We start from the raw sequence: 112,726 nt of genomic DNA, 5'->3' as shown, positions 1-112,726 counted from the left end.
TATCCGCACTGGTGCGAATCCCGGTGCGCAGCGATATGGCCATGACCGGCGAGATTACCTTGCGCGGTTCGGTGCTGCCTATAGGCGGTCTGAAAGAAAAGGTTTTGGCGGCCCATCGCGCCGGTATCAAGAGAGTTTTGATTCCGGCAGAGAACGAAAAAGACATTGAGGAGATCCCCGCTACGGTGCTAAAAAGCGTTGAGCTTGAGTTGGTCTCGCACGTCGATGATGTACTGAAAAAGGCATTGGTGGTCGACGATCCGGAGAATCTGTTCAAGAATCTCTCGCTCGCCGCCGAATCGAAGGAAGAGTCCACGCCCTTCGCTGACAAGGTGGATGACGCCCCCAGTCCGGAAATCTTACCACAATAACGCGAACCAGGATGCCGGGTGATTTGACACTCGGCATCCTGGTTGTTATATAGATTTTTTGCAAAAAGTTTGTGCGCAACCGTGTGTCCAGCGCGCCTTTCGACTGAGCCGCGGCAGCCATTTTTTGGAAGATTGGATTGAGCTGCTGGTGGGCTGTTCATGGTTTTGCCAGTAGCAATGGACATGGGCAGTTTTGGAGGCGGTTAGCTCAGCGGGAGAGCATCGGCCTTACAAGCCGGGGGTCACAGGTTCAAATCCTGTACCGCCTACCAGCAAAGTGATGAATAGGTGAAGCAGGAGTCGCCATAGTCTGAGTCTTTTGTCTGTCGGGGTCGTAGTTCAGTTGGTTAGAACGCCGGCCTGTCACGCCGGAGGTCGCGAGTTCGAGTCTCGTCGGCCCCGCCATTTTTTTGGACTGAGACTGGCGGCACATGCCAGGTGATATCATGAATGCTAAAGAGGCATTGGCCCAGAGAAAGTGGTTCATCGTCGATGCTCAGGGAAAAGTCCTTGGGCGAATGGCGACTGAGATCGGCAAAGTTTTGCGCGGCAAGCACAAGCCGACGTTTACGCCGAACATGGATGCCGGGGATTTCGTTATCGTTGTGAACGCCCGGGGGGTCAAGCTCACCGGGAAGAAGTTGGAAGATAAAATCTATTACCGTCACACCGAGTATCCCGGCGGCATTCGCGAACGCAGCGCAACGGAAATGTTAAACGAAAAGCCCGAGCAGCTAGTGCGGCTTGCCGTCAAAGGCATGTTGCCGAAGAATCGTTTGAGCCGCAAGCTCATGACGAAGTTGAAGGTTTACGCTGGCGCGGAGCACCCACACGATGCGCAAAAACCGCAGCCGTTGGCGATCGTTTAGAACTGAGGGAGCAACAGTCGAATGGCAGAGAAAATATCGAACGCAACCGGCAGGCGGAAGACTTCGGTAGCCCGCGTGTTTCTGGCTCGTGGCAAAGGCGTCATCAAAATCAACAACCGTTCTCTCGAAGAATACTTTGGCAGAGAAACAGCCCGGATGATCGTGTTGCAACCCTTCGATGTGACACAAACCAAGGGTAATTTTGACATTGACGTCAACGTCACCGGCGGTGGCATCTCAGGCCAGGCCGGCGCGATACGCCATGGCATCACGCGCGCGCTTATCGATTTCAATCCCGACCTTCGCCCGCCTCTGAAAAAAGCCGGTTTCGTGACACGCGATCCGCGCGCGGTCGAGCGAAAAAAGTATGGCCGTCACAAAGCGCGCAAACGGCCGCAGTATTCAAAGCGTTAATTTCTTTCGGAAAACTGGAAGCACAAAAACGGGCGAGCACTAACCCTGCCGCCCGTTTTCTATTTTTCAGGATGCTTTTCCCGTCACTGCTCGGCAGTGGCGTAATATAATCCGATCAACGTAAAAATCGCGTTGGGCAGCCACGCCGCAATCCATGGCGGCAAAGCCGCGCCGTGGCCCAGCGATATGCAGAAAGCGGAGAGGACCCAGTAGCTGAATCCGATCGCCATGGCAAAGCCAAAACTCAAGGCCAAACCGGCATTGACACGCTTTTTCAGGGCGAAGGGAATCGCCACCAGGACCATCAGCGGCGAAATCAGCGGCACCGCGAGTTTGGATTGCAGATCGACCTCATAATTGGTGGCATCGATCCCCTTGCTCTTCATGTCGGCGATTTGTTTCTGCAAATCAAAAAAGCCAAACTGGTCGGTATTGCGGGCGAGCAGCTTAAGGTCATCCGGAGTTTCCACTAGCGGGGGAGCAAGGTTAGTGGTTTTGCTTGTCAACTTCCCGTCTGGCGCAAAATTCCATTCGGTTGCGGGGCGGGCTTCCCAACGCTTGCCGAGCCAACGTGAGTCGGGGATCTCGACGAAGCCAATCAGACCGAAGTCCCTGTCGAGCCGCAGAATTGTAATACCCTTCAGCGCGCTGGTTTTGGTGTCGAAACTGTCGATGTTGATAAAGCTATTTGCCGAGCGCATCCAAATGTCGGTGGTGCCAATCAGGCTTTGTTGTTTCTTGTTTTTGATCTCAGTTCGATAGATCACCTCGGCGCGGTGTGAAAAACTCGGCACGAGGGTCTCATTCCAGAAAAAGGTGCCTGCACCGATCAGCAGCGATAACAGAAATATTGGCAGGGCCAGGCGTTGCACGCTCAGTCCGCTCGAGCGCATGGCGGTGATTTCTTGTGTGCGAGCCATCACACTCAAACAAAACAAGGTAGAAAAAAGCGTGGCGAACCCGGTCATGCGCGAGATCGACAAAGGCGCCCGATAGAAAAACAGGCGCAGGACGGTCCAAAGCGACGTGCCCGTCTCAAGGAAGGTGCTGACGCGGTCGAAGAAATCGACCACTAGAAACAGAGCCGTAACGACCGCCAGGCTGGCAAAAAACATTCGCAGGAAGGACACGCCAAGATAACGGTCGAGCACTGAACCAATGGGGAGAAATTTTGTCCGGGCACGAACATTCATCGGGTTAAGCTTGAGCTCGCTTGCGAAATGCAATCCTGCGTCGAGCCCCCCAGTTGAGCGCCCAATCGAACCAGGTTTGCATTTTCAGAGGACTTTCCTTGATCGCCTTAAAAAAGAGCTGCGCGGCGATGGTGCCGACAACCATGTTGGGAAGCCATAGCGCGACCCAGGGGGGTAGAGTGCCTTTGTCACCCAAAGCTTTGCCCAGCGAAAGCAAAGCATAGTAAGCCATGAGCCAAAAGAGGCATAAGGTAAACGCCCATGAGCGGCTTGCCCGGGAGCTTCGCGGTAACAACGTCAGGGCTACTCCCAACAAACAAAAAACCAGCGGCACAAAAGCAAAGGAGAGGCGTTGGTGTAGTTCCATCTTCTCGGCGATCACTTTAATGCCCTGGCTCTCTTTGCTTCGGATGGTATTGAGCAGCCGTGCCAGCGAAGTCTCTTTGGGACCCGCGTCCTTTCTCTTGGCCGGACTGACAAGCTCGTCAAGGTCGAGCTTGAAGTCGTATATGTTGAATTTGGTCTGGCTAAATCCAGGCTTGCTCTTTTCACGGCTGTAGACCGAACCATCGAAGACCCTGAAGCCGAGGCTGTTGGTTTCCTCATCGGTGCTGATGAACGCAACCTTGCCGAGGATGATGTCGTCTTTGTTGCGCTCTCTTTTGTCGATGATCATAACGCCCTTGGCCGTGTTGCCGGGCGGTACCAACTCTTCAATGTAAAGCAGGATCTTAGGAAAATCGTCGTTGAAGACCTTTTCTTTTAACGCCGTACCGAGGCGGACTTTAGCAATACTGAAAAGTTCCCGGCGCAGCGCCTGATTCGCCGCAGGGCGCGCGAAAAGCGTAAGCCCAAGGGTGATGAGCGCCACAACCGCGGCAAGACAGGCAATCGGTTTGAGGATTTGCCAGGGGCTCACACCGGAAGCTTTCAGGGCGATGATTTCTTGATCCCCGGCCAGTCGTCCCAACCCTAGCAAGATAGCCAGGAGAAACGCCATTGGCACGGTCAACTCGAGAAAGGTCGGCACGATGAGCGAAAGTAATTTTCCCACCTGCGATAGCGGCACGCCCCGGGTCACTACGAGATCGATCAACTTCAGGATACGGAACACCATGAGCATGCAAGTGAAGGTCACGATGCCGAACAAGAAGGGCGGCAAGATCTCGGAAATCAAATAGCGCGACAGTCTCTTTCGCTTCACGGTGACAGCATGTTATCGGTTGAGCGATTCTTTGTAAATTCACTGCGGCAAAATGAGAAGAGAAAACGCGATGAATCAAGAACCCTGGCTGCTCTATGGTCTGCACGCGATCCGCGAAAAACTGCGCGCCCAGGCAAACGATGTGCTGGAAATACTAGTTGCTCAAGAGTCCGGTGCCAACGCGGTTCGTGAGCTTTGCGACGAAGCGAAAAAGCGCGGCGTGCGGTCGACGGTGGTGCGCCGCGCTTTCTTGGACCGGCTTGCCCAGGGCCAACGGCATCAAGGCGCGGTGGCCAAAATCAAGCCCTTTGAATACAGCGGCATGGACGACTTGTTCGAGGCGGTTGCCGCTTCGGATTGGTCAGGCAGCATTGTTGCGTTAGACGGCGTCACTGATCCGCATAACTTTGGCGCGATTCTCCGTACCGCCGAAGCGGTCGGAGTAAAACATATCGTTATCCCTAAAGATCGTTCGGTGGAAGTTACACCGGTCGTCAGCAAGACTTCGGCGGGTGCGGTGCATCATCTGAAAATACATAAGGCAACGAACCTCCGCCGAGCCATGGATGGGCTCAAGGAGCGGGGGTTTTGGACCGTAGGGCTATCGGTCGGGGTCGCCGAAAGCATCTTCGACCGGGTTTATCCCGCAAAGCTCTGTTTGGTGCTCGGTAGCGAAGGCGACGGCATTCGAACCCTAATTCGTCAGGAATGTGATTTTCTGGTGTCGATCCCGATGCTCGGCAGAGTGGCGTCGCTGAACGTCTCGGTCGCCGCAGCCGTGTTTCTTTATGAGGTAATGCGGCAAAGGCAAGCTCGCAGCTAGGCGCGGTTTCCCTTTGTCTACGGGCCTTGTCTAGCTATTGACATTAAGTGCCATAGGTGGTTTAAATAACCGTTTACGAATGGGGATAAGCACTCCGGCGTAGGGGTTTGCCAGTAAGAGCCCGATTTTCTTACACATTTTGGTTTATTGAATCAGCGTATGCGGCCATTTGATTGATGCTACAGGGGCAAGAGTTTTTTGTCTCGCGTGTGAGCATGGAAGATGATGGGTTGGCTGGCGTAGCTCAACGGTAGAGCAGCTGATTTGTAATCAGCAGGTTGTAGGTTCAAGTCCTATCGCCAGCTCCAGTTTGAGCGTTGAAGATCGGTCGCAGGCGCTTAGCAATTGGGTTCGGGAATTGTATCGATCAGGAGAGGTACCCGAGTGGCCAAAGGGAGCAGACTGTAAATCTGCCGGCTATCGCCTTCGAAGGTTCGAATCCTTCCCTCTCCACCATATTGATTGCGGGAATAGCTCAGTTGGTAGAGCACAAGCCTTCCAAGCTTGGGGTCGCGGGTTCGAGCCCCGTTTCCCGCTCCAGTTTTGGGATGGCTGATGGCATGCGAACACTGGCGGTACTCGGTGCCTGCCATTGGCCATCGTCGGATGTGCCCAGGTAGCTCAGTCGGTAGAGCACGTCCTTGGTAAGGACGAGGTCGGCGGTTCAAGCCCGCTCCTGGGCTTTTTTGATTTGCTGGTGAAAAAATTAAAATTGGTATTTCACTTTAGGAGGGTGAGATGAGCAAGCAGAAGTTTGAGCGTAAGAAACCACATCTTAACATCGGTACGATTGGTCACGTTGACCACGGCAAAACGACTCTGACGGCAGCGATCACGAAGGTCTTAGAAAAACAGGGCAAGGCGAAATTTCTGGCCTACGACCAGATCGATAAAGCCCCCGAGGAAAGAGAGCGTGGCGTCACGATCAACATCGCCCACGTAGAGTATGAAACCGATAAGCGGCATTACGCTCACGTCGATTGCCCGGGCCACGCCGACTACGTCAAGAACATGATCACCGGCGCAGCGCAGATGGACGGCGCGATTCTGGTGGTTTCGGCGGCTGACGGCCCGATGCCGCAAACCCGTGAACATATTCTGCTCGCTCGTCAGGTCGGTGTGCCAGCCATCGTGGTTTACTTAAATAAGGCTGACATGGTCGACGACAAGGAGTTGCTTGAGTTGGTTGAGCTCGAAGTGCGCGAGCTGCTCTCCAAGTACAAATTCCCCGGCGATGACACGCCGATTATTATTGGCAGCGCCCTAAAAGCCCTAGAGGGCGACTCTTCGGAGCTTGGCGAGCCTTCCATCATCAAACTCATGGAGGCGGTGGACTCTTTCGTTCAGGAGCCGGTGCGTGACGTCGACAAGCCTTTCATTATGCCTGTCGAGGACGTTTTCACTATTAGCGGCCGCGGCACCGTTGTGACTGGCCGTGTCGAGCGCGGCATCGTTAAAGTCGGCGAAGAAATCGAGATCGTCGGTTTCAAGGCAACTCAGAAGACGGTTGCCACCGGCGTTGAAATGTTCCGCAAGCTGCTCGATGAGGGGCAGGCGGGGGACAATATTGGCGTCCTCCTGCGCGGCACCAAGCGTGAAGAAGTCGAGCGTGGTCAGGTGTTGGCCAAGCCCGGCAGTATTACGCCGCACACGAAATTCAACGCTGAGGCGTACGTCTTGACGAAAGAAGAGGGCGGGCGGCACACGCCATTTTTCAACGGCTACCGGCCGCAGTTCTACTTCCGCACGACCGACGTGACCGGCGTGGTAAAGCTGCCTGAAGGGACCGAAATGGTCATGCCCGGTGACAACATCAACGTTGAGATTGAGCTGATTACCCCGGTCGCCATGGATGAAGGTCGGAAGTTCGCGATCCGCGAAGGTGGCCGCACCGTCGGCGCGGGCGTCGTTACCAAGATCAATCAGTAGCGTCGATTGAACTGAAAGGGGGGGGTGTCGTCATGCGTGAGCTGGTAGGATTCGCTTGCGATCAATGCAAGCGCAAAAATTATACGTCAACGAAAAACCGCAAAAAGACCACGGAAAAATTGTCGCTCAAGAAATTCTGCGCGGCGTGCCGGACCCACACCACGCACCGTGAGGTGAAGGTTTAACGAGTTATCGGGGTCAGTAGCTCCAATGGCTAGAGCGCCGGACTCCAAATCCGGTTGTTGCAGGTTCGAGTCCTGCCTGACCCGCCATCTCAATGTGTTGAGGACCTTATGGGTGATTGGTTGCAAAAAGTCCAAGTTGGCGCGCGGCAGCTGGTCACTTTTTGTCAGGAGGCGTGGCAGGAGCTGAAAAAGGTTCATTGGCCTTCGCGCAAGGAGACCTACACGGCGACTGCGGTAGTGATCTTGGTGGTTGTGGTTTTTTCGATTTTCTTGGCCATCGTCGATCTGGGGTTGACCAAAGCGATTCAGGCAATGCTCGGCTGACACTGAAGAGTCTCGCGTATGGCGAAACAATGGTACATCGTTCATACCTTTTCCGGTTATGAACAGAAAGCGAAAGCTGCCTTAGAGGAGCGCATTCGGACTCTAGGCAAGCAGGACCAATTCGGCGAAATCTTGGTGCCGGTCGAAAAGGTCGTCGAGCTGGTCAAAGGGAAAAAGAAGACCTCGTCACGAAAGTTTTTCCCGGGCTATATCCTGGTGCAGATGGAATTGAACGATGACACCTGGCATGTGGTCAAGGAAACCCCAAAGATCACCGGGTTTGTCGGCGGCACGACGCAGCCGGCGCCCGTGAGCGACGAAGAAGTGCGGACGATCACCCAGCACATGGAGGAGGGGGCGATCAAGCCCAAGCCGCGCGTGCTTTTCTCGGTGGGTGAAAACGTCAAGGTCGTGGACGGGCCCTTTGCCGATTTCAACGGCGTCGTCGAAGAGGTCAAACCGGACAAGGGCAAGCTCCGGGTGTTGATCAGTATATTCGGCCGCGCGACTCCGGTGGAGCTGGAGTTCGTTCAGGTGGAGCGGAATTAGCTTTTCAAGGACTCAAAGAAATGGCCAAGAAAATTATTGGTGAAATTAAGCTGCAGATTCCTGCCGGACAAGCGAACCCGAGCCCACCGGTCGGGCCGGCTTTAGGTCAGCGGGGTGTGAACATCATGGAGTTTTGCAAAGCTTTTAATGCAGCCACGCAGGCGCAGCAGGGCATGGTCACACCGGTGATCATCACCGTCTACGCCGATCGTTCCTTTACATTTGTCACGAAAACTCCGCCGGCGTCTGTGCTGTTAAAGAAAGCCGTCGGGCTTGATAAGGGCTCCACGGCTCCGGGGAAAAACAAAGTTGGCAAGGTAACCCGGGCGCAGATTCGTCAGATTGCTGAGCTGAAGCTGAAGGACTTGACGGCTAAGGATTTGGCGGCGGCAGAAAAGTCCATCGAAGGAACGGCGCGCAGTTTGGGGCTGGAAGTCGAAGGATAACTGGTTTCACCGTTTGAGAACCAATCGAGCACTTTGAGGAATAGCGATGAACAATGGCAAGAAATATCGCGAGTCTTTGGCGAAGGTTGATCGCAGTAGCCGTTACGCGTTAGCTGACGGCTTGCGTTTGGCCAAGGATACTGCGCGGGCCAAGTTTGACGAAACTGTCGAGATGGCGATTCGCTTGGGAGTGGACCCGCGCCAAGCCGACCAAAACATTCGCGGTACCGTTAGTTTGCCGCACGGCATGGGTAAAACGGTTCGCGTGCTTGCCTTTGCCAAGGGCGAAAAGGAAAAGGAAGCGCAGGATGCAGGCGCTGATTTCGTTGGCAGCGATGAGCTGATCAAAAAAATTAGCGAAGGCTGGGTCGACTTCGATAAGGCGGTGGCAACGCCTGACATGATGGCGGCTGTCGGTCGTATCGGCAAGATCCTCGGACCGCGCGGTCTCATGCCCAACCCGAAAACCGGCACCGTGTCTTTGGACATCGGCAAAGCCGTCAAAGAGATCAAGGCCGGCAAACTAGAATTTCGCGTTGACAAGGCTGGCATTATCCACGTTCCAGTCGGCAAGGCGTCGTTTGCCGCCGAGCAGTTGGTCGACAATGCCGATGCGGTGCTGCACGCGATCCTGCGCGCCAAGCCAGCTTCTGCAAAGGGTAACTATTTGCGTGCGGTGACCGTGTCGACCACTATGGGCCCAGGCATCAAAGTAGACTTGGCGCAAGTCCGCGCCATGGCGGCCTAGCCGGCGCCCAGGAATAGTACTTAGGAGAATGCAATGGCAGAGACGGAAGTAGCCCGCGCCGGCCACGGTGAGAAGGCCGAAACGGTGGCGGAAATTCATAAGACTTTGAAAGCGGCCAAAATGGCCATCGTGACCGAGTATCGCGGCCTCTCGGTAGCCCAGATGACCAAGCTGCGCAGCGAGATTCGTAGCGCGCAAGGCGAGTACCAGGTGATCAAAAATACCCTGGTGCGCCGGGCGCTCAAAGACACCATGTACGGGCAGTTGGAGCGGTTGCTCGAAGGCCCCAACGGTTGGGTTTTCGCCTATGAAGACCCGGTAGTGCTGTCGAAGGCGCTCTGCAAATTTGCTGACGACACCGACAAACTTGCGATCAAGGGCGGGGTCTTCGAGGGACAGTTCATGGACGCCGCCAACGTCAAGGCGCTGTCGCAAATGCCGAGCAAACCGGAGTTGCAGGCGAAGCTCTTGGCGTTGATCAATGCGCCGGCGACACAATTGGTGCGCTTGATTCAAGAACCGGGCGCCCGCGTTGTCCGGCTTTTGGAAACCGTCCGCAAAGGCAAAGAAGGCTAAGTTTTTAACGGAAGCGAAATTTAATAGGGGGACATATGGCAGACGTATCGAGAGAACAGGTTAAAGATTTCATCAAGAACATGACCTTGATGGACGCTGCGGCGTTAGTCAAAGAACTTGAGGAAGAGTTGGGTGTCAGCGCGGCGGCGCCGGTGGCCATGGTGGCCGGTGGCGGCGGTGCGCCGGCAGCGGCGGCGGCGGAAGAGAAGACCGAGTTCAACGTGATCTTGGCCAGCGCCGGTGAGAAGAAGATCCAGGTCATCAAAGTTGTGCGCGAACTCACCGGCTTGGGTCTCAAAGAGGCCAAGGACTTGGTCGACGGCGCGCCCAAACCGATCAAGGAAGGCGTGCCAAAAGCCGAAGCCGATACCATCAAGCAAAAATTGGAAGCCGAGGGAGCGAAGGTCGAAATCAAGTAGGTCTCTGGCGCTGGAGGTTTTCCCTTTGAGAATTCAAAGTTGGATTAACAACCGCTAGTGCGAGAGAGGAGCACGCATGGCATTTCAAGTTGCCAATAACTTACGATTTCGCCGTACCTTCGGGAAGATCAAGAAAATTATCGATCTTCCTTATTTGATCGAAATTCAAAAAAACTCCTATGAGCTGTTTCTGCAGAAGGACATTGCGCCGATGCAGCGACAGAACCACGGTTTACAAGAAGTCTTTCGCTCGGTTTTTCCGATCAAGGATTTCAATGAGACCGCGTCATTGGAATTTGTCAGCTATGCGTTGGGCGAGCCAAAGTATGATGTCGATGAGTGCCATCAGCGCGGCATGACCTTCGCCGCGCCGCTCAAGGTGACTGTGCAGCTGGTGTTGTGGGACGTCGACAGCCAGACCGGTTCGCGCAGCATCAAGAACGTCAAAGAACAGGAAGTTTATTTCGGTGAGATGCCGCTGATGACGCGCAACGGCACGTTCATGATCAACGGCACGGAGCGCGTCATCGTAAGTCAGTTGCACCGCTCTCCCGGAGTGTTCTTCGAGCATGACAAGGGTAAAACCCACGCCAGCGGCAAGCTCCTATACTCCGCACGGGTGATTCCCTACCGCGGTTCGTGGGTCGATTTAGAATTCGATCCCCGCGATGTGCTTTACGTGCGCATCGACCGGCGCCGCAAGTTCCATGCGACAGTTTTGCTGCGCGCGCTCGGCATGACCGCCGAAGATTTGCTCAATTATTATTACAAAAGCGACAGCGTGGTCATCGACAACAAGAAGCCGGCACTCGGGTTCAATCCGAGCCATTTGCTCGGCACCGAGATTGGCTCGGACATCCGCGACCCGAAATCCAACGAGATCATCGCGCGTCCGGGCAGGAAATTTACCCGCCCAGTATTGCGGCAGATGGAAGCGGCGCGCATCAAACATGTGCCGATCGCCTGGGAATCGCTGATTGGCCGGGTGGCGGCGCACGATATCGTAGATGGCGACAGCAAGGAAGTTCTGGTGGAGTGGAACCAGGAGATCTCGCGGGAAAAGCTCGACCTGATCAAAGAAAAGAACCTCCATCAGTTCGAAGTCCTGTTTATCGACGACTCCAGCATCGGTCCATTCCTGCGTAACACCTTGCTTCAAGACCGCATCAAGTCCCCCCAGGACGCGATCTTGGAGATCTATCGTCGCCTGCGTCCAGGCGATCCGCCGACGGTGGAGTCGGCGACCAACTTTTTCAACAACTTGTTTTTTAACCCGGATCGCTATGACCTCTCGAAAGTCGGTCGGTTGAAGCTCAACCACCGTTTAAAGCTTAATGTGCCGCTGGAACAGGGCACGCTGCGCAAGGAAGACATTCTCGAAGTGGTGCGTTACTTGATGGAGCTCAAGAACGGTAACGGCTCCGTCGACGATATTGACCATTTGGGCAATCGCCGCGTGCGCGCAGTCGGTGAGCTCGTGGAAAACCATTTCCGCGTCGGTTTGGTGCGCATGGAGCGGGCGATCAAAGAAAAAATGAGCTTGCAGGACATCGAAACTTTGATGCCGCAGGAGTTGATCAACTACAAACCGGTCTCTGCGGCGCTCAAGGAGTTTTTCGGCTCGAGCCAGCTGTCGCAATTCATGGATCAAACCAACCCGCTCTCGGAGATCACCCACAAGCGGCGGCTCTCGGCGTTAGGCCCGGGCGGTCTAACGCGCGAGCGGGCAGGGTTCGAGGTGCGCGACGTGCACCCGACCCACTATGGCCGGGTCTGCCCGATCGAGACGCCGGAAGGACCGAACATCGGTCTGATCGCGTCGTTGACAACCTATGCGCGGGTGAACGAGTTCGGCTTCATCGAAACGCCCTATCGCGAAGTGGAAAACGGCCGGGTGACCGACAAGATTCGCTACCTTTCGGCTTTGGAAGAAGAGGACCATGTCATCGCGCAGGCCAACGCACCCATCGATAACCGCGGCGCTTTCTCCGTGGACCTGGTTTCGGCGCGCAAGGGCGGTGAGTTCGTCATGGCGCGTCCGGAAGAAGTCAACTTCATGGACGTGTCGCCGAACCAATTGGTCAGCGTCGCGGCGTCGTTAATTCCATTTCTGGAAAACGACGACGCTAACCGCGCTCTCATGGGTTCGAATATGCAGCGTCAAGCGGTGCCGCTCCTGCGCACCGAGGCGCCGTTTGTCGGGACCGGCATGGAAAAAACCGTGGCGCGCGACTCCGGTGTCACGGTGGTGGCCCGGCGCGATGGGGTGATTGAAAGCGTCGATTCGACGCGCATTGTCGTCAAGGCCGACAAGCCGTCGGGCGCGCGCGATACCGGCGTCGATATTTACAATCTGGTCAAATATCAGCGCTCGAATCAAAATACTTGCATCAACCAACGTCCCATTATCGTCGTTGGCGATCAGGTCAAGGCCGGTGATGTTATCGCCGACGGGCCATCGACGGAGATGGGCGAGTTGGCCTTGGGGCGCAACGTGGTCGTCGCTCTCATGCCCTGGGGCGGCTATAACTTTGAAGACTCGATTTTGATCAGCGAACGGGTCGTCAAAGAAGATATTTACACCTCGATCCACATCGAAGAGTTCGAATGTGCCTCGCGCGATACCAAGTTGGGTCCCGAGGAGATCACCCGCGACATACCCAACGTTGGCGATGAAGCGCTAACCGATCTCGATGAAAGCGGCATTATTCGCATCGGCGCGGAAGTTAAGCCGGGCGACATTCTCGTCGGCAAGATCACGCCGAAGGGCGAGACCCAGCTGTCGCCGGAAGAGAAGCTACTGCGCGCGATCTTCGGCGAAAAGGCCGGCGAGGTGCGCGATACTTCGCTGCGCGTTCCGCCGGGCGTCGAGGGCAGAGTTATCAACGTGCGAATCTTCTCGCGTAAAGGCCTGGGCAAGGACGAGCGCAGCAAAGTCATCGAAGATGAAGAGGTGACGCGGCTGCGCAAGGACCAGCACGATGAAGTGCGCATCCTTCAAGAAGGCGCGCTACGGCGGTTGAAAAAGTTGTTGGTGGGGCGCCGCTTGGCGGCGCGGCTCGCCGACGATAGCCGCAAAGTCATCCTAAACAAAGGTCAGGAGATTACCGAAGAGGATCTCGAACATCTGCCAATGGTTTATTGGAGCGAGATTCGGGTTGACAACGACTCGGTCGAAACCGAATTGAACCGCATTGTCGAGAGCACGACCGGGCAGGTCAATATTATCAAAGAGATGTTCGAGGATAAGATTGACAAGCTCAAGGGCGGCGATGAATTGCCGCCGGGCGTGATCAAGATGGTCAAGGTTTTTGTCGCCATCAAGCGCAAGCTGCAGGTGGGCGACAAGATGGCCGGGCGTCATGGCAACAAAGGGGTTATTTCGCGCATCTTGCCGGAAGAGGATATGCCGTATTTGGAAGACGGCACGCCGGTGGACGTCGTGCTCAACCCGCTCGGCGTTCCCTCGCGCATGAATGTCGGCCAAATCCTTGAAGCGCACTTGGGCTGGGCGGCGCGCAGTCTCGGTCAGCAGATCGATGATCTGGTGCGCACGCACCACGGCGACGGCGATGTGGTGCGGCGGCGTTTGAAAGAATATTTGAACGCGCGCGAGGCCAACGAGCTGCTCGATGGCGTCAAAGACAATGACGTTTTCAAACTCGCGGACAAATACCGCGACGGCGTGCGGATCGCATCGCCGGTGTTCGACGGCGCGGCGGAGGAAGAAATTTTCAACCTGCTGCGTAAAGCCGGCCTGCCGGCCACTGGTCAGGTAACCCTCTACGATGGCCGCACGGGCCAACCCTTCGACGGCAAAGTGACAGTGGGCGTCATGTACATCATGAAGCTGCACCACTTGGTCGACGACAAAATTCATGCGCGTTCAACGGGTCCGTACTCGCTGGTGACGCAACAACCGTTGGGCGGCAAAGCGCAGTTTGGCGGACAGCGCTTGGGCGAAATGGAGGTCTGGGCGTTGGAAGCCTACGGTGCCGCTTACACGCTGCAAGAGATGCTGACGGTCAAGTCCGACGACGTGGTCGGCCGCACGCGCATGTATGAAGCGATCGTCAAGGGCGACAACCTGCTCGAGCCCGGGCTACCGGAGTCTTTCAACGTTATGGTGAAAGAGCTGCAGAGCCTCGGCTTGGATGTCGACCTAGTCGAAGAGAAATAGGTAACCCCTAACCGGAGGTAAGCCTTAAATGGAAGATCTATTCAATCTATTCGAGAAACCGAAGAACCCCCTGCTGTTCAATGCGATCAAAATTTCGGTTGCGTCGCCCGACAAGATCCGTTCTTGGTCCCACGGCGAAGTGAAAAAACCCGAGACGATCAACTATCGCACCTTCAAACCCGAGCGCGACGGGCTGTTTTGCGCAAAGATTTTCGGTCCGACGAAAGATTACGAGTGTAACTGCGGCAAGTATAAACGCATGCGCCACCGCGGCGTGGTCTGCGAGAAGTGCGGCGTTGAAGTCATTCAGTCGAAAGTGCGGCGCGAGCGCATGGGCCACATCGAGTTGGCCACGCCGGTCGTGCACATTTGGTTTTTAAAGAGCCTGCCCAGCCGGATCGGTGCGCTGCTCGATATGTCGCTCAAAGACATCGAGAAGGTGCTTTATTTTGAATCCTATATCGTCCTCGATCCGGGTGAGACGCCGCTCCAATACAAGGAACTGCTCACCGAGACTCGCTATCGCAGAGCGATGGAAGAATATGGCGCCGGCAAGTTCGTCGCCGAGATGGGCGCCGAAGCGGTGCGCAAGCTTTTGAAATCGGTCGATATCAACAAGCTCTCCGAAGACCTGCGCCACGAGATGCGCGACGCCAATTCCGAAGTGCGGCGCAAGAAGATGGCCAAGCGGCTCAAGGTCATCAACGCCTTCAAAGTTTCCGGTAACCGACCCGAGTGGATGGTGCTCGAAGTGATTCCGGTCATTCCGCCGGACCTGCGCCCGCTCGTGCCCCTCGACGGCGGCCGTTTCGCGACTTCTGACTTAAACGATCTGTATCGCCGGGTGATCAACCGCAACAACCGTTTGAAACGGCTGATGGAGTTGAGCGCGCCGGATATGATTATCCGCAACGAAAAACGCATGCTGCAAGAAGCGGTGGATGCGCTGTTCGACAACGGCCGGCGCGGCCGGGCGATCACCGGCCAAAACCGCCGCCCGCTAAAGTCGCTGAGCGACATGCTCAAGGGCAAGACCGGCCGCTTCCGCCAGAACCTGCTCGGTAAGCGCGTCGATTACTCGGGTCGCTCGGTCATTGTCGTTGGTCCTGAGCTGCGACTTCATCAATGCGGTCTGCCAAAGAAGATGGCCCTCGAGCTCTTCAAGCCGTTTATCTACAACAAGCTCGAGGAGCGCGGCCATGTGACGACTATTAAAAGTGCCAAAAAGATGGTCGAAAAAGAGCGGCCGGAGGTTTGGGATATTCTCGACGAAGTGATTCGCGAGCATCCTGTGCTGCTAAACCGCGCGCCGACGCTGCACCGCTTAGGTATTCAGGCCTTCGAGCCAATTCTGATCGAAGGCAAAGCGATCCAGCTCCATCCCTTGGTCTGCGCGGCGTACAACGCGGACTTTGACGGCGACCAGATGGCGGTGCATGTGCCGCTGTCGGTGGAAGCGCAGGTCGAAGCGCGCGCGCTGATGATGTCGACCAACAATATTCTTTCGCCGGCCAACGGCAAGCCAATCATCGTGCCGACCCAAGACATCGTGCTCGGGCTCTACTACATGACCCGCAGCCGCTTGAACGCCAAAGGCAGCGGCCGGGTGTTTAGCAGCCCGGCTGAAGTCCGCATCGCCTACGATCAGGGGGATGTCGAGCTGCAAGCGCCGATCACCGTGCGTATCAATGGCGAGCGGGTTGAGACCACCGCTGGACGCGTGCTGGTATACGATATCGTGCCGCCGATGATTCCATTCAAGGAAATCAATCGCGTCATGAAGAAAAAAGAGCTGGCCAACTTGATCGACATCAGTTATCGCCTGGCCGGCAACAAGGCGACGGTTATCTTGGCCGATCGCTTGAAAGACATGGGCTACGAGAACGCCACCAAGGCGGGCATCTCGATTTCTATTAAAGACATGGTCATACCGCCGAGCAAAGAAGAGCTGCTCAAGAAAGCCCACGACGATGTCCGTGAAATCGAAGAGCAGTACGAAAACGGTCTGATCACCGACGGCGAGCGCTACAACAAAGTTGTCGACATCTGGGCCGAAGTGACCGACCGAATCGCCGACGAGATGTTGCGCGATCTGGGTTCGGAAAAAGCGGTGGATGAGCAGGGCAAAGAGATCAGTGTGCCGAGCTTCAACCCGATCTTTATGATGGCCGATTCCGGCGCCCGTGGCAGCGCGCAGCAGATTCGTCAATTGGCCGGCATGCGCGGCCTGATGGCCAAGCCGTCGGGTGAAATTATCGAGACGCCGATTACGGCGAACTTCCGCGAAGGGTTGACGGTGTTGCAGTATTTCATCTCGACCCACGGCGCGCGCAAGGGTCTTGCCGATACGGCTCTCAAGACCGCGAATTCGGGCTACCTGACGCGGCGCCTGGTCGACGTGGCGCAGGACTCCGTCATTTCCGAAGATGATTGCGGCACCATGGACGGCATTGAGATCACACCGCTCATGGAGGGTGGTGAAATCATCGAGCCGCTCGGCGACCGTGTGCTCGGCCGTGTGGCGCTCGAAGAGGTCAACGATCCATTCACCGGCGAAGTGATCGTGCGCGCGAACCAGGAGATCGACGAAGAATTGGTCCAGCGCATCGAAGATGCCGGCCTGGAGCGAATCAAGATTCGTTCCGTGTTGAGCTGTCAGTCCAAGCGCGGCGTTTGCGTGCTCTGTTACGGCCGCGACCTGGGCCGCGGCCACATGGTCAATCATGGCGAAGCGATCGGCGTCATCGCGGCGCAATCGATCGGCGAGCCGGGCACGCAGTTAACCATGCGGACCTTCCACATCGGCGGTACGGCGAGCCGGCGCGCTGAACAGACGACACTGGAGTCGCGCAACGAAGGCAACGTTCGCTTCATCAACGTCAACACGGTCACCAACAAAGAAGGTGATCTGGTGGTCATGAACCGCAACGGCGAAGTGGCGATCGTTGACTATCCCGAAGGCGAAAAGGGCCGCGCGCGCGAACGCGAGCGCTACCCGGTGGTTTACGGCGCAAAATTCAAAAAGAAAGATGGCGCCAAAATTAAAGCGGGCGAGCTGTTGGCAGAGTGGGATCCTTACACGATTCCAATCCTCACCGAAATTGGCGGTGTCGTGAAGTTCGGTGACGTCGTCGAAGGCGTGACCATGGAAGAAAAGGTCGATGAACGCACCGGCCTGTCGACCAAAGTCATCATCGATTCGAAAGACGTCGGCAAGCGGCCGCGCATCTCGATCAAGGACGTCGCGGGCCGGACCGCCAAACTGACCGGCACCCAAGAGGCGCGTTATCTATTGCCAGTCGGTGCGCACATCAATGTGCCCGAGGGGCAAACGGTTTTTGCCGGAGACGTCTTGGCGAAGATTCCGCGCGAGACGACGAAAACAAAGGATATCACCGGGGGGTTGCCGCGGGTGGCCGAGTTGTTCGAGGCGCGCAAGCCCAAGGAGTTTGCCGTTATCTCGGAGATTGATGGCGTGGTCGCGTTCGGCAAAGACACCAAAGGCAAGCGCAAAGTCATCGTTACGCCTGACATTGGCGAGCCGCGCGAATATCTGATCCCCAAAGGCAAGCATATCAGCGTGCACGAGGGCGACCGAATTCGTGCCGGTGAATCGCTCATGGACGGCTCGTCGAATCCCCACGATATTCTCAATATCTTGGGCGAGAAGGCATTGGCAAAGTATCTCGTTGACGAAGTCCAAGAAATTTACCGACTGCAGGGCGTGCGCATCAACGACAAGCATATCGAAGTGATCGTGCGCCAGATGCTGCGGCGGGTGCGCATCAAAGAGGTCGGTGACACCGATTTCTTGGTCGGCGATCAAGTAGAGAAATGGCGCTTTGACGAAGAAAATCAACGCGCTGTGACGCAGAACGAAAGACCGGCGGTGGCTGAGCCGTTGCTTTTGGGTATCACCAAGGCGTCTTTGTCAACGGAAAGCTTTATCTCGGCGGCTTCGTTCCAGGAGACGACCAAAGTGCTCACCGAGGCGGCGATCCACGGCAAGGTCGATCTGCTCTGCGGTCTCAAAGAGAACGTGATCATGGGCCGTTTAATTCCAGCAGGCACGGGCATCGGCAAATACAACAAGACCGAAATCGAGCTTGAGGAGCCGGACGGCGACGGTGAAGTGCGCGCGGCCGCGGAGGCGTGAGCACTTTGACAAGTGGAGATTATTTTGTTAGTAAATTGGATTTTCCAGCGACGCATATTGGTAAGCTAAAGGAGCATCGCGGAGTGGGTTGTTCAGCGAGATTCTATGCCTACGATTAATCAGTTGATTCGAGAAAGTCGGGAGAAACAGCGGCGCAAGAACACTGCGCCGGCGCTGCAAAACTGCCCGCAGAAGCGCGGTGTTTGCACGCGCGTCTATACCTCGACGCCTAAAAAGCCAAACTCAGCGCTACGCAAAGTGGCCCGCGTGCGGTTAACCAACGGCATCGAAGTGACTTCTTACATTCCCGGCGTCGGGCATAACTTGCAAGAACACTCAGTGGTGCTGATCCGCGGTGGCCGTGTGAAGGACTTGCCGGGTGTGCGCTATCACATCATCCGCGGAACATTGGATTCCATCGGCGTGCAAGACCGCCGCCAGGGCCGTTCGAAGTACGGCGCCAAGAGGCCGAAGTAACATGCCGCGCAAAGGTGAAGTCAAGAAGCGAGAGATTCTGCCCGACCCAAAGTATGGGGACAAGCTCGTTGCTAAGTTTGTCAACACTATTATGAATCGGGGCAAGAAGAGCGTTGCCGAGTCTATTCTGTATCGTTCGCTCGATATTGTGACGGCGAAAACCAAAGAGGACTCCCTGGGGATTTTTAAACGGGCGCTGGACAACACGCGACCCACCGTCGAAGTGCGCTCTCGGCGCGTCGGCGGCGCGACCTATCAAGTGCCCGTCGAAGTCCGGCCGCAGCGCCGGTTGTCGCTGAGCATGCGCTGGCTGATCGACGCTGCCCGTGAGCGGGCGGAAAAGTCAATGGAAGAAAAGTTAGCGGCCGAGTTGATTGACGCGGCGAATAATCGGGGAACCGCGATCAAGAAAAAAGACGATACTCACCGGATGGCGGAAGCCAACCGGGCCTTTGCCCATTATCGTTGGTAGCCGTCTAGTATTTTAGGTTTTCTATAAAGGAGGCGTTCACCGCCTCCTTTTTTTCCGTTCAACGCAGAGTATATGGCGCGAACCGTAGCATTAGAGAAGACCCGCAATATCGGCATCATGGCGCACATCGATGCGGGCAAAACTACGACCACCGAGCGGATCCTGTACTACACCGGGATCAACTACAAGATCGGTGAAGTGCATGAAGGCACTGCGACCATGGACTGGATGGTCCAGGAGCAGGAGCGCGGCATTACTATCACTTCGGCGGCGACCACCTGCTTTTGGCGCGACCACCGGGTCAACATCATCGATACGCCGGGTCACGTGGATTTTACCATCGAAGTAGAGCGCTCCTTGCGCGTGCTTGACGGCGCGGTTGCGGTTTTCTGCTCGGTCGGTGGCGTTGAGCCGCAGACCGAAACCGTCTGGCGCCAGGCGGACAAGTACGGCGTGCCGCGTTTGGCATTCATCAACAAGATGGATCGGCTCGGCGCCGACTTTTATCGTGTCGTCAACATGATCAAGGACCGCTTGGGCGCCCGTCCGGCGGTGTTGCAGTTGCCCATCGGCGCGGAAGACAAGTTCGTCGGCCTCGTCGACTTAGTGAAGATGAAAGCAGTTGTCTGGGAAGAAGAAAGTCTGGGCGCAAAATTTCATGAAGAGGCGGTTCCAGCCGACATCAAGGCCCAGGCCGACGAATATCGCGAAAAGCTCTTGGAAGCGGCCGCTGACTGCGACGAAGCGATTATGGAAAAGTATCTCGAGGGCAAGCCGGTCGGCGAAGAGGAGCTGCGCAGCGCGCTGCGCGCCGGCACCCTGTCGTTGAAAATAGTGCCGATTGTCTGCGGCTCGGCTTTCCGCAACAAGGGCGTTCAGCCCATGCTCGATGCGGTGGTTGAATACCTGCCCTCGCCGGTGGATATCCCGCCGATTAAGGGCGTCAATCCCGATTCCCAAGCCGACGAGAATCGCCCGGCCAAAGATGATGCGCCTTTTTCCGCTCTTGCTTTCAAAATCATGACCGATCCCTTCGTGGGAACTTTGAGTTTCTTCCGGGTCTATTCCGGGTCGCTCAACTCCGGCGCAAGCATTTACAACTCGACCAAAGGCAGGCGGGAGCGCATCGGCCGGCTGCTAAAGATGCACGCCAACAAGCGTGAAGAGATCAAGGAAGTCTACGCCGGCGATATCGCGGCGGCGGTCGGTCTGAAGACGGCGACGACCGGCGACACTCTGTGCGACGAAGAGGAGCCGATTATTCTTGAGTCCATCGATTTTCCCGATCCGGTTATTTCCATCGCCATCGAGCCCAAAAGCAAAGCTGATCAAGAAAAATTGGGTCTTTCGCTGCAGAAGCTAGCCACCGAAGATCCGTCGTTCAAAGTGCGCACCGATGAAGAAACCGGTCAGACGATTATTTCCGGCATGGGTGAGCTGCACTTGGAAATCATCGTCGATCGGTTGCTGCGCGAATTCAACGTCGGCGCCAACGTCGGCAAGCCGCAGGTTGCGTATCGTGAAACAGTTCGCAGAGCAGTGGAACAACAGGGCCGCTTCGTGCGCCAGACCGGTGGTCGCGGTCAATACGGCGACGTTTGGATTAAGCTCGAACCGCAAGAAGCCGGCAAAGGCTTCGAGTTTGTCGATGCCATCAAGGGCGGCTCCATCCCGCGCGAATACATTCCGGCCGTTGAAAAAGGCATCAAAGAAGCCACCGACAATGGCACATTGGCCGGTTACCCGGTGGTCGATGTCAAAGTGACATTGTTCGACGGCAGCTATCACGACGTCGATTCATCGGAAATCGCTTTTAAGATCGCCGGCTCGATGGCTTTCAAAGAAGCCTGCCGCAAAGCAAGCCCAGTGCTTTTGGAACCGATCATGTCCGTTGAAGTCGTGGTTCCCGAGGACTTCATGGGCGACGTGATCGGCGATCTCAATTCGCGGCGCGGCAAAGTGTTGGGGATGGATACCCGGCCGGCGGCGCAGGCGATCGACGCCCGCGTGCCCCTGGCGCAGATGTTTGGCTATGCGACCGATCTGCGCTCGATGACCCAAGGGCGCGCAACTTACACCATGCAATTTTCTCACTACGAACCAGTGCCTGCGGCGGTGGCCGAAGGAATTGTTGCCAAGTTCACTGGCAAGTCGGATGACAAGGTATGAACGAAAAGATTCGGATTCGGTTAAAGGCTTACGACCACCGCGTGCTCGACCAATCGGTGGGTGAGATCGTCGAGACGGTGCGTCGCACGGGAGGCAGGGTGGCGGGGCCGATTCCTTTGCCGACGCGCATCGAGCGTTTCACCGTGAACCGTTCGCCCCATGTCGATAAAAAATCGCGCGATCAATACGAGATCCGGACGCACAAACGTTTGCTCGATATTTTAGAACCGACGCAGCAGACCGTCGACGCGTTGGGCAAGCTCGACATTGCCGCCGGCGTCGATGTGGAAATTAAGCTCCAGTAGCAAGGCGTCGGAGCAGCGAGATAATTGGATATCACTATGAACGGGCTCATCGGCAGAAAAGTTGGCATGACGCAGTACTACAATGCGGAGGGTAACATTATCCCGGTTACCGTGATCGAAGCCGGTCCCTGTGTGGTAGTGCAGAAGAAGGAAGCCGCCACCGACGGTTACAACGCCGTGCAGGTGGGCTTTGGCGAGAAAAAAAACCAACGCGTCAACAAAGCGATGCAAGGCCACATGGCGAAAGCTGGCAAGGGGGCGTTTGCGGTGCTGCGCGAGTTTCGCCTTGACGATGTCTCGCATTACTCTGTCGGCCAGGAGATTAAGGTGGCCGATCTGTTCAAGGCGGGCGACTTCATCGATGTCGCCGGAACTTCTAAAGGCCACGGTTACGCTGGGGTTATCAAACGCTGGTCCTTTGCCGGTTTCCCCGGTTCCCATGGCACGCACGAATACTTCCGCCACGGTGGTTCGATCGGCAACCGTTCCTACCCGGGTCGTGTGCGCAAAGGCAAAAAGATGGCCGGCCATTGGGGCGATGAGCAAGTTTCAACGCAGAACCTTGAAGTCGTCGATGTGCGCGCCGAACAAAATCTCATGTTGATTAGAGGCGCGGTCCCGGGCGTGAAGCAGGGTGTGGTGATTCTGCGCCGCGCTGTCAAAGGTTAAGAGCCATGGAACTTCGTAAGATCGAGCCAAACCTGAATCCAGCTATTTTCGGTGTCAAAACTCGGCCTTCGCTGTTGCACCAGGCAGTGGTCATGCAGTTGGCCAACCGCCGGGCTGGAACGGCTGCGACCAAGTCCAAAGGCTTTGTCAGCGGCGGCGGCAAGAAGCCATGGAAACAGAAGGGCACCGGCCGCGCCCGTTCCGGCAGCATTCGCTCACCGATCTGGGTCGGTGGCGGCACGGTTTTCGGTCCGACGCCGCGCGATTATTCCTATCGTATGCCGCGCTCGGCGCGCAAAGAAGCTCTGCTCTCGGCGCTCAGTCTCAAGAAACAGGACGGTAAGTTGATCGTCGTCGACAAACTCGAACCGGAGCAGCCGAAGACCAAGATCATGGCCAAGGCGCTCGCCGATCTGGAGATCAAGTCTGCATTGATCGTGATCGATCGGGCGGACGACAAAGTCGAGCGCTCCGCGCGCAACTTGCCCAAGGTCAAGGTGCTGCGCGTTGCGGGCTTGAATGTTTACGATCTGATGCGCTATGAGCACTTGATTTTGACCGAAGCAGCGCTCAAGGCGCTCGAAGAGAGGTTGGCGGCATGAAGGGGCCACAGGACGTTATTCAAGCGCCTTTGATCTCGGAAAAGGGTTCGCTCTTGGCCGAGACGACCAATCAGGTCTTGTTCAAGGTCAAGCCTGACGCGAACAAGATCGAAGTCAAAAAGGCCGTCGAAGCGCTATTCAAAGTGAAAGTGGAAAAAGTTCGCTTGGCCCGCTATCTCGGCAAAGTCCGCCGCATCGGCCGCAGCATGGGGCGGCGTTCGCAATGGAAAAAGGCCTACGTAACGCTCAAAGAAGGCGATCGCATCGATTTTTTTGGCGGCGCGTAGAGAGAGCTAAATCATGGCAATCAAGACTTATAGGCCCACTTCCGCAGGCATGCGTTTTCGCACCGGGCTGACGTTCGATGAAATTACGCCCAAGCGTCCGGAGAAGGGGCTAAGCGAGGCGCTTAGGCGCAGCGGCGGCCGCAGCAACACCGGCCGCGTGACGGCGCATCATCGCGGCGGCGGCCACAAGCGTTTGTACCGGTTGATCGATTTCAAGCGCAATAAAAAAAATATCCCGGCGAAAGTTGAAGCGATCGAATACGATCCCAACCGCACGGCGCGCATCGCGCTGTTGTGCTACGCCGACGGTGAGCGGCGCTACATTCTGGCGCCGGAAAAGCTCCAAGTGGGAGCTTCGGTGATCGCCGGCGATGATAACATCGACATTCAACCGGGTAATTCCTTGCCGCTAAAGTTTATCCCGGTTGGCACGGTCGTGCACAACGTCGAGCTCAAGATCGGCAAGGGCGGGCAGTTGGTGCGCAGTGCCGGCTCGGGCGCGCAATTGATGGCGAAAGAGGGCTCCTACGCGCTCCTCAAGCTGCCGTCGGGGGAGCTGCGCAACGTCTTGGCCGAGTGCCGCGCCAGCATTGGCCAACTCGGTAACTTGGATCAAGAAAACGTCTCCATGGGCAAGGCCGGTCGGATGCGCTGGTTGGGATTTCGCGGCGCCACTCGCGGTATAGCGAAGAACCCGGTCGATCATCCCCATGGCGGTGGTGAGGGGCGGTCTAAGGGCAATCATCCGATGACGCCTTGGGGCAAGCCCACCAAAGGCTACAAGACGCGCAAAAATCATCAATCCGACAAGTATATCGTCAAGGGAAGGAAGGCTAAGTAGTCATGGCGCGTTCGGTAAAAAAAGGCCCTTTCATTGACGAGCACCTGGTAAAAAAGATCGCCGCGATGAATCAGTCACGGCAGAAACAGGTGGTGCGCACCTGGTCGCGCCGCTCGACGATCACTCCGGACATGGTGGGTCATACCATCGGAGTGCACAACGGTAGAAAATTCATTCCCGTTTTTGTTTCGGAAAACATGGTGGGCCACAAGCTTGGCGAGTTTTCGCCGACCCGAACATTTTATGCCCATTCGGGCGATCGGAAGTCCGAAGCCAAGGAGACTTCAGGAGCGCCGCGGGCGGCGCCGGGGGCGGCGCCCGCCAAGTCGTAAGTGTGTTAGGGTCTGGTTCGCTGATTTGTAGATCTTTTTATGGAAACGCGCGCAGTTACTAAATTTGTCCGGATCTCGCCGCAAAAAATGCGCTTGGTGATCGATCAGATTCGCGGCAAGGGCGTCGAAGAAGCGCTCAACATTCTCAAGTTCGTGCCCAAGCGCTCAGCCGGGGTGATCACCAAGACGCTGCGCACGGCGGTCGCCAATGCGGAGAGCACCCAGAGCGTCGATGTCGATCGGCTCTATGTCAAGCGCGCCACGGTGGACGGCGCCGGCATGTGGAAGCGTTTTATGCCGCGGGCGCAGGGGCGGGCTACTAAAATTCGTAAGCGCCTGAGCCACGTGACGATCGTCCTCGACGAAGCCAGCGAGAGGAGTTAAGGCCTGATGGGTCAAAAAACGCATCCGAAAGTTTTTCGCCTCGGGGTGATCGAAACCTGGGACTCCAAGTGGTTTGCGCGCGGCGATTATCCGAAGCTCTTGCATGAAGATTTTGACGTTAAGAAGTTTTTGAAAAAGCGGCTCTATCACGCCGGCATCTCGAAGATTGAAATCGAGCGGGCGGCGAACAAAGCGAAGATCAATATTCATACGGCTCGGCCGGGAATCGTCATCGGCAAAAAGGGCGCCGAGATCGAAAAGCTCAAAGAAGAGATCACCAAGCTGACGCGCCGTGAGACGTATATCAATATTCATGAAGTGCGCCGCCCCGATCTGGATGCGCAATTGGTCTCGGAGAACGTCGCGCTACAGCTCGAGCGGCGCGTGGCCTTTCGCCGCGCCATGAAAGAAAGCGTCTCGCGCGCCATGCGCATGGGGGCGCAGGGCGTCAAGATTCAATGCGCCGGCCGTTTGGGCGGCTCGGAAATCGCCCGTACGGAGTGGTACCGCGAAGGGCGGGTGCCCTTGCACACACTGCGCGCCGACGTCAACTATGGCTTTGCCGAAGCGCGCACAACCTACGGCATCATTGGCGTGAAAGCCTGGATCTTTCGCGGCGAAGTGTTGACCGAAGAAGAACAGCAGCAAAAAGCGATGTTGGGTGGCTGAGATAGTTTGACCGAACAAAAAGACCAGTAACATGCTCGAACCAAAAAAAGTAAAGTACCGAAAATTGCAGAAGGGGCGGCGCCGGGGCTCGGCGCAGCGTGGCTCGACCTTGGCGTTTGGCGATTTCGGGCTCAAGGCCATGGGCCGCGGCTGGATGAGCGCGCGCGAGATAGAGGCGGCGCGCGTGGCGTTAACTCGTTACTTGAAGCGCGGCGGCAAAGTTTGGATTCGTATTTTTCCCGATAAGCCGTTGACCAAAAAACCGCTGGAAACCCGCATGGGAAAAGGCAAAGGCGCGCCGGAAATGTGGGTGGCGGTGGTGCAGCCTGGGCGCATCCTGTTCGAAATGGAAGGCGTCGAAGGGGCGCTCGCGCGCGAGGCTTTTCGTCTGGCCTCGCACAAATTGTCCATCCCGACAACGGTGGTAGAACGGAGAGCGCAGGTTCATGGAAGCTAAAGATTTGCGCGCCATGAGCGCCGACGAATTGAGTCAGAAGCGCACCGAACTGCGCGAAGAGATTGGCCATCTAAAGTTGAAGCGCGCTACCAGCCGGCTGGAAAATCCAATGGTGTTGCGCCAGACCAAGCGGGATCTGGCTCGCGTCGAAACGATTTTGCGACAGATGGCGCTAAAAGGATAGGAAGGGCGCAGCATGAGCACGAGAGGTTTAACCAAAGAGCGCAATGGGTTGGTGGTCAGCGACCGGATGCAGAAAACCGTGGTGGTGTCACTGGAGCGCACTGTCATGGATCCAAAGTACAAAAAGTACATGAAGCGCCGCACCAAAGTAAAAGCCCATGACGAAACCAATCAATGCCACATCGGCGATCGCGTCATGATCGTCGAATGCCGGCCACTGAGCCGCGATAAGCGTTGGCGTGTGAGCAAGGTCTTAGAGCGCGCGAAGACAACGGAATCGGGGCCGGCGAGTACCTAAAGGGGTGAAGCCGGTCGAGGTTGAATCATGATTCAGACAAAAACGGTGTTGGATGTGGCGGATAACTCGGGGGCGAGGCGGGTTCAGTGCATCAAAGTGCTGGGCGGCAGCAAGCGCAAGTATGCGGCGATTGGCGATATCATCGTTGTTGCTGTCAAGGAAGCGATCCCCAACGGCAAGGTGAAAAAGGGCGATGTCATGAAGGCGGTGGTGGTGCGCACCGCCAAGGAGACTGGGCGGCCGGACGGCTCGTACATTCGCTTCGATAATAATTCGGCGGTGTTGATCGACAATCAAAAGGAACCGGTGGGCACCCGTATCTTTGGACCGGTGGCGCGTGAGCTGCGCGCTAAGAAGTTCATGAAAATTATTTCGTTAGCTCCGGAAGTATTGTAGCCGGCGGCGGTATAAGAAATTTGGGAGAACGTGCGCGTGGAGATTCGCAAAAACGACAGCGTAATGGTCATTGCCGGCAAAGAACGCGGTAAGACCGGTAAGGTCCTGCGTGTGCTGCCGGACAAAGACCGAGTGATCGTCGAGCGGCTCAACATGGTCAAGCGGCACAGCAAGCCTAGAGGGCCGCAGCAACCCGGCGGTATTGTCGAGAAGGAAGCCGCCATCCATGCCTCGAATATCATGATCATGTGCGATAAGTGCAACGCGCCGGTGCGCATCGGTCATAAAATCTTAAGTGACGACAAGAAAATCCGTATTTGCCGGCGCTGCAATGAAGCTTTGGATTGATAAACGCCCATGGCACGACTGAAAGACAAATATAAGAACGAAGTGGTCGCGGCGATGACGCAGGAGTTTGACTACAAGAACGTCATGCAGGTGCCGCGCTTGGAAAAGATTACGATCAACGTCGGTTTGGGCGAGGCGACGCAAAACGCCAAAGTGGTGGACAGTGCGGTGGGCGATATTACCGCCATCGCGGGGCAAAAACCGGTGGTGACTAAGGCCAAAAAAGCCATCGCCAATTTCAAACTGCGCGAGGGCATTCCGATCGGCTGCATGGTTACCCTCCGGCGCGAGCGCATGTATGAGTTTCTCGACCGCCTGATCCACGTGGCGCTGCCGCGGGTCCGCGACTTCAAGGGCATCTCGGACAAGTCCTTCGACGGTCGCGGCAACTACTCGCTGGGGCTGCGCGAGCAGATCATTTTCCCGGAGATCTCCGCCGACAAGGTGGATAAAACCCGAGGCATGACAATCACGATAACGACGACTGCAAAGTCGGACCCGGAAGGGCGTGCCCTGCTTAAGCTTATGGGAATGCCGTTCGCGAGCTAATACTTTAGGGAGAAGGCCATTGGCGAAGACTTGTCTACGAATCAAAGCGGAACGACCGAATAAGTTCAAAGTGCGAGAATACAATCGCTGCCCGCTCTGCGGCCGGGCGCGCGCCTTTTTTCGGCGCTTTCGCATGTGCCGGCTGTGCCTGCGCGATCATGCGCGCAAGGGCCATATTCCGGGTTTGATCAAGGCCAGCTGGTAGGCAGCGGAGATTCACATGGGAATGACTGATCCAATCGCCGATATGCTAACCCGCATTCGCAACGCCGCTCGGGCGCGCCACCAAAAAGTTTCGGTGCCCTACTCGCGAGTGAAAGAAAACATCGCCAAGGTGATGGTCGATGAAGGTTATTTAAAAGAGCTGAAAAAAGTCAAAGCCGCTGCAGGCGGCGGCGATGAGCTGCTGATTCAACTGCGCTTTGACCGTGAGAATCGGCCGATCATTGCCGGCATGAAGCGGGTCAGCAGCCCTGGCCGCCGTGTCTATGTCGGCACCCAGGATGTAACGCCGATCCGTAAAGGCCTGGGCATCAATATCTTATCGACGCCGCGTGGGATTCTGGTGGACCGTGAAGCACAGAAAGCCAAGGTCGGCGGCGAGCTGTTGTGTTCGATTTGGTAAGCGGAGTGTAGCAACCCTCGGTGCTTTTAGAGGTGTAAAGTGTCGCGTATTGGAAAGCTGCCCATCACTATCCCCAACGGGGTCAAGATCGCCGTGCAAAGCAGCGACGTGCGGCTCGAAGGTCCCAAGGGGAAGTTGCAAACCTCGATTCCCGCGGGCGTTAGCGTCAAAGTCGACGGCAACGTAGTGCGGGTCGAGCGCGCCAACGACGAGCGCAAGATGCGTGCACTGCATGGCCTGACACGCAAACTGATCGCCAACATGGCCCAAGGGGTAAGCGCCGGTTTTAGCCGCGTGCTGGAGATTAACGGCGTTGGCTACCGCGCCGAAGTCAAGGGCCAAGAGGTGCACATGACGCTCGGCTATTCGCATCCCGTGGTGTTTAAGCTGCCTGCGGGGATCTCGGCGGCGGTGGAACGGCAGGTGGTGATCACCTTGAGCGGCGCTGACCGCCAGGTGCTGGGCGAGACCGCGGCCAAGATTCGCGAGCTGCGCGGCCCGGAACCGTACAAGGGCAAGGGCATCAAGTACCGTGAAGAATTTATTAAACGCAAAGCCGGCAAGGCCGTGGGTTCCGGCGGCGGCTCTTAGTTTTGAGTTTTTGAGGTTGGTCTATGTCGAGCAAGAAGAATATTAGCCCACGGGTGCGGCGCCAAGCGCGGGTGCGTAAGAAGCTCACGGGCAGCGACGCGCGGCCGCGGGTTTGTGTGTTTCGCAGCAATAAGCACATCTATGCGCAAGTGATTTCCGACGCTCAAGGCAAAACCTTGGCGGCGGTTTCGAGCCTGTCGGACGGCATCCATGACGGCAAGGGCATTGAAGTCGCGAAACAGGTGGGGATGGCGCTTGCCAAGCTGTGCAGAGAAAAAAATATTAATCAGGTGGTTTTCGACCGCAACGGATTTCTCTATCACGGCCGCGTCAAAGCGGTGGCCGACGGCGCCCGTGAAGGCGGATTGCAATTTTAACCGCGCTAGCGCGAAGATGAGGTCTCTTTGGAACGGATTGACTCGCAGGGTCTAGAGCTCAAAGAAAAAGTCGTTCACATCAGCCGCGTTGCCAAAGTGGTCAAGGGTGGGCGACGCTTTAGTTTCAGCGCGCTGGTGGTGGTTGGGGACAATCACGCGGTGGTCGGTTACGGCATGGGTAAAGCGAACGAGGTGCCGGAAGCGATTCGCAAGGGCCTTGAGCAGGCCAAGAAGAATCTGATCCGTGTGCCGGTCATGGACGGCACGATTCCGTTTGAAGTGACCGGTCATTTTGGCGCGGGCTATGTCATGCTCAAGCCCGCCTCCGATGGAACCGGCGTTATCGCGGGCGGCGGCGTGCGGGCGGTGGTGGAGGCGGCGGGCATTCAAAATGTATTGACCAAATGCATTGGCTCTAACAATCCGCACAACATGGTGAAGGCGACCTTCGAGGCCTTGCGCGATCTGCGCACGCCCGACGAGATCGCCGATCGGCGCGGTAAAGTTTTGGCGGAGATTCGCTAATCATGAAACTGGATGAACTGAAACCGGCTCCCGGGTCAAATCGCAAGCGCAAGCGGGTGGGGCGGGGTGACGGCTCGGGGCATGGCAAAACTTCTTGCCGTGGTCACAAAGGTCAAGGGGCGCGCTCCGGCGGCAATATCGCCCCCGGCTTCGAAGGCGGTCAGATGCCGCTGCAGCGGCGCCTGCCAAAGCGCGGCTTTCGTAGCCCTTTTAAAGTGGACGTGGCGGTGATTAATTTGCAGCAGCTCGAAGTCTTCGATGCTGGCAGTGAGATTACGCCGCAAGCCCTGTCAGAAAAGGGTTTGGTGCGCGGCAAAGAGCGGCAAGTGAAAATTCTTGGCGACGGCGCGTTGTCCAAAGCGTTGACGGTCAAAGCCCACGGGTTTTCCGCCAAAGCCAAAGAAAAAATCGAAGCAGCCGGCGGCAAGACGGAGTTGATCGCGATCCATGCTTAGTGGATTTCAGAACGCGGCGCGCGTTCCCGAGCTCAAGAAGCGGCTGTTGTTTACCGCGGCGATGCTAGCGGTTTACCGCTTGGGCGTTCACGTGCCGACGCCGGGAATCGATCGCCAGGCGATGGCGGCTTTTTTCGAACAACAAAAGGGCACGCTGTTCGGCTTTCTCAACCTATTTTCGGGCGGCGCGCTGGAACAGTTTTCGGTTTTTTCGTTGGGTATCATGCCCTACATCAGCGCGTCGATTATCCTGCAATTGCTGACGGTCGTCTTTCCGTATCTGGAGCGGCTATCCAAAGAAGGTGAAGCCGGCCGCCGGAAAATTACCCAGTACACGCGCTATGGCACGGTGGTCTTGTCGATCGTTCAAGGCATCATGATCAGCGTCGGATTGGAAGGCACGCGCGGCCCAGGTGGCCATAGTTTGGTGCTCGACCCGGGCTGGAATTTCCGCATCATGACCGTGATCACCCTGACTTCCGGCACCGCGTTTATCATGTGGCTGGGCGAGCAGATCACCGAACGGGGCATCGGTAACGGCATTTCGCTGATCATCTTTGCTGGCATAGTGGCCGGGCTGCCGTCGGCCGTGGCCACTACTTTCCAATTTGTTCGCGAGGGTGAGATGGGTGTGCTGGTGGCCCTGCTGATTTTGGTCCTGAGCGTGCTTGTGGTGGGCGCCATCATTTTTGTCGAGCGGGGTCAACGGCGGATTCAGGTCCAATATGCCAAACGCGTCGTCGGGCGCAAAATGTACGGCGGCCAGACTTCGCATTTGCCGCTCAAGATCAACACCGCCAACGTGATTCCGCCGATCTTTGCCTCGTCGATCTTGATCTTTCCGGCAACGCTGGCGCAGTTTGCCAACTATCCTTGGGTGCAAGCGGTCTCCACGGCTCTCGCTCCCGGTGCCTGGCTGCACGATGTCGTTTTTGTCGTCTTGATTATCTTTTTTGCGTTTTTCTACACCGCTGTGGTTTTCAATCCGGCGGACGTCGCCGAGAACATGAAGAAGTTTGGCGGTTATATTCCGGGCATTCGGCCCGGCCCGAAGACCGCCGAGTTTATCGAGCGCGTGCTGTCACGCATCACGTTGAGCGGCGCTATTTATCTTTGCATCGTATCGCTCTTGCCGACGATCTTAGTGGGTCAGTTCAACGTGCCCTTTTACTTTGGCGGCACGGCGCTGTTGATCGTCGTTGGCGTTGCCCTCGACACCGTGGCCCAAATAGAGACGCACCTGATTTCGCGCAACTACGAGGGTTTCATGAAGCGAGGCCGGCTGCGCGGGAGACGAGGGTAGGCTTGGCCAAGGCAATTCGGCTGGTTTTGCTGGGTGCGCCCGGGGCAGGCAAGGGCACTCAAGCGAAGCTGTTGCAAGAAAAGTTTGCTGCGCCGCAGATATCGACGGGGGATATCTTGCGCAAGGCAGTAGCCGATCAGACCGCGTTGGGCAAACAGGCCGCCGATTTCATGAACCGAGGTGCGCTGGTGCCCGACGATCTGATTATCAACATAGTCGGCGAGCGCCTGGCGGCTGACGATTGCAAGCAGGGTTTTATCCTTGACGGCTTTCCGCGCACCATCCCCCAGGCCGAAAGCCTGGACGCAACGTTGAAACGCATGGGGCAGCCGCTCAATTGCGTGCTTTCGGTGCGGGTGCCGCACGCCGAAATCGTTGAACGGTTGTCCGGTCGCCGCACTTGCCGGAAATGCGGCGCGCTGTTCCATATTACCTTCGACCCGCCCCGCGCTCAGGGGGTATGCGATAAGTGCGGCGGCGAGTTGTTTCAGCGGGACGACGATCAGGAAGCCACCATTAAGAAGCGTCTCGATGTTTACGAAAGTCAGACGGCGCCGCTGGCGAGCTACTACGCCAAGCAAGGTTTGTTGCGTGAGGTGGATGGGGTCGGCACTATCGATGAGATTCGCACCCGGGTGTATGCGGCGCTAGGAGATTTAGTGCAGTGATCTCGCTCAAGACGGCTCGAGAAATCGGGATCATGCGGCGGGCAAATGTGATTGTTGCGGAGGTGCTGGAGGAGCTAAAGAAAAGTGTGGCCCCGGGCGTTACGACTTTGGATCTCGACGCCATCGCCGAAGAGATGACGCTAAAGAGAAGCGCCATCCCGGCGTTCAAAGGCTACAACGTTGCCGGGCGGATTTATCCGCGCTGCTTGTGCGCGTCGGTGAACAACGAAATCGTTCACGGCATACCGTCCAACCGGGCGTTGCGCGAAGGCGATATCATTGGCCTCGACTACGGTGTGATTTACGAAGGTTTTTATGGCGATTCGGCGGTGACGGTGGGGGTGGGAAAGATAAGCGACGAGGCGCGGCGGCTGATGGCAGTGACAGAGCATTCGCTCTATGAAGCGATCCAGCAGCTGCATGAAGGTAAACGGCTCGGCGACTTGGGCCATCGCGTGCAGGAGATTGCCGAGGGCGCCGGCTATTCGGTGGTGCGCGCGTTTGTCGGCCATGGCATCGGCAAGAGGCTGCACGAGGAGCCGCCGGTGCCGAACTACGGCGAGCCAGACCGCGGCATCCGTCTGAAGGAAGGCATGGTGCTGGCGATCGAACCCATGGTCAACATCGGCGGCTACGAAGTGGAGATTCTCGACGACGGCTGGACCGCGGTGACCAAGGACGGCAGCCTGGCGGCGCATTTTGAGCACTCGGTAGCGGTGACCAAGAACGGTCCGTACATTTTGAGCCAACTTTAATGGGATGTAAGCAGATGCGCGAAGCAATCTATGGCTAAAGAAGATGCGATCGAAGTCACCGGCACGGTGCTAGAGACTCTGCCCAACGCGATGTTTCGCGTTAAGTTGGACAACGGTCACAAAGTCCTGGCCCATATTTCCGGCAAGATGCGCATGCACTACATCAAAATTCTGCCGGGCGACAAGGTGAAAATCGAGCTGTCGCCCTACGATTTGGCGCGCGGCCGAATCGTGTTCCGCGAGCGATAGGAGCGAGTCGTGAAAGTAAGAGCCTCGGTGAAAAAGATTTGTAACAAATGCAAAGTGATCCGGCGCAAGGGCGTGGTCCGCGTGCTGTGCGAAAACACCAAGCACAAACAGCGGCAAGGATAGTGTAATCGAAAGAGTTGTAGGGGCGACCGGCTGGTCGCCCGCCACTGAAATCTGAAATTTGGGATCTGGAATTTGAAATTCCGAACGAAGTGAGGATCTATGGCGCGTATCGCAGGCGTTGATCTACCCCGGGCCAAGCGCATGGAAGTTGCGCTAACCTACATTTATGGCATTGGCCGGAGCATGTCGCGAAGCATCCTGAAACAGGCGGGTATCAACCTCGATCTCAAGAGCGACGATTTGACCGACGATGACGTCGTCAAGATCCGCACTGTCATCGATCAAAGCTACAAAGTCGAAGGCGATCTGCGCCGCGACGTGACGGCGAATATCAAGCGCCACCTCGATATGAACTCCTATCGCGGTTTGCGCCATCGCAGGAATCTGCCGGTGCACGGGCAGCGCACCCACACCAATGCGCGCACGCGCAAGGGGCCGCGTAAGACGGTGGCCGGCAAGAAACAAGCGCCGTCCAAGGGCTAAGCGAATTTAGGAGAATCGATTTTATGGCAAGAGCTGACGAAGGCGGCGAAGAGAAAAAAGAAGCCGGTAAGGGCGAAGATAAGGCGGCGGCGCGCAAGCGGCGCGGCAGAAAAAACATCGCCGAAGGCGTGGTGCACATCCATTCGACGTTTAACAACACCATCATCACGATTACCGACTATCAAGGCAACGTGATTTCCTGGTCGAGCGCCGGTGCCATGGGTTTCAAAGGCTCGCGCAAGGGGACTCCCTTCGCGGCCCAGCAAGCCGCCGATAGCGCGGCAAAGAAAGCGATGGACCATGGCTTGCGCAGCGTGCAAATTTTCGTGCGCGGCCCGGGCGCCGGCCGGGAATCGGCGTTGCGCGCGTTACAGTCCGCCGGTATCAACATTAGCTTGATCAAAGACGTAACCCCGATACCCCACAATGGTTGCCGTCCGCCGAAGCGTCGACGGGTTTGATTAGCGAGAGGAGGAAGGATTGGCTAGATACACCGATTCCGTGTGCCGCCTATGCCGGCGCGAGAATTTAAAGCTGTTTCTCAAGGGTGAGCGCTGCTATTCCGACAAGTGCGCCATCGAACGGCGCAACTATCCGCCAGGGCAGCACGGCCAAGGGCGGCCGAAGTTTTCCGAGTACAGCATTCAGCTGCGCGAAAAACAAAAGGTCAAGCGCATGTACGGCCTATTGGAAAATCAATTTCGCCGTACCTTTGCCGAAGCGGCGCGTACTAAAGGTATTACCGGCGAGACCCTGTTGATTTTGCTGGAACGGCGCCTTGACAACGCCACCTACCGGCTTGGCTTTTCCAGCTCGCGCGCCGAGGCGCGCACCCTGGTGCGCCAAGGGCATATTTTGGTGAACGGCAAGAAGGTCAATATTCCTTCGTATTCCGTGCGCGTGGGCGATGTCATTTCCATCAAAGAAAAGAGCCGGCAGATGGGCCGCGTGTTGACCGCGCTCGAAGGGGCACAGCGCCGCGGCGTGCCGGATTGGGCGGAGTTGGACCGCGAATCGTTTAGCGGGCGCATCAAAATCTTCCCCACGCGCAGCGACATTACGATGCCCATAAACGAAAAATTGATCGTCGAGTTGTATTCGAAGTAATTCGGATAGCGGGGAGAAACCATGTCCATCATGTATAAACATTGGGAGGAGTTGATTAAACCGAAGCAATTGGAGGTGGATGAAAAGAGCCTGGGCGCCACGTACGGTAAGTTTTACGCTGAGCCCTTTGAGCGCGGCTATGGCCAGACCATCGGCAATTCGCTGCGCCGCATCCTCTTGTCTTCGCTCATGGGCGCATCGATCGTCGCCGTGCGCATCAAAGGCATTCTACATGAGTTCTCGACCGTTGCCGGCGTTACCGAGGACGTCACCGATATCATTTTGAATTTGAAAGAAGTGCGCCTGCGCGCCCATGAGGGCGAGGCGCAAACATTGAAGATCGAAGCCAAGGGGCCTGGCGTGGTGACGGCGAAGGATATCATTGCGCCGCCGTCCATCGAAGTGCTCAACCCCGAGCATAAGATCGCCACTCTGTCGCGCGATGCCAAGTTGGAAATGGAAATGATCGCCAAGCTGGGCCGCGGCTACGTGCCGGCGGAGCGCAACAAGGAAGAAAACCTGCCGGTGGACACGATTTTCATCGACGCGGTCTTCTCGCCGGTGCGCAAAGTAAACTTCAGTGTCACCAACGCGCGCGTCGGCCAGCGCACCGACTATGACCGCATCGTATTTGAAGTGCACACCGACGGCAGCGTCAAGCCCGACGATGCCATGGCCTACGCCGCCAAGATTTTGCAAGACCAGCTGAGCATTTTCGTCAACTTTCAGGACGAGCCGCGCGCCGAAAAGCGCGACGATGGGCCGTCGATTCCGCTTAACGACAATCTGTTCCGCAGCGTCGATGAGTTAGAGTTTTCCGTGCGCTCGCAAAACTGTTTGCAAAACGCCGATATCAAATACATCGGCGAGCTGGTGCAGAAATCAGAGCAGGAAATGCTCAAGACCAAGAACTTTGGCCACAAGTCGCTCAACGAGATCAAGGAGATCCTGCGCGAAATGGGCTTGGAGCTGGGCATGAAGGTCGACCACTTTCCGCCGCGTGAAGAGATAGACGCGCGCAAGCGCGCCCAGCAGAAAGAGACCGCTTAAGCCATGCGTCACCTAAAGTCAGGCCGGCAGCTAAGCCGCAACTCCAGCCATCGCTGGGCGCTCATGCGCAATTTGGTTACGGCGCTGTTGCGCGAAGAAAAAATTCAAACCACCGATGCCAAAGCCAAGGAGCTGCGGCGCTGGGCCGATCGTGTGATCACACTCGGTAAACAAGGCAGTTTGCACGCGCGCCGCCAGGCGCTGGCGATCGTGCAAGACAAGCTGGTTGTGCGCAAACTGTTCGACACCATCGCGCCGCGCTTCAAAGACCGCCCCGGCGGCTATACCCGCATCATCAAGATCGGCATCCGCCGCGGCGACGCCGCGCCGGTCTCGATTATCGAGCTGGTGGTCGGTGCCGAGGAAAAAGTCGCGGCGCCGAAAAAAGGCCGCCGTGCGAGACGGCGCGAAGCCCAACAACAGGCGCAGCAGCGCGCCTAGTCTCCAACCGAGAACTCGGAAAGGCCGGAGAGCGGTTTACCGCCTCCGGCTTTTTTGTGCTGTTTGTCTATCTACTTATTGAGTCGTGGATGGATTTGGGTGCGTTCGCCTGTAGATTTTTCCCTGCACCACTATCGCAAAGTTCATGCGCTGATCGTCGTCTTGAAGCCTTTTGTACGTTTGTGGGCGCTATTGGGCAACGACTATCGAGTGTCGATATGATGGCACACTAATTGGATTCTACCGTCAGGAGCTTTTACTGAGAGACAGTCCTGCCGTTATCCGCGACGACACCCCGATGGCAGGAGTTCCGGAAACGGCCGATCTACTCGGGCCGCTGCAAGAGCCATTTACGCCAAAACAAAGATGGGAGCGATCACAGCTATGGATATGTCTGCCAAAGTTTTTTGTTTGCACCGCAGATTAGTTTTTTTGGTTTTTGGGGCTCTGGTGGTTTGCCTGCCGTTGGTGACGCACCAAGATGGATGGGGGCAGACGGTTGCCGGCTGCGAGTCCGAAGGCGGCCTCGCTGGCCGCGCGGATATTCTCAAGTGTGAGCCGTGGGAGTCCACAACATGGCACCAAGGCGGCTGGTACCGCGACCAAGGCGACACGGGAAGCGCGCTCGACGGCCGGCGTTTCTATCGCTACCCGGTGGATGCCGCCTCGGTGGCCAGTACGCAGATCGTCACAACGGGCTGTCTCTCCGGCTCCTGTCTTAAAGTCAACATGAACAGTTGGCGGAACGGTGGCGGCGCGTACATGGCGCAGAACTGGATTATTCCCGGCCAGGGCGGATGCAGCCACGCGACGCTTGGATGCGTTCCCCAACAAGAAATCTATATGCGCTACTATATGAAATTGGCTCCGAACTTCGACCCGGAGAATTACGCGACTTCCGATGGGTCGCCACAGGGCGGCGGTGGAAAATTTCCTGGCCTGTCCGACGCAACCAATGGTTATCAGAACACGCCCAGCGAACAGTGTGGCAATGGCGGCGAGGGGCCGACCCGTGGGACGGAATGTTGGTCGTTGCGTCTGACTTATCAGATCTGCGGTGTCGGGGCGAACGGATGGCGCAACCCATGCGCGGAAGGCGGCAACCCCAATGCCACAACGCGTTTTGGCTGGTACCCCTATCTGTACTGGGATGGTGTCAATGGCGGCACCCGCTATTCAGCTATCTATTGGGATGGTGATGGGCGCGGCAGTATGAACGGCCCCTGCACTAGCACCTACGGTTTCGGTGGCGGCCCATACGGCTCCACGCCGGCCTGCGGCTACGGGGTTCCGGGTTTAGTCAATGACAAATGGTATTTAGTCGAGGTCCACGTGAAAATGAACACTCCCGGGCAGGCTAACGGCGTTATGGAGGCTTGGCTTGACGGCGAGCTGCGCTACCAAAAGACCAATGTCAATTTCCGCAACGTCGGGCATAACAATTTGGGCGTCCGGGCGGCCTGGTTCAATGTCCTTGCCGGCGGCAGCGGCGTCGCTATGAAAGAGGACACGTATGTTTTGTTCGATCAGCTGGTGATCGCCACCGGAGCGAGACCTGGCCCGTGGACGGCAGGCTCTGGAGTTACACCGCCTCCCCCACCGCCGGTTGTTATCACGCCGCCTCCCCCTCCGCCTCCCACCATACCTCAACCGGTGACGGTCATCACCGCAACCAATCTCGGCATCACCGGTGAAGACAAGGTTGGAAAAATGAATCAAAACACGCCCAACGGAACCGCGGATTTTCATATCGCGGCTGGCGGCCTGCGCGCGACCCCAACGAGGGTGAGAATCACAAGCAATTCCGGTGGCATCTGGGAGACCCCTTTCAACGGACAGAATTGGATCATCGCAACCCAGTACGATGGTCAAGGTAACGCACACTTCTGGTTTGAGCCTTTCGCTTCCAGCATTTTCCGAGTCCAGGTCTGGTATTCCGATGGCACGACCGCAACAGCCGATGCGGGCAATGCCCCGGCAGCGAGCGGCGGCCAATTCCGGGCGATCAACTTGGGAGTGACGGGCGAGGACAGAGTGGGGGAAATCAATCAGACCAGCGGCAATGGCAAGGCTGATTTCCACATGAGTGTCTCCGGCCTGCGCGGCACACCGAATAAAGTGACGATTGTCAGCGACACCGGCGGTGTTTGGGAAACCCCGTTCAATGGCTACAATTGGATCATCGCAACTCAGTACGATGGTCAAGGCAGCGGCCATTTTTGGTTCGAACAGTATCCGTCAAACCGATTTCGTGTCATCGCGCGCTACGCTGATGGTTCCAACGATGACGTGGAAGCCAGCAATACAGGTGGCGGTGTAACCGGCAGCGCTCCGCTGCGGGCAAGTTATTTAGGTATCACTGGCGAAGACAAGGTGGGACGAGTTAATCAGACGGCTCCAAATGGTGCCGCCGATTTCCACGTGAGCGTTTCGGGATTGCGCGGCCAGGCCCGCAGGGTGACCATCCTGAGCGACACCGGTGGCGTTTGGGAAACTCCGTTCAATGGCTACAACTGGATTGTCGCAACGCAATACGACGGTCAGGGCAACGGCCACTTTTGGTTTGAACAGTATCCGTCGAATCGCTTCCGCGTTATCGTGTACTACGCGGACGGTTCCATGGATCAGGCGGATGTTTTGTAAGGACGCCCCGATTCAGTCAGCTTCTTCCTTAGATAGTCACCGTACTGGTTTTCTACGCCACCGGGCCAAACCATAGATGGCAGCTGCTCCAAGAAGGAGGAGAGATGCGGGTTCTGGCACACTTGCGGTAAGTGAGTTGAGTTCAACGTTATCCAAGATGAGCCCGATGTCGTCCGTGGCACCGACGTCGGTTTGACCAAACTGAATACGCGCGATGTTGGTATTGGCTCCCGGCGTGAAGGTCAGAGTGAACACGCTGAAACTGGCAGCACTCGGCAAAGTCTGGCTACCGAAATGTTCCAAAGCCCCATCGGAATTGAGGTCGATTCCGTATGTCACTGTATTCGGCGCGTCTCCGCGCTGGGAGCCAGCGAGGCTGAACTTCAGTTCATACGTCACGCCCGCCACAAGAGATAATGCACCCGACCGCATGACGCCTGGATCACGTGCAGTGCCATCAAGGTCGACATATCTTCCGTTGCCCGGGAGTAAATCGAAGAAATTCGGATTTCCAATAAGGTCTACGGTGCCATTGGTGACAGTCCACTGCAGGAATGAATTGTAGTTCACCCCGAGAGTTTCGACATTAAAATTATCACTAAAGATCGGTGCTGCCCGGCCAGTTCCAGGGACTAAGCAAAAGACTAAGGCGAGTAAACCAAGAAACCTCTTCAGCATCTAACACTCCAGTTTTTGGTCTGTCGTAGATAACCAGCTAGAACACAAAACAACGCCCACACGCGACTCAAACACCGAAATCTGGGGCCGCTCTGGCAAATTTATACCATTCTGACGCAATTATTGCGCCTTGTTGTATGTATTTGAAATAACTATGTTTTTGTTGTCTCGTACTTGAGTGATGTGTAAAGTTTTGTTGCATTTTATTGCGACCAATTTTTTCCAATATCTAACCTCTTGTGCCATATAGTGAATTTTCAAATTGGGATTGTAATTTTTATGACCACTCTTCTGCAAATGATGACAAAAATGCGGTTTCTTTCTAGTTCTTGGTAATGCTCAAGGTTATTGCACACGAAGAAAGGCATCGGCCCGTTGATCGCGGGCCGATGCCGTTGTGAGCGAAGTTACCTCAGGCGAGCGTTCTGCTCGCGCCGGATGACGGCGGCGCCGACTAATCCAGCACCTACAGTAGTCAGTAGCAGTGAAGAGGGTTCCGGAGTTTTGCGCCGGCAATCCGGTTGCGCTGATGCTGGCTGACCAGGAGGCCGACACGTTGCTCTCACAGCTAGTCGCATTGGTGCGCAAGCAAGTGCCATTGGCGGCGGTCCAGACGAGCTGAAACTGGCTGGGATCGCCTGGACCGGCGCCGTCATCAACTTTGCCTTGCGCGACGTCGATCCGTGAACCAAAAGAGCCCAGTTCACTCGTTGGTGACATTGGGCTCTAGGTTCGTGCCGTTGGCCGCTAGGCTTTGTGACGTTGTTCAGCTCAATTTATGCAGTTTATTTTGTTCCGACTAAAGACACTTTGCGACCGGCCTTATTACCGGCGCTTCTCGACCCAACGCATCCCATTCGGCTCGGTAAACGAGATCGACGTGATGTGGCGCGTGCGGTCGTACTTACCATCGCCTTCGCCGCTGGGTTTGTCTTCGAAGTGGACGACTTCGACGACGTAGCGGCCGGCCCAGGGCAGGGGCAGCGTGACCCGGCCTTTATCATCGGTGCTGAGAGTTTTGCCCCACTTCGACGGTGCGAAAACCGTCAACTCAGTCTTAGCGAGCGGTGCACCGCGTAGCAGCAGTGTGAAATCTTTGCCATTGGCCGCCGCCGGCACCAACTCGAAATCTAACTTAGCCGCGGTCTCGGCGCGTCCTGCTTTGGCATAATAAATCGTGCGGGTCTTGCCGCCCCTTTCGCTGTCTGGGCGCGCGGCGATGCTGTCATCAAAGGCGCGCAGATCGCCGGCGCCTTTGGCGGCGATGTCAAATCCTTCGCTGCGTTTTTCGACGACCAGCATATCTTTGGGTGAGGCCAAGAATGCGCGTAGATTGGTAAAGCGGTCGAGCAAGCCGCCGGCTTTCTCGTGGCGATCGTCGGCATATTCGCCGAAATAGGCTTTGGCCGGACCGTTGCCGTCACGCTCAAGCCAGAGATAGTGCGCCTTAGCTTGGGTGGCAATGGATAAGGCCAATCCCGCGAACGCTAAAATTAACTTGTCGGTCTTCATCATCGGGTATCCTTGATAGGATGACTAGCGATCTGCCGTTGTTTGGACATCCACAAAGATGTGGCGATAAAAGCGCACAACATGATCAGCTGCGCGCCCAGCGTTTCCATGGTCGGATAAATACCGAGAAAAGGGATCGCCTGCGGCGCTGGCAGCGGTGTGGTTGGCACCCACTGGGCGGCCTGCAACTCTTTGATGCCGTTGCCGGCGAATATAAACGCGACAATGTAAAGCAGCGTGCCAGTGGCGGTGAAAAAATATTTCAGCGGAATCTGCATGCCGAGCTTGAGGATCGCAAATGTCGCCAGCAGCAGAACGGCAAACCCCGCGGCAAAGCCCCATAGCACGGCGCCATGGGCGGTTTCGTTTTGCAGCCAAAGCGCTTGATAGAAGAGCACGAGCTCGAAGGCTTCGCGGTAGACCGCGAAGAAGGAGATGCCGACCAGGCCGAGCACGCGGTGGCTGGAGATGCCGGCTTTGACTCTGTCCTCGATGAATTCGCGCCAGCGGCGCGCCTCCGAACGGGTGTGCAGCCAATAGCCGACGTAGAATAATGCAATCGCCGCAAACACCGAGATGAACCCTTCCATGCTCTCGCGGTGTTGGCCGCTGAGCGTCAGCACCGTCTCGGTCGCCAACCAGGTGAGCCCGCCGGCGACCAGCGCTAGAACCCAGCCCAGATGAATGTATTTGGTGACTTCGCTGGCGCCGACGACTTTCAGCATGGCGAGGATGGCGGCGATGATGAGCGACGCTTCCAACCCTTCGCGCAAAATAATCAGCGCCGAGTTGGCGAAGGCGTAATAGCCTGTAAAGCTATCGTCGCTGGCAAGCAGTTTCGCCGCCTGATCGAGTTTGACTTCGATTTCTAAGTGGCGTTTCTGGATCGCTTCGGCCGCCTCGCCTTGCTTCATGGCGTTACGCATCTGGGTGAACTGCGCCTCGATGCCGCGGCCCAGGGCGGCGTCTTTTGCGACCAAGGTGGGCTCGGCAAATTCATAGCCGTCAAGATAGGCTTCGACGGCTTTCTGGTAGGCTCTTTCCTTGTCGCGCTTGCCGTAGAGTTCGACAGCTTCACGCATGAGCCCGCGGGCAATCGACAGCGGATCGGCAAGTTTGGTTTCCAGCATGCCACGACGCAGGTAAGCCAGCAGAGTCATGGCGTCGGCTTGCTGTGGCGCGATCGCCTTCAATCGATCCAACAAGATTTCGTCGGCGCTGGTCGCCAGCGCCGCGGTTGTGCGCAGCTCCGCCGGCAAATTCTTGGCTTTGGCGAGCGCCGCGCCGGCCTTGGCTGCTTCCTCGGTGAAGCGCAGCGAGAAGATGTAGAACGCCACTTGCCAACGTTGTTCTTCGCTGAGCGCAGCGAATGATGCCATCGCGGTGCCGTCGATGCCAAAGGTCGTGGTGTTGTAAGCTTTGAATGGCGATAGACCGCCGATCCGTTCCGGGTCGGTGAAGTTGGCCGGCAGCGGTGTCTTAGGGTTCATCGACTCACGCCCTGGCCCATCGCCTTTGCCGGTGGCGCCGTGGCATTGCGCGCAGTTCTCTTCGTAGATTTTTTTGCCAGTGGCGAGCGCAGGCAGCCGCCTGGGGTACGGTACGATATTGTAGGCGGCGATCAGTTTGTCTTTGGCGCTCTGGGCGAGCTCGGCAACCGCGCTGGGATCGGCTTTGCTGGCGACATGGGCGGCAAGGGTTTCGACCGCTGCTTGGATGCCGGCTTTGTCGCCGTTATCTTGTTGCTTGAGTTGGCTGAACAGTTCCTGGCCGCGCTTAGCGAACTCCTGCATCTCCTGATATTCGTCTTTGCTGAGTATCTTGCCGTCTTTAACCGCGTTTTTGTAATCACTGCCCAGGTAGTCGAGGAGTGCCACCAGTTTGCGTGGTTCGTCGGCCGCTAGCGCCCGATGGGTCAGCACAGGAATTGCCAGCAACGAAACAATAAGTGTGCAGCGCAGGCGGGCCGAGCGGTTGATCATAGTGATCTCATCTCAATGGATGTTTTCCCTTGAGCGTCGAGCGGAAGCCGCGATCTGGCGCGACAGGAGCACCAGCGGCACCAGCGCGATGGCGACCATCACCAGCGCGGGCAGCGCCGCTTCGGCGATGCGTTCGTCCTTGGCCAAGTTGTAAGCTTCTATCGCCAGCGTGTCAAAGTTAAACGGCCGCATGGCAAACGTGGCCGGCAATTCTTTCATGACATCGACAAACACGAGCAGCGCCGCGGTGGCCATGCTGCCGCGCATGATCGGCGCATGCACGCGTACCAGCGTGCGTGCCGGCGACAAGCCCAGGCTGCGCGCGGCATCGTCCATCGACGGTGTCACGCGCGTCAGTCCGGCTTCGACGGTTTGAAAAGCCACAGTCAAAAACCGCACCAGATAGGCATAGATCAAAGCCACCAGGGAGCCGGTTAACAGCAGTCCGGACTTGATGCCGAAGTATTCGCGCAGCAACGCTATCACGGCGTTGTCGATTATCCCGAGCGGAAAAAGAATGCCGACGGCGATCACCGCGCCGGGCAGCGCGTAGCCTAGGACTGCGACGCGATTGGCGCCGTGCACCAGCGGGCTCGTCAGCGTGCGTGCCGCGTAGGCGAGCAGGAGCGCGACGGCGACGGCAGCGACGGCGGCGATGCCGGCGAGAATAAAGGTATTGAAGACCAGGCCGTAGAGGTGCGCGCCGAACTGTACCTCGGGATTGGTGAGCGTGAGTTTGAGCAAGATCGCCGCGGGAATGACAAAGCCAAACGCAATCGGCGCGCTGCACAAAGCGCAAGCACCCCAAGCTCGCCAGCCGCTCAGTGGCTGCGGCGGCATGGGATTGCGCTTGCCGGCGTAGCGCGCCCGGCCGCGCTGGCGGCGCTCGATGGCGAGCATGGTAAAGACAAACACCAGCAAGCAGGTCGCCAGCTGCCCTGCCGCCACCGCATCGCCGAGCGATAGCCAGGCGCGATAGATGCCGGTTGTGAAAGTGTTCACGGCAAAATAAGAAACGGTGCCAAAATCGGCCAGGGTTTCCATCAACGCGAGCGCCGCGCCGGCGACAATGCCGGTGCGCGCCAGCGGCAGCGACACATGCCAAAAGCGTCCCCACACGCCGTAGCCGGCGAGCTGGGCGGCTTCGTGGGTGCTGCGCGATTGATCGATAAAGGCGCTGCGCGCGAGCAAATACACATAAGGATAGAGCGCAAAGGAAAGCATGGCGGCGGCGCCGGGCAGCGAGCGGATTTCCGGGAACCAGTATTCACGCACGCGCCAACCGGTTAGTTCGCGCAGCGTTGTTTGCACTGGCCCGGCCGCTTGCAGCCAATCCGTGTAGGCGTAGGCCATGACGTAGGCTGGCATCGCCATGGGCAGGACCAGTGCCCACTCGAGAATGCGTTGGCCGGGAAATCGATAGTTGGTCACCAGCCAGGCGACTGAAACACCGCTCGTGATCACGCCGACGGCGACGAGCGCGAGCAATAACAAAGTGTTGAGAATGTACTCCGGCAGGACCGTGGAGGCGAGGTGCGACCAGGTCGCTTCGCTGGGCAGAACAATATTCCAGACCACAGCGACGATCGGGGCTACGACCAGCGCTGCCGTGACCAGCGAAACGAAGCCGAGTGCGCCGATGCGATTGAGGGATTCCTCTTTGAAAACGCGCGTGCGAAGCGTGGCCGCGAGCGTTGTCATAGCGAGCTAGCTGCGCTGGACGATCACTTCCAGCCGACTTGATCGGCCATTTTTTGCGCCGCCGCCTGAGTTTCGCCAAGCTTTGCCAGCGGTAAGGAATCGGTGCGGAATCGGCCGAACTGCTCCAGGGCGGGATTGTCGAGCTTGACGCCCTTTACCGTCGGCCATTCATTGTTGCCGTTGGCAAAGTAAGTCTGCGCGGTGTCGCTCGCCAGGTATTCGAGAAACTTAATTCCGCCATCGCGGTTGGGCGCGGTCTTGAGCAGACCGCCGCCCGAGATATTGAGATGGGTGCCCCGATCATTCTGGTTGGGCCAGACGATTTTGACTCTTTCGACCAGCGCTCGGTCCTCCGTTTTGGCCGAGCGCAGCAGGCGCAGGTAGTAGTAGTGATTGGCGAGGGCGATGGAACATTCGCCAACATCGACCGCTTTCAGTTGATCGGTGTCGCCGCCGCGCGGCGGCCGCGCTAGATTGCCGGCCACGCCGCGCGCCCATTCGCGCGCTTTGTCTTCGCCTAAGTGATGGATCATGCTCGAGATGAGCGAGAGGTTATAAGGATGACTGCTTGAGCGCGTGCAAATTTCTTTCTTCCATTTTGGACCCGCCAAGTCTTCGTAGCGCGCGATGTCGCCGGGGCTCACCTTGCTGCGGTCGTAGGCGATGACTCGGGCGCGCGACGAGAAGCCGAACCAGGTGTTGTTGGCGGCACGAAAATGCGCCGGTACTTGCTTGGTCAATACGGCCGACTTGAGCGCTTCAAAAATCCCTGCCTGCTCGGCGCGCCAGATGCGCGCGACATCGACGGTGAGAAAAACATCCGCTGGGCTGGCTGCGCCCTCCGCTTTGATGCGCTCGAAGAGGGCGTCTTCGCCGCCTTCGATGCGGTTGATCTTGATGCCGGTCAGTTTCGTAAAGCCGCTATAGAATGCCTCATCGGTGGAATAGTGGCGCGCGGTGTAGAGGTTCAAAGTTTTTGACTGCGTCTGGGCCACGGCAGACCACGAAAGCAGCGCCAGTGTCAGTGCATAACTCAACAATTTCGCGCGCGAAAAGGGTTTCAAGATTCCTCCGATTGGCCTAGCTCAGTTTCAATGTTGCTACCCGCTGTCAACATGAATGCGAATTCGGCAAACTCTATTTGCTGCGAACCAAATTATAAATCTTCGTATAATCAAAACATCGGGCTTTGTCAATTAGCACTTAAGCTCATGGCGCAGGTATGGGCTGACGGCGAAGCTGCCACCCTACGAGCGCAAACTCAGGCGAAATTGTTGCCTATTGAGGCTCGGGGAAGACGACGGCGTGGGGCAGATGGACTTCGATGGCGATCTGATGGCCGACTGGCCAGTGCACGGGGCGGCGTTGCTCGAAATGAACCGTCGCGCCGGAGGGGAGGCGCAGACGGTAAAGGATTTCGCCGCCGAGAAACTCGCGTTCTTCAACCGTGGCGAGGACGCCGCCGGGTTTGGCGTTGACCGCTTCATGGCGAATCATCACTTGCACCGGCCCGCTAGCGACACGCGTGCCGCAGGGAAATTCGCCGAACTCTGTCTGCACCCGTTCATTGGCGACCACACCCGGAATGAAATCAGCATGGCCAACGAAATTAGCGACAAAGACCGTCGCCGGGCTGTGATAGACGTCCTCCGGTGATCCCACCTGTTGCACTTCGCCATTGCGGATCACCACTACTTTGTCGGCCATGCCGAGGGCTTCCTCCTGGTCGTGGGTGACCAGCACCGCAGCGGTTTTCATCTGGCGCAGGACCGCCGCCACTTCTTTGCGCATTTGCGGTCGCAGCTCCGGATCGAGGCCGTTGAACGCTTCGTCAAGCAAGACCACCGGCGGGCGCGGCGCCAGCGCACGCGCCAGCGCGACGCGCTGCTGTTGGCCGCCGGACAACTCGTGCGGGTAACGCTCGGAGTAGGGTTGCAACTCGGTGACGCGCAGCAGCTCGGCGACGCGGGCCTGATTTTCCGCCTTGTTTTTTTGATTTAGGCCGAACTGGATGTTTTGACTTACGGTGAGATGGGGAAACAGGGCATAGTCCTGAAACACCATGCCAACGCCGCGGGCTTCGGCCGGCAGCCAAATGCTCTGGGCTACGTCGACGACGGTGCGGTCGCCGATGACGATCTTGCCGTCGTTGGGTTTTTCAAATCCGGCAATCAGCCGCAATAAGGTCGTCTTACCGGACCCCGATGGGCCCAACAGAGCCAAGATCTCGCCCGACGCGACCTCGAGATCGCAGCCTTTGACTGCGAACACTTCGTTGAAGCGTTTCGTAATCTTATCGAGTTGGATGACAGCCATAGTGGGTTTCGCGTTTATTATCTAAATCCACGTTAGAGTTCCAGACGCGAGGGCAAAAAAGATACGGCGCTGCCGAGACTTTCGCCCAGGCGAAAAATAACATTTCGATGACTCTCTTGCACTTGACGGGTTCCTCAAATAGCATGCACCCATACCGTGGAAACGCCCAAAATCACCCATGCGCTGGAAGACTACCTCAAAGCGATCTACCAACTGGCCGATGAAAACCAGCCGGTGATCGCCGCGCGCATCGCCGCCGAGACCGGAGTTTCGCCTTCGACGATATTCGCCACGCTGCGCCGCCTTGCCAGTGAAGGCTACGTGACCATTAACCGGCGCAAAGAAATCCATCTGACCGAAGACGGCCGCAAGGTCGCTGAGAAAATCGTGCGGCGCCACTTTCTGACGGAGCGCTTCTTGACCGACCTGTTGGGTCTGGACTGGGTCAAGGCGCATCAAGAGGCCCATCGCCTTGAGCATGCGATCTCGCAAGAGGTGGAAGAGCGCTTGGCCAAACTATTAAGCAACCCGACCACTTGTCCGCATGGCAATCCGATTCCCGGTACCGGTTCCGGCAAGCTTCCCAAGACGGTGCCGCTAAGCGAAGCGTCCGACGGACAGCAAGTTCAGCTCGATTTCATTACCGAAGGTGGCGAACGAGACGTGCGGCTTTTGGGGTTCTTGGAAAATCACGGCCTGGTGCCGGGAGCCAGAGTCAACGTCGTCGATGTCGCGCCATCTCTTGGCATGATGACGCTCAAAGTCGGTGCCGACGAATTCTCCTTGGGCATCGAAGCCGCCAAAAAAATCCGCGTCCACTAAACTACAAGAACGTTCAAATCGTTCCAACGGTTCAAGCCGTTCAAACCGTCAGCCCATCCACGTTAGCTTTGGTTGGGCGCGTTCTCGGCGAGTACGGTGGTGAGAAATTCAATCTGGTCGTGGATCGACGCGTCGCGGTCCAATAGGATGACGTCCTGGCCGCGCACCTTGCAGCGCCCGCTATGAGTCCTATAACCGATCTCCCGCAGCAACTTCTCAGTGCGGATCTCGATGTTCTTTTGCTTTGCGCCGGCGATCAACTGTTGTAGCTTTACTTCTGCTTTGTTTTTAGCTTGCGCCATGCATTGGGCTCCGCTGTGTGGAATGTTTCGATTATCGCGTAATTTGTAAGATTTTCAACTAGACGCTCGCTTCGAGACTTGTTATAGGCGGAGAGATTCTACGAAAGGAACGCCCCATGCAAATCATCGACGCCGACGGCCACGTCAACGACCGGCCGCACATGGACGAAATCTCGAAGTTCATGCCGGCGGGCAATCGCCAAGAAGTTTTTCCTGCCTTCGATCACATTCATTTTCATTATCTAGAAGGCGGCGAGAAAGAATCGATACCCGCCGTAGCGCCTGCAGCAGCAGGTTTCTTTGTCGGCGAGCAACCCGGACTTGGGCGAAGCCGTGGCGGAAATAGAAGCCGATTATAAAGCGAAAGAGATCTCGATCGGTGCGCGCTGCAGCATTTGGGCATGGACTCGATTGGAGTTTACTATCCGGTGCACGCTTTAGGCCATCCCTTCGGCCTCATGACCCAAGCCGCAGCGATGTTGTCCTACGGCGTGTTCGATCGCTTTCCGAAATTGCGCGTCGGCTTTCTCGAAGGCGGCGTGACCTAGGTGCCGTTCTTCCTGGAGCGCGACGATATCAATCAGGCGGATAAAGCCGCGGTGCTGGCGACCAACGCCAAGCGGTTTTATGGCATAGAAAAGTAGGCAATAGGCAATAGTCTGACACGGAGAAAAAGATGGCCGGCACAGCTACGGAAACGCGGGTTAAAGGTCCAATCGTTTGGTTGGACATGGATCAGAAAGCACTAGACGACGCCTACGACCAGACCGTCTACGCACCGAATCAACCGCTGTTGGCATTGCGGCGCAAAGTCGCCAGCGAGTCGGTGTTGAAGCGCATGCCGCCGGAGCGGCGCGCTTATGGGTCGAGCGAAATCGAGAAGCTCGACATCTATAAGACCAAAAAGCCCAATGCGCCGGTGATGGTTTTTACCCACGGCGGCGCGTGGCGCAATGGCGCGGCGAGGGATTTTGCTTTCGCGGCGGAGATGTTCGTCAACGCGGGGGCGCATTACGTGATTTTAGATTTCGTTCAGATCGCTGACGCCGGCGGCAATTTGCTGCCGATGGCGCAACAAGTGCGCAGCGCCGTGGCGTGGGTTTACAAGAACGCGGCGAGCTTTGGCGGCGACCCAAATAGAATTTACCTGTCGGGCCACTCCTCGGGCGGGCATCTCACCGGGTGCATACTCGTCACCGATTGGCAAAAAGAGTTTGGTTTGCCGCCGAACATCGTCAAAGGCGGTTTGTGCGTCAGCGGCATGTACGACTTAAAACCGGTGCGCATGTCCAAGCGCAGCGAGTATGTAAAATTCACCGACGAGGTGGAAGAGAAGCTCAGCTCGCAGCGCCATCTCGATAAACTAAACTGTCCGGTGACACTCGCCTATGGCACGCAGGAGACGCCCGAGTTTCAGCGCCAAAACCGCGACTTCGCCGCAGCGCTGAAAGCCGCCGGCAAACCGGTGGAACTTTTGGTTGGCGAAGGGCTCAATCACTTCGAGATGCAGGAAACCATGGGCAACCCCTACGGTATCGGCGGACGCGCCGCGTTGGCGCTGATGGGGTTGAGTGTGGGCGGGTAGCGTGTCGGGTTGAACCTTCAGACCGATCGGTCGGATCCGTCGGATCAGCATAATCGATCACCCAGCGAGGGTTAGTTCTTTTGTCCTGGCTCTGTCCGGTAGCCTTTCCCCTTGCACTTATTCACCCTCGAATCGTCGTACTCAGGCAGACGTGCTGGCGTATTCAAAAGCTGCGCGACCAACCCTTCGTTGGGCTGACCGGGCACGAGTCCGGGGCCGAGACGCCAATGGGCTTACTTTTTTCAGATCATCGAGGTTGTTTAGATCTAACGCGATTCTCGGCATGGGTTCTCCTAGCTCAGCAGGTGCCCGCGCTGGCTTCGCGGACATGAATTTTGGTCGCGAGAAATTTCTTAATCGTATCGATATTCGTCCTGGTATGCGCTGACAACGGCAGGGTGGTAAACACGCCGCCTTTCGCTAAGGCCAACGGCAACAGCAACTGATCCGCCAGATGCTCGCTAACGGGAGCGCTCGACGCCAGATAGCGCCGCGCCTTGGCGCAGGCGCGTTCCGCTACGGTTTCCGCACGCACGCCGAGCTCGCCGAAACCAGTGGAAATCTCGGTGACGCGGTCGCTCTCGATTTCCAACATGACGATATTACCCGGACCCGGTGACGAAACATGTTCGACTCTTACTTCGTCCTGCGTCAGCGCGAACTTTTTAGCGATGACGGCAAGCTCGCGCTCGCCGATGCTGCGCGGCAGGTTGGCCACCAGCGCGCGCGCGAGCTTGCGGCGCACTTGGCCGCGCTGGGTCAGATCGAGCGATTTCAACTGAGCGGCGGGTTGAATAGCAACTGTCATCGCGCCGCCGCCTGCCGGATAGAATCCCGCCTTGAGCAGTTCGCATTGAATGTTCGTGCCGATACGGTGTAGCACCGGCAAATAGACCTTCTCGCGGCCCTCACCGCCGCCAGATGCTGGCGCAACAGCCCCGGCCGCTTGCGACCGGCGCGAATCTTTTCGATACGAAACGGCGTGCGCGTCGCGCGACTGAGCGTCAACGCGGTGCGCAGAATCTGCCCGCCGCCTTCGTGGTAGGAACCGTCGATAACCAACATAAATAATTATGAAAGCGGAATTATGAAGGTGGAATTGTCCGAACTCTTCTTTCATACTTCCGCTTTCATCTTTCATCCTTTCAACTCGCGCCTCAAGCCTATCCTTTCACACACACCACCTGCCGCAGCGTATGCGCAATCTCGACTAAATCCTTCTGCGCGTTCATGACATCGTCGATGTTCTTGTACGCCATTGGGGTTTCGTCGATAACATTGGCGTCTTTTCGGCATTCGACGCCAGCAGTGGCTTTGATGTGATCGTCAATCGTAAAACGGCGCTTGGCTTCGTTGCGCGACATGGCGCGGCCGGCGCCGTGGCTGCAGCTTTCGAAGCTCTCGAGATTGCCGAGGCCGCGCACGATGTACGAGCGCGCCCCCATGCTGCCGGGGATAATCCCCATGTCGCCCTTGCCGGCGCGCACCGCGCCTTTGCGGGTGACGAACACGGCATGGCCGTAGTGCTCTTCGCGGGCGACGTAGTTATGATGGCAATTCACCGCCGTTTCAGTCAGTGAAAACTCCGGCAGCTCGCGGCAATTTTCCACCGCTTCGACCAGCTGCTCCATCATCAGTTTACGGTTGTACATGGCAAACTCCTGCGCCCAGTGCACGGCATCCACATAGTCTTCGAAGTGCTCGCTGCCTTCTTCGAAGTAAGCGAGGTCGCGATCCGGCAGATTCGCGATATGCTTGCGCATATCGTTGCGCGCCAGATCGATGAAAAAGGTCCCGATGCGATTGCCGACGCCGCGTGACCCGCTATGGAGCATGAACCAAACCCGGTCACTTTCGTCCAGGCACACTTCGATGAAGTGGTTGCCGGTGCCGAGGGTGCCCAAGTGATTCACATCATTGCCGCGATCTAAGTTTGGATACTTTTCCGTGATCGCTTTGTAGCCCATCTCGAGCTGGCGCCACACGCCGATCTGGCGCTTGGGGATTTCGCCCCACGCGCCGCGGTCGCCCTTGCGCCCGTTGTTGGTGCGTCCGTGCGGCACGCCTTTTCAATTGCCGAGCGCACGCTGCGCAGGTTGTCTGGCAGTTGGCTGGCGTTCAACGTTGTTCGCACCGCCATCATGCCGCAGCCGATATCGACGCCGACGGCGGCTGGGATGATCGCGCCTTTGGTGGGGATCACACTCCCTACAGTAGCGCCGATGCCCCAATGCACGTCCGGCATCGCCGCCACCCATTTGTAGACGAACGGCATGGTCGCGACGTTGCGCAGCTGCTTCTCCGCTGAACCTTCAATGGCGACGCCCTTGGTCCAGGCCTTGATGGGCACGCCATTCTCTGGCTGAATCAGGTTGTAGTTGCTCTCTGACATATTTCCCCCACGGGCGGCGACAAGTTCTTGAAGAAGCGTTTTCTCGTTGCTCTGTCCTGAGCTAGCGCAGTTGACTGCGCTTCAGGACTTGCACCCGAAGACCCGCGAGGCCATGCAGTTGCTTCGGCATTCGCCGCTAGTTTCAATATTCTATCGCTTTTCGCACCATTCTTTCTAACCGCATTTAGTGGCGACAAATTGTTGAAGGAAACATTGCTCTCCCGCTGAGCTATGGCCCGTTTGACGGAGCCAGGGGGAGTCGAACCCGCGACCCATGTAGTTATCTTCGGCATTCGCTACGTGCATCCCTGAGGGCAACCCGCCGGTTGCCCCTACAAGTTTCTGGGCCGACAAGTTTTTGTTGAGACATCCGTACTAGGGTTGTGATGTAATCCCAACAGCATTCGGCGCCACGATTTTCGTGGGGGCGACCGGTGGGTCGCCCTGGGTTTATCGGAGCTGACAAGTTTGTCGTCGAGACAGAACATGTCGCAAATGTAGTTTCGACTGCATTCAGCCCCGGTTAAAGTTAATTCAAACTCACGGCTTCGATCTCACCGACCCAATGATCGGCGTTCAGTGAACCTTGCGCAAAGCGCGCGATCACGTCGAATACCGCATCCGAGAAGCCGCCGCCGATATTCAAAATATCTGCGCGCTCCTGCGCTTGGGTCGTGGCGTACGGCTGCAAGTCGATGCAGACCAACTTTGCCGCCGGGTTGCGCGCCTTGAAGCGCTGCCACTCGGCCATCGTTGCTGTGCCGCGGCCATGGCCTGCGTCGATCCACGCCTCGTTATCGGAGACGAAGATCACCAGATCACCTTTGGCTTTGCGCTCGTTCAACTGCGCCAACGGCGCGCTGCAGTTGGTCCCACCGCCGCCGATGGCAGCGAGCTTGGCCGCATTGGTTATCACGCTATCGCGCGGGTTGAGCGCCAACGGCACGACGTCCTGCTCAAAGGGCAAGACCGCCGCCGACGGATTCTTGCGCACCACCGCGGCGGCGACCAGCGCCGCGACATCGATCGCCCGCACGGCGCTGGTTGCACCCTTGCGGTAGCCGGTGATCGCGCTCGACATCAAACCCGACACATCCGGGCAGACGTAGACCTTGCCGGCGAAGCAGGGCACGTTTGCGATCGCCACTTCCATGGCGTCCTGCAACGCCTCGGGGATCGCTCCAGGAATTGCTGCATCGGCCGTGGTGTAGGCCACCATCAACTGATACGGAAATGCCCGCGCCTTGCGGATCGCTTTCGGATCGCGCAAGCGCGCCGCGATCCTTTCCACCAAAGCCGCATCGGCAAATACGCCGTGGCGAGCAAAGGTGTTCAAGTTCATGCGGGTGGTCTGCCATGAAGCGCGCTCAGCGATTTTCTTCCAAGCCAAATCGCTCAAGTCCACCGCGGTCAACTTCATAAACGGCACGTCGGGAACCTCGGTGGTATCACCCGCCTTGAAAGCCTCGCACGCACGAACTACAGCCGGCAGCGACTCAGCATCGTGCGAACGCCCCAACAGGTAGCCGTACAGAGCTTCCTGCTCCTCAGTCTTCGGCTTCGGATGCACCATCTTGATCACATCTTCGATGGACGGATCCTGCCCGATGGCGGCGCGGAACAAGTCGCTCTCATCTTGACGGTCGAACCAGCTTTGCACCAGACGCTTAGGCGCCGTGCCCAAAGACTTCCGACCGACGGCGCCAGAGCGCAGGATCTGCACGAGGTTGCGCAGCATCTTGCCGTTGTCGATGACACGAACGAAGGTTGCCTGCATCAACTCAGTGTCGCGAGTCGACAACGACGCGCACAACAGCGCCGGCATGTCCTTCATGAGGCTTTGCTCGCGGCAATAGACCGCGGTCTTGGCGACGAACTCGGGATCGAGCCCGTTGCTCAAACCTAGAACCCTGTCTAGTTGCTCGCTTTCCGACGCATAGAAAGTCGCATTCAAACAGCCGGTCGCCCGCGAGCTGCGCCAACTGATGCTTGGGCGAAAACCTTGCCTCACAAATAGTGAAACAGCTTGTTTCGCAATCGTTGACTCCGTTGCGGCTTCATTGTTGTCAGCAACGTAAACCAAGGCTGCAGAAATAGAAAAGCGAATACACTTTACCTCCGCTACTGCACGCATAGTCTCGCTAAATCAAGCAGTTGTAGTTTTCCTTCCAGTATCCCATCGGTTGGCAACGCTCTTGCTCAGTGCTTCGCGGCAACGACGCGTCCGTGTGAAGTAAGTGCACGTTGGCAGTGATTACTGGCATGAGCGGCATGACTTTGTGCGCGCTCACTAACCGAATGCGAGAGGAGAAAGCAATGAAAATCGTGAGAGTACTGTTGATGGGATTATTCGTAAGTGCTCAAGCCAATGTTGTTCTCGGCAACGATGTGGCATCGGCACCGGGTTCATAAGGACGGTGATACTTGGCGGATTGAAATAAGCCGTGAAAATCAGCTGGTCTCTTCGACCGCAACGCTGGAGAAAACTATTGGGATTACGATCGTGCAGGGGCAACCGCGAATCTCTCAGATCGAGGGAAATCAAAAAACAGAGGTCCCGATACAAGCCGATGGGCCAGGTCAAACGACGCTGCGATGGATCGGCAGGAGCGAGCAACGACAGGATTTGAAGTTCCCCCTTTCAGTTGGCCAGAAGTGGAGCTACGAGTATAAAACCCGACCTGCCGGCGCGCGGCAAGATCAATCACGATCTGTGGAGGTGAATGTCGTTGGCATAGAACAGGTGACCGTGCCGGCGGGCGATTTCAAAGCCTATAAGTTGTGAAAACTGACCGCGCCAACCGTGCCAATTCCGGTACAAGCACGTCAACTTACTATTACAGCCCGGAAACGCGCAGCATCATCAAGAGCAGCACCGAGGCCGCCGCTGGGGTGGGTACGACTCAAAGTCATCTGATGAAGTTTTCACCGGCAAGTTGACCGAGGCATTCCGGAGTGATGGAGTGTTGGAGTCGTGGAGTAATGGGTTCCGAAAACCCAACACTCCAACACTCCATCACTCCGATACTCCATCACCCCATTTTTGGTTATCCCCAAAGCTCTTTGCTCGCGATGCGGGCGCCTTCGGCCATGGCTTGGAATTTGGCCCAGCCCACCTGCGGGTGGCCGACGCGTGAACCGATACCGCAGTCGGTGCCGGCGATGACGTTGTCCTTGCCGACGATCTTCGCGTAGCGCACGAGGCGATCGGCGATCGCTCGCGGGTGTTCGATGAAATCGCTGCAGTGGCCGATGACGCCGGGCATGAGCATTTTACGGGCGGGAAGTTTTACTTCCTGCCAGACCCGCCACTCGTGCTCGTGCACCGGGTTGGAAGCTTCAATCGAATAGCAGCTTGCGCGCACTTTGAGAATGATGTCGATGATGTCCTTGAGCGGCATGTCGTATTTGTGCGGCCCATGATAGCTGCCCCAGCACATGTGGAAGCGGATGCGATCTTCGGGCAAACCCTTGAGTGCGTGGTTGAGCGCGTCGACGCGCAGCTCTTGATATTTGCGGTAATCGGCCAACGACATGTCGGGAAACATCTGCCAAGCGTCGGCAAGATCGGGATCGTCGATCTGTAAGACGAAGCCAGCGTCGACGATGGCCTTGTACTCTTCGGCCATGGCGCCGGCGATGGCGAATAAATATTCCTCGTTGGTCTTGTAGTATTCGTTCTTCATCCAATGCTCCATCGTGCCGGGTGCGATGGCGGGGAGGAATGCTTCTTCATATTTCTTGCCTTGGAGGGCGGCTTTCAAGTTGGCGATGTCTTCTTGCACTTCTTCTTGGCCGACATACTTGAGTGGCTCCACCGCGTAGAACACGCGCGCATGATGGCCGATGGCCGTGCGGCCCCCACGGTTGAAATATTCCGTGAACTCTTTCATGTCGCGGCCAAAAATTGACGTCGGTTTGAAATTGAGGTCGGCGGTTCGCTCGACGAAGCCGCCGAGGCGCTCTTTGGTGTAGCGGGAAAAGTTCGATTTGCCGAGTTCGCCGTCGTTGACGACATCGATGCCGCACTCGATTTGTTTTGCGACCACTTCGGCGACTGACTCGCGCATGCGCTTGCTGAGCGTCGCTTTGTCGTAGGCTCTGCCCTCGTTTCGTGCCACCAACATTTCCATCAAATCTTTGGGGCGCGCCAAGCTGCCGACGTGGGAAACTAAAATTCTTTCCGTGCTGTGTTTCATATTATTCCTTCGCCTAGTCTAAATATCGCGTGTCCAGCAGGCCGATGCAAAACTCATAAGAATGCTTCGACAAGCCAGATGAATGGATTGTTTTCAACGATTTCAATCTCCGATCCGTTCGCCGCGAGTCAGTCGCAAGTTTTTAGCAGCCTAACCCTGATTACTCATCGCTGCGACGCGATCGAAGTGAAACTCTTCCGGAGCGAAGGCAACAGATATCCGCTTCGACGCCGTCCTGTAGGGGCGACCGGCGGTCGCCCGGCTCTGCGAATGGCGTTGGAAAGGTCGAAGATATACCAAGCCTCGGCGAATCAAACCGAACGATTCGCGCTGATGCCTTCGCTCCTCCAGAGGTCCACTTCGATCGACAGAGTGCCATGGGTTTTCCCCGTCGCATGAACAGTTCAGCCTAAGACTTCGCCGGCAGTGCCTTTTTGATTAACTCGCGTATCGTGTCCAACTCTTCGATCCATTCGGTCTTAATCCACAGATAGCGTCCGCCTTTGACGCGCTTCGCCGAATCCAGGACTTTGTCCTTGGCAATGTCTTCGCGCAGGGAGTCATATTGGCCGAAAGTTCGGGCGTTGTGATCGAGCCAGATGCTCTGGCCTTCTTTGGATAACAGCCAGTTCACCGCAACCTTCGCGGCATTTGGGTGAGGCGCGCGATTGAAGAAACTCAAGGTGCCGTTGTAGGTGGCGAGCGACGCGCCTTCTTTCATGTGGTTGGAAACGAACTGATTCACCGGCAGCCCCTGGGAAATCGCCTTGTCGACGTCGCGCGCGCCAAACCCGAGTGCGTATCTACCCGTGCTGAGCCAGTCGATCAACTGGTCGTCGGAGCGGACCACGGTCATGTCGGTTTCAGCGTAGAGCCGGCGGAGAAACTCCGGGCCGAGGTCGGGGTGTTTATAAAAATAGATTTGCGGCGTGTTGATCGGCCCGGCAACTAGCGGGTCGATGGTGACGATCTTTCCTTTCCACTTGGGGTCGAGAAGATTCCAATAGGAGCGAATCTCGTTGGCATTGACCATTTTGGTATTGAAAGTGATGTCGCCGGCGCGCGGCGTGCCCTCGAAGACAAAAATGTAGCGCCCCTCCGGGTCGTTGTAGTTGTGCTTGCGGTCGTACCAGACCGATTCGTTCACAACTTCGGGCCAAACCAACAAAGGTTTGATCGGCTCCAGGATTTTTGCCTTGTGGAAAACCGTCAGCGGCGTGATGTTGCCTGTGATGCAGAGATCGGGAATGTATTTGTCGCCGCGCCGTTCGTTCATGACACGCTGCCCTAGCTGAAAGCCGCGGCCAACGACCGTCGAGACTTTGATCTTGGGGAATTTTTTTTGGAAAGCTTCACGAAAGACTGACTCAAAGGCGGAGGTCATATAGATGTTTAGGCCGCCTTCTTCTTCGGCGGCTTTCACCGTCTTGTCCCAATCGGCTTGCCAACCGGGACGTGACTCGGCGCCGAATACGAGCGCAGGAGCAAACAACAGCGGCACTGCGAGCGCGCAGAGAAAATTCCCAAATACCCGAATGATCGAAATCATAAAATCCTTTTCAGGTTTGTTGATCGCAGCCTCTGTCAAAGTCTCGACAGTGGTTAACATCTCGCATGAAAAGCATGGAGCCCCAAGCCGCCATGCTAAGCTTTTGGCATCAGTTACCGATGAAATGATTTGAGAGAACTCTGATCACGCGAGCATTTCCAGAACAATCATGTTGCAGACGATTCCATTAAGCAATCCTAAGATCGGTGAAATCTTGGCTCGTGAGGGATTCTTGAGCAAAGAACAGCTGGCCCGCGGACTCGAGGCACAGAAGAAAGAATGTCCGACGATGCCACTGGGCAAGGTCTGCGTCGCGCTGGGCTTCGTTTCGACGCAGCAACTTGGCACTGTATTGATGAAGCACCATAAGCGCATTCCCCTCGGCGAGCTGTTGGCGCACCTGGGCTTGATCAACGCGGCACAACTTCAAGACGCCCTCGAACATCAGCGCAAACAGAACCCGCGTAAAAAGCTCGGCGCGGTGATGATGGAGAAGGGCTTGATCGATGAAGCCACGTTGATCCGGGCACTTTATGAGCAATCACAAAGCGACGGCAACGGTGCGAAACAGCCGCGCGGCAAGTTCGACGCTTTGGTCATAGCTGGGCGTTTGCAGCAAGCGGAGGTTGATGCCGCTCAAAAAGACGCGCAACGCATGGCCGTCCCGGTGGAAAATATTCTCATGGAACGCTACCGCGTCGGCCGCAAGGAAATCGGCGTGGCGCTGAGCGTGTACTATCGCTGTCCATTCATGGAGTTTGACGAGAAGCAGACTGTCGCCCGCGAGCAATTGCGCGGTGTCAACCTGAGCTATCTCAAAGCCAACTTCTGGGTGCCGCTGCGGGTGACGGACAAATCGGTCGTTGTGTTGCTTGACGATCCCTATGCGCACACAAAGGTTCAAGACATCCAGCGCCTGTTTCCAGGCAAAGAGATAGAGCGCCGAGTTGGATTGCGCGACGATATCTTGAGGTACATTAATTCAATCAACGGGCCAGCGGAGAGCAAAGCACGGGTCGAGTCCCTAAGCGCGATCTTGGGTCAACTGGAGGAAGCCGATTGGGATGAACAGAAAGAGGTTAAGGAAGAGGTTCTGGTCAACGAAAACGACAGCGGTGTCGTCAGGTTGGTGAACCAGATCATCTCGGAGGCTTCAAAACAGGGGGTGTCTGACATTCACATCGAGCCGCAGGGCGGGCAACTTGAAACGTTGATCCGCTTCCGCGTTGACGGCCGTTGTTTTGAATATCTGCGGGTCCCGTCCGCGTATCGTCGCGCCCTGGTATCGCGGCTTAAGATCATGGCGGGCATCGACATTGCCGAGCGGCGCAAGCCGCAGGACGGCAAGATCAAATTCCGCCTGCGCGACCGCAGCATCGAGCTGCGCGTCGCGACGATCCCCACGGCCGGCTTAGGCAACGAAGACGTTGTGCTCCGGCTGCTCACCGCGGAAAAACCGCTGCCCCTCGACGAACTGCACATGATCGCGCGCAACCTCCGTGAGTTTCGCACAATCTTGGCAAAGCCCTATGGATTGATTCTCTGCGTTGGTCCCACCGGTTCGGGAAAAACCACGACGCTGCACTCAGCCCTGAGTGCTATCAACGAAACCCATCGTAAGATCTGGACGGCGGAAGATCCCGTGGAGTTGACGCAGCCGGGGCTGCGCCAGGTGCAGGTGAATTCCAAAATCGGCTTCACATTCGCCACCGCCATGCGGGCGTTTTTGCGCGCCGACCCGGACGTTATTATGGTCGGCGAGATCCGCGATCGTGAAACTGCCGATGTGGCCATCGAGGCATCGCTCACTGGGCATCTAGTGTTGTCGACGCTTCACACCAATAGTTCCGTGGAAACGGTGACTCGCTTGCCGGAAATGGGCGTTGACCCGTTTAATTTTGCCGATTCGCTGCTCGGTGTGCTGGCGCAACGGCTGGCGCGCTGCATTTGTGAGAGCTGCAGGGAAAAGTATCACCCGACCCGGGATGAGTACGATGCCTTAATCTACGGCTACGGCGAAGAAGCCTTCGCTAAGTTAGAGATCGCATACGATGAGAGCTTTTTCTTATATCGTGGCAAAGGCTGTCCTGCCTGCCGCGACAGCGGCTACCGTGGTCGCATTGGACTGCACGAGCTCCTGATCAACACGGAAAGGGTCAAGCAATGGATCCACAGCCGCGCCACGGTGGCTGAGTTGCACAAGCTCGCGCTTGCCGAGGGCATGACGACATTGGTGCAAGATGGTGTCTTGAAGGTTTTGCAAGGCTGGACTGACTACAACCAAGTGAAAGCCGTTGCCATGCGTTAGCAAGGTCATCTCCTGACCTTGTCGATGCACCCACGCTTCGAAGTGGGGTTTCCAAAGGGCGGGGTTAGTTCCCAACCCGCGAATACTCTGGTTTTTTTCTCCTTCGGATTGCCTTTCGCTATCGGTGCAAGTACCGCTCGATGCTCTTTCTGTTTGTATAACCTTAAGAGCAAACGGATTCGAGCCATCCGATGTTCATGGATACATTGAAGCCTTGCAAATAATTCGCTTGCGGCGATTTCGTGCGTCGGACTATAGTTGCGCCGGTTCCAATCATCCCTCCACGGAGGCGCTATGCATGATCTAATTTTGAGGAACGGGCGAATTTACGATGGCTCCGGCATGCCGTCGTTCGTTGGCGACGTGGCAATCAAGGACGGCCGCATTGCGGCGATCGGCCGAGTCAACGAATCGGCAGCGCAAGTGTTGGATGTCTCCGGCCTTGCTGTCGCGCCTGGATTGATCGATTTTCACACCCACTTCGACGCGCAGCTCATGTGGGACCCGCTCGCGTCATCATCGAGCGAACATGGCGTGACCACAGTGGTCACCGGCAACTGCGGCCTGACGCTGGCGCCCTGCAAACCTGAGGGGCGCGATGCGCTCATCGGTACTTTCGTGCGCGTGGAAGCGATGCCGCGCCACACGTTGCAAGCCGGCATTCCGTGGGAGTGGACGACCCATGGTGAATATCTGAACGCTTTGGAGCGGCGACCGCTGGCAGTCAACGTCGCAACATTGGTGGGTCACTGCGCGGTGCGCCAGTACGTCATGGGTGAAGCCGCCGTCGAACGGGTTGCGAACGAGGGCGAGATTGACCAAATGGCGCAGCTTGTACGCGACGGTATGAAGGCCGGTGCGTTCGGCTTCTCGACCAATTCCAATCAAACCCACTATCGTGAAGACGGTAAACCGGTGGCGAGCCGCTTCGCGGATTTAAATGAGATCGCGCAGCTGAGCCGCGCACTCGGCGAGAGCCATCGCGGCGTCGTGCAGCTTACCCACGGCGCGTTTGCGACGCCGGAGCATGTTGCTCAGCTCAAGAGTTGGTACGACGCGATTCCTGGAGAAAGCGGCAGGCCATTGATCGGCGAAAGCATCCGCCATCGCTGGAGCGATCCTGATTTGTGGCGCAAACAGTTGGACGACGTCGAAGAGCGGGTGCGCCGCGGCGCGGCGGCCTATGCGATGACTTCGACGAGATTAGCGATCAGGCGTTGGAATTTGAAAGAAGGCGATCGCTTCGATGCACTGCCGAGTTGGAAGAACGTGATGCTGCTGCCGCTGGCTGAGCGAAAAGCGCAGCTACGCGATGCCGGCGTGCGGGCGCGGCTTGCCGGTGAGGTCGGCGATCGCAAATTCCGGCTTAACTTCTCGCGCCGCTGGGATTTAGTGTTCGTCAATAAGACCAGTTGGAATCAGAACTATCAAGGCAAAAGCATCGCCGAAATTGCCCATTTGCAGGGCAAGTCAGATGTCGATGCCCTCTTCGATCTTGCCCTGAGCGAAGAGCTCGAAACTGTCTTCGAAGATTCTGTTACCCAAGGGGACGAGAAGGCCGTGCGAGAGATCTTTTGCAGTCCGTATGTGCTGCTCGGGCAGTCCGATGCCGGTGCCCATGTCGCCAACGGTAACCCGGGCTTTGGCTACGCGACCTTTTTGCTGAGCTATTGGGTGCGCCAGCGCGGTGTTATGCCGTTAGAAGAAGCGGTTAAGAAACTAACTTTCATGCCGGCGTCGGTCTTTGGCTTCCACGACCGGGGACTCTTGCGCGCCGGTCTGGCAGCTGATGTCTTCGTCTTCGATCCCGCGACCATCGATCAAGAAAAACCTGAGCGTGTGAACGATCTCCCCGAAGGTGCGCCGCGTTTCATTCAACACGCCAAAGGCGTTCACTGGACGATCGTCAACGGCAAGCTGATGATGCAAAACGGCACGCACACGGGGAGTTTTGCGGGGCAGGTGCTGCGGAGCTGCTGAGAAGGAAGCGCTCCGGAATTTCTCGCGCAAAGAACGCAAAGTTCGGAGTAGGGGCGCGATTCATCGCGCCCGCCCTGACGATATGAACGGCTCCCATTCTCACCTGCTTAGAAAGTCACCGTCCCCGGCGGCGCGTCCAGGTCGAACGTGCGCGCGACCATCGAGATAAAATTGTAGTGAGCGACCAAACCGACGGCTTCGACCAAGCGCTCATTGCCGAGCTCTTTTTGCACGCGGGCGAACATCTCATCGGGCATCTTGCGCTCATGTAAAAGAGTGCGGGTCATTTCAACCACCAGGCGCTCGTGCGCGTTCAAGGCATCGAGATGCGTGTTGGCGCGCAAAGTCTCCAGCGCTTCCGGGCGCATGCCGACTTGCTTGGCGCGAATCTCATGGCGGCTCCACGGGTAGCGCACGTTCATGGCCCGCGCGATGGCGAGAATGATCAGCTCTTTGTCGACCGGGTCGAGCTTGCCGTGATTGCGGAAATGGTCTTCAACAGCCGAGAAATGCGCAGCCATCTGCGGCGAGTGCATCAGCACCGCGTAGGGGCCGCCGCCAGGCGTGCGCCCGGAGTAAATGCCGTCCCAGAGTTTTTGGTTTTCCGACGAGAGTTGCTCGCGCGTCAGGCTTGGTAGTTGGCCCATTGGTCCTCCGGTTTGTTAACGAGATCTGACGGATCCTATCGATCCGGCCGATCGGTCGGATCATTTTCGCTATTTCAGTTTTTTCCTCAGCTCGGGGAGAAAGCCTGTCGACTCCAGGTTGCGCACAAAGCTCGTGTCGATCACCTCATTGAGATCGACCTGGGTGATCTTCGGGTTGATGCGCGCCAAAATGCGCTGCACCGACTTGAACGCTGCGGCGTTGGGCGCCATGTCCAGCGTGGTCATTTTGCGCAGCACTCGGTACGACCCTTCGATGACCTCGGGCTTGTTCAATCGCAGATTCTTGGCCACGACCCTGGTCACGTCCGCCTTGTTGTTATCGTCGAGGATGTAGGCGACCGACTCGGCAAGCGCGCGCGTGACGCGTTGATAGAAGTCGTTGCGGCTGGTGACCGATTCCTTCAGCCCGCAGATCTCCGGCCCCTGGTAAGGTGCGGTGATTTCAGCGGCATCGATCAACGATTTGAAACCCTGCGGGTACAGCGTTTCGCTCAGGCCGTAGGTGATCACGCCGAAGTCAATATTGTTGGTTATCATCGCTTGGGCCATGGTCGCTTCGTCGCCGATGATGCGCACCTTGATGCCATACTTATCGGGATCGACGCCCAGATGATCGAGAATGATCATCGTCTGCAGCCACAAGCCGCCGCCGATGCTTTGGACGCCGACGGTTTTGCCGCGCAGATCTTCCGCATGGCGCACTTCTTTGCGGACCATGAGATTGCGGGGAATTTTATTGACGGGACCGGCGACACAAGTCATCTTGATGCCACCCGAGACGGTGCTGAGGATGGTTGACTGCGCAGCCCAGACCGCTTCGACTTCTTTCGCGACAGTGGTCGCGATGCTCAAAGCGCCGCTGCGCACCTGGATCATCTGCGCATCGATGCCGTATTTCTTGAAGAAGCCGCGCTCGCTCCCGATCCACATCGAACTCGCAGTTTCGTTGAAGCCACCGTAGGCGACTCGGAAACGCTCTTGGCCATGGGCGGCAACGTCGAGCAAGACAACGGCAAGCAGCGCGAGTAAACTAGACGAAAATCTACGCATGGGTTCTCCGGTCCACGAACAATGTACGTATCGCGATGTAACGCACTCGTGCGAAGGCTGTCAAGGCGGGCGGCATTGGTTGACAGCGGCGCGTGAATGCCAGTAAGAAACAGTTCCGGGTTTCGCGTTTCGGGTTTCAAGTTCTCACTCGGTTCAAGATTGTTTCGCCACACGGTGGTGAGCGAGTCAACGGCGCTAACTCTACGTCAACAGAAAGGCAGAAGAGATTATGAAAATAGCTATCCTCGACGATTATCAAGACGCGTTTCGCAAGCAGAAAGCCGTGGCAAAGCTTGCAGGGCATGAGATCGTTGCGTTCACCGATACGGAGAAAGATCCGGCGCGTTTAGCTGACCGGCTGAAAGACGCCAACGCCCTCGTTCTGACGCAACAGCGCTCGAGTTTCCCGCGCGCGGTCATCGAGCGGCTGCCTAATTTGAAAGTGATTTGCCAGACCGGCTCCGGCACCGCACACATCGATGTTGCTGCCTGTAGCGAAAGGGGCGTTGCCGTCTGTGCTGCCGGCTCGGGGCGGTCGAATTCGACTGCCGAGTTAACCTGGGGCCTAATTCTGTGCTCGCTGCGCAAGTTGCCGTTCGAGGTCAAGCAGCTCCGCGAAGGGAAATGGCAGTCAACCGTCGGCGTGGAAGTGAGGGACAAGACGTTGGGAATCTACGCGCTTGGCAAAATCGGTGGCATTGTCGCCGCCGTTGGCAAAGCCTTCGGCATGCGCGTAGTCTGCTGGGGGCGCGAGACCACCAAAAAGCGGGCCGCGGAGGCGGGTTATGAATTTGCCGCCAGCCGCGAAGCGTTTTTCTCCGAGTGCGACGTGATCAGTTTGCACCTGCCGCTCAACAAAGACACTCGCGGCATCGTCAAAGTAGCAGATTTGAAGCGCATGAAACCGACAGCACTATTCGTCAACCCAAGCCGCATGGGATTGGTGGCTGACGGCGCATTGGTCGAAGCGCTGAAGAGCGGTCGGCCGGGCTTGGCCGCCACTGACGTGTACGAGGAAGAGCCGGTGGTCGGGGCGAATCATGCGCTGCTCAAAATGGACAACGTGGTTTGCACGCCGCACCTCGGCTACGTCACCGAGGAAGGCTATCACAATTTCTACACGACGATCATCGACGAACTGGCCGCATTCGCTGCGGGGAATCCGATCAATGTCGTGAATGCGGATGCGCTGAAGAAGTAATGCATCTGACTTCCCCCTTTGAAAAAGGGGGGGTAGAGGGGGATTTGTAGTTTGTGCGCGCAAGAAAATCCCCCCTTGCCCCCCCTTTTACAAAGGGGGGAATCATAATTGTTCGGGGGACTGTCTTAATGGCACTAAGAAAAGGGGCAGATTACATCAAAGGGCTGCGCGACGGCCGTGAGGTCTGGTACGCCGGTAAGCGTATTTTAGACGTGACGACGCATTCGGGCTTTACCGGCACGATCAAAACGCTGGCTGACTTGTACGATCAACAACACGATCCAAAAAGCCGCGATATCATGACGCTGGATCACGAAGGCGAACGGATTTCGTACAGCTACTTGCCGCCGAAGAACGCCGAGGAGCTTTTACTAAAGCGGCGCAACATCGAATATTGGGCGAAGGCGACGTTTGGCCAGATGGGGCGCTACCCCGAATTCGTTGCTGAGCTAATCGTTGGTTTGTTTGACTGGTCGACTATTATCGAGAAGACCAACAAACAGTGGGCGGAGAACGCTCGTGCCTACCATCGCTATGTCAGCCGCAACGACTTGTGCCTGACTCACGCGCTTACGGATCAATACTACGACCGCACCAAGCCGGTGGGCGCGCAGGAAGATCCTGACCTGATATTACATATCGTCGGCGAGAAGAAAGAGGGTGCGGTGGTGCGTGGGCTGCGCACGCTTGCAACCCTGGCGCCGATCTCTGACGAAGTTATCGTTTACCCGAACCGGCCGCGCGAAGCCAACGAGCAAGACTATGCGATAGCCTTTGCGATTCCGATGAATGCGCCGGGATTGAAGATCCTCTGCCGCGATCTCTACGCCGAACACGCCGACCCGGAGCGACAACCGCTAACGACACGCTTCGACGAGGTCGATGCGGCGTTGATTTTCGACGATGTCGTCGTGCCGTGGGAGCGGATTTTCGTTTACAAAGATCCGAAGCTCTTGGCCGGTATCAACTACATTCACACCTGGGGACAGTACTCGACGATGCTGCGCTTGATCACCAAGCTCGAGGCTTTTCTCGGTGTCGCGCAGTTGCTGACGGAAATCGCCAAGCGCAACACGACCGCGCCGTCGCAGATCCTATTGTCGAGCTTGATGCAGGACATTGAAATCCTGCGCTGCTGCATGAAAGTCGCCGAAGAGACCGGCTATCGCAGTGCGGGCGGCACCTGGGCGCCGACCCTGAGCGCGGCCTACCGCGTGCACAGCATCGAAGCCTCCGACCGGGCAGAGAGGACGATGGAAGGTTTGTTAACTAGTACGCTCATGCTGAGCGGCGGTGCCTCGGACTTATCTAACAAAGACATCGGTCCGTTCGTCGAGCGCTATTTTCGCGGTGGCGCGAAGGATACGAAAGAACATTTACGTTTGATGGCGGTTGCCGCCGACATGGTGATGACGCCGTTCGGCAAGCGCAGCCAACTCTACGAGCGCTTGCAAAGCGGCGAAGTGGACCGGATGCGCCAACGACTCTATGGCCAATACAACGATCAGGCGCCGGCAGAGCGCATGAGGCAGTTTGTTAGAGGCATGGGAGATTGAAGAAGCAACAGTCGGTAGGCAACAGGCAACAGCTTGCTGGGGGCGCGCATGTTACAGATGTTTTTGATGTTTCCTTTACCTTCGTGATCTTCGTGCCCTTCGTGGTGAATATTTCCCCTCCGAACCTTTGCGTCTTTGCGAGAGATTGTTCCGGTCGGTTGCGGCTGTGCCGCCCTAGCCCGGATTATTCATCGCTGCGGCGCGATCGAAGTGAAACTCTTCCGGAGCGAAGGCAACAGATATCCGCTTCGACGCCGCCTTGTAGGGGCGACCGGCGGTCGCCCTGCTCTGCGAATCGCAGTGGAAAGGTCGAAGAAATGCCCAGCATCGGCGAATCAAACCGAACGATTTGCGCTGATGCCTGCGCTCCTCCAGAGTTCCACTTCGATCGACACAGTGTCACGGGTTTTCCCGGTCGCATGAATAATTCGGGCTAGGTGCTCCGTGGTGATGTATCTGAATCCACTACCGTGGATTAAAATCGCTCAACACGAGATCGATCACGCTCAGTTTCTTTTCCTTTTCGCACTGCATCGCTAAATCGATGGCGCCTTTGATGGCGCCCGGGTCGCTCACGCGCACGCCCTCGCCGCCGTGGGCTTTGGCGTAGTGCTGGTAGTCGGGCCGCGGGCCGATTTCGGCGCCGAAGTGGACGCCGGTGTTTTTCGCGGCGCCGGTGGGGAAATATTTGATCAGGCTGGTTTCCATCGACAGATAGCGGCCGTTGTTGAAGACGACGGCGTGGATCGGCAGGCCGTACTCTTCCGCGACGCCCAAGCAGGACGGCACGGCGTTGTAGTGAAAGGCGCCGTCGCCGATCAGCGCGAAAACCGGCCGTTCGGGCATGGCGAGTTTGACGCCGAGCGCGTAGCTCAAGCCGACGCCAAGGCCGCCAGTGATGCGAGCGAAATAAGATTGCGCGTCAGTGCGCGGGATCATTTCTTGAATCAAACCGCGGTAGACGGTGGTCTCTTCGGAGATCACGGAATCGGCCGGCAGCGCTTCGCCGAGCGCGTGGATGGCCCAACGCGGGTCGAGCGGGCTGGCAGCCGCGTGTTTCTTGGCTTCATCATGCAGCTTGCCAAAATAGCTTTCATGCTGCTCTTTGGCCCGCGCTGCGCGCTGCGCGTATTCTTTGCGATTGGCCGCGACTTGTTCTGACGCGCTGCCCTTCTTGATCAGCTGATCGAACGTCGAAGCCGGCGGCGCGACCAATGCGAGGTCGACGTTGTAGCCCCAGTAGGGCAGACGCGAGACTGGAAATTCTTCTGTGATGCTGATGATTTTTGCGTTCTTCGGTGTTTTGCTCGCCGGGTACCACGGCGTGACCGATTCGACCATGAGAATCAGGTCCGCAGCCTCCACCGCTTTGGGGTCATGGTGCAGGTAGAGTGGATGGGTGCGCGGAAAGTTCAGGAACGCCGGCCGATAAGTCTCCATCACTGGAATGCCGAACAACTCACAAAACTCGACGAACCTTTGCACGGCGACCGGGTCGCCGCCGACATGTTCGGTCAACGCGAGCGGATTTTTCGCCGCCGCGATCATGTTGAGCGCGCGATCGATCGATACGTCGTCGACGCGCGCAGCGCGCACGACTTCGTTCGGCTTTCCGTGGTCGATGTCGTTCACTTGCTCCATCATGCACTCGAACGGAATCCCAACCAGCACCGGACCCGCCGGCGGCTCGACGGCGATGCGCACTGCGCGTTCGATCGTGGGACCGAGCAGTTCAGCGGACGAAATGCGGTCCGCCCACTTCACGCAGCTACGGAGTAAATCGGGCGAGCCGCCGAGATCGGTCAGATCATGCAGCCATTGGCCGCCGGGATCGGCGACTCTGGTGTTCTCGCCATAGGCAGCAATCTCGCCGGTGAGAATGACCATCGGCGTGCGTTCGTGCAGCGCGGCGCGCATGGTCATGGCGCCGTTCAACGGCCCAGCGGTGGCGTGCAGCATGACGACCTGCGGCCGATTCGTTACTTTTGTGTAGCCGGCAGCCATGGCGACAGCGACCGCTTCGTGGCGGCAGTTGATGTATCCCGGATTCTTCGCGCCGCGCGCCGCCGCTTCCGCGAGCGCTTCCCACATGGGCGGCCACTCGGAACCCGGAGAGGAAAAAATGTATTCGACGCTGCTTCGCTCGATCGCTTTCAACATCGCTTGTCCGCCGTGCATGATGGTTCTCCTTGGGGGATTGATTATCGTGTTATAGTGCGACTTTGCCGGACCATCAAGCCGTCGAAGTCTGTGTTGTAATCCGCGACGGCAGCGCGTAGCGTGAAGGCTCAAGCAAACTTTTGTGCGCTTGGGAGGTCTTGTGAATTGTGTGAGTACGCTAAAGCTTGCCGTCTTTATCGTGGTTGGCTTTTGGTTCTTTGTCGACCATCGTGCCGCGCCGGCTGCTGAGTCTGGAGTCGCGGTTCAGAATGGTTCGGTGGTTTCGATGGAGTACACGTTGACAGACGACAAAGGCCAAGTGATGGACACCAGCAAAGGCAAGCCGCCATTGGTTTTTACCAAGGGCAGCGGCCAGATCATCCCTGGTTTGGATAAAGAACTCCTCGGCATGAAAGTTGGCCAGGAAAAAAAGGTGCAGGTAAAGCCGGAGGATGGCTATGGTCCCGTGAACCCGGCGGCATTTCAAGAAGTTCCCAAAGACAAATTACCGCCCGAGGCACTCAAAGTTGGGACCATGCTGATGGCCAGCGGGCCGCAAGGGCAGCCGATGCCGGTGCGCGTCCATGAGATCAAGGATTCGACCGTAATCGTCGACTTCAACCATCCGATGGCTGGAAAGACGCTCTTTTTTGACATCAAGGTTGTCGATATCAAGAAAGCCGGGGATAAAGCGGCACCCAAGAAACAATAGCGAGTCTGCCATGCCCTACAGCACAAACCACGGCGTCAAAAGCTACTACGAAGTCTCGGGCGAAGGCTATCCGCTGGTCTTGATGCATGCCAACCCGTTTGACCGGCGCATGTTCATGTACCAGGCGGCGCACTTTTCGACGTTTGTGAAAGTGATCAACATCGATCTGCGCGCCTACGGCTATTCTGACAAGCCGGCAACGCCGATCACGATGAACGATCTGTGCGACGACGTGGTCGCCGTGTGCAAACAGGAAGGCGCGCGCGAAGCAGTTTTTGCCGGCGTCAGCGTCGGCGGTGTCATGGGCTTGCAGTTGGGGCTGGACCATCCGGAGATTTTCAAAGCGCTGATTCTAGTTGGCTGCAGCAGCATGCCGGGCGACCGCTACGGCAGCCGCATCGATGGTTACATGAAGCAGGGCGTTGAGAAATTTCATATCCAGCATCTCACCGACCTGGTGAGCAAAGACTTTCCGCAGACAATATTGGGCAAATATTTGTTGGGCATGCACACTGAGATGGACGCCGAGCTCAGCGCGCCAGCGATTGCCGAAATCTTCAATGCGTTACAGAACCGCGATCTCACCGCGCGCTTGCCCGAGCTTAAAATGCCGGTGCTGATCATGAACGGCGAGTTCGACAACTCGCTCAAACGCAGCAAAGAGATGAGCACGCGCATCGCCGGGGCGGTGCATCATACGATCCCCGGCGCCGGGCATGCTTGCTGTTTGGAAGATCCCGCAACCTTCGATGCTCACATGCTCCAATTTCTCAGGAAGCACGGCTTCATAAAACCGTAGGGGCGGGTCTGAGACCTGCCCGCGGTCGTTGCGCGATCATGATCGTAAAAAGTATTGCCATCGCATTTGCCGTGATCGCCCTTGTTGCTTCGGTACATGCTTCGGAGTGGAGAGAAAAAGCCGAAGCGGAAGGCAAACTCACCTGGTACGCCTCACTCGGCGCGACCGACGCGCGCCGCATTATCGATCGCTTCAAAGAAATTTATCCAAAAATCGACGCGCAGTTTTATCGCGCCGGCGATGCGCAGTTGATGGAGCGCATTCTCGCCGAGGCGCGGGCCGGCAAGTTTGAATGGGACATCGTCAGCACGACCGGCTTTTATGCGCACAATTTGAAAAAGCGCGGCCTGTTGGCGGCCTACGATTCGCCGGAGCGAAAGTTTATTCGCACCGGACACAAAGATCCCCAGGGGACGTGGACTTCGGTTTACACGAACTACACGGTGCTCGGCTACAATAGCCGGCACGTCAGCCGCGACAACGTGCCCAAGTTGCACAGCGACTTGCTCAAGCCAATGTGGAAAGGCCAAGTGGGCATCGTGCAGACCGCCTACGAATGGTTTGCCGTCATGCTGCAAGCCATGGGGCAGGAGAAGGGTTTGGTCTTCATGCGTGAGTTGGCTAAGCAGCAGCCGCAACTCCGCAACGGCCGAACTTTGTTGGCGCAGCTCATTGCCGCAGGAGAGGTAAACTCGGGATTGGCCGCTTACTCGCAGAACTTTGAAACGTTGAAGCGCGACGGCGCGCCGGTGGATTGGGTGCCGCTCGATCCGGTTTACGCGAATTTGAATCCGCTGGGCCTGTCGGCGAAAGCGCCGCGCGCGAACGCTGGCAAGCTGTTCATCGATTTTGTTTTGTCGAAGACCGGTCAGGAGACGATCCGAGCGCAGCGCCGCGTGCCCGATCGCATCGATGTCTTACCCGATCCGCCGAAACTCGCGCAGGGGTTCACGGCGGTTTTTACCGCCGAGCAGGTTTACGAAAACTTCGATCGCTACGTGAAGCAGTTTCAAGAGATCTTTGGCAAGAACTGACCTCAGTTTCCAAGCCCAATAAAAACATCCGACTCCCCTCCTCCTTGGAGACTGTGCCGTAATCGTCATTCTGAGCCAAAGGCGAAGAATCTGCTTCATGCAACTGCGCGCAAAAGCAGATCCTTCGCTGGCGCTCAGGATGACAAATCGCGGGATTCTCGCATTCCGGCACAATTCCCAAAGCGGAAGACCTCGTGCTAACTGAAACTGAGAATCATTTCCGATACCACTGCCGTTGCCGCCGTAGGGCACGCGGTTTCAAGTCCAAGATTTTCACTTCAAGTGTGTCGCCGGTTCTCACTGTTGTTGCAATTTGTGAATAGCCCGTTGTAAGACGAAAGCACCTATGCCGTTGTACGAATACCGTTGCAGAAGATGCCAAAGCCTGACCGAGGCTTATTGGCCAAGTGTGAATAGTGCTGCGCGAGCCGTGAGATGCGAACAATGTGGCAGCCACGCGACAACGAAAATCATTTCCAACGTCAGTTTCAAGATTGCCCAGGGGGCGATGTATAACGACGAGTTTCTTCATCGCGCCAAGCCGTTTCTGGGCAAGCAGAAAGAGACGGCTGAGATGTTTGCCGAGGCAAAAGGCTCCGAGGATGCCAAGACTTTTCAAATGGCCGAACGAATCGGTAAACGCATTGACAGGGCACTGGCGCGGCGAGTGCCGCGCTAGTGCCCTGAATTCCAGATTGCAGATTTCAGATTCCAAATAGTGGGATCGAATTTCGAACCTTGAACGGGAGAGCCTATGTGGAACGGATTCAAAGTCATCGACGCCGACGCGCATCATCACGAGCCGCGTGACATGTGGGATCGCTACCTGGAGCCGGCTTACAAAGATCGCGTGCCGAAAGTCATTGGTATGCAGCGCAATTTTTACGTCTATGCCAAAGACGAAAAGTTGGACGACGCGCTCAATTCCGGTGGCGCGATCCCCGCGCATCACGATCAGTGGATGAAAGACAAGTACGGCGTGGCCTATGATCACTGGTGGTCGCCGGAGGTTCGGCTGAAAGACATGGACCGCTTTGGTTGGGACATCCAGGTGATTCTGTCGACCAACGGCAACCGCGTCATGGAAACGGCGCTGAAGAGGCCCGACGTCGGTGCCGCGATGGCGCGCGCCTATCACAACTGGTGCCGCGACTATTGCAGCACCGATCCGGCGCGTTTGAAGTTTACCGCGACGCTGCCTGCCAGCGACAGCTCGATGATGCTTACCGAGGCGCGCCGCGCTGTGGAAAAGCTCGGCGCGGTCTCGGTGCGCAACCCTCTGTTGCCCGAAGGCAAATGGCTGCACGATCCCGAGTACGATGGCCTGTGGCAGATGGCCAGCGACTTGGATTTTCCGATTTCTGTCCACGGCGAGTCACGCCACCGGCGCGCCGCGCCGTTTCGTCCTCTTGCCGTGCACGGCGGCCAGGAAGGACCGTTTGCGGCCCTCGATCACATCATGGGCTTTCCGATGGATAACATGATCACGTTGGCGCACTACGTGTTTACCGGCATTCTAGACCGCTATCCGAAGCTGCGACTGGGAATTTTGGAAGCCAACGCCGGTTGGCTCAATTTCTTCCTGCCGCGCATGGACGACCACTCGCACGGCCGGCGCGTCATCTTGGGTCAAGGTTTGCCGATGAAGCCGAGCGAATACGTCAAACGCCAATGCGTGATCTCCGCCGATCCGGATGAACCGGGGCTCGATGACATCGTCAAGTTTTTTGGCGATGACAATCTAGTGTGGAACACCGATTATCCGCACCCCGACGCACCGGATCCGGAGAAAGTCTTACCGTGGTTTGAGGCGCAGCCGATCTCGAACGAGAGCAAGCGGAAAATCTTGTGGGATAACTCGATCCGACTCTACGGGCCGAGGTTGCTGGAGAAGAACCCGTGAGAAATCCCTCGGAGTCCTTCGACAAGCTCAGGACGAACGGAAAGAGAAAAGCGTTGGGTAAGTTATCCGGTCATCAAGTTGTCGAAGCATTCTTCGATTCCGTGCTGAAGCCTCGTTTAAATGTAGATGCCTCACACATGGATCTCATTCGCCCAGCACTTTCTTCATCCGCTCCAACACCGCCGGCGGTTGGCTCATGACTTCCTTGGCCAACCGCTGCATTTCTTCGCCGCCGACCGGTTCCAGCTCGTAGTTGCGTTTTTCCGCTTCGACCTTCAACTCCGGGTCTTTGAGCGCGCTCGCCACGCCAACGCGCAACTGTTTGGTAATTTCCGGCGCCATGCCGGCGGGCCCAACCAATGGCCTGCCGAAGAATCCTCCGGCTAGAATCACTGTCGCGACGCGGCGCGACTGCTCACTGGTTTTATACTGATCCATCAACTCGTGAATTGTCGGCGTGTCCGCCAGCCGGGGGTCGCGCTTGCGCGACGACTGGGCCACGCTATGAACGAATTTGTTTTTCCTCCAGGTGTGAAACGGTTCGCGCGCCATGAACGATTCGATGGTCATGGCCCGGCAATGGATCTCTCCTTTCTCGACGGCGAGGTCGATGGGCCCGCCGCCTTGGTAGCCAAGCACGATATTGAACTTGGCACCGACGGTTTCTTCCAGCAGTTTGGGAAAGTAAAATCCAGTTCCGGCTGCGCCGCCGGAGCCGCACTTGGGCGGCTCGCTCGCTTTGCGCACATCCTCGATGGTTTTATAGGCGCTGTCGCTGCGCATGTAGAGATGGTGCTCGCTCGGCGCGGGCGTGCCGATGAAGCTGTATTTGGCCCAGTCATACTTGACCTCTCTGCGGGCGACCAGTTGATCGAAGTAAAGCGTCGGCGCAATCCAGCCGAGTGTGAGACCATCGGGTTTGGCGACGCCATAGACATAGTTGGCTGCGATCATCGAGCTGGCCCCCGGCATGTTCTGTACGATGAAGCTGGGATTGCCGAGGATGTATTTGCCCATATGGCGCGCGATCAGCCGCGGCCAGAGGTCGTTAACGTCGCCGGCGGGATAGCCAGTGACGATGCGGATGGTCTTGCCCTGATAGTAGGGAGCCTGAGGGTGCACAACTCCAGCGAGCAGCGCTATCCAAAGCAGCGCGGCAAGGACTTTTGTCATATCTGTTCTCCTTTGCAGAGGCCGCGATTCCGCTGCAGGCTATTACAGAGGGCGCGGCGCCGTCAATTCAGTTAGGATCTCTTCCGTTATAATGCTTGACGGTTTGCTGAACTTTCGCGTAGCCTAGTGAGGGGGCACAAAGGAACCCATGAATTATTTCCTGCGAATTATTGTTGTGAGCTGGGTCTGCCATTGCGCCGGCAACGCTGTGGCGCAGGAGATTGTTACACTGCCGACCCGGCCCCATGTGACCCAGTCTTTTTTTCTCACCAGCGCGCCGAAACGGACCGAGGCGATGGTCGTGCTTTTTCCCGGCTCGGGCGGCGCGATTCGCCTGCGCGACGAGGGCGGCAGGCCAAGATTTGACAGCGGCAATTTTCTCGTGCGCAGCCGCAGCGAATTTATCAAATATGGCGCCCGAGCGGCGATCATCGATGCGCCGTCGGATCAGCAAAGCGGTTGGGGCATGAGCGATGAGTTCCGGTTGGGCGAAGAGCACGCCGCAGACATCGGCGCTGTGATCGACGATTTGCAGCGGCGCTTTTCGAATCTGCCATTATTTTTGATCGGCACGAGCCGCGGCACAATCTCGGCAGCGGCGCTCGGAGCCCGCTTCGGCTCCCGGATCGCCGGCGTCGTAATGACGGCCTCGCTATTTCGCGCCGTGCCGCCGAGATCCAAAGAGCCCGGCCCCGGGCTCAGTCGTTTCGATTTCGCAACGATTCGCGTTCCACTCTTGTTTGCGCATCACGTCAGCGATCAGTGCCAGTTTACCCCCTACGGCGATGCGGCGCGGCTGTCGGAAAAATACCCGTTGATCTCCGTTTTTGGCGGTGACACGCCGCAATCCGGCCCTTGCGATGCGCGCAGCCAGCACGGCTTTCTCGGTAAAGAAAACCAAACCGTCGAGCAGATCGTCAACTGGATGTTGAAGAAGCCATTCCAGACCGAAGTAAAGTAGGAGGCGCTATGGCAACCGTGCCGCTCAAGACCGTCGATCGCGTCGAAATTCTCAGCGTGATGGACAACTCGATCGATGTATTGATGGGCAACACACCGGTGGCCAAGCGGCACAAACGCGGCAGCGACGCGCACAAAGGGCCGCAACTTCGCGCCGAGCATGGCGTGTCGATGCTCGTAACAACCTACTCGGGCGGCAACAAGGATTCTTTTCTTTTCGACACCGGCGTCACCGTGGACGGCGTGCTGCACAACATGGACGTGCTCGGCATCAAGGGCAACGAGCTTCACTCGGTAGTGCTGAGCCATGGTCACACCGATCATACGCGCGGTTTGTTGGGTTTCATCAAACGCTATGGCCGGCCCAGAGTGCCGATCGTGCTCCATCCTGACGCCTATTTAAAGCGCAAGAACGTCCACGGCGACGGCCATGAGTCGGAACACATTCCACCGAGCAAGAAAGATTTGGAAGCGGAAGACGTGCAAATCGTCGAAGAACGCGGCCCGACGATGTTAATCGGCGGCAACGCGCTGGTGACGGGACAGATCCCCCGCACTACGGCGTTTGAAAAAGGCAGCCCCAATCAAGTCGCGCTGATCGACGGCAAATGGCAGCCCGACCCGTGGATTCACGACGATCAGGCGATTGTCATCAACGTCAAAGACCAAGGCCTGGTCGTGCTGACCGGCTGCGGCCACGCCGGTGTGGTCAATACTTTGAAGTGTGCGCGGGAGATGACCGGCGTTAAGCAGATTCACGCGGTCATCGGCGGGTTTCATCTCACCGGGCCGATCTTTGAGCCGATTGTCCAGCCCACCGTGCAAGCGCTGCGCGAGTTCAATCCCGCCGTGATCGTGCCGCAGCACTGCACCGGTTGGAAAGCGACCCATTTGATCGCGCGAGAATTTCCTGACGCGTTTACGCCGAATAGCGTGGGCACGACGATGGTGATCGGCGGGTAGTTCTTGGATGCAGCGGTTTTGCGAAGGCCACGGATGACTGGCCTGAGAGTGCTTCACGCGGTAAACCTCAAGCCAGATCATCTTTCTATGCGGACCTTGCTCGCACAACCGGTGCGGCTAGTCTTTTCCCCAACCGCTGACGACCGTCGGGCGCAGCTGGAACTGTACCCGGCGCTCTCCAGGAGCGCGATAGGGGTATTCTTCCACTCCGAGATACTTCTTGGCGAGGCGGTTGATCCCGGCGCCGGCGCCCTCCTCCTCGCTAACGACTTGGACCACGCGGCCGCGCAGGCCGAGATTGCGGTAGGGGTTTTCAGAATCAACGACGCTGAGCGCGACCGGGCTGCCGAGGCGCAGCACGTTGGCCTTGGTCCGTCCCTCTGCTGTGTTGAGAATGATATCCTCACCTTCTAGGTCGACCCACATCGCGGAAACGTGAGGAGTGCCGTCTGGCAAGACGATGCCGACATGAACGAGCACGGGTTTCTCCAGTAACTGGCGCTCCTTCGCGGTCAACTGCCGATGCGCAACTGTCATATTTGGATGTTGCAGGGGCATTTTATTTTCCTCCTTTCGTGATGCGCTAAGTCAAATGGGCGCCAGCGACGCCTCAGAACTCTTGCAGCAGTCGCCCTCCGCCCAGTAAAGCTTCGTCGAATCCGTTTTCCCGCAGCGCGTACCAGAAAGTCACCGGGTTGATCCCAAGGATCGGAATCCCGACCACGGGCTCCAACTTCTCCGTAACGTCAATCAAGCTCATGTTTGTTCCGCATTGAACCACCGCATCCAGGTTATTTTTGTTATTTGCCAAGAGCTCGACGATAGCTTTTTCCTTGGCCCAGTCCGGAACATGCGCGATATGAAGCGCATTGGCGCAGCAGAAGCCAACACTCGACACGACTTCAAAGCCCAATTCTTCGAACATCTGCGTCGCAAACTCGTTTCCTTTCTTATCGAACGGAGTTAAAAGGCCGACTCTCTTGGCTCGGTATCTTTTCAATGCCGCTAAAATGGCATCATGCCAGGCGGCCCAAGACAGGCCGGAGTACGCCTCGATCTCGAGCATGGGCGCCCGGATTGCTTCGATGCCGCCAAGAATATGTTCCAGACTCATGCCCATGATCATGTACTGTGGCTGCGCCAACAAACCGGCATCGACGGCCGACTTCAGGCCACCCAAGAACGGGCTCTTGTACTCCAGCAGATCTTCTTCATTTTCCAACCGCGGGTTGGACGTAATAACATTCGTGGTGTGAAGGCCGATCCCTCTTAATCCGCGTGGGCCTTGGTTTTTGAAAATAATGCTCCAAAGATCGTGCTCCATGCTGGTATTCGTAGCGGGAATCACCAGTCCGAACTTCCTTCTGAAACTCCGAACATCGGGATATCCCCGGGAGACATCGATCTCACCGTAGCCATCGGCTTTCTTGCCATTGTGAACCACGCCGGGAGGAGCCAAAGCCGGCATCGGTGCAAGATTGACATCCGGCATGGTGATCTTTTTGCTGGATAGATTTCCGATGATCGTCTTGACTTCTGGGCTTTTCAAGATGCGATGCCTCTGACTGTCAGTGTCCGACCGCAGCCTCTGTTTACGTGCGAACCGCGTTGCTTCCGCGACTACCGTTAGATTAGCACAATCCGACCTCGCCGGAAGTAGCATTTTTAAGATACCTCACACCGGATTGATTCATGCGTTGTGGAAACCACGCGCTGTCGATCGAGGTGAAACTCTTCCGGAGTGAAAATAAGAGGCCTGCGCTTTAACGCGCCTTATGCAAGACGCGACCGTTCGGTCGCACCATCGCTCCTCCAGAGTTTCACCTCAATCGCCCGGTGCAGAGGAAAGTTCAAGCATTGTTTCGGCTCGGTCGGCGCGCGCCGCGATCTTTGCGTTGACAGGCTTCCGCCGCGGTGATAGCGCTGACTGAATTCTTTGTCGCGGAGGAACAATTTATGGCAAAGCTGCGCCACTTGGCTTTACTGACGCGCCAACCGGATAAGCTGGCGGAATATTACAAAAAAGTTTTCGACATGAAGGAGATGTATCGAACGAAAAATGGCTCGGTGCATCTGTCCGACGGCGAGGTCAATCTAGCGATTCTTAACGCCAACGATCCCAAAGAGCCGGGCCATGCGGATGGCCTCTATCATTTCGGTTTTCATGTGGAAGATGCACAGGAAACCACTAAGCGCATCAGTGAAGTTTATCCAGCCGGCGCGCCAAAGGATCGCATTGCCACTTATGCTGAAGGCCGCTGCGCCGATCCCGACGGCAATTTGATCGATATCTCGACGACGGGTTGGGGGCCGGTGCGGCGGAATGATCTGTAAAAACTAGAACAGCTACTGCACTCGCTGAGTATAGTCTCTTCTTCCTCTCCCTCTGGGAGAGCATAGAGGGCACTTGTGGCACGATCCTGTCATGCTTCGAGCAGCCTCAGCCCCGGATCAGGTCCGGGGCAGGCTCTAACCCTCTCCCAAAAGGACGAGGGAACTCGGAATTCCTCTCGTAGTAAAAATGAAAATCGGCCTGTTCACCGAATTCTCCTATCCGGGTAAAACCGAGCAGCAGCTTTACGCCGAAGTGCTCGAGCAGATCGCGCTGGCCGATCAGCTCGGCTACGACTTCTTTTCGATCACGGAGAGCTTTGGCAAAGATTTATTTTCCTGCTCGCCGTTTCCGCTGGGTCTCTACGTCGCCGCGGCGCAGACGGCGCGGCGCATTCGTTTTCTGACCGGAATCATCAGCATGCCGATTCACCATCCGGCGATGTTGGCGAGCCAAGTAGCCGCGGCGGATTTGTTGACCAACGGCCGCATCATGCTCGGCATCGGCCGCGGCCACCCGTGGGTGATCAGCCGCATGAACGTCAATCCGGCCGAAAGCGCGCCGCGGTTCGAAGAAGGCATTCGCATGCTGATCGAGTTGTTCAAAGGCGATTACGTTGAAAAACTCGACGGAAAATATTGGCAGGTGCGCGATTTCAAACTGAGCCCACCGGCGGTGCAGCAGCCCCATCCGCCGATCTACACGGCGGCGGCGACCACGCCGGAGAGTGCGAAGTTTGCCGGCGTAGTGGGTCAAGGTCTGGTGCAGCCGGGCTATCTCGGCATTCCATTCGACCTCGTGCGCGGTTTGACCGAGACCTACCGAAAGAATTTACCGGCGGGTTCTAAGAGTGATGTCGTGCTAGGAATTCACTGCCACGTCGCCGCCAGCCGCGAAGAGGCGATCGAAAACGGCGCCCTCGCCCTATCGTCGCAGGCGGATGTCTTTTTGCGCGGCCGACTGAGCCGCCCAGTGCAGACCGAAACCATTCACACGTATGCGACGAAGAGCGCGTCGCGTGAGGCCTTCGAGAAACTTTGCACACTGGAAAAGGCTAAAGCTGCCGTCGCGGCCGAAGGGCCGAACGTCATGGCGGTCTGGGGCACGCCGGATGAGTGTATTGAAAAGATCGAGTTCTATGTCAACGCGATGCAGCCGGAGCAGGTCATGCTCAACATTGCGTCGGGCAGTTTGGACCAGGCAAAGACGCTGAAGGCGATGCGGCTCTTCGCGGAGAAAGTGCTACCTCATTTGCACTGATCTCTGGGTAGAGATGGAGACATCACCGCTGGCGGACCCTGCCCACCGGCGCGATTTGTTTGACTTTGGCGGTTTTTTCCTTTAGACAATCAAATTCCGGGAAAAAACTATGAAATATGCAGTAATCAGAACAGGCGGCAAGCAATACCGCGTGGCCGAGGGTGAGGTCGTCAAAATCGAAAAGCTCGACGGCGACGTCGGCGCGACGGTGACGCTCGGCGACGTGTTGTTCGTTGGCGGCAACGACGACGTGAAGATCGGCACGCCGCTGGTTGCCAACGCCAAAGTGACCGGCGAGATCGTCGGTCAGGTGCGGGCGAAAAAGATCCGCGTGTTCAAAAAGAAACGGCGCAAGAGCTACAGCCGGCAACAGGGTCACCGCCAGTATCAAACCGCGCTAAAAATCACCGCGATCGAAGCGTAGTTCAGGAGTCAGTCATGGCACATAAGAAAGCAGGCGGCAGTTCAAGAAACGGGCGCGATAGCCAAGGGCAGCGGCGCGGCGTCAAAGTGTTTGGCGGCGAAACCGTGCGCGCCGGCAATATTCTTGTGCGCCAGCTCGGCACTAAGATTCATCCGGGCCAGAACGTCGGCGTGGGGCGTGACTTTACGCTTTTCGCTCTCACCGACGGCATCGTGAAATACGGCCGCTACGACAAAACCCGTAAGAAAGTGGATGTCCTGCCGGCCCAATAAGTTGGGCGTGATACGATCTGAAAAGCCCCGCAAGGGGCTTTTTTTTTGGCTGCGGCTTCAACGATAAATGGGGTGCGTCGGATGTTTTTCGTAGGGGCGACCGGCTGGCCGCCTTCCGAGCGCGGGCGAATGCCGCGATTTCATGGTATTGTGCTTTAAGAAGCCAGCGTCCAGCGGTTGCAGACTGTAATGAAGTTCATCGACGAAACCCGAATCAAGGTGAAAGCCGGCGACGGTGGACGCGGGTGTGTGAGTTTCCGTCGGGAGAAATTCGTGCCGCGCGGCGGGCCGAGCGGCGGCAACGGCGGCGATGGCGGCAGCGTCATTGCTGTCGCCGAGCCGGGCATGACCACTTTGCTCGATCTGCGCTACCAAAAACACTACGAAGCCAAGCGCGGCCAGCACGGCATGGGCAGCGATTGCGATGGCCGGCGCGGCGATGACCGCATGATCCCGGTGCCAGTGGGCACGATCATTCGTGACGCGGCAACCGGCGAATTGCTGGGCGATCTCAAGGAGCCGGGGCTGCGTGCCGTGGTCGCCGTCGGCGGGCGCGGCGGCAAAGGTAACAAACACTTCGCCACATCGACCCATCAGGGCCCCAAGTTCGCCCAACCTGGTTTACCCGGCGAAGAAAAAGAACTTTACATCGAGCTTCGCTTGCTGGCCGATGTCGGCATTATCGGTCTGCCGAACGCCGGCAAGTCGACGCTGATTTCGGTGATTTCGGCGGTGCGTCCGAAAATCGCCGACTATCCGTTTACCACCCTGGTGCCGAATCTCGGCGTGGTTGCTTACGACCACAAGAGCTTCGTTGTGGCTGACATTCCCGGGTTGATCGAAGGCGCGCACGAAGGGCAGGGGCTCGGCGATAAGTTTCTGCGCCATGTTACGCGCACGAGTCTGTTGATTCACTTGATTGACGCGTCGCAAATCGACGAAGACGATCCGCTAGCGCAATGGACCATCATCAATCGCGAGCTGGAACTCTTCGATCCGGAGTTAGCTCAGAAGCCGCAAATCGTGGTTGCCAATAAAGTTGACCTGCCCGAAGGCAGGCAAAAGGCCAAGTTGTTTGCCAAGAAACTGCCGAAAGCCGATCGCCCGCTGCACATGATTTCAGCGGCAACCACGGAAGGCGTGCAAGCATTGGTGCATCTGGTCGGACGAAGGCTCGATACGATGAAGCAGCAGCCGGTCGAAAATGAATATGACGCAGCGCGAGCATAAGCAAAAAATCCTGCGCCGCGCGCGCCGCGTAGTTGTCAAGATCGGCAGCCAGATTCTTTCGTCCAGCGATGGCATTGAAGAGGCGCGGCTCAAATCTTTGGTGCGAGATCTCTCATCGCTGCACGACGACAAGAAATCGCTGGTGGTCGTGAGCTCAGGCGCCGTGGCGGCGGGCATGACGCGGCTCGGCCGCAAAGAGCGGCCAAAGACGATTCCTGAAAAACAGGCGTTGGCAGCGGTGGGACAGATCAAGCTGATGGCGCTCTACGAGCGGGCTTTTTCCAAATTCGACAAGAGCGTCGCACAGGTGCTTTTGACTGCTGACGATCTGGCCAACCGGCAGCGCTACATCAACGCCAAGCACACGTTTCAGATGCTGTTGGAGTCGTCGATCATCCCCATCGTAAACGAGAACGACACGGTCGCGGTCGAGGAGATGAAATTTGGCGACAACGATAATCTGTCGTCGCTGGTGGCGACGCTGCTGGAGGCGGACCTGCTGGTGATTCTCAGCGACGTGCAGGGAGTCTATGATCGCGACCCGCGGGCGCACAAAGATGCCCAGTTGATTCCATTGATCGACGATATCAAAGACGCAATGCGGCGCATCGGCGGGGCGAGCCAAACCCAGTTTGGCACGGGCGGCATCGCGACCAAGCTGGGCGCTGCGGAAAAAGCCGCGGCGGCGGGCATTCCGACGATTATCACCAGCGGCTTACAAGCCAACGTGCTCGCCAAAGTGTTTTCCGATGACGAAGTCGGCACGCTGGTGATCCCGGACGACAACCGGCTCGCCAGTATCAAGCACTGGATGGCCTATAACCCGAAACCGGCCGGCGATTTGGTCGTCGATCAAGGGGCGCACGAGGCCGTGACGCAGAAGGGCAAGAGCTTATTGCCGTCTGGACTGAAGGAAGTGCGCGGCGCCTTTGGCGTCGGCGATTGCGTGCGTTGTTTAGACTTGCAGGGACAAGAATTTGCGCGCGGTCTGGTCAACTACAGCTCGACGGAGTTGAATCAGATCAAGGGATTGCATACAAGCAAAATTGACGAAGTGCTAGGCTATAAAGGCTACGACGAGATTATTCATCGCGATTATTTGGTGCTCTTACAAGAAGGCAATAGGCAGCACGCTGCTAAAGACTCGTGAGAATGCTTCGACGAGTTCAGCATGAACGGATTTTTCAACGCTCTTAACCTCTGATCCGTTCGCCCTGAGCCGAGTCGAAGGGCTCCGAGGAGTTTGTCAGCGTAAAAGACAATAGTTGGAATCCCGTGAGCAATTCATTGAGAGATGAAGCGGTCGAACTAGGCAAGCGCGCCCAGGCCGCATCGCGCAAGCTGGCGGTGGTTTCGTCCGAGGAGAAGAATCGCGCGCTGGTTCTGATGGCGGACGCTCTTGAAGCGCGGTCGGAGTTTTTGCTTGCCGAAAATCAGAAAGATCTCGACGCGGCAAAAAAGGCGGAAATTTCGTCGGCAGTGCTCGATCGCATTGCGCTCAATCCCAACCGTGTGAAGGCGATGGCCAAAGGGCTGCGCGACGTGCTTGCGCTGCCCGATCCGGTGCGCGAAGTCACCAAGATGTGGCGCCGGCCCAACGGCTTGCAAGTGGGGCGCATGCGCATTCCGCTCGGCGTGATCGGCATCATTTATGAAGCGCGCCCCAACGTGACGGCTGATGCAGCGGCGTTGTGTTTGAAGTCCGGCAACACGGTCATTTTGCGCGGCGGTAGCGAAGCGCAGTTTTCGAATCGTGCGATAGGCCAGGTGCTGAGCGAGGCTTGCGCCCAAAGCAAGATTCCGCAACACGCAATCCAGGTCGTGCAGACCATCGATCGCCAGCTCGTCCATGAATTACTGCAATTAGAAGAATATCTCGACCTGATCATTCCGCGCGGCGGCGAAGATCTGATCCGCGCCGTCGTTGCCAATTCCAAAGTCCCGGTGATCAAGCATTACAAAGGTGTCTGTCATGTTTACGTCGATGCCGATGCTGACTTGGCAATGGCTGAGCGCATCGCATTGAACGCCAAGGTGCAACGGCCATCGGTGTGCAACGCGATGGAGACTTTGTTGGTGCATGAAGCGGTGGCGCCGAAGTTTTTGCCAAGCGGTGTGGCTAAGTTGCAGGCCGCAGGGGTGGAAGTTCGCGGCTGTGAAAAGACCGTTGCACTCGTTCCGGGAATCAAGAAAGCAAGCGAAGAAGACTGGTCGACCGAGTATCTCGAATTGATTCTTTCGGTTCGTGTCGTGAGAGACATGGACCAAGCGATCGAGCACATCGAAAAATATGGCTCGGAGCACACCGAAAGCATCATCACGACTAATTATCAGCGCTCGCGCGAGTTCATCGACCGTGTAAATTCTTCGGCGGTGATGGTCAATGCTTCAACGCGCTTCAATGACGGCGGCGAGCTGGGCCTCGGCGCGGAAATCGGCATCAGTACGAGCAAGATTCACGCCTTCGGGCCGATGGGATTGGAAGAGCTGACGACTACGAAATTTATCGTGTTTGGCGAAGGCCAAGTGAGAGAGTAAACTCGGAATAGGAAACAAACGCGGAAACATGAAAACGGAAAACGGCAAGGCTCAGACGCAGAAAAATAATCCAATGTCGCCGTTCCCCAATGTCCGTTTTCCGCTTTTCGCTTTCCGCTTTCATAATTCCTACTTCTCTGGTGTGGCGTGAGGATTGGACTTTTCGGCGGCACCTTCGATCCGATTCATTGGGGTCACTTGCGCAGCGCGGAGGAAGTCAGCGAGACCTACAAGCTCGACCGGGTTTATTTCATTCCTGCTTCCATTCCACCGCATAAGCGGGGTCAGACCACGACTTTGGCGCGCCACCGGCTGCAAATGGTTCGCCTGGCGGTGGCAAACAATCCCCGCTTCGCTGTCTCTACTGTCGAGATCTCTCGCCCTGGAGTGTCGTTCACGGTCGACACCATCCGTGAATTCGCTGGCAATCTCGGCAAAGGCGACTCGCTGTTTTTTATCATCGGCTTGGATGCCTTTCGCGAGATCGGTTCCTGGTGGGAGTACAAGGAAATTTTTCCGCTCTGTAATTTTATTGTGACCTCGCGCCCCGGCAGCAAGGAAAGTGATCCGTTGCGCGGCACCGGCATTGCTGTGCGCAGGCTGTTTTGTTATGACCCAAAACAGAAAAACTACGTGCACAAAAGTGGCAGGAGAGTCTATTTCATCGAGTTGACCGATATCGCGATCTCCGCCTCAGAAGTTCGGGCCCTCGTGGCTAGGGGCAAATCGGTGCGTTACCTGATTCCCTCTTCGGTGGGAAAATACATTAAGGCGCATCGCCTTTATCGAGCGCAGCGTTAACCACTAGGCTAAGATGGACACCAAAGAAAAGGCTCTTCGTTTGTGCGGCTACGCGCTGGAGAAGAAGGCGGTTGACCTGGTGTTGCTGGAGGTCAATGAGCTGACTTCGATCGCCGACTATTTTATCATCTGCTCGGGCCGCTCCGACCGGCAGGTACAAAGCATCGCCCAAGGTGTCGAAGAGGGTGCGCGTAGCGACGGCGAGCGGGCGCTGGCGGTGGAAGGTGTCGGCCGCGGCCACTGGGTGCTGATGGATTTCTCCGATGTCGTGCTGCATGTCTTCTACGAACCGGTCCGCAAGTTCTACGATCTCGATGGTCTTTGGGACCAGGCGCCGCGGGTGCAATTGCCAGAAGCTTACTCCAAACTCGCTGAACAGTTTCAAAGCGCTGAAGAAGCGTAACTCCTCCATTCTCCTCGCCAAAGAAAGGCTTGGCGACGTCCCTGGTGCTAGCTATAATTCAACTTGAAAGGAAACTCCCGTGAGCAAGCTAGTTGAACCAGTGGTCCTCATTATCCTCGATGGTTTCGGCATCAACCCGCGCAAAGAAGGCAACGCGATTGCCAACGCGGCGATGCCTAATTTTAATGAATTCTTGCGCAAGTATCCGACCGCGACTCTTTCCATGTCCGGTGTCGATGTCGGTTTGCCCGCCGGCCAGATGGGCAATTCCGAAGTCGGCCACATGATTCTCGGCGCCGGCCGGGTCGTCTATCAAGACCTCACGCTAATCCACAAAGACATCGACGAGGGCAAGTTCTTTCACAACGAAGTGTTGCTCGCGGCGATGCGCAAAACTAAAGCCGATGGTGGCCGGCTGCATTTGATGGGCCTGTTAGGCGACGGCGGTGTGCATAGCCATCAGCTGCATATGGAAGCGCTGCTCGAGATGGCCAAGCGCGAGAAAGTCGGCACAGTTTATCTGCATCTGTTTCTCGACGGCCGCGATACGCCGCCCACCAGCGCTGAGCAGTTCATGCTCGATCTGAACGAGAAGCTGAAGAACTTTCCCGATGCCAAAATCGCCACGGTCAGCGGACGCTATTATGCGATGGACCGTGACAAGCGTTGGGATCGCGTCGAGAAAGCCTATCAATGCTTAACCGAAGGTGTGGGGAACAAGGCAGCTTCCGCTTTGGAAGCGATTCGCAACAGCTATAGGGAAAAAGTCACGGACGAATTCGTATTGCCGACGGCGATCACGAGCAACGTTCCCGATGGTTTGGTGCGCGACGGCGACAGCATCATCTTTTTTAACTTCCGCGCCGACCGGGCGCGTGAGTTGACGCGCGCCTTTGTCGATGAGGCGTTTAGCGATTTTCCGCGCCGGCGCCGCATCGGTCTCGGCTCTTATACGACCATGACGCAGTACGACGAAACGATCAAAGTGCCGATGGCGTACCCACCGCGTGAGGTGAGAAAAATCATCGGCGAAGTCGCGAGTGGCGCCGGAGTCAAGCAATTGCGCATTGCTGAAACGGAAAAGTATGCGCACGTGACTTATTTCTTCAACGGCGGCGAAGAGAATAAATTTCCAGGGGAAGAGAGAATTCTGATCCCGTCACCCAAAGATGTCGCGACCTACGATTTGAAGCCGGAAATGAGCGCTCGTCCCGTGACCGAAGCTTTGGTCAAGCACCTGCGCGAGCAGGACGTCGGCTTGGTGATCTGCAACTATGCCAACGCCGACATGGTCGGCCACACCGGCAATTTCGAAGCATCGGTGAAAGCCTGCGAAGTGATCGATGAATGTCTCGGCAAAGTGGTCGACGCGGTGCACAGCAAGAAAGGCCGCGTCGTGATCACCGCCGATCACGGCAACATCGAGCAATTGATCGATTACGACACCGGCATGGCGCACACCGCGCATACGACCAACCGCGTCCCGGTGATTCTCGTCGACGAAGCCCGCCAGAGATGCAAGCTAAAAGAAGGGACGGCCATCGACGTGGCGCCGACAGTGATGCAACTTCTCGGATTGCCGTTACCGTCTGAAATGACTGGGAGGTCTTTGATCGTGGAAGCTTAACAGTGCAACCGCTGAGCGCCCTCGCCATCGCTGTTTGACCGCAGGCCTATTGATGGCTATTATAGCCATATGAAGAAAGCCGGAATCGCCGCTCTTAAGAATAATCTTTCGCGCTATCTGGACCAGGTTAAAAGTGGCGAGTCCATTTTGGTGATGGATCGCAACCAACCTGTGGCGAAAATCGTTCCTTTGCAGGGTTCGTCGCGAGCTTTGCTCGCACCGGAAGAGCGCCTCGCGCGGCTAGAACGAAAAGGCCTTGTTCGCCGTGGTTCGTCAGGTGATCGTGCTTGGTTGCTCAAACGTCCCTTGGCACGGGTCGAAGAAAGCGTGCTGAAAGATCTGTTGAATGAACGTCGGAGTGGCTGGTGAGGTTTTGGGACACATCCGCGATTATTCCGCTTTTTATTGCCGAACGAGGATCTACTCGCGTTCAGAGTTGGTATAGGCAAGACTCCGAAATAGTGGTCTGGACGCTTACGCGGGTGGAGTTGCTTTCTGCGATTGCGAGAAGACGCAGAGAAGAACCGCAAGCCGCGGCTGCTTTGAGTGTGGCTCGGCGCGATCTGCTGCGAGCCTGGGATCAGTGGTCTGAAGTGACAGCCGTTGAAATCACTCGGCAATTGGCGGAGCGGCTCATCGAGAGTCACCCATTGCGCGCTGCAGACGCGCTTCAAGTTGGGGCCGCACTTGTCGCCGCGGAACACGATCCCACCAGTTTCGAGTTCGTGACGTTCGATCGCAACTTAGCCAACGCCGCAGAACGTGAAGGGTTTTCAGTTCTTGGGCCATGATCCCGTAGGCTTACCGACTCGGCGCTTCGAATAACTGAACCTCCTGTCAGTACTTGTCGATGATATCAATACGATCCGCTGGTTCGCAAATAAATAGAGCGATTAACCTTCAGTCCTTCGTTCAAACTGCCGCTGCGAAAGCCTTGCAGGTCGAGACTGATGTACTTGAAACCAACGGCTTTGAACTTCTCGACGATGGCGCTGCGCAGATCTTTGTCGAAAAGCCGGTCCAGTTCGGTTTGCGCGACTTCGATGCGTGCCAAGTCGCCGTGGTAGCGGACGCGGAACTCACGGAAGCCTTTTTCTTTGAGAAAAATTTCGCAGGCGCCGACCCGTTTGAGTTTCGCCAAATCGATCGCGGTGCCGTATGGGAAGCGCGATGACAAACAGGGGCTCGATGGTTTATTCCAGGTCGGCAGGTCGAGCGCGCGGCTGTAGCGGCGGATGTCGTCTTTAGTCATCTCGGCTTCGACCAGCGGATGTTGCACATGCCACTGCTCGGCGGCCTTGAGGCCGGGACGGTGGTCTTTCAAGTCATCCAAATTGGTGCCGTCGAAGATGGTTTCAATGCCGATTTTGTCGGCTTCTTCACGGCAGATGCGATAAAGCTCGTCTTTGCAGAAAAAACAGCGGTTCACCGGATTCTGCGCGTAGAAGGGATTGTCCAGCTCGTGGGAGTCGAGCACGATGTGCTGACAACCGAGCTGTTGGACGAACGCTTTGGCAGATTCTAATTCGCCGGGCGGCACGCTGGCCGACGAAGCGGTCAGCGCGACGGCACGGGAGCCGAGTGTGTCGTGAGCTACTTTGAGCAGGAAGGTGGAATCAACGCCAGCGGAGAAGGCGATGAGCGCGCGCCGGGCTTTATGCAGGATCGCTTCTAGTTGCTGGTATTTTGCATCCATCGCTTGTTGTGAAACAGATCCGTGCTGAGATAGTGTTCGCCCTTATCGGCGAACACCGTCACGACCACATGACCTTTGCCGAGTTTGCGCGCGACTTTCAGCGCAGCGCAGCAGGCGGCGCCGGAAGAAATGCCGACGAGGATGCCTTCCTCAGCCGCCAAGCGCCGTGCATATTGGGTCGCGTCGTCGTCGCTGACGGCGATGACTTCGTCGAGCAATTGGCGATTGAGCACCGCCGGCACGAAGCCGGCGCCGATGCCTTGGATCTTATGATAGCCCGGTTCGCCGCCGGAGATGACCGGGGAATTCGCAGGCTCTACGGCACAGATGCGCACGCCTTTCATCTTTTCTTTGAGCACCTCGCCGACGCCGGTAATGGTGCCGCCGGTGCCAACCCCGGCGACAAAAGCATCGATGCGTTTGAATTGTTTCAAGAGCTCCTGCGCAGTGGTTTTGCGATGCATTTCCGGGTTGGCCGGGTTGTTGAATTGCTGCGGCATGAAGTATTCTGGATGTTCCTGCAAGAGTTCTTCGGCTTTGTGAATCGCACCGCCCATGCCCTTGGTGTCGGGCGTCAGCACCAAGTGGGCGCCGTAGGCTGCTAGCAGGCTGCGACGTTCTTCGCTCATGGTGTCGGGCATGGTGAGTATCAAACGATAGCCTTTCACTGCCGAGATCAACGCTAGGCCAATGCCGGTGTTGCCGCTGGTGGGCTCGACAATCGTCGCGCCGGGTTTGAGCTTGGCGGCGCGCTCGGCAGTCTCGATCATGTTGAGGCAGATGCGGTCCTTGACCGAGCCACCCGGGTTGAAAGATTCTAACTTTGCCCACACCTCGGCGCTGTCCTTGTCAGGGAGACAGCGCAATTTGACAACGGGAGTGGTACCGATGAGGTCGATGACCGACCGATGACCGTTATTGCTGGCCACGATACTTCGCTCTTTCTCCGCGGGGAATCTTAGACTGGACTGCAACTAATGCTATATTCTGGTCCGGCCGTTGTCAATGAAACTACCTCTGAAGGCGCATTCGTTGGAAACTCCGCAGCGCGTTTGTGTGTTGTTTCCGGGCGCGTTGGGCGATTTCATTTGCCTGCTCCCCGCGCTACATCATCTAGCGCGACAAGCGCCGCTCGATGTGTTTGCCCGTCACGCATACGCCGACCTGGTACGTGAAGAGATCCGAGTCTATTCTATTGAACGCCCGGAGATCGCTCGACTCTTCGTCGACGGCGCAGCCGCGGAGGACCGGGTGGGCGATTTCTTTGCTTGCTATCGGAGGGTTTACTCGTGGACTGGAAGCGGCCAGCCGGTCTTTCGTGAGCAACTCCGGCTGGTCGCGGAAAGCGACGTTTATCCCTTTCGTCCGTCCCAAGCGTCGCAACATCAAGCAGACTATTACTTCTCTTGTGTTGCGGGCGCGGCGGCTGCACCACTTCCTAATATTCCGTTGCCGCCGGCGGCATTGACTTGGTGGCATGACTACGCCAATGAGCATGGGCTCGGTAGCCGGCCCTTGCTCGTCCTGGCGCCGGGCAGCGGCGCGCTGGAGAAGAATTGGCCGGCGTCTTCTTTCGCCGTAGTGGCCGACTGGTGGCGCCGTGAAAAAAAGGGCCAAGTGCTCATGTTGCTGGGCCCGGTGGAGGCGGAGCGTGGCAGCCCCGACGGATCGAACATGCTGGTCTTGCGTTCGCCCACCCTCGGCCAAGCCGCGGCATTGTTGGCGCACTGCGAGAGCTATCTCGGCAACGATAGCGGCATGAGCCACTTGGCAGCTGCCGTGGGCGCACCGACGGTGGCTTTGTTTGGACCGTCGGACCCCTCCCAGTGGGCGCCGCGAGGGCGAGCCGTGGAAGCATTATCTCTGCATGTCGAATGCGCACCCTGCAGTGGGCCGGTCATGAAGAGCTGTCCCCATCGCAAATGCCTAACACTGCTAACGCCTGATATGGTCATCGCGCGGCTGAGGCAGCAGACCGTGATCCGCTGAGAATCCTCTGTTTCGAATGCTTGGTCGCTAACCGCCAGGACGGCTTGCTGCGCCACTCAAGTTTCCCTAAACTTGACAAGGTTAGGGGTCACAGATTAGAGTTTGAATCGATTTCGCTAGCTGATTTTAGTTGCGGTTCTCAAAAAACCTTGTGTATACAGTCTGTGACCGGCGGGGCTAACTCGGTGGTCGATTAATGCTGCCTGGAAATCCGCTGCTGGAAGCAGCCGCGGGGACGTTTCCAGGCTTTTTTGCTCTAAAGGGATGGTTTTATGGCTGAAGAGGAGATCAAAGGAAAAGGGTTCACGGTGCAGGATCGCCGTCGTTTTACCGATTCGGGCGATGCTAAAGCAGACACCGCCGAGACCGTGGCTTCCGCCGCTAGTCAGCCCCCACCGAGCGCGACTGCGACCACGGCAACCGACCCGCACCGTGACGATCCGTTGCCGGAGATTAATTTCTCTACGTTTGTCGTCAGCTTAAGCACACAGGCGTTGATGCATTTGGGTGAGATCCCCAACCCGGCCAACGGTAACCTTGAGCAGGACATCCCGGTGGCCAAACAGATGATCGATCTTGTCGCCATGCTCAAGGATAAGACCAAAGGCAATTTGACCCACAATGAAGATAAGCTGATCGAGGATATTCTGTTCGATTTGCGCATGCGGTACGTGGAGCGGGTGAAGCAGAAATAGGAGTGTCGATGAACTTGAAAAACCTGTGGAGTGAGAACTTTAGCACCAAAGCGGTGGTGTTGGTGGCATTGGTTTCTTTGGCCATTGGCCTGGGCATTAGCGGTAGCTTGGACTGGTTGGCGCCGACCCGGGCCAACCTCATGGGCGAGGCGGCAACGCCAGAAGTTCGTGGCGGGCTACCCGATTTCGTTTCGCTGGCCAAACGGATGAAGCCGCTGGTTGTCAATATCTCGACCACCGCTGTGAGCGAAGGCCGCGGCGGTGGCGGACAGGACTTTGGCAGCCCGTTCGGTGAAGAAGATCCGTTCAATGATTTTTGGCGGCGCTTTTTTGGTGGACCCGGCGGGCCGGGCGGGCCCGGATCGCGCGGACCGCAGCGCCAGCGCAGTTCGGGTTCGGGCTTTATCATCGATCGCGACGGCTCCATTCTTACTAATAATCACGTTGTCGAAAATGCCCAAAAGATCGTCGTCAAGCTGTCCGACGACAGCGAGCATGAGGCCAAGGTGGTGGGCCGTGACCCCAAGACCGACATCGCCGTGATCAAGATCGAAGCCAAGACCTCCTTGCCCGTGGCTGTATTGGGCGACTCCGATAAACTTGAAGTCGGCGAATGGGTCGTGGCGATCGGCAACCCGTTTGGTCTCGACAGCACCGTGACCTCAGGCATCGTCAGCGCGAAGGGGCGGCACATTAACGCTGGGCCCTATGATAATTTTATCCAGACCGATGCATCGATCAACCCGGGCAATTCCGGCGGGCCCTTGATCAACTTGCGCGGCGAAGTGGTTGGCATCAACACGGCGATCTTTACGCGCAGCGGCGGCAACATCGGGATTGGCTTTGCTATCCCAGTCAATCTGGTGAAAGAACTCCTGCCGCAGCTGCGTGGCAAAGGCAAAGTGACGCGCGGTTATCTGGGCGTGCTAATTCAGAAAGTCACGCCCGAAATCGCCGACAGCCTGGGCATGGAGCGCGGCTACGGCGCGCTGGTGGCCAATGTTTCCAAGGATGGGCCGGCGGAGAAAGCCGGCGTCAAGGTTGGCGACGTCATTGTCGAATTCGACGGCAAGGAAGTCAAAGACTCATCCGAGCTGCCGATCATCGTGGCGCGCACGGCGGTGGAGAAAAAAGTCCGCATGAAGGTGCTACGCGACAAGAAAGAAGTGATCCTCAACGTTGCGGTGGGTGAGCTCAAAGAGGAAGAAGTTGTCGCCTCGGCCCCGGAAAAAGGCGAGTTGGGTATGACGGTGCAGCGCTTGACGCCACAGGTGGCGGAGAGCTTGGGCCTGGAAAAGACCGAAGGCGTCGTCGTGACTCAGGTCGAGCCCGGGAGCGCCGCCGACGAAGCCGGCATTCGGCGCGGCGACGTTATCCTTGAGATCGACCGCAAGGCGGTGCGCAGCGTCGATGAATACAAGAAATCGGTGGCAACCATTCGCAAAGGACGCGGAGTGCTCTTCTTGGTTCGCCGGGGTGAGAGCACGCTGTTCTTGGCACTCAAGCCACAGAAATGAGGCAGCCGGTTCGCGGCAACGAACGAGACCCGGCTTTCGCCGTGTCTCGTTTTGTTGCTTTTGCGACCGAACTGCGGGAATATGAATCAGTGGTAGGGCGCTGGCTTTGAATAAGTCCAAGCTTCGAATCTTCACCAATTCCATCGTCGTTACGCTCTTGCTGACCACCACCGGGTTGGTTTTCGGCGGTTGGCTGCTGAAGGATTGGCAGGACGCGGTCACCAAAAAATTTGAAGGGCGCAAGTGGGTTCACCCTTCAAAAATCTATTCGGATAGTTATCTCCTATACGTCGGTATCAGGGTCCGCCCGGAAGACCTGCGCGAAAAGCTGCGCCGGTTGGGCTACGTGCAGACCGCCAGTCAGCCCAGGAGCAAAGGCGAATATCGCTACCCAGCCGGCGGCGCGCTGTTAGAGGTGTATCTGCACGATTTCGCCTACCCCACCGAAGCGTTCAAAGGCATCCCGGTAAAGATATCGCTGCAAGACTCGGTCGTTACGCGCATTGAAAACGCCACCAATGCGCAGGAGCTGTTTTCGCTCGAGCTCGAACCCGAGCTGGCGACCGGGCTCTACGAGCGCACCTGGCAAGAGCGGCAAGTGGTCAAGTTGAACGAAGTGCCGCCGTTGCTGATAAGAGCCGTGTTGGCTATCGAAGACGAGCGTTTCTACAGCCACCACGGTATCGATCCCATCGGGCTTTTGCGGGCTAGCTGGGTCAATCTAAAAAACCTCGGTTTGGTCCAGGGCGGCAGCACCTTGACCCAGCAGCTCATGAAGAACTTCTTTCTGTCCGATGAGCGCAAGCTCAGCCGCAAAGCCAAAGAAGCGGTCATGGCGCTGATCGCCGAGCGGAAATATTCCAAGGACGAAATTTTGGAGAATTACCTCAACGAAATTTACCTCGGGCAGAAGGGCTCCCAGGGGATTTTCGGTGTTTCCGAAGCAGCACAATTTTATTTTTCCCGACAGCTCAACGAGCTGTCGGTGGGTGAGATGGCGCTGATGGCGGGGCTCATTCGCGCCCCCAACAGACTTTCCCCCTACCGTAGTTTGGAAGCCGCCACCAAGCGGCGCAACGTGGTTCTCACGAAGCTGCTCGACGATCAAATTATCACCCGCAAGCAGTACGATATCGCCAGTAAGGAGCCGCTGCGTCATCGCGAGTTGATCAAAGTCGTCAATGATGCGCCGTTCTACGTCGACTATCTGAAGCGGGAGTTGGCGGAGAACTATTCCGACGAGGTGCTCAAGCAGGAAGGCTTGCGTATTTTTACCAGCCTCGATTTGCATCTGCAAAAGATCGCCGAGCGCGCGCTCAGCTCCGGACTGAAGAAGCTGGAAGAAAGCCATGCTTCCCTGCGCCGCAAGCCGGATGAAGATTCTTTGGAAGGCGCCATCATCGTGCTGCGGCCGCAGACCGGCGAGATCAAAGCGATGGTCGGCGGGCGGAGCTATGCCAAGTCGCAGTTCAACCGGGTGTTCCAAGCCAAGCGGCAGCCGGGCTCGGTGTTCAAACCGTTCGTGTACCTGGCGGCCTTTATATACGGCGGACAAGAAGGCGGGCGCTACTATCCGGACACACAGGTCAGCGATTCGAAGTTTACTTGGGTTTACGACAAGCAGGAGTGGCAGCCAAACAACTATAATGACGATTATTTCGGCTCGGTGACGGTGCGGCGGGCGTTGGAAATGTCACTCAACTCAGCCACCAGCAGAGTGGCGCGCGATGTTGGCATCAGGCGGGTGCGCGATATCGCCCATCGCATGGGCATTCAAAGCACTCTTCCGGCTGTGCCGTCATTGTCACTCGGATCGGCGGAGGTAACCCCCCTGGAGATAGCGGTGGCGTTTTCTACGCTGGCCAACAACGGCGTGCGCACCCAACCGCTGGCGGTCAAGCAAGTGGTCAATGCCGACACGAAAGTTTTGGAGAAGCGCGACGTGCGCGTCGAGCAAATTCTTTCGCCCAGCGTGGCCTTCATGATGAACAATCTGCTCAAGGGCGTGCTCGATCGAGGCACCGCGGCGCAGGCGCGCAGCTGGGGGTTCAATCGTCCGGCGGCCGGAAAAACCGGCACGACCAACGATTACAAAGATGCCTGGTTCGTCGGCTACACGCCCGATCTGCTGGCGTTGGTCTGGGTGGGCTTCGATAACCAGAATAAGGTCGGTCTTTCCGGTGCCCAGGCCGCGCTGCCGATCTGGACTGAGTTCATGAAAAGCGCCACGGCGAGCATGCCCGTGAGCGATTTTCTCCCACCGCCGAGCCCCGAGGTGCCGCAAGAGAGTGCGCCAAAAAGCAAATGTGAAACAGATCCCGGTGCTGAGGGTTGCATGCCGGCGGCGACACCGGTGAGACAGACCGCGGAGAAGCTGTAAGCCATTGCCTTTAATAACCCGATCCCCACACACGATGCTCGACGAAAGACTCGTTCTGCTTTTAGCCGGCGCGGCGATAGTTTACGGCTGTGCGCCGCAAAGACCTTATCGGACACCGCCGGCGCCGGTGCCCAGCGCGCCGCAAACCGTGCGCGTACCACCCGCGCCGCCACCACCGCCGGCAGCGGCTGAACCGGCGCGCAAAACACTGCCGCAAGAAGCCAAGATTCCCGAGCAGGATCTGAAACGCGGCACGGTGCCGCCAAGCAGCAGCAGGGAAAGCGCTAAGGAGCCGCCGTCGTCCGTGCCGGAAAATACCGCGCCGCCGCTGCCTGACAATAGTTCGCTGCTGGCAAAGATCGGACCTGGAACCTCGCCACAGCGAGCCGCCTCGCTGCGGCTGACGGAAGAGGGACGTAGGCTGCTCGATGCCGGTGATGCGACCAAAGCCCTGACTCGTCTTGAACAGACGATTGTGATCGACTCCAGCAATCCCTACGGCTATTTTTATCTGGCCAAGGCGCAACACCAGCTCAGGCGCTATCGAGAGTCGCTTAACTTTCTCGATGTGGCGCAAGCGCGAATGGGCGGCGACCCGTTTTGGGTGGCGGAAATTCATGCGCTGCGCGGCGACAATTTTCGCGCTCTTGGGATGATCGATAAAGCGCAATCTTCCTACGCCCAATCCCTGCGGTTAAACTCCGGCAATCGGACCGCCAGCGACGGGTTGTCACGGCTACAGCCCGCCGATAGCACCGGCGCGCCACACTGAAATCCGATCATGCTGGTTCTGGGGGTTGAGACCTCGTGCGACGACACCGCCGCCGCCGTGTTGCGCGACGGACGGGAAATTCTCGCCAATATCGTTTCTTCGCAGGACCAGATTCACAGCCCCTACGGCGGCGTCGTTCCGGAGCTGGCCTCGCGCCAGCACATAAAAAATATCGTGCCGATCATCGACAGCGCGCTGCAAAAGGCCGGGGTGACGATTCAACAGATCGATGGCATCGCTGTTACCTACGGCCCAGGTCTGGTGGGCTCGCTACTGGTCGGACTTTCCATGGCCAAAGGAATGGCGTTTCGTTGGGGCATTCCTTTCGTTGGCATCAATCATCTCGAAGCCCATCTCCTGGCGATTCGTTTGGAGCATGACGTCAGCTTTCCCTATATCGCATTGATCGCTTCCGGGGGACATACGCTGCTCTACCATGTCAAAGACGTCGGCGATTATGTTTTTTTAGGCGGCACGCGCGACGACGCCGCCGGCGAAGCTTTCGATAAAGTCGCCAAGATGATGGATCTCGGATATCCGGGCGGCCGGCCGATCGACAATTTGGCCAGGAGCGGCGACGCGAAAGCGCTCAAGTTTCCGCGCGCGCGCTTTCGCAAGGGCAGTTACGAGTTCAGTTTCAGCGGCATCAAGACCGCCGTGTGGCACTATCTCAAGACCCAGGGCGAAGCGCATTGGAGAAATCACCAGGCCGACATCGCCGCGAGTTTCCAAGAAGCGGTGGTCGATATGCTGGTGAAGCCCACCTTGGCGGCGTGCCATGCGTTGGGTGTAAAGCAAATTGTGTTGTCCGGCGGCGTGGCGGCCAATAGCCGGCTGCGCGTTAAGATGGCCGAGTTGGGCCAAGCCGACGGGTTCAAAGTTTTTGCCCCGGCGCCGAAATTTTGCACCGACAATGGCGCGATGATCGCGTTGGCGGGACATGACTGGCTGCGGCGCGGCCGGCGCGACGATTACGCCTTGAACGCCGACGCCGACCTGACGCTTTGAACTGATCGCAAGGCTCCCGAGCGGATTTGCATGTCTTCCCGACTTCGGAGAATTTCAGTTCCGTTCGTCCTGAGCTTATCGAAGGACTCCGCAAGTTCTGCGCGCGCCGGTCTCTTAGGGGCCGCATGACGCTCCACCAAGAGGTTCGCTCCGCACTGCGCGAGTTGGACCTCCGCGCCAAAAAGAGCCGCGGGCAAAATTTTTTGATTCACGAGCATGTTGTCGAAGCGATCCTGCGATTGCTTCACCTGGAGAGCGAGGACGAAGTCTTGGAGATTGGCCCAGGACTCGGCTTTTTGACGCGGCGCGTAGTGGCCGACGCAAAGAAAGTCTGGGCCGTGGAGGTGGATGGGAGACTGATCGAATATTTGCAGCGGCGCGACTGGTCGGCGCGTGCAAACTTCCAGCTCATCGCCGGCGATATTTTGCAAGTCCCAATCGTTGATTGGCTGCCCGACCGCAAAATAAAAGTCCTTGGCAATCTGCCCTACAATATTTCGACGGAAGTTTTGTTTCGCTTGTTCGACTTGCGCGGGCATTTTTCCTGTTTGGTGATCATGCTGCAAAAAGAGGTGGCCGATCGCCTTGCCAGCGGACCGGGCACGAAAGACTACGGCGTGCTTTCGGTGTGGTGCCAGCTGCATGGCGTTGTGACCGACAAAGTGTCGGTGTCGCCGGAAGCGTTCTTCCCTAAGCCAACGGTGCGTTCGACGGTGCTGCGCATCGATTTGCGCGAGCAATCGTTAGTTGATGAAAAAGAGTTTCCGGCAATGAAAAATCTCCTGCGCGCCGCCTTTGGCCAGCGGCGCAAGACCTTGAGCAACGGACTTGTCACGTGGCTTCAGCGCGAGCGCGGCGCCATCGATAACTTGCTCGCCGAGCACAAGATCGATCCCAAACGGCGCGGTGAAAGCCTCGCCGTTAATGAATTTGTCGCTTTGATGAGCGGACTGCGCGCGCGCGGTTGGCTCGTGCCCGCACAACGAGGCCTTGCGAATGCCTGAATTGCCGGAAGTCGAAACGGTGTGCCGAAGTTTGCGGCCACATTTGCTGGGACGGCGGATCGAAAAGATCAAAGTCTACGAACCGCGCCTGCGTGTGCGCGTCGACGAGCGCGCTCTGGCACGCTTGCGGGGCCAGCGCATCGAGGCGATCACACGCCGGGCGAAGTATATCTTGATTTCGCTGACCGACGGGCGGCATTGGATCTTTCACCTCGGCATGTCGGGCAAGTTAATTTGTGTCACCGACAACCTCGCGCGGCAGAAGCACGATCACATCGTCGTCCAGCTCGACGATGGAAGCGAGCTGCGCTACCACGACCCGCGCCGATTCGGTCTATCGCTGGTGGCGGCGGAGCCTGAGCTCGAAACGCTGCCGCAATTCCGCCAGCTTGGCGTCGATCCCTTCGGCGCTCAACTGACACCTGCTTTCTTGTTCGAACACACGCGCAAGTCCGAGCGGCGCATGCGCGATCTCTTACTCGACCAGCAGATCGTCGCAGGGCTCGGTAACATCTACGCCAACGAAGTGCTGGCCATCGTCGGCGTCAAGCCGACGCGGCGCGCATGCCGTTTGACGAAAAGAGAAGTTGCGGATGTCGCTAGGACAATTCCAGAATTGTTAGGTGACGCCATCCGCTGGTGCGGCACAAGTTTCTCAGATTACCGCGACGCCGACGACAAATCTGGCGAATTCCAAAATCACCTGCGCGTCTACGACCGCCACGGAGAGCCCTGCCGCCAATGCGCCAGCAAGATCAAGCGCGTTACTCTAGGAAATCGTAGCGCGTTTTATTGCCCGAGTTGTCAAAGGTAAAGGTTGATCCCAGTCCTGCCAATCGACCACGCTCAGCGTGGTTCGCTGCTTTCCAGTGGACTATTCCTCCAGAGACACAAAATGGGGACACCAAAGACGGGGTTAGCCTATCCCCCATTGGCTCCCCAATGACAGTGATCCGGCTCCGGGAAGTACTGCGCCACCAAGTGGTTTCGAATACGTAGCCGCAGTCCCTGCTTGAACTTCTTGAGCTTTCGATTCAGTGAGAGCAAGTTGGCTCTGTCTGGCGCGGCCGTCTGATTTGGGTTAGTTCCTCGCTTGTGGTTGCTAGCAACGTTCTGTACACTTCCTTGTGAGACGAGGTGTAACGATGGATAAGTTTTTGACCACCAGCGAAGCCAGGCAAAAGTTTCTAAATCTTGTCGACGACGTTGAAGACGGTGATCAGGTTATCATCACCAAGCGGGGGGTTCCCAAAGCGGCGATCATCAGTTTTGAAGAGCTGCAGACGCTAAAAGCGGTGGCCAGGCTTTGGCAAGACCCGGAGGCGCTCCGATCGATGCGCCTGGCGTTGGAGGATGCGAAAGCAGGACGGACTCTGAAGTTCTCTGGAACTCCTAAGGTGGAAAAAATCCTTGCTGCGGCTCGCAAGAAGGGTCTGCTGCGTGGCTGACTTCATCCTCGGGCGACAGTTCTTGGAAAACCTCGCGCTGTTTCAAAAAACCGCCAGTCGTAGCGACTTAGAACACCTTGAAATGACCATGGCGGCCATTGCCGCCAACCCAAACTTGCCCGGCAAGATGCCCAGCTATTACAACCCGGCCACGCCCAGTTATCTTTATCGATCGGGGAACCTGCTGATTCACTACCGCTTACCCGACTATGACCACGTCGACTTTCTCAACCTCTTCTGGCCCCGCGTTTAGTGCGATTTTTCGGCTGCTCAAAGCTCGCTCATAACATCGAATCATCAAGCGCTCTGTCTGATCTCCAGTCGGCGCGCGCACTCGCTTCTAAACTCAGGGGCCAGAAAGAGGAAGGCCCGGAAGGGGAGCTGCTCATCAGATGGGCAAAGGGCACTCGCTATTTTGAATCGGTCAATATGGCGTCCAGTGCAATCGCGAAAGCAAGCAATAGTCGCTTTTTTAATCAATGATCTTGAGCTGGGCAGCAATTGGAGAACCCGGCGAAACAGAAACACTTTTACTGCCACTGACACCCGGCCAGCGTCGCCTTTCATTGAAAATTCCTGGTTTGGCAGTTTATCGATGCGGGAATGCCAGGCGGGGAATTTCCTTATCGATTTGATCTCCGCTATATTGCGATGGATTTGCCTCTGACCCATGCTGTTATCTCCGCTGCGCCATCGCGATTTTCGGATCTTTTGGATCGGTCTACTGCTCTCCAGCGTCGGCAGCCAGTTCACCACCGTGGCGATGGCTTGGCAGATTTACGAGCTGACCAATTCACCGCTGCAGATTGGCCTGATCGGTTTGGTGCGTGCAGTGCCCCAGGTGCTGATGCTCCTGTTTGGCGGTGTGCTGGCCGATGCGGTGGACCGGCGCAAGCTGATGATGATCACCCAGGTCAGCCTGTTTTTGGTTTCTGCGGCGCTGGCGTTGACCACGATGACCGGCCACATCAATGTGTTGATTCTCTACGGTGTAACGGTCTTTCTCGCATTGTTTACATCTCTTGAGGGTCCATCGCGCCATGCCATCGTTGCGAACCTGGTTCCTGCCGAAGACTTGGCGCGCGCCATGGCGATTCAAAGCACCCAGCGTCAGATCGCGACCATTGCCGGTCCATCGGCTGCCGGTTTGGTGTTAGCCTTCGCTGGACCCGCTGTCTGCTACGCCATCGATGCCGCCTCTTGGGTGGTGATGCTGGCGGCGTTGCTACTGATTCGCGCCCGCGCACCGGGCCGCGGCGGCTGGCGCACCGTGTCACTCAGCGCTCTCGGCGAAGGGTTTCGTTTTGTCTGGGGACACGCGGTGTTTTTTCCGTTCTTGATGATGGACTTGGGCGCCAACATTTTCGGCACGGTACGCTCATTGTTTCCCATTTATGCGCGCGACATTCTTGCCGTGGGGCCCCAGGGTCTTGGTGTACTCTACGCCGCCAGCGCCGCTGGCGCGTTGATTGGCGCCCTGGGCATGAGTTTCGCGGGGACGCGGCGCCACGCCGGCCGCTGGATTTTGATCGGCGTTTCCATCTACGGTCTGGCGCTGTTTGGGTTTGGGTTTTCCCGGTGGTTTCTGCTCTCGGTCTTTTTTCTGGTTTGCTCGGGCATCGGCGATACGATCAGCGCGGTGCTGCGCTCGACGATCAATCAGCTGAGCACGCCCGACGAGTTGCGCGGCCGCATGTCGGCGATCAACAGTGTGTTTACCAATAGCGGGCCGCAACTCGGCCAGTTTCAAGCCGGCGCGCTGGCGGCGGTGGTCGGCGCGGAGTTGTCGGTGGCAGCGGGCGCTTTGATGATCCTCGCGATCGTGGCCCTCATGATAGTGCGATTTCCGTTGGTGCGAGATTTCAGCATTTCGCAGGTATCTCGCCATCACCTCTAGCAAAAGAGGTGCGTTGAATTGACCGCGCGTGCCTGCTTAAGTCAGTTTCAGCCAGCATGATTGAGATTGCCCCAAAGAGTTATCAACGCCTGCGTGCCGTACTGCGCCAACCATGGAGCGGAATACGTCGTTCCGTTTGGTTGTGGCTCGCTGAGCTTTGGGACATTCCCAAACACCGGCTACAAGCAATTCCCAACCGGGCGCATCTCAAGCGCAAAGGGATCGTTGCGCTGCCGCCGGCGTCGTTGCGCCAGCGTGTGAGCGGCGAGAACAGCGCAGATATGTTCCTCAATAAGGGGCGTAAGTGCAGTGAAGGTCTTAGCGCCGCGCTGCGGAGCCAGGGCCGCGAGATCTCTTCTTTTCAGAGCATATTGGATTTTGGCTGCGGCTGTGGTCGGACTTTCATTTGGTGGGACCTGGCGCTCAGCACGGCTTTCTATGGCACGGATATCGACGGCGAGGCGATCCGCTGGTGTCAAGAGAACTATCGCTGGGGCACGTTTAGCGTCAATCGGCCGTTGCCTCCGCTCCCCTATGCCGATGATACTTTCGATCTGATCTATGCGGTGTCGATCTTCACGCATCTCAATGAGGAGTTTCAGTTTCGTTGGCTGGAAGAGCTGCGGCGCGTGACCCGGCCGGCGGGGGTGGTGCTGCTCACGCTACACGGTGAGCATGTGTGGAGACAGCTCAATGCGAAACTGATCGCGCAGGTCAAGCGGGATGGCATCTTATTCGTGGTCGACGATTATTGGAAAGAGGCCTTTCCGGATTGGTATCAGTCGACGTTTCACCTCAAGGAGTATGTGATCGAGAACTTCGCGAAGTATTTTACCATTGTGGACTACATTCTACGCGGAGTGAACGGCCACCAAGATATTCTCGTGTTGAAAAAAGAGGTGTGACTCAGCGTTCTTTGAACCGCTTCCACCAGGGGCCCAGCAGCGGCATGACGAAAAAGAATATGGCCGCCGCGGTGATCGCTCCGGCTATGGGGCGGGTGAAGAATATTGCCAATGAGCCTTGTGAGATGATCAAGCTCTGACGCAAGGCGCTCTCAGCCAAATCGCCAAGCACCAGCGCCAGCACGAGCGGCGCGATTGGATAGTCGAGTTTCTTGAAGACGTAGCCGATAACGCCGAACCCCAGCATATACCAAACGTCGAGCATGCGGCCGTTGACCGCGTAGGCGCCGATGGCGCAGACGATCACGATCAGCGGCGTCAAGATCGCAAATGGAATGCGCAGGATGGCCGCAAAGAGCGGCACAAACGCCAGCACCATCAAGACGCCAATGATGTTGCCGGTATACATGCTGGCGATCAGGCCCCAGACGAAGTCCGGTTTTTCGGTGAACAACATGGGGCCGGGCTGCAAACCCCAGATGATCAGACCGCCGAGCATCACCGCGGCCGTGGGCGAGCCGGGAATGCCCAGGGTAATCATCGGCAACATCGCTGCGATGCCAGCCGAGTGTGCCGCAGTCTCCGGCGCAACTACGCCCTCGATCTCACCCTTGCCGAAGTTGGCGCTGTTTTTGGAAAAGCGTTTGGCGAAGGCGTAGCTCATGAACGACGCCGGCGTTGCGCCGCCCGGTTTGAAGCCCATCCAAAACCCGATGAAGGAGCTGCGCAGAAAGGTGCGCCAGTAGCCTGGCAGCTCTTTCCAGGTGTCGAAGACAACCCGCAAGTTCATGCCGGTCTTGGTGCCTTTGAAGCTCAAGCCTTCTTCGACGCTCAAAAGAATTTCGCCGATGCCGAACAGGCCGATGACGGCGATGATAAAATCGAACCCTTTCATCAAGCCGGTGAAACCAAAGGTCAAGCGCAATTGGCCGGTGACAATATCCAACCCCACCGCGGCGAGGATAAAGCCGATCAAGATTGAAACCAGTGACTTGAGCGGATTGCTGCCGCCGAGGCCGACGAAACTGGAGAAGGTGAGAAGTTGTATGGCGAAAAATTCCGCCGGGCCGAATTTGAGCGCAACTTCGGCCAAAAGCGGCGCGAAAAAGGTGATGAGGAGAATCGAAAACAACGCGCCAATGAATGACGACGTAAACGCCGCTGTGAGCGCCTGGCCACCCAAGCCCTGGCGCGCCATCGGGTAGCCGTCGAACGTTGTCGCCACCGACCAGGGCTCGCCGGGAATGTTAAAAAGCACCGAGGTGATGGCGCCGCCGAAGAGGGCACCCCAGTAGATCGAGGTTAGCAGAATGATTCCCGAAGTCGGCGGCATGGCGAAGGTCACGGGCAAAAGTATCGCCACGCCATTGGCGCCGCCCAGGCCCGGCAAAACACCGATGACGGTGCCGAGCAGAATGCCCATGACCGCCACGAAAATATTGTACGGCGTGATCGCGATCTGGAAGCCGAGTAGTAGGTTTTCCAGGCCCATGACTCAGTAGCCCAGCCAGGCTTCCAGCGGGCCCTTCGGCATCGGCACGAGAAACCACTTTTCAAAAACAAAAAAACTGAGCACGGGGATCGCCAGCGAAAGTGCTATCACGGCACCCCAGGACTGGCGCCCGACCCAGCGCATGTAGAACGCCAGGTAGATGGCTGAGGCGGCGTAGAGGCCGATCCACTGCATTAGCAGAACGGCGGCGAACGCCGGCCAAAGCACTTTCAGCACCGGTGGCAGGGCTTGCGGATCGATGAAAGGCTTGTTTTGGGTTTGGCGCAGCGCTTGTACGACGATCACGATGCAAGAAGCGACCATGATGAGCGCAAGCCAAAAAGGGAAGAAGCCGCTCTTCGGGCCGTCGCTCCCCCAACCGATACCCAACCTTGTAGCATCGAATAGCACAAGCGCGCCGAAGAGCGCGAGGAGAGAAGCGGTGATGACCTCGGCAGCGCGCATGCTACTGCTTCAGTAGGCCCTCTTTCTGCATCAATTCGCGGTGAATCTTTTCGTTCTCGTCCACCCACTTGATGTATTCAGAACCCGTGCTGAACGCGGGCTTTAAAGCGCCGTCGGCAAGATATTTTTTGAAATCGGCGGTGTCGAAAACTTTTTTCAAAAAACTGGTTTGCCACTGCAAAGCCTCTTTGGGAATGTCGGGCGCCGCGAAGATACCGCGCAGCATTTGATAGCGGATATCGGCGCCCAGGGCTTCTTTGATGGTCGGTATCGCCTTCCAATCGCCCTCGGTAATACGTGCGCCATCGAATACTCCCAACGGCCGCACGCGTCCTGCCTTCCAGTGGCTAACGCATTCGGCGGGATTGTTCACTGTCGAATCGATATGTTTACCGACTAGATTGACACAGACCTCGCCGCCACCCTTGAATGGCACGTAAGTGAACTTGACACCGAGCTGCTGTTCCAATTGGATCGTAATGATTTGATCTTCCTGCGCCGAACCAGTGCCGCCCATCTTCATGCGCGCGCTGCCACCGGATTGTTCCTTAACTGAGGCGAGGTACTCTTTGGCGGTTTTGTAAGGCGTGTCCGCGTTGACCCAAAGGATGAATTGATCGAGCGCCATGCGCGCGACCGGCGTCAAATCCTTCCAATTGAAGGGAATGCCCGTGTGCAACGGTGTGGTAAAGAGATTGGACAGGGTGATGACGATCACGTGAGGATCGCCCTTTTTCTCTTTGACATAGAGAAATCCCTCGGCGCCGGCACCGCCAGATTTGTTCACTGGCAGGAGCGGTCGCGGCGAGAGTTTGTTTTTGTCGGCGATGCCGGCGATGAGCCGCGCCATTTGATCGGCGCCGCCGCCAGTGCCAGCGGGGATCACGAATTCAATGGGCTTGGTTGGCTCCCAAGCTGCACCGCGAGCCGTTGGGGCGCTGCTTGCGGCGATGGCGAAGAAGACGATTACAGCTAATACATAGGCCATAAAGGAACTCCTTTGGAGCGCGACTTGTCTTTTTCAGGTCAATTTGGGAGCGTTTACACTACAAATAGAAGCAAAGTCGGAGCTGCACGCAACATCTTGGGAAGCATGCATATCTTAATCGGACCTGATTCTCAAGAGGGTGGTGCAACCGCTTCCTCGGAATCGCATTTCTCTTGACCGCCAAAAGAGCTTCGAGGTAGCTTTCGATCACCCGCCGATCGAAGGCTCGACCAACCCACAACGCACCCTCACCTCTATCCTCTATCCTCTCCCGCGGGACTGTGTCGCAATCGATGGATTTTCGGTCATAAAACAACACGGCTTTCACCACATGAAACTCAAATTATGATGGCACTCGCGCTCCAGCTTTCTCGATCCCTTCACCCCGTAGCTATACCCGTACACCAACAGCTTCATCATCGCTTTGGGATCGTACTCCGGTGGCCCTACCTGCTCGTCATCAAGGACAATCCCCAGCGCCGCAAAATCTAGACTCTCGACAAACGCATCGTAGACCCGCACCGGGTCTTCTCGGCCTACGTACTCTTCTATGCCCGCCGGCAATAATCCCAACTGTTCTCGTTCCCCGCACCGGTACGCCATTTCGTTCCCTTTCCTTTCGGCGTGCCTTAGCATATCGTCTCTGCGTTATTGCAATGTTTTCCCGTTATCAGATATTTTCCCCCGCAGCACCCCTGATAATTGCGACACAGTCTCTCTCGGGGGAGGTTAGGATGGGGGCCGCATCGAAGAGCTGGCCCCCACCTTGATCCTCCCCTGAAGCGGGGAAGGAAAGAAGAAAATAGCAGTGCCCGGCTCGCCGAATGAAGCCTACTGGAATTTTCGCGATGCTTTGAATCGCCCGACGCCGACGTTGTTTTTCGAAGACCGCTCGATGCCGACCCGCACGGGCGACGTTGCCGACGTCAATCCCAAAGGCAAAGCGCTGGTGACCCGCGCCGGTGATTGTTTGACGATCGTCGCCGCCCGCCGCTGCGCCGCGCTGGCGGAAGACGTCGCCGATGAATTGGCAAAAAAATCCTGCTGCCGTGGAAGTCATCAGCCTGGGATTCATCAAGCCGCTGGACAAAGAAACGATTTTGCAATCCGCCAAGAAAACCGGCCGGTTCCTGATCGTCCAAGACGAACCAGCGCCGGGCGGCTACGCGACGCACGTTCGCTGCGTGCTCGACGAACTACCGGCGGGAACCCTGAAGGCGCCGCCGCGCATCGTCGCCGGCGCCGATCAGTATCTACCCTAATGGGATGAGCGGCCTTTCTTGCCGTCAACTGAAAGTGTGAAGGGTGCGGTAGTGGATTTGCTGAAATAGTCCCCAAAGAATTGTTCACCACGAAGGACACGAAGATCACGAAGGTAAGAGAAGAGAATCAAAAAGTTTTCTCCGAACTCCGTGTCGTTCGTGTGCTTCGTGGTGGAATCTTTTTTCCGAGCTCCATGCCCTCTGGGTCTCCGTGGTGAATCCGCTTTCTTGTGATCGCTGAGTCTTTCATTTCTGTGCGTATCACACACGACCATGCCTTGGTGCGGGAATGGGAGCTTGTGCTGGTCTCGCAGGGCCTGGCGCCGCATGTCGGTGAGAGTATGGATGGCTTTGTTCTGAGCGTGCGGGCCGACGAAGCGGCTGCGGCTCGCGCTGCGCTTGCTGCTTACGACGAGGAAAATCTACGGGCAGCGCGCGAGCGGGTGACACCGCCTGAACCGATGAGTTTGTTTTCGGGCATCATCCTTGGCGAGCTGCTCCTCTTGTTCTTTTTCATCACGAGTCTCAAAACTCCCGCCTTCCCATGGTTGCAACGCGGCAGCGCCGATGCTGAACGGATTCTCAACGGTGAGCTGTGGCGTGTCGTGACGGCTCTGACGCTGCACGCCGACATCGCCCATGTGCTCGGCAACGCTGCGGCGGCGGCGATATTCTTTAGCGCTGTGTGCAGCATATTAGGTGCAGGGCTTGGCTCAGTTGCACTGTTGTTCGCAGGCGCCATCGGCAATTATCTCAACGCCCTGATGTATGGATCGCATGGTTCGGCACATATCTCTGTGGGAGCGTCGACGGCGGTGTTCGGCGCGGTTGGCATGCTCGGCGTGCTCGGCATGTCCACGCGCCGGCGCACGACAATGGTGGCGCGCCGCAGGTGGCTCTCGGTGGCGGCTGCCGTTGCGTTGCTGGCGATGTTGGGAACGGCGGGGCAGCGCACAGATTTATTTGCCCACTTGTTTGGCTTCGCCGCAGGTGTGGTGATGGCGGCGCTCGTCGTTATCACAAGACTCAAAGCGCCGGGGGAATTGACTCAGTTGAGTTGCGGCGCTGCCGCGCTCGCGGTAATCGCTTGCTGTTGGTACCTTGCACTAGCCTGATGGATGCGGCCGTCAGTTTGACTCGCCGCCGCGCGCGCAGTAAATTTCCGCGAAATAAGGGACGACTTTTCGGAGGAAGAACTATGATCAAACCCGTCGCTCTGGCTGCCACGCATATGGAATGCCGCAATCTCCAAGAGTCGTTGAAAGTGCTGACCGAGCTGTTGGCCTTCGAAAAAATTTCCGAGAAACCCGGCGAAGCGACGCTCAAACATCCCAACACGCATTGGCAGCTCATCGTTCATGAGGCCGGGCCCGATGCGCCGGCCAAGCCGATGCACAATCATTGGGGCGTGCGGGTGGTGAGTCCGGAAGAAGTGGATCGCGCCTACGATTACCTGCTCGCGCACAAGGCCGAGTACAAGCTCGGCGCCATTGGCAAGCCGACGTGGAGCCACGGTTCCTATTCCTGCTATTTCGTCGAGCCTGGCACCAACGGTTGGGAGATCGAGTGCTACGAGGCGTTCAACCGCAAGCAGGCTACCGCGGCACGGTTCGGCGCGGTGAAGATGGCTCACTGGGATCAGCTCCTGCCGGAGGGGAAGTTCCCGGGGCGCGGCTATGTGCCGCAGGGGTTTACCCACGGCACGTTGGTATCGACGGATATCGAGGTCAGCAAGAATTTTTACATGGAAGTCCTGGGCATGGACGCGCACCGCTTTAGCGATCATGTCGTCTATATTAAACACCCGACGACCAAAACCTTCATCGTCTGCGCGATTCGCCAGAACGCGCCGGTGTTTTCGAAAAACTTCCGCAACACGCTGACGATGGCTTCGAAGGACGCGGTCAAAGAGGCCCATCGCGAATTCAGCGCGCATGGCAAAGAGTTGGGCGTGAGCGAGTTGTTCGGGTTGGAAGAGAGTGAAAATGTAGCGTCGTTTTGCTTCCGCGACCCAGGGGCCAATTGTTGGGAGTTGACCTCGGCGAATTAGGAGTGGCCGGAATATCTCGCGCAGAGGCGCAGAGGACTTAGCGCGGCAAAGTTCGGATTTACTATGAACGAAAAACCACTGGAACAAATGGGCTTGCGCGATCTGCGCGCGATCATGAAGCAGAAAGCGCCGCCGGAGGCGTGGAAGCACTTCAACGGCGCGGCGGAGACCAAGGCGACCTTTCGGCGCAACCCGCGGGCGTTTCACCGCTACCTGTTTCGCCAGAAGATTTTTCACGATATCTCGGAGCCGGATATTTCTACTGAGCTGTTTGGCTGTAAGTTGCCGATTCCGGCAATCACGGCGCCGGTGGGGAGCTTTAGTTTGATCGGCGACAATGCCGAGCGCGAGGTCGGTGAAGGCACCGCCGCCTTCGGCGCGATGATGTTTACCAGCCAGGCGGCCAAGTTCGATCCCAAAGGCTGGCGCAGCGCGGCCAAGTCGCCGCTGGTTTTCATGGCCTACATGAATCGCGGCAAGGAGGAAGTTTCCGACTACGCCAAGATGTCAGAAGATTTGGGCTTTGCGGCAGTCGGCATCACCATGGACACGGTCAAGCCGGTGAAAATCGGCGACGAGGTGCCGCTGTCGACCAAGGACGGCAAGCCGCGCAAGGGCCACAAGTCGACGCCGAAGGACATCGAGTGGATGAAGCAGCAGGTGAGGCTGCCGGTGGTTGTCAAAGGCATCATGGGCGCCGCCGACGCAAAGATTGCCGTGAATTCCGGCGCCGATGCAGTGGTGGTTTCGAACCACGGCGGGCGCATTCTCGACTTCAATCGCTCGGCCTTGGAAGCGCTGCCGGAAGTCGTCGACGCGGTCGGAGCCAAAGTACCGGTGCTACTCGACAGCGGCGTGCGCAGCGGCGGCGATATCGTCAAAGCTTTGGCGCTCGGCGCCAAAGCGATACTAACCGGCAGGCCGGTGGCGTGGGGCGTCGGCGCCTTCGGCGCGCGCGGCGTCGAGCGGGTTTACAATATCTTCGCCGAAGAGATGCAGCGGGTCATGACCATGACCGGCGTCGGGAGCATAAAGGAGATTTCAGGTTCGATTCTGATTGCCGATTGATCTTTTTAGATCATTTGCAGTCGGAGGGAGCCATGGGCTTGATATTTCCGGTTGTGCTCTTACTGGTTATTGTCTGGGTCATTTTTACTTACAACGGCCTCGTCGGCCTCAAACATCAAGTCCAAAACGCCTGGAAGCAGATCGACGTCCAGCTCAAGCGGCGCTACGATCTGATCCCCAATCTCATCGAAACCGTCAAGGGCGTCATGAAGTATGAGCAGGACACGCTGCAGAAAGTCATCGACGCGCGCAGCCGCGCGATGGCCTCGACCGGAGTGAAGGAATCGGCCGAGGCGCAAAACGCGCTGTCGCAATCGCTCGGCAAAGTTTTCGTGCTGATCGAAAACTATCCCGAGCTCAAAGCCAACCAGAACGTCCTGCAGCTCCAAGAAGAGTTGACCACCACCGAGAATCAGCTCGCCTTCGCGCGCCAATATTACAACGACACGGCGACACGGTTTAACGTCAAACAGGAAATCTTTCCGGCCAACATGATCGCCGGTTTTTTCCGCTTCGAGCGCAGCGAGCTATTCGCCGCGGCAGAAGCCGAAAGAGTCGTGCCGCGGGTCGATCTTACTCTCCCGGCGTAGTATCGGTTCCCCTTTTTTTCTTCCTAAGCGCACGCGATGGAACCCGAGCGGAGCATGCTTCGACAAGCTCAGCATGAGCGGAATTTATCGGACCTCTCAGATAAATTATCCGTTCGTCCTGAGCCTGTCGAAGGACTCCGAGTGGCCTCTTCAACGGGCTCGTAGGTCTTCTGCGCCATGACCTTTTCTGCAGAGCAGAGCCGGCGTTCAGGAGCGCTCGCGCCGGCCATCGACTTCGCCGCGCGCCAGCAGCGCAACCGACGCGTCAGCGTGGCGATCGTCCTAGGTTTCATTGGGTTCTTTCTGCTGGTGGGTTTTTCCGTCGATTACGTTTACTTGGGGGCGTTCGCGCCGCGCGGCCCGTCGCTGCCTTGGGCGACGCTTGGCTCATTAGCATTCGCGACGTTTATGACGCTGACGGCCTACGGCGCGGGCAGCAAGATGATCCTTTCATCCATGAACGCGGAGCCGCTCGATCGCAAAAACCCGCAGCATCGCGAGCTGCACAACGTCGTCACCGAGATGGCGCTCGCTTCCGGCTCGGCGATGCCTAAGGTCTACGTCGTCTACGACGCCGCGGCCAATGCGTTTGCCACCGGGCGCGATGAGAAGTCGGCGGCGATCTGTGTGACCACGGGCTTGCTCGTCCTGCTCGATCGCGAGGAGACCCAAGGCGTCGTCGCCCACGAAATGGCGCATATCAAAAACAACGACACGGTCGTCATGATGCTGATCAGTATTCTGCTCGGCGGCATCGCGCTGCTCGCCGATTGGGCGCAGCGCTCCTACATGGGCTCGCGCAGCGGGCGCAAGACCGGCGCGAACCCGCTGCTGGTCATTCCGGCACTGCTGTTGATCGTGCTGTCGCCGCTGATTTCGCGCCTGCTCGCCATGGCGGTGTCGCGCCAACGCGAGCTCCTCGCCGACGCGACGGCGGTGGAGTTTACCCGCAATCCGATTGGGTTGGCAAAAGCGCTGGAGAAAATCCGCGATGCCGGCATGCCGTTTCAAAAGGCGACGCGCGGCACCGCGCATCTGTTTATCGCCAGTCCGTTTCGCCGCAGGCTCGACGAGCGCGACGGCCGCTGGGCGGACTTGCTGAGCACGCACCCGCCCATCGAGCAGCGCATTCAGCTGCTCCATCGAATGGCGGGAGCCGCCGCGCCGATGGCGGCTCCTCAAGAGTTCAAGGGGACAAAAGTTCAAGATCCCCCGGCGCAGAGGCTCGCTTGATACGCTGCCCGCAATGCGAGGTCGCGATGAACGCGGTTGTGGCGCGGGCCAATCCCGGGTCGTTGATCCAGCTTGATCAATGCGGTCACTGTGGCGGCGTCTGGTGCGACAAGTTCGAACTGTTTCCAGTGCAGGCCGGTGAAGCGGAACGCATCGAGGCCATTGACCAAAAATTATTGAACCAGAACGTGGAGGCAGTGAAAAAGACGCTTTACTGCCCGCGTTGCACCGCCGCGCTGAGCCTGTTCACGGAGCCTTTGTTGCCCGCCGACATCCGCCTGATGCGCTGCATGCGCTGCGATGGCATCTGGCTCAATCGCGGCGAGTTTACCCGCTACAAACGCTTTCAAAGGAAAACTCAGCAAGCCAGACTTGCGCCGGAAGAGATTATGCAGAAACTGCCCGAGACCATGGAGGATCCCAAGTCGTGGGTCGTGACGGGGACGCGGGGGATGTACGCTTACCCGCAAGGGTACGATGACGAGAAGGGCACGATCAAAGATACTTTGAGCAATGCTGCGAAGCTTGCGAGCTATGATCAAAGCGTGTGGAAATAGGAAATAGGTAGGCGTACCCTTTCGCGAATCTAAAAACGAAAGGCTGCCTGTTGGCGCAGGCAGGAAAGGATACGCCGATGAGAGAAAAGCACACTGAGG

At 57.2% G+C, this 112,726-nt stretch carries 118 protein-coding genes, 7 tRNA genes and 3 pseudogenes (1 of these 128 cut by a window edge); 101 read left to right on the top strand and 27 right to left on the bottom strand.

Going from position 1 to position 112,726, the window contains the following annotated elements:
* The 5 genes from FJ145_07920 to rpsI form a co-directional block, all read left to right on the top strand.
* Window positions 1–371, top strand: the end of a protein-coding gene (locus tag FJ145_07920) for an endopeptidase La (protein MBM4261347.1). 2,095 nt of this gene lie to the left of the window's left edge; the window shows 371 of its 2,466 coding nt (coding positions 2,096–2,466); its start codon lies off the left edge, out of view; the stop codon is at window positions 369–371.
* A 197-nt stretch (window positions 372–568) separates the two neighbouring features.
* Window positions 569–643: transfer RNA gene (locus tag FJ145_07915), tRNA-Val, on the top strand.
* Between the two features lie 56 nt (window positions 644–699).
* Window positions 700–776 (top strand) — tRNA-Asp (locus FJ145_07910).
* Window positions 777–817: 41 nt separating this feature from the next.
* Complete coding sequence (gene rplM / locus FJ145_07905) at window positions 818–1,240, top strand: 50S ribosomal protein L13 (protein MBM4261346.1); 423 nt, start codon at window positions 818–820, stop codon at window positions 1,238–1,240.
* Between the two features lie 21 nt (window positions 1,241–1,261).
* Window positions 1,262–1,654, top strand: a complete 393-nt coding sequence (gene rpsI / locus FJ145_07900) for a 30S ribosomal protein S9 (protein MBM4261345.1) — start codon at window positions 1,262–1,264, stop codon at window positions 1,652–1,654.
* An 83-nt stretch (window positions 1,655–1,737) separates the two neighbouring features.
* Here rpsI and lptG read toward each other — a convergent pair whose 3' ends face one another.
* Window positions 1,738–2,880 (bottom strand): LPS export ABC transporter permease LptG, encoded by a 1,143-nt coding sequence (lptG, locus tag FJ145_07895; protein MBM4261344.1) that lies wholly within the window; start codon window positions 2,878–2,880, stop codon window positions 1,738–1,740.
* Window positions 2,852–4,051 carry an LPS export ABC transporter permease LptF gene (gene lptF, locus FJ145_07890; protein ID MBM4261343.1) on the bottom strand — a complete coding sequence of 400 codons (1,200 nt, stop codon included), beginning with the start codon at window positions 4,049–4,051 and terminating at the stop codon, window positions 2,852–2,854. Before lptF ends, lptG begins: the two co-directional genes overlap by 29 nt.
* A 52-nt stretch (window positions 4,052–4,103) precedes the next feature.
* On the opposite strand from lptF, the gene rlmB reads away from it, so the two are divergent.
* The 50 genes from rlmB (at window position 4,104) to FJ145_07640 (ending at window position 39,219) form a co-directional block, all read left to right on the top strand.
* Complete coding sequence (rlmB, locus tag FJ145_07885; protein MBM4261342.1) at window positions 4,104–4,874, top strand: 23S rRNA (guanosine(2251)-2'-O)-methyltransferase RlmB; 771 nt, start codon at window positions 4,104–4,106, stop codon at window positions 4,872–4,874.
* 233 nt (window positions 4,875–5,107) lie between these two features.
* A tRNA-Thr gene (locus FJ145_07880) sits at window positions 5,108–5,182 on the top strand.
* Between the two features lie 62 nt (window positions 5,183–5,244).
* Window positions 5,245–5,330 (top strand) — tRNA-Tyr (locus FJ145_07875).
* 8 nt (window positions 5,331–5,338) lie between these two features.
* Window positions 5,339–5,414 (top strand) — tRNA-Gly (locus FJ145_07870).
* A 70-nt stretch (window positions 5,415–5,484) separates the two neighbouring features.
* Window positions 5,485–5,557 (top strand) — tRNA-Thr (locus FJ145_07865).
* A 55-nt stretch (window positions 5,558–5,612) separates the two neighbouring features.
* On the top strand, window positions 5,613–6,803 hold the full coding sequence (tuf, locus tag FJ145_07860) for an elongation factor Tu (protein MBM4261341.1): 1,191 nt from the start codon (window positions 5,613–5,615) through the stop codon (window positions 6,801–6,803).
* Between the two features lie 32 nt (window positions 6,804–6,835).
* Window positions 6,836–6,988, top strand: coding sequence for a 50S ribosomal protein L33 (rpmG, locus tag FJ145_07855; GenBank protein ID MBM4261340.1), 153 nt, complete (start codon window positions 6,836–6,838; stop codon window positions 6,986–6,988).
* A gap of 10 nt (window positions 6,989–6,998) precedes the next feature.
* Window positions 6,999–7,075: transfer RNA gene (locus FJ145_07850), tRNA-Trp, on the top strand.
* 21 nt (window positions 7,076–7,096) lie between these two features.
* Window positions 7,097–7,312 (top strand): preprotein translocase subunit SecE, encoded by a 216-nt coding sequence (secE, locus tag FJ145_07845; protein MBM4261339.1) that lies wholly within the window; start codon window positions 7,097–7,099, stop codon window positions 7,310–7,312.
* An 18-nt stretch (window positions 7,313–7,330) separates the two neighbouring features.
* Complete coding sequence (nusG, locus tag FJ145_07840) at window positions 7,331–7,861, top strand: transcription termination/antitermination protein NusG (protein MBM4261338.1); 531 nt, start codon at window positions 7,331–7,333, stop codon at window positions 7,859–7,861.
* A 20-nt stretch (window positions 7,862–7,881) separates the two neighbouring features.
* Window positions 7,882–8,307, top strand: a complete 426-nt coding sequence (gene rplK / locus FJ145_07835; GenBank protein ID MBM4261337.1) for a 50S ribosomal protein L11 — start codon at window positions 7,882–7,884, stop codon at window positions 8,305–8,307.
* A 46-nt stretch (window positions 8,308–8,353) separates the two neighbouring features.
* Window positions 8,354–9,055: a 50S ribosomal protein L1 gene (locus FJ145_07830; GenBank protein MBM4261336.1), complete on the top strand. Its 702-nt coding sequence runs from the start codon at window positions 8,354–8,356 to the stop codon at window positions 9,053–9,055.
* A gap of 33 nt (window positions 9,056–9,088) precedes the next feature.
* A complete protein-coding gene (locus FJ145_07825) occupies window positions 9,089–9,631 on the top strand; it encodes a 50S ribosomal protein L10 (protein MBM4261335.1) in 543 nt (180 codons plus the stop codon).
* A gap of 35 nt (window positions 9,632–9,666) precedes the next feature.
* On the top strand, window positions 9,667–10,050 hold the full coding sequence (locus tag FJ145_07820) for a 50S ribosomal protein L7/L12 (GenBank protein ID MBM4261334.1): 384 nt from the start codon (window positions 9,667–9,669) through the stop codon (window positions 10,048–10,050).
* A gap of 76 nt (window positions 10,051–10,126) precedes the next feature.
* The gene (rpoB, locus tag FJ145_07815) at window positions 10,127–14,230 is read left to right on the top strand and encodes a DNA-directed RNA polymerase subunit beta (protein ID MBM4261333.1); all 4,104 of its coding nucleotides are present in this window, start codon (window positions 10,127–10,129) and stop codon (window positions 14,228–14,230) included.
* A 28-nt stretch (window positions 14,231–14,258) separates the two neighbouring features.
* Entirely contained in the window at window positions 14,259–18,386 is a 4,128-nt protein-coding gene (gene rpoC, locus FJ145_07810) for a DNA-directed RNA polymerase subunit beta' (GenBank protein ID MBM4261332.1), read from the top strand.
* A gap of 105 nt (window positions 18,387–18,491) precedes the next feature.
* The gene (locus FJ145_07805) at window positions 18,492–18,863 is read left to right on the top strand and encodes a 30S ribosomal protein S12 (protein MBM4261331.1); all 372 of its coding nucleotides are present in this window, start codon (window positions 18,492–18,494) and stop codon (window positions 18,861–18,863) included.
* A gap of 1 nt (window position 18,864) precedes the next feature.
* Window positions 18,865–19,335 carry a 30S ribosomal protein S7 gene (gene rpsG, locus FJ145_07800; GenBank protein MBM4261330.1) on the top strand — a complete coding sequence of 157 codons (471 nt, stop codon included), beginning with the start codon at window positions 18,865–18,867 and terminating at the stop codon, window positions 19,333–19,335.
* Window positions 19,336–19,407: 72 nt separating this feature from the next.
* Complete coding sequence (gene fusA / locus FJ145_07795; protein MBM4261329.1) at window positions 19,408–21,504, top strand: elongation factor G; 2,097 nt, start codon at window positions 19,408–19,410, stop codon at window positions 21,502–21,504.
* On the top strand, window positions 21,501–21,809 hold the full coding sequence (rpsJ, locus tag FJ145_07790) for a 30S ribosomal protein S10 (GenBank protein MBM4261328.1): 309 nt from the start codon (window positions 21,501–21,503) through the stop codon (window positions 21,807–21,809). Before fusA ends, rpsJ begins: the two co-directional genes overlap by 4 nt.
* A gap of 36 nt (window positions 21,810–21,845) precedes the next feature.
* On the top strand, window positions 21,846–22,478 hold the full coding sequence (locus FJ145_07785) for a 50S ribosomal protein L3 (GenBank protein ID MBM4261327.1): 633 nt from the start codon (window positions 21,846–21,848) through the stop codon (window positions 22,476–22,478).
* Window positions 22,479–22,483: 5 nt separating this feature from the next.
* Window positions 22,484–23,080 (top strand): 50S ribosomal protein L4, encoded by a 597-nt coding sequence (gene rplD, locus FJ145_07780; GenBank protein MBM4261326.1) that lies wholly within the window; start codon window positions 22,484–22,486, stop codon window positions 23,078–23,080.
* Entirely contained in the window at window positions 23,077–23,367 is a 291-nt protein-coding gene (locus tag FJ145_07775; protein ID MBM4261325.1) for a 50S ribosomal protein L23, read from the top strand. Before rplD ends, FJ145_07775 begins: the two co-directional genes overlap by 4 nt.
* Window positions 23,368–23,380: 13 nt before the next feature.
* Entirely contained in the window at window positions 23,381–24,208 is an 828-nt protein-coding gene (gene rplB / locus FJ145_07770; protein MBM4261324.1) for a 50S ribosomal protein L2, read from the top strand.
* A 2-nt stretch (window positions 24,209–24,210) separates the two neighbouring features.
* Entirely contained in the window at window positions 24,211–24,540 is a 330-nt protein-coding gene (rpsS, locus tag FJ145_07765) for a 30S ribosomal protein S19 (GenBank protein ID MBM4261323.1), read from the top strand.
* 39 nt (window positions 24,541–24,579) lie between these two features.
* Window positions 24,580–24,924 (top strand): 50S ribosomal protein L22, encoded by a 345-nt coding sequence (locus FJ145_07760; GenBank protein MBM4261322.1) that lies wholly within the window; start codon window positions 24,580–24,582, stop codon window positions 24,922–24,924.
* A gap of 6 nt (window positions 24,925–24,930) precedes the next feature.
* Window positions 24,931–25,593: a 30S ribosomal protein S3 gene (rpsC, locus tag FJ145_07755; protein ID MBM4261321.1), complete on the top strand. Its 663-nt coding sequence runs from the start codon at window positions 24,931–24,933 to the stop codon at window positions 25,591–25,593.
* A gap of 31 nt (window positions 25,594–25,624) precedes the next feature.
* On the top strand, window positions 25,625–26,050 hold the full coding sequence (gene rplP, locus FJ145_07750) for a 50S ribosomal protein L16 (protein ID MBM4261320.1): 426 nt from the start codon (window positions 25,625–25,627) through the stop codon (window positions 26,048–26,050).
* Window positions 26,040–26,234 (top strand): 50S ribosomal protein L29, encoded by a 195-nt coding sequence (gene rpmC / locus FJ145_07745; GenBank protein MBM4261319.1) that lies wholly within the window; start codon window positions 26,040–26,042, stop codon window positions 26,232–26,234. The genes rplP and rpmC overlap by 11 nt, the downstream gene beginning before the upstream one ends.
* 12 nt (window positions 26,235–26,246) lie before the next feature.
* On the top strand, window positions 26,247–26,531 hold the full coding sequence (gene rpsQ / locus FJ145_07740) for a 30S ribosomal protein S17 (GenBank protein ID MBM4261318.1): 285 nt from the start codon (window positions 26,247–26,249) through the stop codon (window positions 26,529–26,531).
* Between the two features lie 27 nt (window positions 26,532–26,558).
* On the top strand, window positions 26,559–26,927 hold the full coding sequence (gene rplN, locus FJ145_07735) for a 50S ribosomal protein L14 (protein MBM4261317.1): 369 nt from the start codon (window positions 26,559–26,561) through the stop codon (window positions 26,925–26,927).
* A 30-nt stretch (window positions 26,928–26,957) separates the two neighbouring features.
* Window positions 26,958–27,275, top strand: a complete 318-nt coding sequence (locus FJ145_07730) for a 50S ribosomal protein L24 (GenBank protein MBM4261316.1) — start codon at window positions 26,958–26,960, stop codon at window positions 27,273–27,275.
* A 9-nt stretch (window positions 27,276–27,284) separates the two neighbouring features.
* Window positions 27,285–27,824 (top strand): 50S ribosomal protein L5, encoded by a 540-nt coding sequence (gene rplE, locus FJ145_07725; GenBank protein MBM4261315.1) that lies wholly within the window; start codon window positions 27,285–27,287, stop codon window positions 27,822–27,824.
* Window positions 27,825–27,843: 19 nt separating this feature from the next.
* Window positions 27,844–28,029 (top strand): type Z 30S ribosomal protein S14, encoded by a 186-nt coding sequence (locus tag FJ145_07720; GenBank protein MBM4261314.1) that lies wholly within the window; start codon window positions 27,844–27,846, stop codon window positions 28,027–28,029.
* Between the two features lie 15 nt (window positions 28,030–28,044).
* Window positions 28,045–28,449, top strand: coding sequence for a 30S ribosomal protein S8 (rpsH, locus tag FJ145_07715; protein MBM4261313.1), 405 nt, complete (start codon window positions 28,045–28,047; stop codon window positions 28,447–28,449).
* A gap of 39 nt (window positions 28,450–28,488) precedes the next feature.
* A complete protein-coding gene (locus FJ145_07710; protein MBM4261312.1) occupies window positions 28,489–29,040 on the top strand; it encodes a 50S ribosomal protein L6 in 552 nt (183 codons plus the stop codon).
* Window positions 29,041–29,063: 23 nt separating this feature from the next.
* Window positions 29,064–29,417 (top strand): 50S ribosomal protein L18, encoded by a 354-nt coding sequence (locus FJ145_07705; protein ID MBM4261311.1) that lies wholly within the window; start codon window positions 29,064–29,066, stop codon window positions 29,415–29,417.
* A 27-nt stretch (window positions 29,418–29,444) separates the two neighbouring features.
* Window positions 29,445–29,942, top strand: a complete 498-nt coding sequence (locus FJ145_07700) for a 30S ribosomal protein S5 (protein ID MBM4261310.1) — start codon at window positions 29,445–29,447, stop codon at window positions 29,940–29,942.
* 2 nt (window positions 29,943–29,944) lie between these two features.
* Window positions 29,945–30,397 carry a 50S ribosomal protein L15 gene (locus FJ145_07695; protein ID MBM4261309.1) on the top strand — a complete coding sequence of 151 codons (453 nt, stop codon included), beginning with the start codon at window positions 29,945–29,947 and terminating at the stop codon, window positions 30,395–30,397.
* Window positions 30,390–31,700, top strand: a complete 1,311-nt coding sequence (gene secY, locus FJ145_07690) for a preprotein translocase subunit SecY (protein ID MBM4261308.1) — start codon at window positions 30,390–30,392, stop codon at window positions 31,698–31,700. The genes FJ145_07695 and secY overlap by 8 nt, the downstream gene beginning before the upstream one ends.
* Window positions 31,701–31,714: 14 nt before the next feature.
* Window positions 31,715–32,368 (top strand): adenylate kinase, encoded by a 654-nt coding sequence (locus FJ145_07685; GenBank protein MBM4261307.1) that lies wholly within the window; start codon window positions 31,715–31,717, stop codon window positions 32,366–32,368.
* Entirely contained in the window at window positions 32,365–33,123 is a 759-nt protein-coding gene (gene map / locus FJ145_07680; protein ID MBM4261306.1) for a type I methionyl aminopeptidase, read from the top strand. Before FJ145_07685 ends, map begins: the two co-directional genes overlap by 4 nt.
* Window positions 33,124–33,153: 30 nt before the next feature.
* Window positions 33,154–33,372, top strand: a complete 219-nt coding sequence (gene infA, locus FJ145_07675) for a translation initiation factor IF-1 (protein ID MBM4261305.1) — start codon at window positions 33,154–33,156, stop codon at window positions 33,370–33,372.
* Between the two features lie 9 nt (window positions 33,373–33,381).
* Window positions 33,382–33,495, top strand: a complete 114-nt coding sequence (gene rpmJ / locus FJ145_07670; GenBank protein ID MBM4261304.1) for a 50S ribosomal protein L36 — start codon at window positions 33,382–33,384, stop codon at window positions 33,493–33,495.
* A 99-nt stretch (window positions 33,496–33,594) separates the two neighbouring features.
* Entirely contained in the window at window positions 33,595–33,978 is a 384-nt protein-coding gene (rpsM, locus tag FJ145_07665; protein ID MBM4261303.1) for a 30S ribosomal protein S13, read from the top strand.
* Window positions 33,979–34,001: 23 nt separating this feature from the next.
* Window positions 34,002–34,439 carry a 30S ribosomal protein S11 gene (rpsK, locus tag FJ145_07660; GenBank protein ID MBM4261302.1) on the top strand — a complete coding sequence of 146 codons (438 nt, stop codon included), beginning with the start codon at window positions 34,002–34,004 and terminating at the stop codon, window positions 34,437–34,439.
* A gap of 19 nt (window positions 34,440–34,458) precedes the next feature.
* Window positions 34,459–35,085 carry a 30S ribosomal protein S4 gene (rpsD, locus tag FJ145_07655; GenBank protein MBM4261301.1) on the top strand — a complete coding sequence of 209 codons (627 nt, stop codon included), beginning with the start codon at window positions 34,459–34,461 and terminating at the stop codon, window positions 35,083–35,085.
* A gap of 30 nt (window positions 35,086–35,115) precedes the next feature.
* Complete coding sequence (locus FJ145_07650) at window positions 35,116–36,135, top strand: DNA-directed RNA polymerase subunit alpha (GenBank protein ID MBM4261300.1); 1,020 nt, start codon at window positions 35,116–35,118, stop codon at window positions 36,133–36,135.
* Between the two features lie 3 nt (window positions 36,136–36,138).
* Window positions 36,139–36,576 carry a 50S ribosomal protein L17 gene (locus tag FJ145_07645; protein MBM4261299.1) on the top strand — a complete coding sequence of 146 codons (438 nt, stop codon included), beginning with the start codon at window positions 36,139–36,141 and terminating at the stop codon, window positions 36,574–36,576.
* Between the two features lie 384 nt (window positions 36,577–36,960).
* Complete coding sequence (locus FJ145_07640) at window positions 36,961–39,219, top strand: hypothetical protein (GenBank protein MBM4261298.1); 2,259 nt, start codon at window positions 36,961–36,963, stop codon at window positions 39,217–39,219.
* A 36-nt stretch (window positions 39,220–39,255) separates the two neighbouring features.
* Here FJ145_07640 and FJ145_07635 read toward each other — a convergent pair whose 3' ends face one another.
* The 7 genes from FJ145_07635 to FJ145_07605 form a co-directional block, all read right to left on the bottom strand.
* On the bottom strand, window positions 39,256–39,897 hold the full coding sequence (locus FJ145_07635; GenBank protein MBM4261297.1) for a PEP-CTERM sorting domain-containing protein: 642 nt from the start codon (window positions 39,895–39,897) through the stop codon (window positions 39,256–39,258).
* Window positions 39,898–40,304: 407 nt separating this feature from the next.
* Window positions 40,305–40,553, bottom strand: a complete 249-nt coding sequence (locus FJ145_07630) for a PEP-CTERM sorting domain-containing protein (GenBank protein MBM4261296.1) — start codon at window positions 40,551–40,553, stop codon at window positions 40,305–40,307.
* Between the two features lie 169 nt (window positions 40,554–40,722).
* On the bottom strand, window positions 40,723–41,409 hold the full coding sequence (locus tag FJ145_07625) for a DUF4198 domain-containing protein (GenBank protein MBM4261295.1): 687 nt from the start codon (window positions 41,407–41,409) through the stop codon (window positions 40,723–40,725).
* The gene (locus FJ145_07620) at window positions 41,409–43,391 is read right to left on the bottom strand and encodes a c-type cytochrome (protein ID MBM4261294.1); all 1,983 of its coding nucleotides are present in this window, start codon (window positions 43,389–43,391) and stop codon (window positions 41,409–41,411) included. The genes FJ145_07625 and FJ145_07620 overlap by 1 nt, the downstream gene beginning before the upstream one ends.
* Before the next feature lie 12 nt (window positions 43,392–43,403).
* On the bottom strand, window positions 43,404–45,092 hold the full coding sequence (locus tag FJ145_07615; GenBank protein ID MBM4261293.1) for an iron ABC transporter permease: 1,689 nt from the start codon (window positions 45,090–45,092) through the stop codon (window positions 43,404–43,406).
* 23 nt (window positions 45,093–45,115) lie between these two features.
* Window positions 45,116–46,132 carry a Fe(3+) ABC transporter substrate-binding protein gene (locus FJ145_07610; GenBank protein ID MBM4261292.1) on the bottom strand — a complete coding sequence of 339 codons (1,017 nt, stop codon included), beginning with the start codon at window positions 46,130–46,132 and terminating at the stop codon, window positions 45,116–45,118.
* A 238-nt stretch (window positions 46,133–46,370) separates the two neighbouring features.
* Entirely contained in the window at window positions 46,371–47,408 is a 1,038-nt protein-coding gene (locus FJ145_07605) for an ABC transporter ATP-binding protein (GenBank protein ID MBM4261291.1), read from the bottom strand.
* A 156-nt stretch (window positions 47,409–47,564) separates the two neighbouring features.
* Between FJ145_07605 and FJ145_07600 the strand changes: the two genes are divergently transcribed.
* The gene (locus tag FJ145_07600) at window positions 47,565–48,230 is read left to right on the top strand and encodes a metal-dependent transcriptional regulator (GenBank protein MBM4261290.1); all 666 of its coding nucleotides are present in this window, start codon (window positions 47,565–47,567) and stop codon (window positions 48,228–48,230) included.
* Window positions 48,231–48,292: 62 nt separating this feature from the next.
* Here the strand turns inward: FJ145_07600 and FJ145_07595 are convergent, their stop codons facing one another.
* Entirely contained in the window at window positions 48,293–48,532 is a 240-nt protein-coding gene (locus FJ145_07595) for a hypothetical protein (protein MBM4261289.1), read from the bottom strand.
* A 116-nt stretch (window positions 48,533–48,648) separates the two neighbouring features.
* Here FJ145_07595 and FJ145_07590 point away from each other — a divergent pair, with 116 nt between their 5' ends.
* Together FJ145_07590 and FJ145_07585 are read left to right on the top strand one after the other, a co-directional pair.
* On the top strand, window positions 48,649–48,891 hold the full coding sequence (locus tag FJ145_07590; GenBank protein MBM4261288.1) for a hypothetical protein: 243 nt from the start codon (window positions 48,649–48,651) through the stop codon (window positions 48,889–48,891).
* Between the two features lie 317 nt (window positions 48,892–49,208).
* Window positions 49,209–50,117, top strand: coding sequence for an alpha/beta hydrolase (locus FJ145_07585; protein MBM4261287.1), 909 nt, complete (start codon window positions 49,209–49,211; stop codon window positions 50,115–50,117).
* Between the two features lie 298 nt (window positions 50,118–50,415).
* Here FJ145_07585 and FJ145_07580 read toward each other — a convergent pair.
* The 3 pseudogenes from FJ145_07580 to FJ145_07570 form a co-directional block, all read right to left on the bottom strand.
* A pseudogene (locus FJ145_07580) lies at window positions 50,416–51,182 on the bottom strand (RNA 3'-terminal phosphate cyclase).
* A gap of 98 nt (window positions 51,183–51,280) precedes the next feature.
* Window positions 51,281–52,509 (bottom strand): annotated as a pseudogene (locus tag FJ145_07575) (RtcB family protein).
* A 529-nt stretch (window positions 52,510–53,038) separates the two neighbouring features.
* Window positions 53,039–54,524, bottom strand: a pseudogene (locus FJ145_07570) (TROVE domain-containing protein).
* Window positions 54,525–54,865: 341 nt separating this feature from the next.
* Between FJ145_07570 and FJ145_07565 the strand changes: the two are divergent.
* A complete protein-coding gene (locus tag FJ145_07565) occupies window positions 54,866–55,294 on the top strand; it encodes a hypothetical protein (protein MBM4261286.1) in 429 nt (142 codons plus the stop codon).
* A 262-nt stretch (window positions 55,295–55,556) separates the two neighbouring features.
* Here FJ145_07565 and FJ145_07560 read toward each other — a convergent pair whose 3' ends face one another.
* Both FJ145_07560 and FJ145_07555 read right to left on the bottom strand, forming a co-directional pair.
* On the bottom strand, window positions 55,557–56,708 hold the full coding sequence (locus FJ145_07560; protein ID MBM4261285.1) for a cobalamin-independent methionine synthase II family protein: 1,152 nt from the start codon (window positions 56,706–56,708) through the stop codon (window positions 55,557–55,559).
* Window positions 56,709–57,117: 409 nt separating this feature from the next.
* Window positions 57,118–58,317, bottom strand: a complete 1,200-nt coding sequence (locus FJ145_07555; GenBank protein MBM4261284.1) for a hypothetical protein — start codon at window positions 58,315–58,317, stop codon at window positions 57,118–57,120.
* Between the two features lie 427 nt (window positions 58,318–58,744).
* Here FJ145_07555 and FJ145_07550 point away from each other — a divergent pair, with 427 nt between their 5' ends.
* Both FJ145_07550 and FJ145_07545 read left to right on the top strand, forming a co-directional pair.
* Complete coding sequence (locus tag FJ145_07550) at window positions 58,745–60,565, top strand: type II/IV secretion system protein (protein MBM4261283.1); 1,821 nt, start codon at window positions 58,745–58,747, stop codon at window positions 60,563–60,565.
* 294 nt (window positions 60,566–60,859) lie between these two features.
* Window positions 60,860–62,545, top strand: coding sequence for an amidohydrolase family protein (locus tag FJ145_07545; protein ID MBM4261282.1), 1,686 nt, complete (start codon window positions 60,860–60,862; stop codon window positions 62,543–62,545).
* Between the two features lie 107 nt (window positions 62,546–62,652).
* Here FJ145_07545 and FJ145_07540 read toward each other — a convergent pair whose 3' ends face one another.
* A complete protein-coding gene (locus tag FJ145_07540) occupies window positions 62,653–63,192 on the bottom strand; it encodes a carboxymuconolactone decarboxylase family protein (GenBank protein ID MBM4261281.1) in 540 nt (179 codons plus the stop codon).
* A 69-nt stretch (window positions 63,193–63,261) separates the two neighbouring features.
* Complete coding sequence (locus FJ145_07535) at window positions 63,262–64,263, bottom strand: ABC transporter substrate-binding protein (protein MBM4261280.1); 1,002 nt, start codon at window positions 64,261–64,263, stop codon at window positions 63,262–63,264.
* A 229-nt stretch (window positions 64,264–64,492) separates the two neighbouring features.
* Here FJ145_07535 and FJ145_07530 point away from each other — a divergent pair, with 229 nt between their 5' ends.
* Window positions 64,493–65,464 (top strand): D-2-hydroxyacid dehydrogenase family protein, encoded by a 972-nt coding sequence (locus FJ145_07530; protein ID MBM4261279.1) that lies wholly within the window; start codon window positions 64,493–64,495, stop codon window positions 65,462–65,464.
* Between the two features lie 128 nt (window positions 65,465–65,592).
* A complete protein-coding gene (locus FJ145_07525) occupies window positions 65,593–67,020 on the top strand; it encodes a hypothetical protein (protein MBM4261278.1) in 1,428 nt (475 codons plus the stop codon).
* 465 nt (window positions 67,021–67,485) lie between these two features.
* Here the strand turns inward: FJ145_07525 and FJ145_07520 are convergent, their stop codons facing one another.
* Entirely contained in the window at window positions 67,486–69,198 is a 1,713-nt protein-coding gene (locus FJ145_07520; protein MBM4261277.1) for a hypothetical protein, read from the bottom strand.
* 151 nt (window positions 69,199–69,349) lie between these two features.
* On the opposite strand from FJ145_07520, the gene FJ145_07515 reads away from it, so the two are divergent.
* From FJ145_07515 to FJ145_07495, 5 genes are all read left to right on the top strand, one after another.
* On the top strand, window positions 69,350–69,892 hold the full coding sequence (locus FJ145_07515) for a peptidylprolyl isomerase (protein ID MBM4261276.1): 543 nt from the start codon (window positions 69,350–69,352) through the stop codon (window positions 69,890–69,892).
* A gap of 10 nt (window positions 69,893–69,902) precedes the next feature.
* Window positions 69,903–70,691: an alpha/beta fold hydrolase gene (locus FJ145_07510; GenBank protein ID MBM4261275.1), complete on the top strand. Its 789-nt coding sequence runs from the start codon at window positions 69,903–69,905 to the stop codon at window positions 70,689–70,691.
* A 38-nt stretch (window positions 70,692–70,729) separates the two neighbouring features.
* Complete coding sequence (locus tag FJ145_07505; protein ID MBM4261274.1) at window positions 70,730–71,725, top strand: extracellular solute-binding protein; 996 nt, start codon at window positions 70,730–70,732, stop codon at window positions 71,723–71,725.
* Between the two features lie 346 nt (window positions 71,726–72,071).
* Window positions 72,072–72,404 (top strand): zinc ribbon domain-containing protein, encoded by a 333-nt coding sequence (locus FJ145_07500; GenBank protein MBM4261273.1) that lies wholly within the window; start codon window positions 72,072–72,074, stop codon window positions 72,402–72,404.
* Between the two features lie 75 nt (window positions 72,405–72,479).
* A complete protein-coding gene (locus FJ145_07495; protein ID MBM4261272.1) occupies window positions 72,480–73,628 on the top strand; it encodes an amidohydrolase in 1,149 nt (382 codons plus the stop codon).
* Between the two features lie 144 nt (window positions 73,629–73,772).
* Here the strand turns inward: FJ145_07495 and FJ145_07490 are convergent, their stop codons facing one another.
* Entirely contained in the window at window positions 73,773–74,801 is a 1,029-nt protein-coding gene (locus FJ145_07490) for a hypothetical protein (GenBank protein MBM4261271.1), read from the bottom strand.
* A 148-nt stretch (window positions 74,802–74,949) separates the two neighbouring features.
* Between FJ145_07490 and FJ145_07485 the strand changes: the two genes are divergently transcribed.
* Window positions 74,950–75,762, top strand: coding sequence for an alpha/beta hydrolase (locus tag FJ145_07485; GenBank protein MBM4261270.1), 813 nt, complete (start codon window positions 74,950–74,952; stop codon window positions 75,760–75,762).
* Window positions 75,763–75,770: 8 nt separating this feature from the next.
* Window positions 75,771–76,724, top strand: a complete 954-nt coding sequence (locus tag FJ145_07480; protein MBM4261269.1) for an MBL fold metallo-hydrolase — start codon at window positions 75,771–75,773, stop codon at window positions 76,722–76,724.
* Between the two features lie 117 nt (window positions 76,725–76,841).
* Here the strand turns inward: FJ145_07480 and FJ145_07475 are convergent, their stop codons facing one another.
* Together FJ145_07475 and FJ145_07470 are read right to left on the bottom strand one after the other, a co-directional pair.
* Entirely contained in the window at window positions 76,842–77,282 is a 441-nt protein-coding gene (locus tag FJ145_07475) for a PPOX class F420-dependent oxidoreductase (GenBank protein ID MBM4261268.1), read from the bottom strand.
* 52 nt (window positions 77,283–77,334) lie between these two features.
* Complete coding sequence (locus FJ145_07470; protein ID MBM4261267.1) at window positions 77,335–78,273, bottom strand: hypothetical protein; 939 nt, start codon at window positions 78,271–78,273, stop codon at window positions 77,335–77,337.
* A 407-nt stretch (window positions 78,274–78,680) separates the two neighbouring features.
* Here FJ145_07470 and FJ145_07465 point away from each other — a divergent pair, with 407 nt between their 5' ends.
* The 12 genes from FJ145_07465 to FJ145_07410 all read left to right on the top strand — a co-directional run bounded on the left by FJ145_07465 (window position 78,681) and on the right by FJ145_07410 (window position 88,402).
* Window positions 78,681–79,058: a VOC family protein gene (locus FJ145_07465; GenBank protein ID MBM4261266.1), complete on the top strand. Its 378-nt coding sequence runs from the start codon at window positions 78,681–78,683 to the stop codon at window positions 79,056–79,058.
* 187 nt (window positions 79,059–79,245) lie between these two features.
* The gene (locus tag FJ145_07460; protein MBM4261265.1) at window positions 79,246–80,316 is read left to right on the top strand and encodes an LLM class flavin-dependent oxidoreductase; all 1,071 of its coding nucleotides are present in this window, start codon (window positions 79,246–79,248) and stop codon (window positions 80,314–80,316) included.
* A gap of 109 nt (window positions 80,317–80,425) precedes the next feature.
* Window positions 80,426–80,740 (top strand): 50S ribosomal protein L21, encoded by a 315-nt coding sequence (gene rplU, locus FJ145_07455; protein ID MBM4261264.1) that lies wholly within the window; start codon window positions 80,426–80,428, stop codon window positions 80,738–80,740.
* A 14-nt stretch (window positions 80,741–80,754) separates the two neighbouring features.
* The gene (locus tag FJ145_07450; GenBank protein MBM4261263.1) at window positions 80,755–81,012 is read left to right on the top strand and encodes a 50S ribosomal protein L27; all 258 of its coding nucleotides are present in this window, start codon (window positions 80,755–80,757) and stop codon (window positions 81,010–81,012) included.
* A 189-nt stretch (window positions 81,013–81,201) separates the two neighbouring features.
* On the top strand, window positions 81,202–82,242 hold the full coding sequence (obgE, locus tag FJ145_07445; protein MBM4261262.1) for a GTPase ObgE: 1,041 nt from the start codon (window positions 81,202–81,204) through the stop codon (window positions 82,240–82,242).
* Window positions 82,223–83,392, top strand: coding sequence for a glutamate 5-kinase (gene proB / locus FJ145_07440; protein ID MBM4261261.1), 1,170 nt, complete (start codon window positions 82,223–82,225; stop codon window positions 83,390–83,392). The genes obgE and proB overlap by 20 nt, the downstream gene beginning before the upstream one ends.
* A 125-nt stretch (window positions 83,393–83,517) precedes the next feature.
* Complete coding sequence (locus FJ145_07435; protein ID MBM4261260.1) at window positions 83,518–84,780, top strand: glutamate-5-semialdehyde dehydrogenase; 1,263 nt, start codon at window positions 83,518–83,520, stop codon at window positions 84,778–84,780.
* 147 nt (window positions 84,781–84,927) lie between these two features.
* A complete protein-coding gene (locus FJ145_07430) occupies window positions 84,928–85,581 on the top strand; it encodes a nicotinate-nucleotide adenylyltransferase (protein ID MBM4261259.1) in 654 nt (217 codons plus the stop codon).
* Window positions 85,582–85,594: 13 nt separating this feature from the next.
* Complete coding sequence (gene rsfS, locus FJ145_07425; GenBank protein ID MBM4261258.1) at window positions 85,595–85,984, top strand: ribosome silencing factor; 390 nt, start codon at window positions 85,595–85,597, stop codon at window positions 85,982–85,984.
* A gap of 79 nt (window positions 85,985–86,063) precedes the next feature.
* Window positions 86,064–87,611, top strand: a complete 1,548-nt coding sequence (locus FJ145_07420; protein ID MBM4261257.1) for a 2,3-bisphosphoglycerate-independent phosphoglycerate mutase — start codon at window positions 86,064–86,066, stop codon at window positions 87,609–87,611.
* 69 nt (window positions 87,612–87,680) lie between these two features.
* Window positions 87,681–87,980 carry a type II toxin-antitoxin system prevent-host-death family antitoxin gene (locus FJ145_07415; protein ID MBM4261256.1) on the top strand — a complete coding sequence of 100 codons (300 nt, stop codon included), beginning with the start codon at window positions 87,681–87,683 and terminating at the stop codon, window positions 87,978–87,980.
* The gene (locus FJ145_07410; GenBank protein ID MBM4261255.1) at window positions 87,974–88,402 is read left to right on the top strand and encodes a type II toxin-antitoxin system VapC family toxin; all 429 of its coding nucleotides are present in this window, start codon (window positions 87,974–87,976) and stop codon (window positions 88,400–88,402) included. Before FJ145_07415 ends, FJ145_07410 begins: the two co-directional genes overlap by 7 nt.
* A 65-nt stretch (window positions 88,403–88,467) precedes the next feature.
* Here the strand turns inward: FJ145_07410 and larE are convergent, their stop codons facing one another.
* Window positions 88,468–89,307: an ATP-dependent sacrificial sulfur transferase LarE gene (gene larE / locus FJ145_07405; protein ID MBM4261254.1), complete on the bottom strand. Its 840-nt coding sequence runs from the start codon at window positions 89,305–89,307 to the stop codon at window positions 88,468–88,470.
* Window positions 89,283–90,236 (bottom strand): cysteine synthase A, encoded by a 954-nt coding sequence (cysK, locus tag FJ145_07400; GenBank protein ID MBM4261253.1) that lies wholly within the window; start codon window positions 90,234–90,236, stop codon window positions 89,283–89,285. Before cysK ends, larE begins: the two co-directional genes overlap by 25 nt.
* A 76-nt stretch (window positions 90,237–90,312) precedes the next feature.
* Between cysK and FJ145_07395 the strand changes: the two genes are divergently transcribed.
* The 12 genes from FJ145_07395 (at window position 90,313) to FJ145_07340 (ending at window position 102,922) form a co-directional block, all read left to right on the top strand.
* Entirely contained in the window at window positions 90,313–91,296 is a 984-nt protein-coding gene (locus FJ145_07395; GenBank protein MBM4261252.1) for a glycosyltransferase family 9 protein, read from the top strand.
* Between the two features lie 272 nt (window positions 91,297–91,568).
* Window positions 91,569–91,991 carry a DUF1844 domain-containing protein gene (locus FJ145_07390; GenBank protein MBM4261251.1) on the top strand — a complete coding sequence of 141 codons (423 nt, stop codon included), beginning with the start codon at window positions 91,569–91,571 and terminating at the stop codon, window positions 91,989–91,991.
* Between the two features lie 8 nt (window positions 91,992–91,999).
* Entirely contained in the window at window positions 92,000–93,508 is a 1,509-nt protein-coding gene (locus FJ145_07385) for a DegQ family serine endoprotease (GenBank protein ID MBM4261250.1), read from the top strand.
* 106 nt (window positions 93,509–93,614) lie between these two features.
* A complete protein-coding gene (locus FJ145_07380) occupies window positions 93,615–95,888 on the top strand; it encodes a PBP1A family penicillin-binding protein (GenBank protein ID MBM4261249.1) in 2,274 nt (757 codons plus the stop codon).
* Window positions 95,889–95,922: 34 nt separating this feature from the next.
* Window positions 95,923–96,660 (top strand): hypothetical protein, encoded by a 738-nt coding sequence (locus tag FJ145_07375; protein MBM4261248.1) that lies wholly within the window; start codon window positions 95,923–95,925, stop codon window positions 96,658–96,660.
* Window positions 96,661–96,669: 9 nt separating this feature from the next.
* Window positions 96,670–97,668, top strand: a complete 999-nt coding sequence (gene tsaD / locus FJ145_07370) for a tRNA (adenosine(37)-N6)-threonylcarbamoyltransferase complex transferase subunit TsaD (protein MBM4261247.1) — start codon at window positions 96,670–96,672, stop codon at window positions 97,666–97,668.
* 125 nt (window positions 97,669–97,793) lie between these two features.
* The gene (gene rsmA / locus FJ145_07365; GenBank protein MBM4261246.1) at window positions 97,794–98,672 is read left to right on the top strand and encodes a ribosomal RNA small subunit methyltransferase A; all 879 of its coding nucleotides are present in this window, start codon (window positions 97,794–97,796) and stop codon (window positions 98,670–98,672) included.
* The gene (gene mutM, locus FJ145_07360; GenBank protein ID MBM4261245.1) at window positions 98,665–99,486 is read left to right on the top strand and encodes a bifunctional DNA-formamidopyrimidine glycosylase/DNA-(apurinic or apyrimidinic site) lyase; all 822 of its coding nucleotides are present in this window, start codon (window positions 98,665–98,667) and stop codon (window positions 99,484–99,486) included. The genes rsmA and mutM overlap by 8 nt, the downstream gene beginning before the upstream one ends.
* 331 nt (window positions 99,487–99,817) lie before the next feature.
* Window positions 99,818–100,120, top strand: a complete 303-nt coding sequence (locus FJ145_07355) for a type II toxin-antitoxin system prevent-host-death family antitoxin (GenBank protein MBM4261244.1) — start codon at window positions 99,818–99,820, stop codon at window positions 100,118–100,120.
* Window positions 100,113–100,373 carry a hypothetical protein gene (locus FJ145_07350; GenBank protein MBM4261243.1) on the top strand — a complete coding sequence of 87 codons (261 nt, stop codon included), beginning with the start codon at window positions 100,113–100,115 and terminating at the stop codon, window positions 100,371–100,373. Before FJ145_07355 ends, FJ145_07350 begins: the two co-directional genes overlap by 8 nt.
* Before the next feature lie 417 nt (window positions 100,374–100,790).
* Entirely contained in the window at window positions 100,791–102,017 is a 1,227-nt protein-coding gene (locus FJ145_07345; protein MBM4261242.1) for an MFS transporter, read from the top strand.
* A gap of 56 nt (window positions 102,018–102,073) precedes the next feature.
* On the top strand, window positions 102,074–102,922 hold the full coding sequence (locus FJ145_07340; GenBank protein MBM4261241.1) for a methyltransferase domain-containing protein: 849 nt from the start codon (window positions 102,074–102,076) through the stop codon (window positions 102,920–102,922).
* Between the two features lies 1 nt (window position 102,923).
* Here FJ145_07340 and FJ145_07335 read toward each other — a convergent pair whose 3' ends face one another.
* From FJ145_07335 to FJ145_07320, 4 genes are all read right to left on the bottom strand, one after another.
* Window positions 102,924–104,414, bottom strand: coding sequence for a tripartite tricarboxylate transporter permease (locus tag FJ145_07335; protein ID MBM4261240.1), 1,491 nt, complete (start codon window positions 104,412–104,414; stop codon window positions 102,924–102,926).
* A 3-nt stretch (window positions 104,415–104,417) separates the two neighbouring features.
* Window positions 104,418–104,879, bottom strand: coding sequence for a tripartite tricarboxylate transporter TctB family protein (locus tag FJ145_07330; GenBank protein ID MBM4261239.1), 462 nt, complete (start codon window positions 104,877–104,879; stop codon window positions 104,418–104,420).
* A gap of 1 nt (window position 104,880) precedes the next feature.
* On the bottom strand, window positions 104,881–105,867 hold the full coding sequence (locus FJ145_07325) for a tripartite tricarboxylate transporter substrate binding protein (GenBank protein ID MBM4261238.1): 987 nt from the start codon (window positions 105,865–105,867) through the stop codon (window positions 104,881–104,883).
* 324 nt (window positions 105,868–106,191) lie between these two features.
* Window positions 106,192–106,503 carry a transposase gene (locus FJ145_07320; protein ID MBM4261237.1) on the bottom strand — a complete coding sequence of 104 codons (312 nt, stop codon included), beginning with the start codon at window positions 106,501–106,503 and terminating at the stop codon, window positions 106,192–106,194.
* A 386-nt stretch (window positions 106,504–106,889) separates the two neighbouring features.
* On the opposite strand from FJ145_07320, the gene FJ145_07315 reads away from it, so the two are divergent.
* The 7 genes from FJ145_07315 (at window position 106,890) to FJ145_07285 (ending at window position 112,627) form a co-directional block, all read left to right on the top strand.
* A complete protein-coding gene (locus FJ145_07315; GenBank protein MBM4261236.1) occupies window positions 106,890–107,129 on the top strand; it encodes a hypothetical protein in 240 nt (79 codons plus the stop codon).
* Between the two features lie 254 nt (window positions 107,130–107,383).
* Entirely contained in the window at window positions 107,384–108,244 is an 861-nt protein-coding gene (locus FJ145_07310; protein ID MBM4261235.1) for a rhomboid family intramembrane serine protease, read from the top strand.
* On the top strand, window positions 108,244–109,179 hold the full coding sequence (locus FJ145_07305; GenBank protein ID MBM4261234.1) for a VOC family protein: 936 nt from the start codon (window positions 108,244–108,246) through the stop codon (window positions 109,177–109,179). Before FJ145_07310 ends, FJ145_07305 begins: the two co-directional genes overlap by 1 nt.
* Before the next feature lie 63 nt (window positions 109,180–109,242).
* Window positions 109,243–110,247 (top strand): alpha-hydroxy-acid oxidizing protein, encoded by a 1,005-nt coding sequence (locus FJ145_07300; GenBank protein MBM4261233.1) that lies wholly within the window; start codon window positions 109,243–109,245, stop codon window positions 110,245–110,247.
* A gap of 32 nt (window positions 110,248–110,279) precedes the next feature.
* A complete protein-coding gene (locus FJ145_07295; protein ID MBM4261232.1) occupies window positions 110,280–110,837 on the top strand; it encodes a LemA family protein in 558 nt (185 codons plus the stop codon).
* 177 nt (window positions 110,838–111,014) lie between these two features.
* Window positions 111,015–112,070 carry a M48 family metallopeptidase gene (locus FJ145_07290; GenBank protein ID MBM4261231.1) on the top strand — a complete coding sequence of 352 codons (1,056 nt, stop codon included), beginning with the start codon at window positions 111,015–111,017 and terminating at the stop codon, window positions 112,068–112,070.
* 26 nt (window positions 112,071–112,096) lie between these two features.
* On the top strand, window positions 112,097–112,627 hold the full coding sequence (locus tag FJ145_07285; protein MBM4261230.1) for a hypothetical protein: 531 nt from the start codon (window positions 112,097–112,099) through the stop codon (window positions 112,625–112,627).
* Window positions 112,628–112,726: the final 99 nt, after the last annotated feature.

Source organism: Deltaproteobacteria bacterium, assembly GCA_016874755.1.
Classification (GTDB): domain Bacteria; phylum Desulfobacterota; class Binatia; order UBA9968; family UBA9968; genus DP-20.
The sequence above is the reverse complement of the archived record's forward strand: the minus strand, read 5'-3'. Positions and strand labels throughout refer to the sequence as shown.

What these genes read in the sequence shown, in the direction of transcription:
- FJ145_07390 (MBM4261251.1), top strand. Translation starts at nt 91,569, where the DNA reads ATGGCTGAAGAGGAGATCAAAGGAAAAGGGTTCACGGTGCAGGATCGC.
- rplE (MBM4261315.1), top strand. Translation starts at nt 27,285, where the DNA reads ATGGCACGACTGAAAGACAAATATAAGAACGAAGTGGTCGCGGCGATG.
- FJ145_07330 (MBM4261239.1), bottom strand. Translation starts at nt 104,879, where the DNA reads ATGCGCGCTGCCGAGGTCATCACCGCTTCTCTCCTCGCGCTCTTCGGC.
- secE (MBM4261339.1), top strand. Translation starts at nt 7,097, where the DNA reads ATGGGTGATTGGTTGCAAAAAGTCCAAGTTGGCGCGCGGCAGCTGGTC.
- rplK (MBM4261337.1), top strand. Translation starts at nt 7,882, where the DNA reads ATGGCCAAGAAAATTATTGGTGAAATTAAGCTGCAGATTCCTGCCGGA.
- FJ145_07340 (MBM4261241.1), top strand. Translation starts at nt 102,074, where the DNA reads ATGATTGAGATTGCCCCAAAGAGTTATCAACGCCTGCGTGCCGTACTG.
- FJ145_07645 (MBM4261299.1), top strand. Translation starts at nt 36,139, where the DNA reads ATGCGTCACCTAAAGTCAGGCCGGCAGCTAAGCCGCAACTCCAGCCAT.
- FJ145_07475 (MBM4261268.1), bottom strand. Translation starts at nt 77,282, where the DNA reads ATGCCCCTGCAACATCCAAATATGACAGTTGCGCATCGGCAGTTGACC.
- FJ145_07825 (MBM4261335.1), top strand. Translation starts at nt 9,089, where the DNA reads ATGGCAGAGACGGAAGTAGCCCGCGCCGGCCACGGTGAGAAGGCCGAA.
- tuf (MBM4261341.1), top strand. Translation starts at nt 5,613, where the DNA reads ATGAGCAAGCAGAAGTTTGAGCGTAAGAAACCACATCTTAACATCGGT.
- FJ145_07375 (MBM4261248.1), top strand. Translation starts at nt 95,923, where the DNA reads ATGCTCGACGAAAGACTCGTTCTGCTTTTAGCCGGCGCGGCGATAGTT.
- FJ145_07605 (MBM4261291.1), bottom strand. Translation starts at nt 47,408, where the DNA reads ATGGCTGTCATCCAACTCGATAAGATTACGAAACGCTTCAACGAAGTG.
- infA (MBM4261305.1), top strand. Translation starts at nt 33,154, where the DNA reads ATGGCTAAAGAAGATGCGATCGAAGTCACCGGCACGGTGCTAGAGACT.
- FJ145_07300 (MBM4261233.1), top strand. Translation starts at nt 109,243, where the DNA reads ATGAACGAAAAACCACTGGAACAAATGGGCTTGCGCGATCTGCGCGCG.
- mutM (MBM4261245.1), top strand. Translation starts at nt 98,665, where the DNA reads ATGCCTGAATTGCCGGAAGTCGAAACGGTGTGCCGAAGTTTGCGGCCA.
- FJ145_07640 (MBM4261298.1), top strand. Translation starts at nt 36,961, where the DNA reads ATGGATATGTCTGCCAAAGTTTTTTGTTTGCACCGCAGATTAGTTTTT.
- FJ145_07510 (MBM4261275.1), top strand. Translation starts at nt 69,903, where the DNA reads ATGCCCTACAGCACAAACCACGGCGTCAAAAGCTACTACGAAGTCTCG.
- FJ145_07505 (MBM4261274.1), top strand. Translation starts at nt 70,730, where the DNA reads ATGATCGTAAAAAGTATTGCCATCGCATTTGCCGTGATCGCCCTTGTT.
- rpsQ (MBM4261318.1), top strand. Translation starts at nt 26,247, where the DNA reads ATGAGCACGAGAGGTTTAACCAAAGAGCGCAATGGGTTGGTGGTCAGC.
- FJ145_07295 (MBM4261232.1), top strand. Translation starts at nt 110,280, where the DNA reads ATGGGCTTGATATTTCCGGTTGTGCTCTTACTGGTTATTGTCTGGGTC.
- rsmA (MBM4261246.1), top strand. Translation starts at nt 97,794, where the DNA reads ATGACGCTCCACCAAGAGGTTCGCTCCGCACTGCGCGAGTTGGACCTC.
- rplD (MBM4261326.1), top strand. Translation starts at nt 22,484, where the DNA reads ATGGAACTTCGTAAGATCGAGCCAAACCTGAATCCAGCTATTTTCGGT.
- FJ145_07620 (MBM4261294.1), bottom strand. Translation starts at nt 43,391, where the DNA reads ATGATCAACCGCTCGGCCCGCCTGCGCTGCACACTTATTGTTTCGTTG.
- FJ145_07650 (MBM4261300.1), top strand. Translation starts at nt 35,116, where the DNA reads ATGTATAAACATTGGGAGGAGTTGATTAAACCGAAGCAATTGGAGGTG.
- FJ145_07480 (MBM4261269.1), top strand. Translation starts at nt 75,771, where the DNA reads ATGGCAACCGTGCCGCTCAAGACCGTCGATCGCGTCGAAATTCTCAGC.
- rplN (MBM4261317.1), top strand. Translation starts at nt 26,559, where the DNA reads ATGATTCAGACAAAAACGGTGTTGGATGTGGCGGATAACTCGGGGGCG.
- FJ145_07335 (MBM4261240.1), bottom strand. Translation starts at nt 104,414, where the DNA reads ATGGGCCTGGAAAACCTACTACTCGGCTTCCAGATCGCGATCACGCCG.
- rpsH (MBM4261313.1), top strand. Translation starts at nt 28,045, where the DNA reads ATGGGAATGACTGATCCAATCGCCGATATGCTAACCCGCATTCGCAAC.
- FJ145_07315 (MBM4261236.1), top strand. Translation starts at nt 106,890, where the DNA reads ATGAATTGGCAAAAAAATCCTGCTGCCGTGGAAGTCATCAGCCTGGGA.
- FJ145_07615 (MBM4261293.1), bottom strand. Translation starts at nt 45,092, where the DNA reads ATGACAACGCTCGCGGCCACGCTTCGCACGCGCGTTTTCAAAGAGGAA.
- rplB (MBM4261324.1), top strand. Translation starts at nt 23,381, where the DNA reads ATGGCAATCAAGACTTATAGGCCCACTTCCGCAGGCATGCGTTTTCGC.
- FJ145_07355 (MBM4261244.1), top strand. Translation starts at nt 99,818, where the DNA reads ATGGATAAGTTTTTGACCACCAGCGAAGCCAGGCAAAAGTTTCTAAAT.
- rpsC (MBM4261321.1), top strand. Translation starts at nt 24,931, where the DNA reads ATGGGTCAAAAAACGCATCCGAAAGTTTTTCGCCTCGGGGTGATCGAA.
- rpsS (MBM4261323.1), top strand. Translation starts at nt 24,211, where the DNA reads ATGGCGCGTTCGGTAAAAAAAGGCCCTTTCATTGACGAGCACCTGGTA.
- secY (MBM4261308.1), top strand. Translation starts at nt 30,390, where the DNA reads ATGCTTAGTGGATTTCAGAACGCGGCGCGCGTTCCCGAGCTCAAGAAG.
- FJ145_07695 (MBM4261309.1), top strand. Translation starts at nt 29,945, where the DNA reads ATGAAACTGGATGAACTGAAACCGGCTCCCGGGTCAAATCGCAAGCGC.
- rplU (MBM4261264.1), top strand. Translation starts at nt 80,426, where the DNA reads ATGAAATATGCAGTAATCAGAACAGGCGGCAAGCAATACCGCGTGGCC.
- FJ145_07830 (MBM4261336.1), top strand. Translation starts at nt 8,354, where the DNA reads ATGAACAATGGCAAGAAATATCGCGAGTCTTTGGCGAAGGTTGATCGC.
- FJ145_07305 (MBM4261234.1), top strand. Translation starts at nt 108,244, where the DNA reads ATGGATGCGGCCGTCAGTTTGACTCGCCGCCGCGCGCGCAGTAAATTT.
- tsaD (MBM4261247.1), top strand. Translation starts at nt 96,670, where the DNA reads ATGCTGGTTCTGGGGGTTGAGACCTCGTGCGACGACACCGCCGCCGCC.
- FJ145_07345 (MBM4261242.1), top strand. Translation starts at nt 100,791, where the DNA reads ATGCTGTTATCTCCGCTGCGCCATCGCGATTTTCGGATCTTTTGGATC.
- FJ145_07500 (MBM4261273.1), top strand. Translation starts at nt 72,072, where the DNA reads ATGCCGTTGTACGAATACCGTTGCAGAAGATGCCAAAGCCTGACCGAG.
- FJ145_07530 (MBM4261279.1), top strand. Translation starts at nt 64,493, where the DNA reads ATGAAAATAGCTATCCTCGACGATTATCAAGACGCGTTTCGCAAGCAG.
- rpoB (MBM4261333.1), top strand. Translation starts at nt 10,127, where the DNA reads ATGGCATTTCAAGTTGCCAATAACTTACGATTTCGCCGTACCTTCGGG.
- fusA (MBM4261329.1), top strand. Translation starts at nt 19,408, where the DNA reads ATGGCGCGAACCGTAGCATTAGAGAAGACCCGCAATATCGGCATCATG.
- FJ145_07630 (MBM4261296.1), bottom strand. Translation starts at nt 40,553, where the DNA reads ATGACGGCGCCGGTCCAGGCGATCCCAGCCAGTTTCAGCTCGTCTGGA.
- FJ145_07450 (MBM4261263.1), top strand. Translation starts at nt 80,755, where the DNA reads ATGGCACATAAGAAAGCAGGCGGCAGTTCAAGAAACGGGCGCGATAGC.
- rlmB (MBM4261342.1), top strand. Translation starts at nt 4,104, where the DNA reads ATGAGAAGAGAAAACGCGATGAATCAAGAACCCTGGCTGCTCTATGGT.
- FJ145_07805 (MBM4261331.1), top strand. Translation starts at nt 18,492, where the DNA reads ATGCCTACGATTAATCAGTTGATTCGAGAAAGTCGGGAGAAACAGCGG.
- rpmG (MBM4261340.1), top strand. Translation starts at nt 6,836, where the DNA reads ATGCGTGAGCTGGTAGGATTCGCTTGCGATCAATGCAAGCGCAAAAAT.
- obgE (MBM4261262.1), top strand. Translation starts at nt 81,202, where the DNA reads ATGAAGTTCATCGACGAAACCCGAATCAAGGTGAAAGCCGGCGACGGT.
- rpsM (MBM4261303.1), top strand. Translation starts at nt 33,595, where the DNA reads ATGGCGCGTATCGCAGGCGTTGATCTACCCCGGGCCAAGCGCATGGAA.
- FJ145_07460 (MBM4261265.1), top strand. Translation starts at nt 79,246, where the DNA reads ATGAAAATCGGCCTGTTCACCGAATTCTCCTATCCGGGTAAAACCGAG.
- rplM (MBM4261346.1), top strand. Translation starts at nt 818, where the DNA reads ATGAATGCTAAAGAGGCATTGGCCCAGAGAAAGTGGTTCATCGTCGAT.
- FJ145_07785 (MBM4261327.1), top strand. Translation starts at nt 21,846, where the DNA reads ATGAACGGGCTCATCGGCAGAAAAGTTGGCATGACGCAGTACTACAAT.
- FJ145_07485 (MBM4261270.1), top strand. Translation starts at nt 74,950, where the DNA reads ATGAATTATTTCCTGCGAATTATTGTTGTGAGCTGGGTCTGCCATTGC.
- FJ145_07540 (MBM4261281.1), bottom strand. Translation starts at nt 63,192, where the DNA reads ATGGGCCAACTACCAAGCCTGACGCGCGAGCAACTCTCGTCGGAAAAC.
- FJ145_07395 (MBM4261252.1), top strand. Translation starts at nt 90,313, where the DNA reads ATGAAACTACCTCTGAAGGCGCATTCGTTGGAAACTCCGCAGCGCGTT.
- FJ145_07595 (MBM4261289.1), bottom strand. Translation starts at nt 48,532, where the DNA reads ATGGCGCAAGCTAAAAACAAAGCAGAAGTAAAGCTACAACAGTTGATC.
- FJ145_07520 (MBM4261277.1), bottom strand. Translation starts at nt 69,198, where the DNA reads ATGCACGGCGGACAAGCGATGTTGAAAGCGATCGAGCGAAGCAGCGTC.
- FJ145_07560 (MBM4261285.1), bottom strand. Translation starts at nt 56,708, where the DNA reads ATGAAACACAGCACGGAAAGAATTTTAGTTTCCCACGTCGGCAGCTTG.
- FJ145_07775 (MBM4261325.1), top strand. Translation starts at nt 23,077, where the DNA reads ATGAAGGGGCCACAGGACGTTATTCAAGCGCCTTTGATCTCGGAAAAG.
- rpmC (MBM4261319.1), top strand. Translation starts at nt 26,040, where the DNA reads ATGGAAGCTAAAGATTTGCGCGCCATGAGCGCCGACGAATTGAGTCAG.
- FJ145_07490 (MBM4261271.1), bottom strand. Translation starts at nt 74,801, where the DNA reads ATGACAAAAGTCCTTGCCGCGCTGCTTTGGATAGCGCTGCTCGCTGGA.
- FJ145_07325 (MBM4261238.1), bottom strand. Translation starts at nt 105,867, where the DNA reads ATGGCCTATGTATTAGCTGTAATCGTCTTCTTCGCCATCGCCGCAAGC.
- rplP (MBM4261320.1), top strand. Translation starts at nt 25,625, where the DNA reads ATGCTCGAACCAAAAAAAGTAAAGTACCGAAAATTGCAGAAGGGGCGG.
- FJ145_07415 (MBM4261256.1), top strand. Translation starts at nt 87,681, where the DNA reads ATGAAGAAAGCCGGAATCGCCGCTCTTAAGAATAATCTTTCGCGCTAT.
- FJ145_07820 (MBM4261334.1), top strand. Translation starts at nt 9,667, where the DNA reads ATGGCAGACGTATCGAGAGAACAGGTTAAAGATTTCATCAAGAACATG.
- larE (MBM4261254.1), bottom strand. Translation starts at nt 89,307, where the DNA reads ATGGATGCAAAATACCAGCAACTAGAAGCGATCCTGCATAAAGCCCGG.
- FJ145_07285 (MBM4261230.1), top strand. Translation starts at nt 112,097, where the DNA reads ATGAACGCGGTTGTGGCGCGGGCCAATCCCGGGTCGTTGATCCAGCTT.
- FJ145_07525 (MBM4261278.1), top strand. Translation starts at nt 65,593, where the DNA reads ATGGCACTAAGAAAAGGGGCAGATTACATCAAAGGGCTGCGCGACGGC.
- FJ145_07290 (MBM4261231.1), top strand. Translation starts at nt 111,015, where the DNA reads ATGACCTTTTCTGCAGAGCAGAGCCGGCGTTCAGGAGCGCTCGCGCCG.
- FJ145_07465 (MBM4261266.1), top strand. Translation starts at nt 78,681, where the DNA reads ATGGCAAAGCTGCGCCACTTGGCTTTACTGACGCGCCAACCGGATAAG.
- rpsK (MBM4261302.1), top strand. Translation starts at nt 34,002, where the DNA reads ATGGCAAGAGCTGACGAAGGCGGCGAAGAGAAAAAAGAAGCCGGTAAG.
- FJ145_07590 (MBM4261288.1), top strand. Translation starts at nt 48,649, where the DNA reads ATGCAAATCATCGACGCCGACGGCCACGTCAACGACCGGCCGCACATG.
- rsfS (MBM4261258.1), top strand. Translation starts at nt 85,595, where the DNA reads ATGGACACCAAAGAAAAGGCTCTTCGTTTGTGCGGCTACGCGCTGGAG.
- FJ145_07535 (MBM4261280.1), bottom strand. Translation starts at nt 64,263, where the DNA reads ATGCGTAGATTTTCGTCTAGTTTACTCGCGCTGCTTGCCGTTGTCTTG.
- FJ145_07495 (MBM4261272.1), top strand. Translation starts at nt 72,480, where the DNA reads ATGTGGAACGGATTCAAAGTCATCGACGCCGACGCGCATCATCACGAG.
- rpsG (MBM4261330.1), top strand. Translation starts at nt 18,865, where the DNA reads ATGCCGCGCAAAGGTGAAGTCAAGAAGCGAGAGATTCTGCCCGACCCA.
- FJ145_07705 (MBM4261311.1), top strand. Translation starts at nt 29,064, where the DNA reads ATGTCGAGCAAGAAGAATATTAGCCCACGGGTGCGGCGCCAAGCGCGG.
- FJ145_07320 (MBM4261237.1), bottom strand. Translation starts at nt 106,503, where the DNA reads ATGCTAAGGCACGCCGAAAGGAAAGGGAACGAAATGGCGTACCGGTGC.
- FJ145_07385 (MBM4261250.1), top strand. Translation starts at nt 92,000, where the DNA reads ATGAACTTGAAAAACCTGTGGAGTGAGAACTTTAGCACCAAAGCGGTG.
- rpoC (MBM4261332.1), top strand. Translation starts at nt 14,259, where the DNA reads ATGGAAGATCTATTCAATCTATTCGAGAAACCGAAGAACCCCCTGCTG.
- proB (MBM4261261.1), top strand. Translation starts at nt 82,223, where the DNA reads ATGACGCAGCGCGAGCATAAGCAAAAAATCCTGCGCCGCGCGCGCCGC.
- FJ145_07555 (MBM4261284.1), bottom strand. Translation starts at nt 58,317, where the DNA reads ATGTTAACCACTGTCGAGACTTTGACAGAGGCTGCGATCAACAAACCT.
- FJ145_07760 (MBM4261322.1), top strand. Translation starts at nt 24,580, where the DNA reads ATGGAAACGCGCGCAGTTACTAAATTTGTCCGGATCTCGCCGCAAAAA.
- FJ145_07545 (MBM4261282.1), top strand. Translation starts at nt 60,860, where the DNA reads ATGCATGATCTAATTTTGAGGAACGGGCGAATTTACGATGGCTCCGGC.
- FJ145_07585 (MBM4261287.1), top strand. Translation starts at nt 49,209, where the DNA reads ATGGCCGGCACAGCTACGGAAACGCGGGTTAAAGGTCCAATCGTTTGG.
- FJ145_07550 (MBM4261283.1), top strand. Translation starts at nt 58,745, where the DNA reads ATGGAGAAGGGCTTGATCGATGAAGCCACGTTGATCCGGGCACTTTAT.
- nusG (MBM4261338.1), top strand. Translation starts at nt 7,331, where the DNA reads ATGGCGAAACAATGGTACATCGTTCATACCTTTTCCGGTTATGAACAG.
- FJ145_07625 (MBM4261295.1), bottom strand. Translation starts at nt 41,409, where the DNA reads ATGAAGACCGACAAGTTAATTTTAGCGTTCGCGGGATTGGCCTTATCC.
- FJ145_07635 (MBM4261297.1), bottom strand. Translation starts at nt 39,897, where the DNA reads ATGCTGAAGAGGTTTCTTGGTTTACTCGCCTTAGTCTTTTGCTTAGTC.
- rpsJ (MBM4261328.1), top strand. Translation starts at nt 21,501, where the DNA reads ATGAACGAAAAGATTCGGATTCGGTTAAAGGCTTACGACCACCGCGTG.
- rpsI (MBM4261345.1), top strand. Translation starts at nt 1,262, where the DNA reads ATGGCAGAGAAAATATCGAACGCAACCGGCAGGCGGAAGACTTCGGTA.